The 112862-nt window shown below is 68.1% G+C and carries 105 protein-coding genes and 2 tRNA genes (1 of these 107 running past the window's edge); 53 read left to right on the plus strand and 54 right to left on the minus strand.

Annotated elements, in window-relative coordinates; translation table 11 throughout:
- Positions 1–176: 176 nt before the first annotated feature.
- Positions 177–335, minus strand: a complete 159-nt coding sequence (locus ACGFI6_RS38290) for a DUF5679 domain-containing protein (protein ID WP_012922897.1) — start codon at positions 333–335, stop codon at positions 177–179.
- A gap of 523 nt (positions 336–858) precedes the next feature.
- On the opposite strand from ACGFI6_RS38290, the gene ACGFI6_RS38295 reads away from it, so the two are divergent.
- The 3 genes from ACGFI6_RS38295 (at position 859) to ACGFI6_RS38305 (ending at position 4637) form a co-directional block, all read left to right on the plus strand.
- Positions 859–1395 carry a YgjP-like metallopeptidase domain-containing protein gene (locus tag ACGFI6_RS38295; RefSeq protein WP_393127559.1) on the plus strand — a complete coding sequence of 179 codons (537 nt, stop codon included), beginning with the start codon at positions 859–861 and terminating at the stop codon, positions 1393–1395.
- A 200-nt stretch (positions 1396–1595) separates the two neighbouring features.
- Entirely contained in the window at positions 1596–3779 is a 2184-nt protein-coding gene (locus ACGFI6_RS38300; protein WP_393127560.1) for an MMPL family transporter, read from the plus strand.
- Positions 3780–4130: 351 nt separating this feature from the next.
- Complete coding sequence (locus ACGFI6_RS38305) at positions 4131–4637, plus strand: uridine kinase (protein WP_393127561.1); 507 nt, start codon at positions 4131–4133, stop codon at positions 4635–4637.
- 60 nt (positions 4638–4697) lie between these two features.
- On the opposite strand, the gene ACGFI6_RS38310 is transcribed toward ACGFI6_RS38305, so the two are convergent.
- Positions 4698–5294, minus strand: coding sequence for a CGNR zinc finger domain-containing protein (locus tag ACGFI6_RS38310; protein WP_393127562.1), 597 nt, complete (start codon positions 5292–5294; stop codon positions 4698–4700).
- A 66-nt stretch (positions 5295–5360) separates the two neighbouring features.
- On the opposite strand from ACGFI6_RS38310, the gene ACGFI6_RS38315 reads away from it, so the two are divergent.
- Positions 5361–6596 carry an MFS transporter gene (locus tag ACGFI6_RS38315; protein WP_393127563.1) on the plus strand — a complete coding sequence of 412 codons (1236 nt, stop codon included), beginning with the start codon at positions 5361–5363 and terminating at the stop codon, positions 6594–6596.
- On the opposite strand, the gene ACGFI6_RS38320 is transcribed toward ACGFI6_RS38315, so the two are convergent.
- Positions 6577–8826: an FdhF/YdeP family oxidoreductase gene (locus ACGFI6_RS38320; protein ID WP_393127564.1), complete on the minus strand. Its 2250-nt coding sequence runs from the start codon at positions 8824–8826 to the stop codon at positions 6577–6579. The genes ACGFI6_RS38315 and ACGFI6_RS38320 overlap by 20 nt on opposite strands.
- 146 nt (positions 8827–8972) lie before the next feature.
- Between ACGFI6_RS38320 and ACGFI6_RS38325 the strand changes: the two genes are divergently transcribed.
- From ACGFI6_RS38325 to ACGFI6_RS38335, 3 genes are read left to right on the plus strand one after another with little or no spacing between them, the layout of a single operon-like run.
- A complete protein-coding gene (locus ACGFI6_RS38325; protein ID WP_393127565.1) occupies positions 8973–9701 on the plus strand; it encodes an SDR family NAD(P)-dependent oxidoreductase in 729 nt (242 codons plus the stop codon).
- 15 nt (positions 9702–9716) lie between these two features.
- The gene (locus tag ACGFI6_RS38330) at positions 9717–11024 is read left to right on the plus strand and encodes an MFS transporter (protein WP_393127566.1); all 1308 of its coding nucleotides are present in this window, start codon (positions 9717–9719) and stop codon (positions 11022–11024) included.
- Between the two features lie 4 nt (positions 11025–11028).
- Positions 11029–12795: a helix-turn-helix domain-containing protein gene (locus ACGFI6_RS38335; RefSeq protein ID WP_393127567.1), complete on the plus strand. Its 1767-nt coding sequence runs from the start codon at positions 11029–11031 to the stop codon at positions 12793–12795.
- A gap of 9 nt (positions 12796–12804) precedes the next feature.
- On the opposite strand, the gene ACGFI6_RS38340 is transcribed toward ACGFI6_RS38335, so the two are convergent.
- Complete coding sequence (locus tag ACGFI6_RS38340; RefSeq protein ID WP_393127568.1) at positions 12805–13746, minus strand: NADP-dependent oxidoreductase; 942 nt, start codon at positions 13744–13746, stop codon at positions 12805–12807.
- 105 nt (positions 13747–13851) lie between these two features.
- Here ACGFI6_RS38340 and ACGFI6_RS38345 point away from each other — a divergent pair, with 105 nt between their 5' ends.
- Positions 13852–14295, plus strand: a complete 444-nt coding sequence (locus tag ACGFI6_RS38345; RefSeq protein ID WP_393127569.1) for a winged helix-turn-helix transcriptional regulator — start codon at positions 13852–13854, stop codon at positions 14293–14295.
- Complete coding sequence (locus ACGFI6_RS38350; protein WP_393127570.1) at positions 14292–14906, plus strand: DUF2064 domain-containing protein; 615 nt, start codon at positions 14292–14294, stop codon at positions 14904–14906. The genes ACGFI6_RS38345 and ACGFI6_RS38350 overlap by 4 nt, the downstream gene beginning before the upstream one ends.
- 293 nt (positions 14907–15199) lie before the next feature.
- On the opposite strand, the gene ACGFI6_RS38355 is transcribed toward ACGFI6_RS38350, so the two are convergent.
- Together ACGFI6_RS38355 and ACGFI6_RS38360 are read right to left on the minus strand one after the other, a co-directional pair.
- Positions 15200–15754 carry an NUDIX hydrolase gene (locus ACGFI6_RS38355; protein WP_393127571.1) on the minus strand — a complete coding sequence of 185 codons (555 nt, stop codon included), beginning with the start codon at positions 15752–15754 and terminating at the stop codon, positions 15200–15202.
- Between the two features lie 86 nt (positions 15755–15840).
- The gene (locus ACGFI6_RS38360; RefSeq protein ID WP_393127572.1) at positions 15841–17160 is read right to left on the minus strand and encodes a zinc-dependent metalloprotease; all 1320 of its coding nucleotides are present in this window, start codon (positions 17158–17160) and stop codon (positions 15841–15843) included.
- 316 nt (positions 17161–17476) lie between these two features.
- Here ACGFI6_RS38360 and ACGFI6_RS38365 point away from each other — a divergent pair, with 316 nt between their 5' ends.
- Genes ACGFI6_RS38365 through ACGFI6_RS38385 form a run of 5 tightly spaced genes read left to right on the plus strand, consistent with a single transcriptional unit; the run spans position 17477 to position 22893 of the window.
- Entirely contained in the window at positions 17477–17902 is a 426-nt protein-coding gene (locus ACGFI6_RS38365) for a molybdenum cofactor biosynthesis protein MoaE (protein ID WP_393127573.1), read from the plus strand.
- Between the two features lie 30 nt (positions 17903–17932).
- Entirely contained in the window at positions 17933–18205 is a 273-nt protein-coding gene (locus tag ACGFI6_RS38370; RefSeq protein ID WP_393127574.1) for a hypothetical protein, read from the plus strand.
- Positions 18202–19239, plus strand: a complete 1038-nt coding sequence (locus tag ACGFI6_RS38375) for a PDZ domain-containing protein (protein ID WP_393127575.1) — start codon at positions 18202–18204, stop codon at positions 19237–19239. Before ACGFI6_RS38370 ends, ACGFI6_RS38375 begins: the two co-directional genes overlap by 4 nt.
- A gap of 43 nt (positions 19240–19282) precedes the next feature.
- Positions 19283–19900: a PPA1309 family protein gene (locus ACGFI6_RS38380; RefSeq protein ID WP_393127576.1), complete on the plus strand. Its 618-nt coding sequence runs from the start codon at positions 19283–19285 to the stop codon at positions 19898–19900.
- Positions 19897–22893, plus strand: a complete 2997-nt coding sequence (locus ACGFI6_RS38385) for a UPF0182 family protein (RefSeq protein WP_393127577.1) — start codon at positions 19897–19899, stop codon at positions 22891–22893. The genes ACGFI6_RS38380 and ACGFI6_RS38385 overlap by 4 nt, the downstream gene beginning before the upstream one ends.
- An 84-nt stretch (positions 22894–22977) precedes the next feature.
- Here the strand turns inward: ACGFI6_RS38385 and ACGFI6_RS38390 are convergent, their stop codons facing one another.
- Together ACGFI6_RS38390 and ACGFI6_RS38395 are read right to left on the minus strand one after the other, a co-directional pair.
- Positions 22978–23508, minus strand: a complete 531-nt coding sequence (locus tag ACGFI6_RS38390; RefSeq protein ID WP_393127578.1) for a hypothetical protein — start codon at positions 23506–23508, stop codon at positions 22978–22980.
- A gap of 157 nt (positions 23509–23665) precedes the next feature.
- Positions 23666–24664: a GNAT family N-acetyltransferase gene (locus ACGFI6_RS38395; protein ID WP_393127579.1), complete on the minus strand. Its 999-nt coding sequence runs from the start codon at positions 24662–24664 to the stop codon at positions 23666–23668.
- 68 nt (positions 24665–24732) lie between these two features.
- On the opposite strand from ACGFI6_RS38395, the gene ACGFI6_RS38400 reads away from it, so the two are divergent.
- Positions 24733–24806, plus strand: a tRNA-Met gene (locus tag ACGFI6_RS38400).
- Positions 24807–24836: 30 nt separating this feature from the next.
- Here ACGFI6_RS38400 and ACGFI6_RS38405 read toward each other — a convergent pair.
- A complete protein-coding gene (locus tag ACGFI6_RS38405) occupies positions 24837–25715 on the minus strand; it encodes a haloalkane dehalogenase (RefSeq protein ID WP_393127580.1) in 879 nt (292 codons plus the stop codon).
- Between the two features lie 72 nt (positions 25716–25787).
- Between ACGFI6_RS38405 and ACGFI6_RS38410 the strand changes: the two genes are divergently transcribed.
- Positions 25788–26282: a MarR family winged helix-turn-helix transcriptional regulator gene (locus ACGFI6_RS38410; RefSeq protein ID WP_393127581.1), complete on the plus strand. Its 495-nt coding sequence runs from the start codon at positions 25788–25790 to the stop codon at positions 26280–26282.
- A 64-nt stretch (positions 26283–26346) separates the two neighbouring features.
- Positions 26347–26423: transfer RNA gene (locus tag ACGFI6_RS38415), tRNA-Met, on the plus strand.
- 57 nt (positions 26424–26480) lie between these two features.
- Here the strand turns inward: ACGFI6_RS38415 and ACGFI6_RS38420 are convergent.
- The 6 genes from ACGFI6_RS38420 to ACGFI6_RS38445 all read right to left on the minus strand — a co-directional run bounded on the left by ACGFI6_RS38420 (position 26481) and on the right by ACGFI6_RS38445 (position 30652).
- Positions 26481–27104, minus strand: a complete 624-nt coding sequence (locus ACGFI6_RS38420; protein ID WP_393127582.1) for an endonuclease/exonuclease/phosphatase family protein — start codon at positions 27102–27104, stop codon at positions 26481–26483.
- 21 nt (positions 27105–27125) lie between these two features.
- Positions 27126–27449: a putative quinol monooxygenase gene (locus ACGFI6_RS38425; protein ID WP_393127583.1), complete on the minus strand. Its 324-nt coding sequence runs from the start codon at positions 27447–27449 to the stop codon at positions 27126–27128.
- A gap of 49 nt (positions 27450–27498) precedes the next feature.
- The gene (locus ACGFI6_RS38430; RefSeq protein ID WP_393127584.1) at positions 27499–28455 is read right to left on the minus strand and encodes a proline racemase family protein; all 957 of its coding nucleotides are present in this window, start codon (positions 28453–28455) and stop codon (positions 27499–27501) included.
- Positions 28456–28533: 78 nt separating this feature from the next.
- Positions 28534–28731 (minus strand): hypothetical protein, encoded by a 198-nt coding sequence (locus ACGFI6_RS38435; protein ID WP_393127585.1) that lies wholly within the window; start codon positions 28729–28731, stop codon positions 28534–28536.
- Between the two features lie 237 nt (positions 28732–28968).
- Positions 28969–29742: an ABC transporter permease gene (locus tag ACGFI6_RS38440; RefSeq protein WP_393127586.1), complete on the minus strand. Its 774-nt coding sequence runs from the start codon at positions 29740–29742 to the stop codon at positions 28969–28971.
- 10 nt (positions 29743–29752) lie between these two features.
- Positions 29753–30652 carry an ATP-binding cassette domain-containing protein gene (locus ACGFI6_RS38445; protein WP_393127587.1) on the minus strand — a complete coding sequence of 300 codons (900 nt, stop codon included), beginning with the start codon at positions 30650–30652 and terminating at the stop codon, positions 29753–29755.
- Positions 30653–30733: 81 nt separating this feature from the next.
- On the opposite strand from ACGFI6_RS38445, the gene ACGFI6_RS38450 reads away from it, so the two are divergent.
- A complete protein-coding gene (locus ACGFI6_RS38450) occupies positions 30734–31471 on the plus strand; it encodes a TetR/AcrR family transcriptional regulator (protein WP_393127588.1) in 738 nt (245 codons plus the stop codon).
- Here ACGFI6_RS38450 and ACGFI6_RS38455 read toward each other — a convergent pair.
- Both ACGFI6_RS38455 and ACGFI6_RS38460 read right to left on the minus strand, forming a co-directional pair.
- Positions 31452–32087: a nucleoside/nucleotide kinase family protein gene (locus ACGFI6_RS38455; RefSeq protein ID WP_393127589.1), complete on the minus strand. Its 636-nt coding sequence runs from the start codon at positions 32085–32087 to the stop codon at positions 31452–31454. The two genes, ACGFI6_RS38450 and ACGFI6_RS38455, sit on opposite strands and share 20 nt — an antisense overlap.
- Before the next feature lie 109 nt (positions 32088–32196).
- A complete protein-coding gene (locus tag ACGFI6_RS38460; RefSeq protein WP_393127590.1) occupies positions 32197–33543 on the minus strand; it encodes an FAD-dependent monooxygenase in 1347 nt (448 codons plus the stop codon).
- Positions 33544–33626: 83 nt separating this feature from the next.
- Here ACGFI6_RS38460 and ACGFI6_RS38465 point away from each other — a divergent pair, with 83 nt between their 5' ends.
- Positions 33627–34229, plus strand: coding sequence for a TetR/AcrR family transcriptional regulator (locus ACGFI6_RS38465; protein WP_393127591.1), 603 nt, complete (start codon positions 33627–33629; stop codon positions 34227–34229).
- A gap of 239 nt (positions 34230–34468) precedes the next feature.
- On the opposite strand, the gene ligD is transcribed toward ACGFI6_RS38465, so the two are convergent.
- Genes ligD through ACGFI6_RS38480 form a run of 3 tightly spaced genes read right to left on the minus strand, consistent with a single transcriptional unit; the run spans position 34469 to position 37712 of the window.
- Positions 34469–35434: a non-homologous end-joining DNA ligase gene (gene ligD, locus ACGFI6_RS38470; protein WP_393127592.1), complete on the minus strand. Its 966-nt coding sequence runs from the start codon at positions 35432–35434 to the stop codon at positions 34469–34471.
- Positions 35435–35467: 33 nt separating this feature from the next.
- Complete coding sequence (locus ACGFI6_RS38475) at positions 35468–36577, minus strand: branched-chain amino acid aminotransferase (protein WP_393127593.1); 1110 nt, start codon at positions 36575–36577, stop codon at positions 35468–35470.
- 49 nt (positions 36578–36626) lie between these two features.
- Positions 36627–37712: a helix-turn-helix domain-containing protein gene (locus ACGFI6_RS38480; protein WP_393127594.1), complete on the minus strand. Its 1086-nt coding sequence runs from the start codon at positions 37710–37712 to the stop codon at positions 36627–36629.
- A 718-nt stretch (positions 37713–38430) separates the two neighbouring features.
- Here ACGFI6_RS38480 and ACGFI6_RS38485 point away from each other — a divergent pair.
- The 5 genes from ACGFI6_RS38485 to ACGFI6_RS38505 all read left to right on the plus strand — a co-directional run bounded on the left by ACGFI6_RS38485 (position 38431) and on the right by ACGFI6_RS38505 (position 44599).
- Positions 38431–39675, plus strand: a complete 1245-nt coding sequence (locus tag ACGFI6_RS38485; protein WP_393127595.1) for an MFS transporter — start codon at positions 38431–38433, stop codon at positions 39673–39675.
- Positions 39672–40148, plus strand: coding sequence for a winged helix-turn-helix transcriptional regulator (locus ACGFI6_RS38490; RefSeq protein WP_393127596.1), 477 nt, complete (start codon positions 39672–39674; stop codon positions 40146–40148). The genes ACGFI6_RS38485 and ACGFI6_RS38490 overlap by 4 nt, the downstream gene beginning before the upstream one ends.
- Positions 40149–40258: 110 nt before the next feature.
- Complete coding sequence (locus tag ACGFI6_RS38495; RefSeq protein WP_393127597.1) at positions 40259–41341, plus strand: chitinase; 1083 nt, start codon at positions 40259–40261, stop codon at positions 41339–41341.
- Positions 41342–41444: 103 nt separating this feature from the next.
- Positions 41445–43106, plus strand: coding sequence for an FAD-dependent oxidoreductase (locus ACGFI6_RS38500; RefSeq protein WP_393127598.1), 1662 nt, complete (start codon positions 41445–41447; stop codon positions 43104–43106).
- A complete protein-coding gene (locus ACGFI6_RS38505; protein ID WP_393127599.1) occupies positions 43106–44599 on the plus strand; it encodes an ATP-binding protein in 1494 nt (497 codons plus the stop codon). Before ACGFI6_RS38500 ends, ACGFI6_RS38505 begins: the two co-directional genes overlap by 1 nt.
- Here the strand turns inward: ACGFI6_RS38505 and ACGFI6_RS38510 are convergent.
- Complete coding sequence (locus tag ACGFI6_RS38510; RefSeq protein ID WP_393127600.1) at positions 44596–45240, minus strand: MSMEG_1061 family FMN-dependent PPOX-type flavoprotein; 645 nt, start codon at positions 45238–45240, stop codon at positions 44596–44598. The two genes, ACGFI6_RS38505 and ACGFI6_RS38510, sit on opposite strands and share 4 nt — an antisense overlap.
- Positions 45241–45273: 33 nt before the next feature.
- On the minus strand, positions 45274–46107 hold the full coding sequence (locus tag ACGFI6_RS38515) for a dienelactone hydrolase family protein (protein ID WP_393127601.1): 834 nt from the start codon (positions 46105–46107) through the stop codon (positions 45274–45276).
- Positions 46108–46243: 136 nt separating this feature from the next.
- Between ACGFI6_RS38515 and ACGFI6_RS38520 the strand changes: the two genes are divergently transcribed.
- Positions 46244–47170: a GlxA family transcriptional regulator gene (locus ACGFI6_RS38520; protein WP_393127602.1), complete on the plus strand. Its 927-nt coding sequence runs from the start codon at positions 46244–46246 to the stop codon at positions 47168–47170.
- 2 nt (positions 47171–47172) lie between these two features.
- On the opposite strand, the gene ACGFI6_RS38525 is transcribed toward ACGFI6_RS38520, so the two are convergent.
- Together ACGFI6_RS38525 and ACGFI6_RS38530 are read right to left on the minus strand one after the other, a co-directional pair.
- On the minus strand, positions 47173–48162 hold the full coding sequence (locus ACGFI6_RS38525) for a sugar kinase (RefSeq protein WP_393127603.1): 990 nt from the start codon (positions 48160–48162) through the stop codon (positions 47173–47175).
- A gap of 173 nt (positions 48163–48335) precedes the next feature.
- Positions 48336–48956: a bifunctional 4-hydroxy-2-oxoglutarate aldolase/2-dehydro-3-deoxy-phosphogluconate aldolase gene (locus ACGFI6_RS38530; protein WP_393127604.1), complete on the minus strand. Its 621-nt coding sequence runs from the start codon at positions 48954–48956 to the stop codon at positions 48336–48338.
- A 127-nt stretch (positions 48957–49083) separates the two neighbouring features.
- On the opposite strand from ACGFI6_RS38530, the gene ACGFI6_RS38535 reads away from it, so the two are divergent.
- Positions 49084–50283: an exo-alpha-sialidase gene (locus tag ACGFI6_RS38535; RefSeq protein ID WP_393127605.1), complete on the plus strand. Its 1200-nt coding sequence runs from the start codon at positions 49084–49086 to the stop codon at positions 50281–50283.
- A gap of 2 nt (positions 50284–50285) precedes the next feature.
- On the opposite strand, the gene ACGFI6_RS38540 is transcribed toward ACGFI6_RS38535, so the two are convergent.
- From ACGFI6_RS38540 to ACGFI6_RS38555, 4 genes are read right to left on the minus strand one after another with little or no spacing between them, the layout of a single operon-like run.
- Complete coding sequence (locus ACGFI6_RS38540; RefSeq protein ID WP_393127606.1) at positions 50286–51083, minus strand: hypothetical protein; 798 nt, start codon at positions 51081–51083, stop codon at positions 50286–50288.
- On the minus strand, positions 51077–52222 hold the full coding sequence (gene dgoD, locus ACGFI6_RS38545) for a galactonate dehydratase (protein WP_393127607.1): 1146 nt from the start codon (positions 52220–52222) through the stop codon (positions 51077–51079). Before dgoD ends, ACGFI6_RS38540 begins: the two co-directional genes overlap by 7 nt.
- On the minus strand, positions 52219–52938 hold the full coding sequence (locus ACGFI6_RS38550; protein ID WP_393127608.1) for a FadR/GntR family transcriptional regulator: 720 nt from the start codon (positions 52936–52938) through the stop codon (positions 52219–52221). Before ACGFI6_RS38550 ends, dgoD begins: the two co-directional genes overlap by 4 nt.
- 11 nt (positions 52939–52949) lie before the next feature.
- Positions 52950–53726 carry an SDR family NAD(P)-dependent oxidoreductase gene (locus ACGFI6_RS38555; RefSeq protein WP_393127609.1) on the minus strand — a complete coding sequence of 259 codons (777 nt, stop codon included), beginning with the start codon at positions 53724–53726 and terminating at the stop codon, positions 52950–52952.
- A gap of 150 nt (positions 53727–53876) precedes the next feature.
- On the opposite strand from ACGFI6_RS38555, the gene ACGFI6_RS38560 reads away from it, so the two are divergent.
- The 5 genes from ACGFI6_RS38560 to ACGFI6_RS38580 are packed head-to-tail and all read left to right on the plus strand — an operon-like array spanning position 53877 to position 60964.
- On the plus strand, positions 53877–55160 hold the full coding sequence (locus ACGFI6_RS38560) for an ABC transporter substrate-binding protein (protein ID WP_393127610.1): 1284 nt from the start codon (positions 53877–53879) through the stop codon (positions 55158–55160).
- Positions 55157–56071: a carbohydrate ABC transporter permease gene (locus ACGFI6_RS38565; RefSeq protein WP_393127611.1), complete on the plus strand. Its 915-nt coding sequence runs from the start codon at positions 55157–55159 to the stop codon at positions 56069–56071. Before ACGFI6_RS38560 ends, ACGFI6_RS38565 begins: the two co-directional genes overlap by 4 nt.
- A complete protein-coding gene (locus ACGFI6_RS38570; RefSeq protein ID WP_393127612.1) occupies positions 56068–56883 on the plus strand; it encodes a carbohydrate ABC transporter permease in 816 nt (271 codons plus the stop codon). Before ACGFI6_RS38565 ends, ACGFI6_RS38570 begins: the two co-directional genes overlap by 4 nt.
- Positions 56880–58853: an alpha-galactosidase gene (locus tag ACGFI6_RS38575; RefSeq protein ID WP_393127613.1), complete on the plus strand. Its 1974-nt coding sequence runs from the start codon at positions 56880–56882 to the stop codon at positions 58851–58853. Before ACGFI6_RS38570 ends, ACGFI6_RS38575 begins: the two co-directional genes overlap by 4 nt.
- Before the next feature lie 35 nt (positions 58854–58888).
- Positions 58889–60964: an NPCBM/NEW2 domain-containing protein gene (locus tag ACGFI6_RS38580; RefSeq protein WP_393127614.1), complete on the plus strand. Its 2076-nt coding sequence runs from the start codon at positions 58889–58891 to the stop codon at positions 60962–60964.
- Between the two features lie 242 nt (positions 60965–61206).
- On the opposite strand, the gene ACGFI6_RS38585 is transcribed toward ACGFI6_RS38580, so the two are convergent.
- Complete coding sequence (locus ACGFI6_RS38585) at positions 61207–62811, minus strand: beta-N-acetylhexosaminidase (protein WP_393127615.1); 1605 nt, start codon at positions 62809–62811, stop codon at positions 61207–61209.
- A 112-nt stretch (positions 62812–62923) separates the two neighbouring features.
- Between ACGFI6_RS38585 and ACGFI6_RS38590 the strand changes: the two genes are divergently transcribed.
- Both ACGFI6_RS38590 and ACGFI6_RS38595 read left to right on the plus strand, forming a co-directional pair.
- Positions 62924–63436: a SigE family RNA polymerase sigma factor gene (locus ACGFI6_RS38590; protein WP_393127616.1), complete on the plus strand. Its 513-nt coding sequence runs from the start codon at positions 62924–62926 to the stop codon at positions 63434–63436.
- A complete protein-coding gene (locus ACGFI6_RS38595) occupies positions 63433–64650 on the plus strand; it encodes a hypothetical protein (RefSeq protein ID WP_393127617.1) in 1218 nt (405 codons plus the stop codon). The genes ACGFI6_RS38590 and ACGFI6_RS38595 overlap by 4 nt, the downstream gene beginning before the upstream one ends.
- Before the next feature lie 10 nt (positions 64651–64660).
- On the opposite strand, the gene ACGFI6_RS38600 is transcribed toward ACGFI6_RS38595, so the two are convergent.
- From ACGFI6_RS38600 to ACGFI6_RS38630, 7 genes are all read right to left on the minus strand, one after another.
- Entirely contained in the window at positions 64661–66058 is a 1398-nt protein-coding gene (locus tag ACGFI6_RS38600; RefSeq protein WP_393127618.1) for a GH1 family beta-glucosidase, read from the minus strand.
- Between the two features lie 10 nt (positions 66059–66068).
- Entirely contained in the window at positions 66069–67067 is a 999-nt protein-coding gene (locus ACGFI6_RS38605) for an ABC transporter ATP-binding protein (protein ID WP_393127619.1), read from the minus strand.
- A gap of 115 nt (positions 67068–67182) precedes the next feature.
- Entirely contained in the window at positions 67183–68193 is a 1011-nt protein-coding gene (locus ACGFI6_RS38610) for an ABC transporter permease (RefSeq protein WP_393127620.1), read from the minus strand.
- A complete protein-coding gene (locus ACGFI6_RS38615) occupies positions 68193–69173 on the minus strand; it encodes an ABC transporter permease (protein ID WP_393127621.1) in 981 nt (326 codons plus the stop codon). The genes ACGFI6_RS38610 and ACGFI6_RS38615 overlap by 1 nt, the downstream gene beginning before the upstream one ends.
- Positions 69170–70183: an ABC transporter ATP-binding protein gene (locus ACGFI6_RS38620; protein WP_393127622.1), complete on the minus strand. Its 1014-nt coding sequence runs from the start codon at positions 70181–70183 to the stop codon at positions 69170–69172. Before ACGFI6_RS38620 ends, ACGFI6_RS38615 begins: the two co-directional genes overlap by 4 nt.
- A gap of 93 nt (positions 70184–70276) precedes the next feature.
- Positions 70277–71959, minus strand: a complete 1683-nt coding sequence (locus ACGFI6_RS38625) for an ABC transporter substrate-binding protein (protein WP_393127623.1) — start codon at positions 71957–71959, stop codon at positions 70277–70279.
- Positions 71960–72123: 164 nt separating this feature from the next.
- On the minus strand, positions 72124–73161 hold the full coding sequence (locus ACGFI6_RS38630; RefSeq protein WP_393127624.1) for a LacI family DNA-binding transcriptional regulator: 1038 nt from the start codon (positions 73159–73161) through the stop codon (positions 72124–72126).
- A gap of 235 nt (positions 73162–73396) precedes the next feature.
- Between ACGFI6_RS38630 and ACGFI6_RS38635 the strand changes: the two genes are divergently transcribed.
- Positions 73397–74587 carry an ROK family transcriptional regulator gene (locus ACGFI6_RS38635; RefSeq protein ID WP_393127625.1) on the plus strand — a complete coding sequence of 397 codons (1191 nt, stop codon included), beginning with the start codon at positions 73397–73399 and terminating at the stop codon, positions 74585–74587.
- Between the two features lie 28 nt (positions 74588–74615).
- Here the strand turns inward: ACGFI6_RS38635 and ACGFI6_RS38640 are convergent, their stop codons facing one another.
- The gene (locus ACGFI6_RS38640) at positions 74616–75842 is read right to left on the minus strand and encodes a family 16 glycosylhydrolase (RefSeq protein WP_393127626.1); all 1227 of its coding nucleotides are present in this window, start codon (positions 75840–75842) and stop codon (positions 74616–74618) included.
- A 234-nt stretch (positions 75843–76076) separates the two neighbouring features.
- Between ACGFI6_RS38640 and ACGFI6_RS38645 the strand changes: the two genes are divergently transcribed.
- From ACGFI6_RS38645 to ACGFI6_RS38660, 4 genes are read left to right on the plus strand one after another with little or no spacing between them, the layout of a single operon-like run.
- A complete protein-coding gene (locus tag ACGFI6_RS38645) occupies positions 76077–77939 on the plus strand; it encodes a ricin-type beta-trefoil lectin domain protein (protein WP_393127627.1) in 1863 nt (620 codons plus the stop codon).
- Entirely contained in the window at positions 77939–79315 is a 1377-nt protein-coding gene (locus tag ACGFI6_RS38650; RefSeq protein WP_393127628.1) for a ricin-type beta-trefoil lectin domain protein, read from the plus strand. The genes ACGFI6_RS38645 and ACGFI6_RS38650 overlap by 1 nt, the downstream gene beginning before the upstream one ends.
- A gap of 49 nt (positions 79316–79364) precedes the next feature.
- Positions 79365–80180 carry a MerR family transcriptional regulator gene (locus tag ACGFI6_RS38655; protein ID WP_393127629.1) on the plus strand — a complete coding sequence of 272 codons (816 nt, stop codon included), beginning with the start codon at positions 79365–79367 and terminating at the stop codon, positions 80178–80180.
- Positions 80181–80183: 3 nt separating this feature from the next.
- Positions 80184–80540 (plus strand): VOC family protein, encoded by a 357-nt coding sequence (locus ACGFI6_RS38660; protein ID WP_393127630.1) that lies wholly within the window; start codon positions 80184–80186, stop codon positions 80538–80540.
- Here ACGFI6_RS38660 and ACGFI6_RS38665 read toward each other — a convergent pair.
- Positions 80528–81088 (minus strand): TetR/AcrR family transcriptional regulator, encoded by a 561-nt coding sequence (locus tag ACGFI6_RS38665; RefSeq protein WP_393127631.1) that lies wholly within the window; start codon positions 81086–81088, stop codon positions 80528–80530. The two genes, ACGFI6_RS38660 and ACGFI6_RS38665, sit on opposite strands and share 13 nt — an antisense overlap.
- Before the next feature lie 33 nt (positions 81089–81121).
- Here ACGFI6_RS38665 and ACGFI6_RS38670 point away from each other — a divergent pair, with 33 nt between their 5' ends.
- A complete protein-coding gene (locus ACGFI6_RS38670) occupies positions 81122–81877 on the plus strand; it encodes an SDR family NAD(P)-dependent oxidoreductase (protein WP_393127632.1) in 756 nt (251 codons plus the stop codon).
- Here ACGFI6_RS38670 and ACGFI6_RS38675 read toward each other — a convergent pair.
- A complete protein-coding gene (locus ACGFI6_RS38675) occupies positions 81857–82603 on the minus strand; it encodes a 6-phosphogluconolactonase (RefSeq protein ID WP_393127634.1) in 747 nt (248 codons plus the stop codon). The genes ACGFI6_RS38670 and ACGFI6_RS38675 overlap by 21 nt on opposite strands.
- 127 nt (positions 82604–82730) lie before the next feature.
- Between ACGFI6_RS38675 and ACGFI6_RS38680 the strand changes: the two genes are divergently transcribed.
- The gene (locus tag ACGFI6_RS38680) at positions 82731–83351 is read left to right on the plus strand and encodes an NADPH-dependent FMN reductase (protein WP_393127635.1); all 621 of its coding nucleotides are present in this window, start codon (positions 82731–82733) and stop codon (positions 83349–83351) included.
- 12 nt (positions 83352–83363) lie between these two features.
- On the opposite strand, the gene ACGFI6_RS38685 is transcribed toward ACGFI6_RS38680, so the two are convergent.
- From ACGFI6_RS38685 to ACGFI6_RS38695, 3 genes are all read right to left on the minus strand, one after another.
- Positions 83364–85829 carry an ABC transporter permease gene (locus ACGFI6_RS38685; protein WP_393127636.1) on the minus strand — a complete coding sequence of 822 codons (2466 nt, stop codon included), beginning with the start codon at positions 85827–85829 and terminating at the stop codon, positions 83364–83366.
- Positions 85826–86611 (minus strand): ABC transporter ATP-binding protein, encoded by a 786-nt coding sequence (locus ACGFI6_RS38690; protein WP_393127638.1) that lies wholly within the window; start codon positions 86609–86611, stop codon positions 85826–85828. Before ACGFI6_RS38690 ends, ACGFI6_RS38685 begins: the two co-directional genes overlap by 4 nt.
- A gap of 77 nt (positions 86612–86688) precedes the next feature.
- Positions 86689–87285 carry a TetR/AcrR family transcriptional regulator gene (locus ACGFI6_RS38695; protein ID WP_393127639.1) on the minus strand — a complete coding sequence of 199 codons (597 nt, stop codon included), beginning with the start codon at positions 87283–87285 and terminating at the stop codon, positions 86689–86691.
- Positions 87286–87393: 108 nt separating this feature from the next.
- On the opposite strand from ACGFI6_RS38695, the gene ACGFI6_RS38700 reads away from it, so the two are divergent.
- From ACGFI6_RS38700 to ACGFI6_RS38715, 4 genes are all read left to right on the plus strand, one after another.
- Positions 87394–88395, plus strand: a complete 1002-nt coding sequence (locus ACGFI6_RS38700) for a hypothetical protein (protein ID WP_393127640.1) — start codon at positions 87394–87396, stop codon at positions 88393–88395.
- A 190-nt stretch (positions 88396–88585) separates the two neighbouring features.
- The gene (locus ACGFI6_RS38705) at positions 88586–89986 is read left to right on the plus strand and encodes an extracellular solute-binding protein (RefSeq protein WP_393127641.1); all 1401 of its coding nucleotides are present in this window, start codon (positions 88586–88588) and stop codon (positions 89984–89986) included.
- Between the two features lie 28 nt (positions 89987–90014).
- Positions 90015–90938 (plus strand): carbohydrate ABC transporter permease, encoded by a 924-nt coding sequence (locus tag ACGFI6_RS38710; protein WP_393127642.1) that lies wholly within the window; start codon positions 90015–90017, stop codon positions 90936–90938.
- Positions 90935–91762 carry a carbohydrate ABC transporter permease gene (locus ACGFI6_RS38715; RefSeq protein WP_393127643.1) on the plus strand — a complete coding sequence of 276 codons (828 nt, stop codon included), beginning with the start codon at positions 90935–90937 and terminating at the stop codon, positions 91760–91762. The genes ACGFI6_RS38710 and ACGFI6_RS38715 overlap by 4 nt, the downstream gene beginning before the upstream one ends.
- Before the next feature lie 649 nt (positions 91763–92411).
- Here ACGFI6_RS38715 and ACGFI6_RS38720 read toward each other — a convergent pair.
- On the minus strand, positions 92412–93083 hold the full coding sequence (locus ACGFI6_RS38720; protein ID WP_393127644.1) for a hypothetical protein: 672 nt from the start codon (positions 93081–93083) through the stop codon (positions 92412–92414).
- On the minus strand, positions 93080–94291 hold the full coding sequence (locus ACGFI6_RS38725) for an MFS transporter (protein ID WP_393127645.1): 1212 nt from the start codon (positions 94289–94291) through the stop codon (positions 93080–93082). The genes ACGFI6_RS38720 and ACGFI6_RS38725 overlap by 4 nt, the downstream gene beginning before the upstream one ends.
- Before the next feature lie 75 nt (positions 94292–94366).
- On the opposite strand from ACGFI6_RS38725, the gene ACGFI6_RS38730 reads away from it, so the two are divergent.
- From ACGFI6_RS38730 to ACGFI6_RS38740, 3 genes are all read left to right on the plus strand, one after another.
- Positions 94367–95728, plus strand: coding sequence for a sensor histidine kinase (locus tag ACGFI6_RS38730; protein WP_393127646.1), 1362 nt, complete (start codon positions 94367–94369; stop codon positions 95726–95728).
- Positions 95729–95787: 59 nt separating this feature from the next.
- Entirely contained in the window at positions 95788–96432 is a 645-nt protein-coding gene (locus ACGFI6_RS38735) for a response regulator (RefSeq protein WP_393127648.1), read from the plus strand.
- A 257-nt stretch (positions 96433–96689) separates the two neighbouring features.
- Entirely contained in the window at positions 96690–97115 is a 426-nt protein-coding gene (locus ACGFI6_RS38740) for a CBS domain-containing protein (protein ID WP_393127649.1), read from the plus strand.
- A gap of 24 nt (positions 97116–97139) precedes the next feature.
- Here the strand turns inward: ACGFI6_RS38740 and ACGFI6_RS38745 are convergent, their stop codons facing one another.
- The 3 genes from ACGFI6_RS38745 to hisN are packed head-to-tail and all read right to left on the minus strand — an operon-like array spanning position 97140 to position 100604.
- Positions 97140–98486 (minus strand): M16 family metallopeptidase, encoded by a 1347-nt coding sequence (locus tag ACGFI6_RS38745; RefSeq protein ID WP_393127651.1) that lies wholly within the window; start codon positions 98484–98486, stop codon positions 97140–97142.
- A complete protein-coding gene (locus ACGFI6_RS38750) occupies positions 98483–99793 on the minus strand; it encodes a M16 family metallopeptidase (RefSeq protein WP_393127652.1) in 1311 nt (436 codons plus the stop codon). The genes ACGFI6_RS38745 and ACGFI6_RS38750 overlap by 4 nt, the downstream gene beginning before the upstream one ends.
- Before the next feature lie 31 nt (positions 99794–99824).
- Positions 99825–100604 carry a histidinol-phosphatase gene (hisN, locus tag ACGFI6_RS38755; RefSeq protein WP_393127653.1) on the minus strand — a complete coding sequence of 260 codons (780 nt, stop codon included), beginning with the start codon at positions 100602–100604 and terminating at the stop codon, positions 99825–99827.
- A gap of 147 nt (positions 100605–100751) precedes the next feature.
- Here hisN and ACGFI6_RS38760 point away from each other — a divergent pair, with 147 nt between their 5' ends.
- Positions 100752–101225, plus strand: coding sequence for a DUF2231 domain-containing protein (locus ACGFI6_RS38760; protein ID WP_393127654.1), 474 nt, complete (start codon positions 100752–100754; stop codon positions 101223–101225).
- Between the two features lie 11 nt (positions 101226–101236).
- On the opposite strand, the gene rsgA is transcribed toward ACGFI6_RS38760, so the two are convergent.
- The 3 genes from rsgA to ACGFI6_RS38775 are packed head-to-tail and all read right to left on the minus strand — an operon-like array spanning position 101237 to position 104497.
- Complete coding sequence (gene rsgA / locus ACGFI6_RS38765) at positions 101237–102223, minus strand: ribosome small subunit-dependent GTPase A (RefSeq protein ID WP_393127656.1); 987 nt, start codon at positions 102221–102223, stop codon at positions 101237–101239.
- Positions 102223–103494 (minus strand): 3-phosphoshikimate 1-carboxyvinyltransferase, encoded by a 1272-nt coding sequence (gene aroA, locus ACGFI6_RS38770; protein WP_393127657.1) that lies wholly within the window; start codon positions 103492–103494, stop codon positions 102223–102225. Before aroA ends, rsgA begins: the two co-directional genes overlap by 1 nt.
- A gap of 40 nt (positions 103495–103534) precedes the next feature.
- A complete protein-coding gene (locus tag ACGFI6_RS38775; RefSeq protein ID WP_393127659.1) occupies positions 103535–104497 on the minus strand; it encodes a hypothetical protein in 963 nt (320 codons plus the stop codon).
- A 244-nt stretch (positions 104498–104741) separates the two neighbouring features.
- Between ACGFI6_RS38775 and ACGFI6_RS38780 the strand changes: the two genes are divergently transcribed.
- Complete coding sequence (locus ACGFI6_RS38780; RefSeq protein ID WP_393127660.1) at positions 104742–105716, plus strand: hypothetical protein; 975 nt, start codon at positions 104742–104744, stop codon at positions 105714–105716.
- Positions 105717–105794: 78 nt separating this feature from the next.
- Here the strand turns inward: ACGFI6_RS38780 and ACGFI6_RS38785 are convergent, their stop codons facing one another.
- Entirely contained in the window at positions 105795–106400 is a 606-nt protein-coding gene (locus ACGFI6_RS38785; protein ID WP_393127661.1) for a DoxX family protein, read from the minus strand.
- A 57-nt stretch (positions 106401–106457) separates the two neighbouring features.
- Positions 106458–107189, minus strand: coding sequence for a DsbA family protein (locus tag ACGFI6_RS38790; protein WP_393127662.1), 732 nt, complete (start codon positions 107187–107189; stop codon positions 106458–106460).
- A 70-nt stretch (positions 107190–107259) separates the two neighbouring features.
- On the opposite strand from ACGFI6_RS38790, the gene ACGFI6_RS38795 reads away from it, so the two are divergent.
- From ACGFI6_RS38795 to ACGFI6_RS38810, 4 genes are all read left to right on the plus strand, one after another.
- Positions 107260–108114: an aminoglycoside phosphotransferase family protein gene (locus tag ACGFI6_RS38795; RefSeq protein ID WP_393127663.1), complete on the plus strand. Its 855-nt coding sequence runs from the start codon at positions 107260–107262 to the stop codon at positions 108112–108114.
- A 121-nt stretch (positions 108115–108235) separates the two neighbouring features.
- Positions 108236–108904: a DUF4097 family beta strand repeat-containing protein gene (locus ACGFI6_RS38800; protein ID WP_393127664.1), complete on the plus strand. Its 669-nt coding sequence runs from the start codon at positions 108236–108238 to the stop codon at positions 108902–108904.
- Between the two features lie 65 nt (positions 108905–108969).
- Positions 108970–110202: a serine hydrolase domain-containing protein gene (locus tag ACGFI6_RS38805; protein ID WP_393127666.1), complete on the plus strand. Its 1233-nt coding sequence runs from the start codon at positions 108970–108972 to the stop codon at positions 110200–110202.
- A gap of 99 nt (positions 110203–110301) precedes the next feature.
- The gene (locus ACGFI6_RS38810) at positions 110302–111924 is read left to right on the plus strand and encodes an HNH endonuclease (RefSeq protein ID WP_393127667.1); all 1623 of its coding nucleotides are present in this window, start codon (positions 110302–110304) and stop codon (positions 111922–111924) included.
- Here the strand turns inward: ACGFI6_RS38810 and ACGFI6_RS38815 are convergent.
- Positions 111907–112761 (minus strand): phosphotransferase family protein, encoded by an 855-nt coding sequence (locus ACGFI6_RS38815; RefSeq protein ID WP_393127669.1) that lies wholly within the window; start codon positions 112759–112761, stop codon positions 111907–111909. The two genes, ACGFI6_RS38810 and ACGFI6_RS38815, sit on opposite strands and share 18 nt — an antisense overlap.
- Positions 112762–112774: 13 nt before the next feature.
- Positions 112775–112862, minus strand: the end of a protein-coding gene (gene aspS, locus ACGFI6_RS38820; RefSeq protein ID WP_393127670.1) for an aspartate--tRNA(Asn) ligase. Its footprint extends 1196 nt past the window's final position; the window shows 88 of its 1284 coding nt (coding positions 1197–1284); its start codon lies off the right edge, out of view; it ends in the stop codon at positions 112775–112777.

A 112862-nucleotide genomic window follows, 5' to 3' on the forward strand; every position in this document is an offset into this window, starting at 1 on the left:
AAGGGCGTTTCAGCGCGCCGCGGGGGCCGCCCGGGGGGGCGGGGGGGGGGGGGCTTTGGGGCCCCCCCCCCCCCCCCCGCCCCGCCCCGCCCCCCCCCCCCGCCCCCCCGCCGGGGGGGGGCCCCCCCCCCCCCCCCCCCCCCCCCCCCCGCCCCTACGACTTGGTGCTTGGTGCGTCAGGCCTTGCCGAGGATCCGGTTCAGGTTCGTACCGCACTCGGGGCACTTGGCCTTCGCCATGCGCGTGCCCTTGTCGTTGACCTTGACCTCGCCGTCGGCGGTGCGCTTGGCCTTGCACTTGACGCAGTAAAACTCGCCGCTCCAGGTCTCTGCCATGAGGGCCCTCTCCTTGCTCTGAATTCCAGCCCGGGGTCTCGCCCCGGGCAGTCGTTGGATGCTAACGGCAGACCGTCCTGCCGTAGGCCGTTCGGCCCAGTCGGGATTCACCCTACGGCCTCCTGGCGCAGGCTCAAGCGCACCTCCCGGTCCGCGTGCCGCCCGATTCCCCCGAGGAAAGCCCTTACCGAAACTTTCGACGACGAAGAACAGGCTCCCGGTGATCCGCTTTCGGAACCGCTCGGCTTCCCCTCCGGGCGGCCCCGGAAGCGGTCCGGGAGCCTGTTGCCGACGACGCTAGGAGACGACGGCCGGACAGGCAACCCCACGTTGTCCACGCCTGTGGATAACTCTGTGTGCAACCTGTGGGACACGCCGCCGGGTGCTGTGGGCGAGTGGGGGAACAGGGTGTGAACAACGGTCGTCGCAGGGTTCAAGATCTGGCGTCTGACCTGCGGAAACGCCGATCCACAGGGTGTGCGCAGAAGAAAGTTGTCGGATTCGGGGGGTACATTTTTGAGCCATGGCCGACTCCCCACCGCGCCCGATCCCGCCGTACGTGGACATCCGGCGCAGCAAGCGCCGCAAGCGCACGGTCAGCGCGTACCGCGACGGTGAGCGGGTGGTCGTGCTGATGCCCGACCGGCTGTCCGCCGCCGAGGAGGCGCGCTGGGTCGAGACCATGCTGGCGCGGCTCGAGAAGCAGCGCAGCCGGTCGCGCGTGTCGGACGAAAAATTGTTGGCCAGAGCACACGAACTCGCGTGTCGCCACCTCCCCGAAGTGCCCGAACCTGCGTCCGTGAGGTGGGTTTCGAACCAAAACAGACGGTGGGGCTCCTGCACCCCCGCGGACCGCTCGATCCGGCTGTCGACCCGGCTCCAGTCGATGCCGGCCTGGGTCGTCGACTACGTCCTGGTCCACGAGCTGGCCCATCTGATCGAGCCGACCCACAACGCCACCTTCTGGGACCTGGTCCACCGCTACCCCAAATCCGAACGCGCCGAGGGCTACCTGGAAGGCATCTCAGCCGCCGCCTCCCTAACCCTCGACGACTTCTGACGAGCCCGTCCCGCGCCGTGCGGGCCGGGGTGCGTAGGGCGTACGGGAAAGGGTGGGGTGGGGTTTTCGCCAGGGGGGACTCGGGGGCTTCCTGCATGGTCGCGGGTGGTGTCCGGCAGCCAGGCTTCTGTGCGTAGCCAGCGCCACGCCAGGGAGCGCTGGGTGGGGCGCCGGTGGGTGCGCAGAGGGGCAGGGAACGTATGGCCAGGGGACAGATCACGGTCCGGGCGGCGCGCTGGAGCGCCACCCATCCGTGGCGGGCGATCGCGATGTGGGTTGTCGTGGTGATCGCCTGTTTCGCGCTCGGCTCGGTGACGGGGACCAAGGAGTCGAAGAACGAGGGCGACATCGGCGAGGTGACCCGGGCGGACAACATCGTCAAGTCCGGCAACTTCGACGATCCGGACGTGGAGAGCGTGCTGATCACGGCGCCGTCCGGGCAGCTCGACCAGGCGGCCGCGACGAAGGCGGCCGGCTCGGTGATCCAGCAGATGCGCGCCCTCGGTGGGGTCGCGGAGGTCGCCCAGCCGATGCCCTCGCCGAAAAAGGACGCGGTCATCGTCAGAGTGACGTTGAAGGACGGTGACGGCGACAACCGGGTCCAACCGCTGCTCGACGCCACTGCCAAGGTCCAGAAGCAGTACCCGGATCTCCGCATCGAGGAGGTCGGTGGACTCTCGATCGACAAGGCCCTCAACGAGACGCTGGGCAAGGACTTCAAGCGGGCGGAGATGTTCAGCCTGCCGGTGACCCTGGCGATCCTGCTGATCGCGTTCGGTGCTCTGATCGCCGCATCGGTGCCGCTGCTGCTGGCGCTGTCCGCGGTTGCAGCCGCGATCGGCTTATCGGCCGCCGCGTCGCAGTTGGTGCCGGCGGTCGACGCCGTCAACAGCGTGATCCTGCTGATCGGCATGGCGGTCGGCGTGGACTATTCGCTCTTCTACCTCCGCCGTGAACGTGAGGAACGCGCCCGCGGACGCAGCCACGTCGACGCGGTCGAGATCGCCGCGGCGACCTCCGGTCACGCGGTCGTCGTCTCCGGTACGGCCGTGATCATCTCGATGGCCGGTCTGTTCCTCGCCCGGGACGCGGTGTTCTCGTCCTTCGCGGTCGGATCGATCCTGGTCGTCGCAGTAGCCGTCGTTGGTTCGCTGACCGTGCTCCCCGCCGTACTGGCGAAACTCGGTCGCTGGGTGGACCGCCCGCGGATCCCGCTCGTGTGGCGGCTGACCGCCGGCAAGGGCAAGCCGCGCTTCTGGCCCACCGTGCTGAAGCCGGCGCTGAAGCATCCCATCGCCACCCTGCTCGTTGCCGTCACCGCGTTGCTCGCGGTCGCGTCGCCGGCGCTGGGGATGACGCTGAAGTTCCCGGGGACCGAGGACCTGCCGCGGACCACATCGGTGATGAAGGCGTACGACCGGTTGACGGCAGCCTTCCCCAGTACGGGCACGAGCCACGAGGTCGCCGTACGAGCACCGGCGAACGAGCTGCCCGCGGTCAAGGCCGCGCTGGCTGAGCTTCAGGAGAAGACGAAGGGCGACAAGCTGTTCGCGTCCGACGGTCTCGAGGAGCCGCGCTTCTCCAAGGACGGTACGGTCGCGACGCTCGAGGTCGCCACGCCATACGAAGGCGGCAGCCAGGAAGCACGGGACTCCTTGGCGAAGCTGCGCAAGGATTTGATGCCGGAGACAGTCGGCAAGGTGCCAGGCGTCGAGTACGCGGTCGGTGGGTTCGTGGCCGCGGACGTCGACTACGCCGCGCACACTCGTGACAAGCTGCCGCTGGTGATCGGGTTCGTACTGCTGCTGACAATGATCGTGATGATGGCGACGTTCCGCTCGGTGGTGGTCGCTGTGACCGCCATCGGTCTGAACCTGCTGAGCGCCGGCGCTGCGTACGGCGTCGTCACCGCGGTCTTCCAGAACACCTGGGCGGAAGGCCTGCTGAACTTCCGCTCGAACGGTGCCGTGGTCAGTTGGCTGCCACTGTTCCTCTTCGTGGTGCTCTTCGGTCTGTCGATGGACTACCACGTCTTCGTCGTCAGCCGGATTCGCGAGGCCGTACTGCGCGGCGTACCGACCCGTCAGGCTGTCGCCGAAGGCATCACCGGCTCAGCCGGCGTCGTCACCAGCGCCGCCGCCGTCATGATCGGCGTCTTCGCGGTCTTCGCCACCCTGAGCACCCTCGACATGAAGCAGCTGGGCGTCGGCCTCGCGGTAGCAATCCTGATCGACGCAACGATCATCCGCGCCGTGGTCCTCCCCAGCATCATGACCCTCCTCGGCGACGCCAACTGGTGGGCCCCTCGCTGGCTCCGCCCCAAGCCCGCCAAACACTCGACAACCACCCCCGACCAAAACCGCGAACTAACGCCAGTCGGCTGACACTGCAGCGGCCCGCCCTCCCCGGGTGGGCCGCTGTTGTGTTCGCGAGGCGCTCCGAAAACCATTCGGACAAGGGGTCTGGGGTGCTGGACGATAGCTGCTATGGCTGAGCGGACTGGTGGGCGGCGAGGCGGCGAGGTTTCCGGAACATTTTCTGCAGTGGGTGACGAAAATGTTCCGGAGATGGGCGGTGGGACGCGTGATCAGGTGCTGGGCGAAATAGCTGACGTTGTGCTGGAGGTTGAGCGGGGGCATCCGGTGCGGGTGGGGGTTGATGGGTGTTCGGCGGCTGGGAAGACGACGTTGGCGGATGAGTTGGCTGCGGTGGTTCGGCGGCGAGGTGGGCGTGAGGTGATTCGGGCGGGGCTCGACTACTTCAAGCAGGCGCCAGAGCTGCGGACGGCGTATCCGATCGAGTCGCCGGAAAGCTACTACTACGAGATGTACGACTACGACGCGATCCGCGGGCGGTTGCTCGCGCCGCTCGGGCCGGGTGGCGACAGGCGTTACACAGCAGGCGTACGGAGCGCCTCTGCTCTCGACGCACTGGAACTGGACGTGCAGACTGCGGCACCGGATGCGGTGTTGATTGCGGATGGGGCGTTTCTGCAGCGACCGGAGCTCGACGAGTACTGGGATCTGCGCATCTACGTCGACGTGAGCTTCGAGACCGTCCTCAGCCGCGGCACCGTACGCGACGCAGCCTGGATGGACTCACCGGAGGCAGCCGCCCACCGCTACCGCACCCGCTACATCCCCGGCGAACAGCTCTACATCACCCAGATAGCCCCCGCCACCCGAGCCCAGATCCTCCTCAACAACGAGGACCCGGCGCACCCGCTCATCACTCGCCGCTAGCGGGTTGTTTGATCGCTGGCCCGTTGCAGCAGGCCAGTGGTGAAACAACCCGCCAGCGGTTCAGGTCTGTTGCTGGCGGGCTCGGTGGGCGGCGGCTTTTACTCGGCTTTGGCACTGGGGGGAGTGGAAGCGGCGCTGGCCGTTCTTCGAGGTGTCTACGAAGACTCGGTCGCAGTGCGGGGCGGCGCAGACGCCTAGGCGGCCGGCGAGGTCGCTGCCTACCGCGAGGGCGAGGCCTGCGGCGCAGCCGGCGGCCCAGCCGTTGGCCAGTTGTTCGTCGGGGCCGTGGAAGTGCAGGCTCCACGGACGGTCCTTGCCGCGGTCGAGCTGTGGGCGCGCGTTCGTGTCGAGCAGCAACGTGTTGATCTCGGTGGCGGCCGCGTCCAGGTCTCCGGAGCTGGCGGCTTCGAAGACGATCCGCATGCGTTGCGCGAGCCGGACCAGCCGCCTGGAGTCGTCGACCGGCGGCAGTGACTGCGGCGGGTAGCCGATGGCGGTCAGTGCGTCGGCTACCGCGGCGGTGACTGCGGCAGGTTCGTCAGCGGGCGCGGCGTACGGCGTGCCGCCCGAGTAGCCGGGCGTCAGCCGGTTCACGTACTCGACCGCGGCGGCCAGCACGCTCCGGGCATGACTATCAAAAGACACTTGACCGGTCATGCGATCCCTCCGTAGGCTCAGGCTTGCGTGACCGATCATAGCCACTTAGACAGTCATGGGGTTGAGATGAACGCAGTTGCCGCACCGACGGTGCGTGGATACTCCCGGGCCGTCTGGATCCTGGTGGTCGCGCGGGCGGTCAACAAGATCGGTGCGTTCACGCTGCCGTTCCTCGGGGTGGTGCTGACGGTCGAGTTCAAGGCGTCGCTGAGCGAGACCGGGCTGATTCTCGCGATCTTCGGTGCGGCGACGATCCCGTCGCGGTTGCTCGGTGGTCAACTGGCGGATCGGCTCGGGCGGCGGCGGACGATCGTGCTCGGGCTGGTCGGGTGTGCGGTCGCGCAGTTGTGGATCGCGTTGAGTCACACGCTCTGGTCGGCGGTGCTCGCGACGGTGCTGCTCGGGCTCGCGTTCGAGATCTACGAGCCACCGAGTCAGGCGATGATCGCCGACGTCACAAAGCCTGAGGACCGTCCGGCTGCGTACGGGCTGTACAGCGCGGCGCTCGCTGCAGCCGGCGTACTCGCAGGCTTGCTGGCCGCCGCGATCAGCCACTGGGACCTCCGCTGGCTCTTCGCCGCCGACGCCATCACCTGCCTGTCCTGCGCCACCCTGATCGCTATAGCGCTACCAGCCGACGTACGCCGGCCAGCGCCCTCCGCGGAACGCCGCATCGCCTACGCCGACGCACAGCGCGACGTGCCCACAGGCGTACGGTGTGATGTAACCGCTGACGTACGGCGGGAGGTGTCGGCTTGGCGTGATGGGCGGTTGTTGCTGTTGCTGGCGAGCGGCACGATCTTCGCCACGATCTACATGCAGCTGATCATCGGTCTGCCGCTCACACTCCTCGAACAAGGACTGTCGACGTCCGGCACCGGCATCATCCTCGCCATCTCCGCAGTCACCCTGATCGTCGCCCAGCGCCTGCTCCGTGTGCAGAACCTCGACGACTTCCGCTCGATCGCGATCGGGTACGTACTCCTCGCCCTCGGCCTCCTGATCAGCGCATTCGCCCACACCCTGCTGCTCTTCGTGGCCGCCGCGGTTCTGTGGAGCCTCGGCGACCTGTTCCTGCTGACCCGCTACCTGACGCAGGCGTCCGGACTGGCACCCGACGAGGCCCGCGGCCGCTACCTCGCGATCTTCGGCCTCAGTTGGGGCGTCGCAACCACGATCGCCCCACTCACCGTCACCCAACTGCTCGAAACCTCGGGACCCAAAGGCCTCTGGCTCACCAGCGCCGCAGTGGCCGCCGTACTCGCAGCACTCCAGCCGTGGTTCAGGAAGCGTCTAGCCTGACCGTGATGCCCTTCGCGACCGGCGTGTTGCTGCCCTTTGCCAGGTCATCGGCCGACATCAGCACGTTGGTCTCCGGGTAGTACGCCGCAACGCACCCACGAGCCGTCGGGTACGCAACGATCCGGAAGTGCGCCGCCCGCCGCTCGACACCACGGAATTCGCTGACAATGTCGACGTACTGACCGTCCTTCAACCCCAGTTCCGCCAGGTCGTCCGGATGCACGAAGACGACCTCCCGGGTCCCGTGGACGCCGCGGTACCGGTCTTCGAGGCCGTAGATCGTGGTGTTGAACTGGTCGTGACTGCGCAACGTCTGGAGCAGCAACCGGCCCTGTGCCGTCGGCAGCCAGGTGAGATCGTTCGCGGTGAACTGCGCCCGCGCGTCGGACGTCTTGAACTCGCGCTTGTCCCGCGCCGCATGGGCGAGCAGGAACCCGCCGTCGCCGTCCCGCAGCCGATCCTCGTAGTTCTCGTAGCCGTCCGCGACCCGCCCGATCCGCTGCCGGATCAGGCTGTAGTCGTCGGCGAAGTCCGCCCACGGAATCTGCCCGACATCCGGTACGACTGCCTGTGCCAGCCCGCACACGATCCCGATCTCGGACTTGAGCTCCGGCGCCGGCGGGATGAGGTTCCCCTTCGACAGATGGACGGCGCCTTGTGAGTCCTCGACCGACACGGACTGCGGGCCGGCCGCGGTGTGGTCGTGGTCGGTCCGCCCGAGCGTCGGCAGGATCAGCGCCTCGCGGCCGGTGATCGTGTGCGAACGGTTCAGCTTGGTGGAGACGTGCACGGTCAGCTCGCACTGCCGCAGCCCGCGATGCACGACCTCGGTGTCGGGCGTGGCGGACGCGAAGTTGCCGCCCATCGCGAAGAACACCCGAACGTCGCCGTCCCGCAGGCGTTTGACGGTCGCGGCCGCGTCGACACCGTGCGCCCGCGGTGACGTGAACGCGAACTCGTGATCGAGCTTGTCCAGGAACGCGTCGGGCATCTGCTCCCAGATCCCCATGCTGCGGTCGCCCTGGACGTTCGAGTGCCCGCGCACCGGGCAGGGGCCGGCGCCCGGCTTGCCGATGTTGCCCTGCAGCAGCAGGACGTTGACGATCTCGCTGATCGTCGCGACCGCGTCGCGGTGCTGCGTCAGCCCCATCGCCCAGCAGATGACGGTCGCCTTGGACTTGATGAAGCGCTCCGCGAGCTCCTCGATCTCGGCGCGGCGCAGGCCGGTGGCTTGCTCGACGGCCGGCCAGTCCAGCTCCGTGTTGTGCTTGGAGTACAGCTCGAAGCCGCTGGTGTGCGAGTCGATGAACGCCTTGTCCAGCACGGTGCCCGGATGCGCAGCCTCGGCCTCGATCAGAAGGTGGCCGAGGGCAAGGAACAGGGCCTGGTCGCCGCCGATCCGGATCCCGAGGTGCTGGTCCGCGAGCTGCGTGCCCTTCCCGATCAGGCCGCGCGGCTTCTGCGGGTTCATGAACGTCATCAGGCCGGGCTCGGGCAGCGGGTTCACCCCGACGATCGAGGCGCCGTTGCGCTTTGCGACCTCGAGATGGGTGAGCATCCGCGGCGCGTTGGTGCCCGGGTTCTGCCCGACGATCACGATCAGCTCGGACTCCTCGAGCATCTTCAGCGTGACCGCGCCTTTGCCGCTGCCGATCACCCGGGACAGCGCCGTACCGGAGGACTCATGGCACATGTTCGAGCAGTCGGGGAGGTTGTTCGTCCCGTACGCCCGGACGAACAGCTGATAGAGGAACGCGGCCTCGTTGCTCGTCCGGCCGGAGGTGTAGAAGACCGCGTCGTTCGGGTCGGGGAGCGCCTTGAGGTGCCGGGCGACGACCTGGAACGCCTCGTCCCAGCCGACCGGCTCGTAGTGCGTGGCGCCGGGACGGAGCAGCATCGGCTCGGTGATCCGGCCCAGCTTGCCGAGGTCGAACTCGGAGATCCGATTCAGGTCGTCGACCGAGTTCTGCGCGAAGAACGCGCGCGGGACGCGCTTGCGGGTCGCCTCCCAGGCCACCGCCTTCGCGCCGTTCTCGCAGAATTCGGCGGTGTGCTTGTGCTCCGGGTCGGGCCAGGCACAGGACGGGCAGTCGAAGCCGCGGTCCTGGTTCATCTTCAGGAACGCGCGGCCGCTGCGCACCGGTCCCATCTCCCGCAGGCCGAACTTGAACGACGACAGCACCGCGGGGACGCCGGCAGCCTTCTTCTTCGGGGGTTCGATGTCGACCATGATTCAACAATAAACCTGTCTATCGAGACGCGCTGCTTTGATAGCTGCCGTTGTGGATAAATGGTGGGTCGTCCCACCGTCGGTGCTGGGGATATGTGGGTGCATCCCATACCGTGCGGCGCCCGGGATTCCTACAGTCGTCCGCCATGGAGACCCGTCGAGCCCTCGTCACCGGTGCAGCGTCCGGTATCGGCGCCGCCTGCGCTCAGCGTTTGGCTGCCGACGGCGTCCACGTGGTGGCCGTTGATCTCGACAGCGCCGGCCTTGACGCACTGGAGGGCGTGGAGACGGTTGTAGCCGACCTGTCCGATCTGGAACGCCTGCCGAAGCTCCCGGTGGACGTGGACATCCTGGTGAACAACGCAGGCGTACAGCAGGTCGCTCCGGTCGAACAGTTCCCGCCGGAGCGCTTCAGCTACCTCCTACGGCTGATGCTCGAGGCGCCGTTCCGGCTGATCCGGCAGACGCTGCCGTACATGTACGGCGCCGGCTGGGGGCGCGTGGTGAACATCAGCTCGGTCCACGGCCTCAGGGCGAGCCCCTTCAAGGCGGCGTACGTCGCTGCGAAGCACGGGCTCGAAGGACTCAGCAAGGTGGTCGCCCTGGAGGGTGCGGCGCACGGGGTGACCAGCAACTGCGTGAACCCGGCGTACGTCCGTACACCGCTCGTCACTGCGCAGTTGGCGGACCAGGCCGCGACGCACGGTCTGTCCGAGTCCGAGGTGCTGGAAAAGGTCCTGCTCGAGCCGGTCGCGGTGAAGCGACTGATCGAACCGGCCGAAGTGGCGGAACTGGTCGCCCTGCTGTGCGGCCCAGCGTCCGCCTCGATCACGGGGAGCTCGTTCGTACTAGACGGCGGCTGGACCGCCCACTAACTGAGGAGCCCGCCCATGACAGCAACAGAACCGGCCCGTACTCGTACGTCGATCGTGCGGGTGGTCGGAGCGAGTCTCGTCGGTACGACGGTCGAGTGGTACGACTTCTTCCTGTACGGGGTCGCCGCATCGGTGGTGTTCGGCGACCTGTTCTTCCCGAAGGGCGAGCAGCTCACCGGTACGCTCCTGAGCTTCGCCACGTTCGCAGTCGGCTTCCTGGCGCGTCCGATCGGTGGCGTGGTCTTCGGGCACTTCGGTGACCGGCTCGGACGCAAGCAGCTGCTGGTGTTGTCGCTGCTGATGATGGGGCTCGCCACGTTCGCGATCGGCCTGCTGCCGACGTACGCACAGGTCGGTGCGCTCGCCCCGGTGCTGCTGACCGTACTGCGCCTCATTCAGGGGTTCGCCCTGGGTGGTGAGTGGGGTGGAGCGGTCCTGATCGTGTCGGAGCACGGTGACCCGGCACGGCGTGGTTTCTGGGCGTCCTGGCCGCAGGCTGGTGCGCCGGCGGGCCAGCTGATCGCCAACGGCGTACTGGCCGGGCTGGCTGCGTTCCAGACGGACGCCGACTTCAATCGGTGGGGCTGGCGCATTCCGTTCCTGCTGTCGGCCGTACTCGTGCTGGTCGGTCTCTGGGTACGCCTGCGGATCGAGGAGTCACCTGTGTTCCAGCAGGCGCACTCTCGGACGCAGGAGGAGCCGGCGGACCAGCTGCCGCTGCTTGAGGTGCTCACCCGTTACCCGCGTGAGGTACTGACTGCAATGGGCGCGCGGATGGCTGAGAACGTCAGCTACTACATCTTCACGATCGTCATCGCGACGTACGCGAAGGAACACCTGGGCATGGGCAAGTCCTTCGCTCTGAACGCAGTACTGATCGGCGCCGCGATCCACTTCTTCGCCATTCCGTTGTGGGGTGCGCTGTCGGACCGCATCGGCCGGCGGCCCGTGTACCTGATCGGTGCGGTCGGTGTCGGCGTGTGGGGCTTCGTGTTCATCACGCTGGTGAACACAAAGAACTTCGCGCTCGCTGCGCTGGCTGTGACGGTCGGACTGGTGCTGCACGGTGCCATGTACGGACCGCAGGCGTCGTTCTTCACGGAGTTGTTCGGGACGCGGGTGCGGTACTCAGGCGTCTCGGTCGGGTACCAGCTCGCCTCGATCATCGCGGGCGGCCTGGCGCCGTTCATTGCGGTCGCACTGCTCAAGGCGTACGACTCCGGCTACGCGATCGCCGTCTACGTCGCGGTGTGTGCGGTCATCTCGATCGTCGCCGTCACGTCGTACTCCGAAACGCATCGCCGGGACCTCACTACGCTGTAGGACCATGGAGGAGCTGCTCCGGCTGCTGGCCGAGGACGCGTCGGGGAGCGAACTGGCCCGGGCGGCGGGCGAGGATGCCGTCGCACGCGATCTCGCGCTGCGCATCCGGGCCGGCATCGACGCCAGCAAGAAGCGGGAGGCCGAGCTCTCCGCGCTCGTCGACGTCGCCCGGGAGCTCGCCTCCGCGCGGGACCCGGGCAGCGTGCTCGACACGATCGTGCACCGGGCGCGCAGCCTGATCGGCGTGGATGTGGCCTACCTGACCCTGTACGACGGCGCGCGCGGGGACACGTACATGCGTGCCACGGACGGGTCGGTGTCCGCCGAGTTCCAGCAGCTCCGGTTGCCGCTCGGAGCGGGACTCGGTGGTCTGGTCGCGAAGACCCACACGCCGTACTGGACCGCCGACTACCCTGCGGACCTGCGCTTCCAGCACACCACCACCATCGACCACGCCGTACGGGAAGAGGCTCTGGTAGCCATCTGTGGGACGCCGTTGATCGTGGACGGTGCGTTTGTCGGCGTACTGTTCGCGTCCAACCGCACCAGACGGCCGTTCACCCACGATGAGGTTTCGCTGCTCGGCTCACTCGCCACGCTGGCGGCCGTGACGATCGTGCAGGTCCGTGCGACGGCTGAGACTGCTGTAGCGCTGGACCAGCTGTCCGCGGCGCATGCGGGCGTAGAGCATGCCGCCGCGGCACATGATCGTTTTGCTGACATCGTCTTGTCCGGCGGGGACGTCGACGCCATCGCCGCTGCCCTGGCCGAGTTGCTCGACGTGTGGGTCGTACTGGTCGATGCCAGCGGCAACGAGTTGGCGACCGCCGGAACTGTTCCTCGTGCGTCGGTGCCGTGGCAGCAGTCGGAGTCTGGACGCCTGACTCGCCGCGGTGATTGCTGGGTGGTGGCAGCGACCGCGAAGGGTGAACGGCTCGGGGCGTTGGTGATCGGCGGTGCGGACGACCTGTCCGGCGCTGACCAGCGGATCGTGGAGCGTGCCGCAGTTGTCACCGCGCTGGTACTACTGTTCCGGCGCCAGGCTGCTGAGCAATCCCAACGTGCACAGGCGGATCTGCTCGCCGACGTACTCAGCGGAAGCGCCGACCCGCGTACCCTGACCGATCGACTCCGGTTGCTGGTCCCGAACCACCGGCACGATCGCCTGGTCGTCGCAGTGTGCCGCGGCGACCACGCCGGTGTCCTTGCTCGACTCTCGGCACCGCTGGACGACCGGTTGGTTCTGTCCGGTCCGTACGGCGGGGATCTGGTGCTGTTGTTCGCTCGTACGACCGCACTGGCTGTCGCCCGCGACCTGTCCGAGCTTGCGAAGCGCACTGGTGTGACCATCGCGGTCACCGGTCCCGCGACCTGGGGAGACGCGCTGATCGAGGCGCACCGGCAGGCGTCCCGCACGGTTGCCACCATGGTGCGTCTCGGTCGTACCGGGGAGTCCGGAACTCCGGATGACTTAGGAGTCGCCGGCCTCGTGGGAGCGTCCGACGTCGACGTACGCGCCCATGTGCATCACGTACTGGGGCAGGTCCTCGACTACGACGCCCAGCGCGGTACTGACCTCATCGGCACGCTGCAGGAGTACTTCGCCGCAGGCCAGAGCCCGACGCGTGCAGCCACCTCGTTGCACATCCACCCGAACACGGTGCAGCAGCGACTCGACCGAATCACCGCACTGCTCGGTGACGGCTGGCAGTCGCCGGAGCGCGCATTGGACGTACAGGTGGCGCTCCGGCTCTACGCCGCGCTGGGCTAGTGCTCTGCCCTAGATAACCAGCACCAGGCGGCCGCGTACACCTCCCTCGGCCAGCCGCTTGTACGCCTGTGGCGCCTCGTTGAGGTGGTAGGTCTCGGCGACCCGGGTCGAGATGACGTTCTGCTCCACCAGGCGGGCGAGCTCGTCCAGTTCGGCGTGGTTGACGTGGATGAAGAGCTGTTCCACGGTGATCCCGCGCAGTTGCGGCGGCTTCGGGCCTCCTTGGAGGTGCACGTGGTACCCGCCGGTGCGCATGGCCTCCTGCGCGCCGATTCCGACCACCGCCGCATCGACGACCCCGTCCACACCGGCGGGGGCGATCTGCCGTACGGCTGCCGACAGGTCTTCGTTGCGGTCTACGAAGTGATCGGCGCCCAGGTGTCGTACCAGAGCCTCGTCAGCTGCGGCGGCGCTGGCGATGACGGTCTTGCCCAGGTGCTTGGCCAGCTCGACGGCGTAGCCACCGACGCCGCCTGCGGCTCCTGTCACGAACACGGTCTCGCCGTGGATCTTCTTGACGGCCTGGAGAGCGGTGAGGCCGTTGAGGCCGAAGGTCGCGGCTTGCTTCGGTTCGATGCCCTTGGGGGCTCGAGCGATCGCGTCGGCGTTCAGGATCACGTAGTCGGAGTGCGTCTTGAGCGTCTGAGCGAGTAGATCCGCCACGCCGACGACGGCATCGCCAACCTTCGCCTGCATCACCGCGGCACCTGCATTTGCCGGGCCGACTGCATCTACCGTGCCGGCTACGTCCCAGCCGAGGCCGAATTGCTGCCGCGGTGCGGTCAGGCCGAGCTTGACGAGCATCCCGCTGCTCACCGCGAGATCCACCGGATTGACCGCGGCCGCGCCGACCTTGATCCGTACCTGACCCGCGGCCGGCTCAGGTACACCGGTCTCGATCAACTCGATCGCCCCCGGACCGTCGAGCCGGCGGGCCACCCATGCGCGCATATCGTTCTCTCCTTGGTGGATTGGGGGTAGGACACCACCATCGGAGAACTACTCTCTCCTGGGAAGTACGCACTCGGGAGTGCGTACCGTACGACGAGGAGAGCCATGCCGACCCGTACCGCAGCAGAGCTCCGCGAACAGGCAGCCCGCGAGTACGACGCCTTCCTGGCGACCTGCCCCGCGCGGCAGCTCCTCGACCGCATCAGCGACAAGTGGGTGACGCTGGTCGTGACGGCCCTCGCGGACGGTCCCCAGCGGTACTCCGACCTGTCCCGCCGGATCGCCGGCGTCAGCCAGAAGATGCTCACGCAGACCCTGCGCTCACTCGAACGCGACGGCCTCCTCACCCGGACCGTCACCGCATCCGTCCCGGTCCGCGTCGACTACGACCTGACCCCACTCGGCCGCACCCTGATGCCACTGATCGCCGCCATCAAGTCGTGGGCCGACACCCACATGCCGGAGGTGAACAACGCCCGCACCACCTACGACCACCCGAGCAACCCGTCCGCTCAGGAAATCCGGCAGCGCGAAGGTGCTCGGGCATGAGCGCTTCCGACCGCCGCGTGGTGGTTGTCGTCGTACCTGGCACTGGGACGTGGGCTCCGCCGGGGCGGGAACCGGAGGCGTGGCGCCTGGCGCTGGCCGAGGACACGTACGAGGTCCTCGCCGCGTTGGATCGCGTCGACGTAGCGGTCGCCGTCGCCGGTGACGAGCGCGCGGTGGCCGAGATGAGCGCACTGACCTGGCCCGGCACGCCGACGTACGCCGTCGATCCCGACCGCCCGGTCCTTCATACAGTGGAGCTCGCCGGCCCGGCCGCGGCGGTCGTCGCGGTGTCGCACGATGTACCGGATCTGCCCGGGTTGCTGATCGGCAAGCTGTTCCGCGCTCTGAGCCACGCAGACATCGCGGTCACCCCGGCAGAGGACGGTTCGCTGGCCGCGATCGGGGTCGGCCTACCGGTCGCGGACTGGGTCGCCGAACTGGCGCCGACGTTCGACACCCCGCTGTCCGTTCTCGAAGACCGCAAACCCCGGCGGCACGCCGTGGCGATCGGGCCCGGATGGCACCGTCTGCGATCGAACGCTGACCTAGCGCGACTGGATCCGGGCCTCGAAGGCTGGGACGCGACAAGATCCCTACTTCGTCACTCCTGACCCGTCACCTTCTTCGCGTCCAGTCGTTCACCATGCAGGCGGGAAGTACGGGGAACCTGCCGATCGCCGATGCCGTTCAGGGGCGGCACCCGACGACAGCCCGACCGCATCGGGGGGATGCGGCCCGGGCGCACCACGACGGGGACCGCACGGGGGAGCAGCGCAGTCGGGGACGCAGTACTACGGGGATGAAGTACGAGGGGGAGCAGGGCCGGGGTTGGGGGAGGGCTCTGACGTGGGGAGGTGGGCCGGCTAATACGAGCCGGCCCACAAATCTGCCCACGAACCGGATTTCACGACTCGGTGGAGATCGGGATGTGGTGGCGCGCTTGGGTTGTCAGCGCGCGGACTGAGGCGTCGGTGTCGGGCGGGAGCGCATCCAGGGGGAACCAGCGCAGGTCATCGGACTCGTCGCTGATGACGTACTGCGTGTCCGTGGTCGCAGTGACCAGGTATTGAACGTCCAGGTGGTACGCGCCTGCACAACCACCCGCGTGGAGTTGGTGGCGGGACAGGCGGATGGGGCGTCGGCCGACGACGAGGTCGGGTAGGCCGGACTCCTCGGCTGCCTCGCGCAGCGCGGCGCCGCCCAGGGTGGTGTCGCCGGGCTCGCAGTGACCGCCGAGCTGCAGCCACCGGCCGACTGTCTTATGGAGAGTCAGCAGGGTGTTCTGGCCTTGAGCGTCGACGACCAGAGCGCTCGCGGTGACGTGCTCCGGACGACAGCTCCGCCACATGCCGTCGGGGTGTTCGGCCAGATGCCTTAGGTAGTGCCGGCGCAGCTCCTCCTGCTCTACATCCGGCGCCCGCCAGCTCTCCAGAACCTCAACCGCATCAGCAAGAAGCACCCGACCAGTCTCCCCACCCACACTCCACCCCGCTCACCCGGGTCAAGGCTGCCCCCGGCCGATGAGCAGGCGGGCACCTGCCGTTGCTACTTGCTGGGGGTGTCGCCGCTGTTCCCTGGCTCGTCGTCCTCGGACTTTGGGGACTCGGGGGTCTCGTCGGTGAGGAAGTCGCTGATGTCGATGTTCGACAGCTCACCGGCGTGCTGCGCGAATCCGATCGGGTCGTCGAGGTCGCTGGTGCTCGGCATCAGGTCCGGATGCGACCAGAGGTTGTCGCGACCGTCGACGCCGCGTGCGTCGCGGACGGCGGCCCACAGGTTGGCTGCGTCCCGGAGCCGCCGCGGCCGCAACTGCAACCCGACGAGGGTCGCGAACGTCTGCTCGGCCGGCCCTCCAGCCGCACGCCGGCGGCGAACCGTCTCGGAGAGCTGCACGGCCGCCGGCATCCGCTCCTTCGTGGCCTCGCGAACGACGTCGTCGACCCAGCCTTCGACCAGGGCGAGCGTGGTCTCGAGCCGGACGAGAGCTGCCTTCTGCTGCTCGGAGTCCTCGGGCTCGAACAGACCGCCGGCGAGCGCCTCCTGCATGGCTTCCGGGTTCTGCGGGTCGATGTCCACCATCGCGCGCTCGATCTTGCCGCTGTCGACCTCGATCCCGGCCGCGTAGTCGGCCACCGCCGCGAGCAGGTGCTGCCGGAGCCACGGCACACCGGCGTACAGCCGCTGGTGGGCGACCTCACGGAGCGCCAGGTACAACCGGACGTCCTCGTCGGACAGCCCGAGGCCTTCAGCGAACTTGGCGACGTTGTCCGGCAGCAGAATCGCCTGACCGGTCGGGCCGAGCGGCAGGCCGATGTCGGACGAACTCACAACCTCGCCGGCGAGCTCGCCGAGCCCCTGGCCGACCTGGGCGCCGAACACCGATCCACCCAGCTGCCGCAGCATCCCGGCCATCGGGCCGGCGAACTGCTGGGCCTCTGTGGGCAGCGCGTTGCCCATCGCGCCGGCCACGTGCTCGGCCACCGGGTCGACGATCGTCTGCCAGACCGGAAGCGTGTTCTCGACCCACTCCGCGCGGCTCCAGGCCTGCGAGGTCGCGGAGACCTCGGGCAGCGTGGTCGCGTCGTTCAGCCAGTGCTCGGCGAGGCGGACCGCGTCTGCGACCCGATCGCCGTCGGTCGCTGTCATCGACCGGTCCCCGGCGGTGGAGACGGTCTTGCGGGCAATGTCCTTGGCCAGGTCCCAGTTCACCGGCTTGCCGTCGGCCGAACCGCTCAGCAGCTGCTGGACCTGGGCGAAGATCGCGTTCAGGTCCGGGGTGCCGCCCGTGCCGGCCGCACCGGAGAACTGCTGGAACATGGCCTCGAACGGCGTTCCCTTGAACGGGTTGTCCGGTTCGTCGCTCATCGGAGGACCTTCCTGTGCGGGTGGGGCGTACTACTCCAAACGTACTGGTTCCTTCCACCAGTTCCGCGCCCGGTGAACGCGACACCGCTCCTGTTCGCCGCGGGCGGAGCGCGGAGGAGGCCCTGACAAGTAGGTGAGGAGGGCAACAGTCCCTCCCGGTGCACGCCGAACCACGCAGCGCAGCGCCCGTACCAGGCGAAAGGGGAGGTGATGTCGGAGAAACAAGGGTCGCGGGGGAGAATGTCCCAACGGGAGCTGCAGCGGGGGATGGAATGGTGTGGTGTGAACGTGGGGACCCTGCGGGAATGAGGAACCGATGAGCGACGCGATCAGACTGCTGGACATCCGCGACGGCGCGCTGTCGAGCGACGAGGTGCTGGCTGCGGTCGCCGATCCGACGGCGGGCGGAACTGCGCTTTTCATCGGGACTGTGCGCAACCACGACCAGGACAAGCCTGTCGACCGACTCAGCTACGAGGCGCACCCGGATGCGTTGGAGCACCTGCGGAAGGTCGCGCAGCGTGTCTGCGACGACCCCGAAGTGACCGCTCTGGCCGCCGTGCACCGGATCGGGGACCTGGTGATCGGGGACGCCGCGGTGATCGTCGCAGTGGCCGCGTCGCACCGCGACGTCGCCTTCGCTGCCTGTCGCCGGCTGATCGACGACCTCAAGGCCGAGGTTCCGATTTGGAAACACCAGCACTTCAGCGACGGTGGCACCGAGTGGGTCGGCGCTCACTGACACGTACGCTGGGCGCATGAAGGTGGCCGGATGAAGGTTTTGGCGTGGCTGGCGTTCCCGCTGGCTGCCACGCTGCTCGCGATGTGCTGGGCAGCCTGGCGTGGCTGGCGCAGCCGCGAGCGGCGCCGGTCCGGCGGCCCCTTCGCCTCGGTGGAGGAGTTCCGCCGCTTCAACGACGCACTCGCGGCCCCCGGTCCGCTGGCCACTCCGGAACGTCGCCGCGGCCTCGGTCGTCGTAATCAACAGCCGGCCTCCGAGGAGCGTGGTTCCGGCTCCACCAAGATCGCAGGGCAGGGTTCGTGACACGTCGTACCGCCACACTGGTCGTCTCGATCGTCGTGCTTGTCGTCTCGCTGGGACTGGTGACGGCCTTCCCGGTGCCGTTCGTCTCGTTCAGCCCCGGGCCGGTCAAGAACACCCTCGGCGCGGCGAAGGACAAGCCCGTCATCGAGATCACCGGCCACGAGACGTTCCCGACCTCCGGTCAGCTCGACCTGACGACGGTGTCGGTCACCTCGCCGGACCGGCAGTTGACGCTGCCGCAGGCAATGCGGAACTGGCTGGACCCGCACCACGACCTGTTCCCGCGCGACATCATCTATCCGCCGAGCCAGAGCGTCGACGAGGTGGAGCAGCAGAACACCGCGGAGATGACCGGCTCGCAGGACAGCGCGGTCGCCGCCGCGCTCCAGGCAGCGAACGTGCCCTTCCACACCAAGGTGTCGACCGTCGCCGAGAAGTCGCCGGCCGAAGGGAAGCTCAAGGCCGGTGACCTCGTGCTCGCGGTCGACGGTCACGCGGTGACGCAGGTCCCGCAGGTGGGCGAGTTCGTCCGCAGGCACAAGGTGGGCGACAACGTCGTCTTCCTGATCCGCCGCGGCACCGGCGAGCAGACCATCGAGCTGAAGACCGCCGCGACTCCCGGCGAGGAGACCCGCCCGATGGTCGGGATCACGATCGGCGTCGACTCGCAGGTCAAGGTCACGGTGAACCTGGGCCAGGACATCGGCGGGCCGAGCGCGGGCACCGCGTTCGCGCTGGCCATCTACGACAAGCTGACGCCGGGCCCCCTGCTGAACGGGAAGCACGTCGCCGGTACGGGCACGATCGACGCGCTCGGCCAGGTCGGCGCGATCGGCGGCATCCAGCAGAAGATCGCCGGCGCCAGGAACGACGGAGCCACGGTGTTCCTGGTCCCGGCGCCGAACTGCGCGGCCGCACTGCACGCCGACGTCAAGGGAATCCAACTGGTGAAGATCAGTACGTTGACCGACGCGATCAGCGCCCTGAAGGCAGTCGCCGCCGGTAAGGGAGACGCGCCGTCGTGCAGCCAATGAGCCACCTGAACGAACCGGCGACCCGAAGGGAAGATCTGCCGGCATGGATTCCGTAGGCACGCTGCCATCCGACGCGCTGAGCCGCGCGGTGATCGAGATCGAGAAGCACGTGAGCAGCGCGGGCTGGGACCAGCCCGCGCAGCTGTTCGCGCTGGTCCCGACCGCCGAGCTGCTCCGCGCCGAACCGCAACTGGCCGCCGAGCTCGGCGCCGAGGACGCGTCCCAGCCGCTCACTCCGGTCGCCCAGGGCGAGCTGCCCGGCGGCGTGGACGACGACAACCTCGCCGACGCGCTGGGCCGGATCGAGTGGCCCGACGGCGTCGCCGGCTGTGCGTTGGCGATCGAGCGGATCGTGCTGCCCGCGGCGGCCGAATCCGGGCTGTCCAGCGTCGAGTCGGACGCCGAGCTGGCCCGGCTCGCCGGCAGCGATCCGCGCCGGCACGAGGTCCGGATGGTCGCGGCGGTGCTCCGCGAGGGCGACTGCTTCGGTGCCGTCCGGCTGCGCGCCCACGACGAGGACGGCGCCGTGCTCACCGGCGTCGACTTGGTCCCCACGCTGTGCGAAGTACTGTCTTTGACATTCGAACCTTCGGCCGGCAGCCGGTCGGTTGAAGGTTCCGGGGTCGACGGCATGAGCGACGACGAGGAGAACCGACCATGAGCGACGGCGTCTACGACATGCCTGAGGAGCCGCCTGCCAGGAGAACGCGGCGAACGGGCGGTCGTCCTCGTGCCCTGCTGCCGACGATCGCCACGCTGATCGTCCTGCTGATCCTGTTCAGCGTCTTCACCGACGTCTGGACCCAGCGGCTGTGGTACCGAGCGGTCGACCTCGGCTCGGTGTTCAGCACCGTGCTCGGCACCCGGGTGCTGTTGTTCGTGGTCGTCGGTCTGCTGATGGCGGTCGCGGTCGTCGCGAACATCATCGTTGCGTTCCGGACCCGTCCGCGGGTCGCGCTGGCACCGTCGCCCAGCCCCGGATTCGAGCGGTACGGCGATCTGCTCCAGCACCACGGCAGGATCGCGGTCGGTGTGGTCGCGACCCTGATGCTGATCTTCGGCGGCTCGGCCGCGTCGGGGGAGTGGAAGGTCTTCCTGGCCTGGAAGAACCGGACCCCGTTCGGCGTCACGGACAAGCACTTCAACAAGGACATCGCGTTCTTCGTCTTCGACTACCCTTGGCTGCGCGTGCTGCTCGGCTTCGGCTACTCGATCGTCCTGCTGTCGCTGGTCGCCGCGATCATCACCCACTACCTGTATGGCGGTTTCCGCCCGTCCGCCAAGGGACAGAAGGCCTCCGGCGCGGCGCAGGTGCAGTTCTCCGTGCTGCTCGGGCTGCTCGTCCTGCTCAAGGCGTTCAGCTACTGGCTGGACCGCTACGGCCTCACGACCTCGGACGGCAGACTCTTCACCGGTATCTCCTATACCGGTGACAACGCGGTCCTGCCGAGCAAGGAGATCCTGGCCGTCATCGCGGTCCTCTGCGCGGGCCTGTTCTTCGCGAACGTGGTCCGCCGGACCTGGCTGCTCCCGGGCGTCGGCACTGTCGTTCTGATCCTGTCGGCGATCCTGCTCGGTGCGCTGTGGCCGGCTGCTCTTCAGCAGTTGCGAGTCCGTCCGAGCGAGCCGGTGAAGGAAGCGCCGTACATCGACAAGAACATCGCGGCCACGCGGCAGGCGTACGCGCTCGAGAACACCGAGATCACCGAATATCAGGCGCAGAGCACGGCGAAGCCGAGCGAGCTCACCGCGGACGCCGACGTACTGCCGGGCATCCGGCTGATCGACCCGACCGTGATCGGGCCGACCTTCGAGCAACTGCAGCAGGTCCGTGGGTTCTACTCGTTCCCGACCGATCTCGACGTCGACCGGTACAAGATCAAGGACAAGAGCAGCGACACCGTCATCGCGGCCCGCGAGGTCCAGATCGACCGACTGCCGGCCGGCCAGCGGAACTGGAACAACGACCACACGGTCTACACCCACGGCTACGGCGTCGTCGCCGCGAACGGCAACCAGCGGGCCGCCGACGGTACGCCCGTCTGGACCGAGAAGGACCTGCCGCCGACCGGCCAGCTCGGCGACTACGAGCCGCGGATCTACTTCGGCGAGCAGTCTCCGGACTACTCGATCGTCGGGGCGCCGAAGGGATCCAAGCCGGTCGAGCTCGACACCCCGGAGGGCAAGAACGGCGGCGATCCGACGCTGAACACCTACGAGGGCAAGGGCGGTGTCAAGGTCGGCTCGTTCTTCAACCGGCTGCTCTATGCCACCAAGTTCCGCGACGCGAACATCCTGCTGTCCAGCCGGGTGAACTCGGACTCGAAGATCCTCTACGACCGCACCCCGCGCGAGCGGGTCGAGAAGGCGGCGCCCTGGCTGACGCCGGACGGCGACCCGTACCCGGCGATCGTCGACAACCAGGTGGTCTGGATCGTCGACGGCTACACCACCTCGGACAACTACCCGTACTCCGAGAAGGTCGCCCTCGACGACAGCACCCGGGACACCACGACCGGCCGCGGCACGATCGCCCAGCAGCCGAGCGAGAAGATCAACTACATCCGGAACTCGGTCAAGGCAGTCGTCAACGCCTACGACGGGTCGGTCGACCTGTACGCGTGGGACGACAGCGACCCGGTGCTGAAGACCTGGATGAAGGCCTTCCCCGGCACGGTCAAGCCGAAGTCGGACATCTCGCCGGCGCTGATGGCGCACCTGCGCTACCCCGAGGACATGTTCAAGGTGCAGCGCGACCTGCTCGCGAAGTACCACGTGCAGGACTCCGGTACCTGGTACCAGAACAGCGACCTGTGGCGCGTCCCGGACGACCCGACAGCGGTCTCCTCCGGTGGCGACTCGTCGGCCCATATCAGCCAGCCTCCTTTCTATCTCTCGTTGCGGATGCCCGATCAGAAGCAGCCGCAGTTCTCGCTGACGTCGGTGTACGTACCGAACGGTGAACGGGAGAACCTCACGGCGTTCATGGCCGTCGACTCCGAGGCCACCTCTCCGGACTACGGCAAGTTCCGGATCCTTCGATTGCCGGGGAACCTGCAGATACCTGGTCCGGGGCAGGTGTACAACAAGTTCCAGACCGACGAAGGCATCAGACAGGCGTTGCTGCCGATCAACCAGCCGAACAGCGGCGCCAGAGCCGAGTACGGCAACCTGCTGACGCTGCCGCTCGGGGGCGGTCTGCTCTACGTCCAGCCCGTGTACTCGTCGCGGACCAGTGGGCCGGGTAGTTATCCCGTCCTGCGGTACGTGCTGGTGTCCTTCGGCGACCGGGTCGCCTTCGGCTCGACGCTGCAGGAAGCCCTCACAAAGGTCTTCAACACCAGCGTCGACACCGGCGAGAATCCACCGGGGACGACGACACCGCCGACGACCAACCCGCAGAGCCCAACGGTGAAGCAGGCGCTGGCCGATGCGCAGGCCGCCTATGCCGCGGCACAGGACTCCCTCAAGAAGGGTGACCTGTCCGGGTACCAGCAGAACGTCAACAAGATGAAGGCAGCGCTCGACCGGGCGGTTGCCGCCGGCAACACGGTGACGCCGAAGCCGTCTGGCAGCCCGTCGACGCCTGCGACACCGCCGGCATCGACACCACCGTCGAACGCGCCAAGCCCGCCGAGCACTCCCACGGGCTGACCCGCAGGGCACTCCCGGGGCGGCGACACCGACACCAGTCGGAGTCGCCGCCCCGTTCGTCTGCCCGGGTGGTTGCCTACGGCATCAGGCTGGTTCGGGGCGGAATCCGGCCGCGGTGTCGAGCACGTCCTCGTCGGTGAACCGCTCGTGGTCGATCGTCACCTCGGCCGCGACACCCGGCTCGACGAAGTAGAACACCTCGTCGCCGGCGAACAGAGCGTCGTACCCACCGACCTTGACCGGGGTGAGCTGCCAGGAGCCCGGCTCCTTCTCCTCGTACTCGACGAGGAAGTCCTTCAGCGCCTCGAGGTCGGTGATCTTGTCGCCGCGGATCGTCTTGACGGTCAGGTCGACCTTGAAGGCGCCCTCCGGGTCCGGACCGGTCTCCCAGACCCGGCTGTGGAAGGACACGTCCTCCCACTCGTACTCGAAGTCGCTCGGCGAACCGATGCCGTCGGGAAGGTTCTCGATCACGAAGCCGTCCAAGGTGCCAGCCTTCTGCTCGGTCGATGGGGAGACAGCGGAGTACGTCGGTGATGCCGGTGCGGCGTCGGCGGTGGCCGAGAGCCCGAGCGCGGCCAGGACGACCGCGCTCCCGGTCACGATACGACGCACGGACGGCACGACTCGGGAACGAAGCGGTGAACGCGACATGACTGCCTCCTGGGGACGGTGGCGCCTCGCCCGCTGCGAGACGCCTTCCTGCCCAAGAAGATGCAGTGATCGGCCCGGGTCCGAACCGGCGAATCCGAACCTGTGGACAACCGAGCCGTCAGTGCCCGATCAGCCGGTGCAGCCGGTGGAACGTCTGGCGGAATCCCAGCCGCGGCCAGGCGCGCGACGACAGCAGATTCGTCACTCGCCAGTCGGTCACGACCGACGTATACCCGGTCTCCGCCGACCACCGCAGTACGGCCTCACCCAACGCGCGCCCCGCGCCGAGTCCACGTGCGGACGGCAGCACCGCGGCGAACCCGAGGAAGCCAGCATTGTCCGGCTTCGCCAGACCGTTGTGCAGACTGGACTTGTCCAGCGAGCATCCCACCGACGACCCGATGACCTGACCGTTGTACGAGGCAACGAACGTCGCGTAGTCGGGATCGTCGATCGACTCTTCCCAGTCCGCCACGGCCTCCTCGAGTGTCGGCAGCTCACCGGCGGAGAACACCGGCGACAGCGCCTGATGCCGGGGGAGCGCGAGGTCGAGCTCCGCGAGTACAGGAATGTCTGCGCGGAGCGCCCGGCGTACGGAGAGATCGCCGGTCGGTTCAGGCAGCGAATCGGGGGTCGGGCGGACGGCGTGCGCGTGTTGCGAGCCGAACGCGAGCCGGAACCACGCGTCGAGCAGTTCGGCGTCGTCGGGCACCAGCACATAGTGCGCGGTCCGGCCGTCGTCGACCCATCGCGAGGCCGCAGCACCGTACAGGTCGCGGATGTGTTCCGGCTCGCGTACAGCATGACCGGCCGCCTCGACCCAGACGTTCGCACCCCAGACCGGCGACGGCTTCGGTGCCGCCAGCAAGTATCCGGTCACCTCACCGGCCTCGACCATGACCGCACCGGACGCACCCTCGGCCTCCCAAGCCGCAGTGACCTCGACCAGCGCCAGCCGCTCGTCTTCGTAGTCGGCGGGGAGCAAAGGGTGACGCTTGCGGTGCGCCCGATGCCGCTGGGCGAGCAGGCCGGCCGCAGCCGCCAGATCCGCCTCTTCGAACGAAGGACGTGTCGGGACATACTCGGACGGTACGCCGCAGCACCGTCGGACCGACATGGGTTATCGCCGCTCCGGAAACCGATTTGGTTGCGCTGCCCGGATCCTCTAAGCTGAAAACACAACGGCGCGGGGTGGAGCAGCTCGGTAGCTCGCTGGGCTCATAACCCAGAGGTCATAGGTTCAAATCCTATCCCCGCTACTGAAGAAGGCCCTCTGATCGGACAACCGATCAGAGGGCCTTCGGCATTTCCGACAGGGCGTGCTTGACCAGCCAGTTGACCAGTGAGGCGGCGATGGCTTCGGGTTGGTCTTCTGGGGTGTGGTGTTCGGCTGGGCCGTGCGTTTCGATCTCGAGTGCGGACAGGTTGGTTGCGCACCAGTCGACGATCTCGGGGGTCATCATCGTGCTTTGGCCGGGTTCGAAGGTGAGCAGGAGTTTGGGCACGTCGGGGCTAGAGGCGAGCCAGGCGTCGTAGGTGACGATCCGTGCGACGACGTCTGCAGGTTGTCCGTCCAGCGGCATCGCGCGCGGCCACTGCAGCAACGGCATCCTGCTCTCCCGGGTCGGATACGGCCGTCGGTAGGCTTCCAGCTCCTCGTCACTCAGGTTGCGGGCGATGGTTCGCGGTAGCGCCTCGTCGATGAACGCGTTCTGATCGAGCACCATCGCCTCGCCCACGCCCGGCGTCCGGATGGCCTCGAACAGCGGACGGGCCCCGCCCGGGAACTCGTCCCAGGACATCGGCTTCACGATGGTCTCGGTGAACGCGATTCCCTTGACGCGGTCAGGGTGGCGTGCGGCCCAGTCGAAGGCCAGCGCGCCACCCCAGTCATGGCCGACCAGCACGACCTGACCAAGGCCAAGAGCGTCGATCCAGGCATCGAGGTACCGGGCCTGGTCGTCGAAGGTGTAAGCGATGTCCGGCTTACCGGAATCGCCCATGCCGATCAGGTCGGGCGCCAGGCAGCGGCCGGACTCGCCGACGATCGGCAGGATGTGGCGCCACAGGTACGACGATGTCGGGTTCCCGTGCAGAAAGACGATCGGTCTCCCGGCGCCGATCTCCCGGTAGGACATCGTGGAGTCCAGAACAGTTGCAGTGGGCATGAAGGACCTCTCGAGCGGTGCATACTGGACAGGTACCTGACCAAATTATCAATTAGACAGGTGGCTGTCTATATGGATGCGTCCACGCAGCGACTGCGCTTGTCGCTCCTCCTGCGCCTGCTGCACCGCGAATACACGATCGGGATCGACGAGGCCCTGGCCGAGGCCGGGTTCGGCGACATCCGGTCCGGTGACGCGAAGGTGTTTCCCTTCGTCCCGCCGGAGGGCATCGCGGTACGTGAGTTGGCCATCCATGCCGGCGTGCGCAAACAGACCATGGCGCAGTCGGTCGACCAGCTCGAGCAAGCCGGCTATCTGGAGCGCCGGCCGAACCCTCGTGACGGGCGATCCCGGTTGATCGTGCTCACCGAACGCGGCAAGGCGGCGCAGCCCTTGGCCGCCGGTGCTGGTGACGTGATCGAAGACCGCTGGGCGCAGTTGACCAGTCCGGAAGAGTTCAAGACGCTCCGCGATCTCCTGCATCGCCTCCTGAGCCGAATCTCGGCGGCCGACGGCGCCGGAGATCGGCTGACCTCGATCGACGAGACTCCAGCAGACCTGCCGTAGTGAAGTAGGGCCGGATTTGGAGGCCACCCAGCGATCGTCTAGACTTACAGTCGTAACAAGGCGACGCGGGGTGGAGCAGCTCGGTAGCTCGCTGGGCTCATAACCCAGAGGTCGCAGGTTCAAATCCTGCCCCCGCTACCAAAGAAGACCCGGACCATCTGGTCCGGGTCGTCGCTTTTTTGTGGAGTCAACCGCGCGTCAGAGCGTGAGGTGGACTTCGAGGCCCAGGTGGTCGGTTGCGTAGGCCGGGCCGTTCGGCAGGGCGACCTGGTCCGTGAAGGTGAGGGCGGCCGACTCGACGGTGATCGTCGAGGCCGAGAGCAGCAGGAAGTCGATGCAGTGCGGTGACCGTCCCGGGCTGAGGTAGGCCTGGTGGAGGCGGTAGTGGCGGTTCGTCGGAGACCAATCGCCATCGCGGTTGGCCAAGAGGTGCGTGTTGATGATGGTGACGTCGGCTAGGTGGGTCAGTAGAGCGCCCTTGAGCAATGCGGTCAGGCGGGTGCGCCGCGGCAGCCCGGCCGCGTCGGCGGCGGTGGGTGTCGGAAACCGGCGGTAGGTGGTGCTGGTGACGGTGCGCCGGGAGAGGGTCAGCAGACCGCCCGCTGGTCCGGACACCGATGGGCGGAAGCTGACGAACCGGTAGGACGGCATGGACCGGAGCAGCCTGCGCGGGTGGTACCAGGTGTGGACCTCCTGGAGGTTCACCACGTCCACGTTCGATGCCTCGAACTTGGCTCCGATCGCCGCGTACCTGGCACTGAGCGCGGAGCCGAGCAGTGGGACTCCTCGGGTGTTGAGCGAGGCGACTGTCAGGCTGCCCATCTCGGGCCGGTCTGGCCTGGGTTACTTGACGGCGAGTTCGCCGAGCTCGGACCACTCGTTCTGGGGGAGTTTGAAGTTGACGATGCGGGGTGTCTCGACCAGGTGGGGTGGCAGGCTTTCCTGGGCGGCCTTGAAGTGTGCGGAGGTGACGTGGTGGGTTGCGGCCTCGTCGTCGGCGAAGGCCTCAACCAGGACGTACTCGCCGGTGTCGTCGAGGGAGCGGGACCAGTCGAACCACAGGCAGCCGGGCTCCGCGCGGGTCGCGCTCGTGAAGTCGGCGGTGATGGACGCCCAGTCGTCGGCGTGCTCGGGCTTCACACGGAACTTCGCGGTGATGAAGATCATGAGGACCAACTTAGCCGCCGCCGGCGACAGTCACGGTCGCAATCTGAGATCAGCGCAGGGTGAAGCCCGTGCCCAGCGGGTCGCGTGGGTCGAGGGTGAAGGTAGCGGTCCCGGTGCGGTAGGCGTTGCCGCTGACCTCGGTGATCACGCCCTCAGGTGCCTGTGACACCACGCGGCCCAGGAAGGTCGTACCGACGATGGAGTCGTGGCGCAGCACCTGGTCCGGGCCGAGCCGGCCCTCGTCGTGCAGCAACGCGAGACGGGCCGACGTACCTGAACCGCAGGGGGAGCGGTCCGCCTCCCCGTCGGCGAAGACGGTCAGGTTGCGCTGGTGCGGGCCCTCCGCCCACGAGCCGAGGTCGTCGTACAGGATCGTGCCGTAGAGGCCGCTGAGCCGCGGATCGGTTGGATGGACCGCGACCGGGTCGAGGGCCCACTTGATCTCGCGGCCGATCGCGACCAGTTCGGCGTACGAGGCCGGTTCCACCGAGAGACCGACCGCCGACGCGGGGACCGAAGCGTAGAACGCGCCGCCGTAGCTGATGTCGGCCGTCACCTCGCCGCGAGCGGTCGGTACGCGTACCCCGCGGCTCAGCACGTACGAGGGAACGTTGCGGAAGGCAACACCGGTCTTGCTGACGCGGGCAGCCACCCGCCCGGACGGTACGTCGATGACGACCTCGCCCGCCTCGGCGCGACCGGTCTCGACGGCCCAGGTTGCCAGCGCGATCGTCCCGTGCCCGCAGGCGGTCGAGTACCCGTCCTTGTGCCAGAACACCACGCCGAAGTCGGCGCCGTCGTCGTCACCCGGTACGACGAACCCTCCGTACATGTCCGCGTGCCCGCGCGGCTCGTTCACCAGCAACTGGCGGACGGCGTCGATGCCGGGAGAGGACTGCGCCACGACCCGGCGGTCCGCGACGGACGTACCCGGGATCTCGACTGACGTCACGATCCGGAACGGCTCGCCCGCCGTGTGGTAGTCGACCACGCTGAGATCATCCACAGGACCACCCTAAACATGACGAAACCGCTGCTCCCCTCGACGGGGCAGCAGCGGTTCGAGCGACCTGAGCGGGTGCGGTCAGGCGGCTTGCAGGACGCGGTTCCGGGCGGCCCATACCGCTCGGCGCAGTTTGGCCTTGTCGGGGTAGCCGGCCTCGCGGCCGATCACGTACACGTCGTGGCTGCGCATGTTGACCATGCCGGCGACGTACCAGACCGGGCTGCCCTCGGCCAGCATGGTGACGATCATGTTCCGGGTGTCGGTGGTGATGTTCATTCTGACCCTCTCCTTTGGTCGCTCTTACTGACACGTCGAACCGGGAGGGACGGATTCGACACGCCTCGCCAAGAAACCTGCAGAGAAAAACAGAGCGCCCCGATCGAAGACCGGGGCGCTTGCCCGTGTGGGTCCCGGGGGGAGTGGGACCACCACACGTTGGGGGGGACTTTGACGTTAACCCGGCCAAGGGGTCACACCCCCTGTATTTGACCGGTGTCGAATCGTGATTTCGGATCAGCGGCCCGTACGCCGCCGGTAGAGCGACGTCGCGAGCACGATCGCAAACAGGAGCAGACCACAACACCACGCCAGAGCCAGTTGCGCGTTGTTCTCCAGCGGTGTCCCGATCAGCAGGCTGCGCACAGTCTCTATCACCAGGGTGATCGGCTGGTGTTCGCTGACCGGCCGTAGCCACGCCGGCATCGACTCCGGTCGTACGAACGCGCTGCTCAGGTACGGCAGGAACAGCATGAAGAAGCTGAGCGTGCTGGCCGACTCCACCGACTTGGCGATGACGCCGAGCGCTGCGGCGAGCCAGGAGAGCGCAACGACGTACAGCAGGAGCAGCCCGATCGCTGCGAGCCAGTCCAGTGCTCCCGCATCAGGGCGGAACCCCATGGCGACTGAAGCGAGGATGACGATCGCCGTGGATGCTGCGTTGCGCGCAACGCTCGCAACGACGTGTCCTGTGAGTACGGCGAAGCTGTGGATGGGCAGTGAGCGCAGCCGGTCGATCATGCCGCTGTTCATGTCGTCAGCGACCACCATGGCCGTCGACGAGGCGCCGTACCCGGTGGTGAGCAACAGGATCCCCGGTACGACGTAGTTGATGTACTCCGTCCCCGTATCGATGGCCCCGCCGAACACGTACACGAACAGCGCCATCATCAGCAGCGGCAACAGGATCGATGCGAAGAGCGTGTCCACGTTCCGCCGGGCCAGCCGCACGCCGCGGTCGATCATGGTCGCCACGTCCGAGCAGGCGGCGACAACTCCCTGGTGTGTCATCAGCAACCTCTCAGGCGGTCAGAGCGAGGAACACGTCGTCGAGCGTCGGTCGGTGCGAGGAGACCCGCTCCGGCTCCAGTCCGTTGTCCCGGAGTACGTCGAGGACGTGGTGCAGGTGTGTGGCCGTACCGTCCGAGGGGACGTTCAGTACGAGCTCGCTAACCACACCGTTGACCACACCGGACGCCTTCAGGACCTGTATGTCGTCAACGAAGCGCAGCTCGATCCGCTCGCCACCGAGCTGCGTCTTGAGTGCATCTGCCGTACCACTGGCCACGATCCGCCCCTGGTCCAGCAGCACTACGCGGTCCGCCAGCCGGTCCGCCTCCTCCAGGTACTGCGTGGTGAGCACGATCGTCGTACCGTCGCGGACCAGCTCGACGATCGCGTCCCACATCGCCGACCGGCTGGCCGGATCGAGTCCGGTCGTCGGCTCGTCCAGGAAGATCACTTGCGGGCGGGCGATCAGACTCATCGCCAGGTCGAGCTTGCGCCGCATGCCACCCGAGTACGTCTTCACGCGGCGGTCCATCGCCGTGCTCAGCCCGAACTGCTCCAGCAGCTCCGCCGTACGACGTCGCGCCGTCCGCCGGCCGAGGTGCATCAGACGACCGACCATGACCAGGTTCTCCTCGCCGGTCTGGTTCTCGTCGACCGCTGCGTACTGCCCGGTCAGGCTGATCGCGCCGCGGACCCGGGCCGGTTCGCGCAGTACGTCGTACCCCGCGATCGTCGCCGTACCGGAATCCGGGCGGGTCAGCGTGGTCAGGATCCGCACGATGGTGGTCTTGCCCGCACCGTTCGGACCGAGCAACGCGAGCACGGACCCCTCCGCCACGCTCAGGTCGACCCCGGCCAGGACGTCGGTCCTCCCGTACGACTTCCGCAGTCCGTTCGCCTCGACGATCATCGTCCCCTCCTACTGCGTATCGAATACGCTAAATAGCGTAACAGGTACGCAGTGCGGGTTGGCAAGCCCTAAACTGACCCGGTGGACAACAACGAGCTGCCGGCCGACGTAGCCGCGATGTGGCGGCTGCGCGAGGCGCCGCGGCGCGGGCCGAAGCCGTCGCTGACGCTCGACGACATCGTCCGGGCCGCGATCGAGATCGCCGACGCCGAGGACCTCGGCGCGGTGTCGATGGCCAAGGTCGCCGAACGGCTCGGCAACTCGACGATGGCGCTGTACCGGCACGTCAAGAACAAGGACGAGCTGCTCGTGATGATGTCGGACGCCGCGCTGGAGCGGCCCGAACCGCTGCCCGCGGGGATCGACTGGCGCGCGGGGCTGACGTTCTGGGCCGACGGCGTGCTCACGGCGATCCGCCGGCACCAGTGGTACGCGAAGGTGCCGATCTCCGGGCCGCCGGCCGGGCCGAACAACCTCGCCTGGTTCGACACGGCGCTGACCGCGCTGCAGGACACCGGCCTGCCGGAGGAGATGAAGATCGGCGTGGTGATGGGGCTCATCACCTACGTGCAGGGGGAGATTCGGCTCGGCTTCGACCTGGCCGCGGGCTATGCCGAGAACCCTGTGAGGTTCCAGCAGTTCGCCTCGACGCTGCGGAGAGTTGCGGATCCGCGGGTGTATCCGGCGGTGGCGCGGTTGGTCGACGCCGGGGTCTTCGACGTCGTCGGCGACATCGAGGAGGACAACGAGGCCGATTTCGCGTTCGGGCTCGGGCTCTACCTGGACGGGGTGGCGGCGCTCATCGACCGGGTTGGATGATCGCGTCCGCCGCCGGTGCGGTCGCCGCGATCAGGCGGGCGTTGCGTTCGTCGGAGCCGTACGTCCGTTCGTGGGCCTCTTCGGGTGATCGGCCGAATGCGCGATGCCTTGCCTCGAGCCGCTCGTGGCGCAGTTCGTCGGGCACCTCGACGTACCAGCATTGGTCGAGCAAGGTCCGTACGGCCGACCACGGCGTCTCGTCGAGGAGCAGGTAGTTGCCCTCGGTCAGGACGAGCGTGACCTCGGGAGCGACGCCGATGCTTGCGGCGATCGAGTCCTCGATGCCGCGGTCGAACCGCGGTGCCCAGATCTGCTCGTCCGGCGACTCCTTCAGCCTTCGGAGCAGAGCGACGAAACCGAATCCGTCGAACGTGTGCGGGGCGCCTTTCACGTCCGCGAGCCCGAGCTCGTCGAGCACCGACTGCGCCAGGTGGTACCCGTCCATCGGCACGAGCGCGACCCGGTACCCGTCGGCGGTCAGCTTCGCCGCCAGTTGCTCGGCGTACGTCGACTTGCCCGCCGCCGGCGCACCGGTAATGCCAAGGAGCTGCCGCCGCCCACGCGTCGCCAACTCGACGGCGCGTTCATAGGCGGCGGCTGCATCCAAGGTCTGCACGGCTGGATCATAGGTGCTGGCTGGTGGCCCCCTGCCTACTGCGGGGCACTCGGCACGGCATCTCGCACCGAGCAGCTCCTCGCTACGGCACGGGACCACCAGTCAGCACCTAAGCGAGGTGCCCGTCCGGGCGAACCAGGATCTCGTCTCCGGGCTGGGCGTGGTAGATCGCGAAGGCCTCCGGTGCGGTGATGTCGACGGTGTGCGGCTGCGATGCGGGGGTGGTCGGAGCGAACCGCAGCAGGGTCTCGTGTGGGCCGCGGAGCAGTTCGAACAGCCGGGTCTTGTTGCCCTCGGCATCAATCACGGGCGCGTCGGGGGCGCGGTCGCCGGAGACCAGCGGGCGGGTGTCCGACGGATCGCGGTACGAGATGTCCAGCTGACGGGTGTTCTCGCCGCGCTCCAGCGCCGACTCGTCGCCGTCGACGTGCTTCTGCATCAGGTCCTCGCTGATCCCGAGCACGCGCTGCGCGTTGGCCCGGCGCTCGATCTCGTACGACGCCAGCACCTCCGCACGTCCGTCGGCCAGCTTCCAGCCGAGGTTGTACGCATCCTGGACGCCGGTGTTCAGGCCCTGACCACCGGTCGGCGGGTGTACGTGGGCGGCGTCGCCGGCGATGAATACGCGCCCGACGCGGAACTTCTCGGCCAGCCGCACGTTCGGGCGCCAGACGGTCGACCAGGTCAGGTTGCGCAGCTTCGCAGTGCCTTCGCCGGCGAACTTGTCGACCAGCTCCTGCAGAGCCTCCAGCGAGGTGTCCGCGTCCTCGCCGTCGAGCGGCGCGCCGAACTGGAACTGGTCGCCCCCGGACAGCGGGGTCATCACGATCCCGGACATCGGGTTGTCCGCGGCCCCGAACCAGTGGCCGTACTCGTGGTCGACCCCGTCCGCCGCCACGTCGCCGAGCAGCATCCGGATCGACTCGTCGGTGGTTCCCACGAAGGCGATCCCGAGGTGCTTGCGAACGAAGCTGGACCCGCCGTCCGCGCCGACCAGGTAGTCGGCGGTCAAGGCCTCACCGGTCGACAGCTCGGCGGTGACCGCGTCGGCGGTCTGGGAGAAGCCGGTGATCGCGGTGCCGAGTTCGACACGGACGCCGTACTCGGCGAGCTTGTCGCGCAGGATCGCCTCGGTGCGGGACTGGCCGAGCATGCTGCCGTTCGGGTACGGGACGTCCGGAGTGGGCTCGAGGGTCGGGGCCATCCGGCGTTCGTCGACCAGTCTGCCGCCGACGTAGATCTTGATCGGTGGCATCGGATGGCCCTTCTGCAGTACCTCGTCCACGACGCCGAGGTCCTCGAAGACCTCGAGGGTGCGGGGTTGCAGGCCGTCGCCGCGCGATCCGTCGAAGAACGCGGTCGCCTTGTCGATCACCCGGACCGCGATGCCGCGCCGGGCGAGGTCGATGCCGAGGGTCAGTCCGGTCGGTCCGGCGCCCGCGATCAGGACGTTCATGGTGGTCTCCTTGACTGAATTGTGATTCACTGAATTCGGATTCAGTTTGAACGCGACTAGGGTTCGCTGTCAAGGAGGTAGTCGTGACGGACACGGTGAGCCGCCGGCAACGGGCGGCCGGGACCGAGGTGGCGCTGAAGCAGGCTGCGCGCGACGTCTTCGCCGAGCGCGGGTACCTGAACACGAAGATCACCGACATCACCGCGGCCGCGGGCCGCGCGACCGGGTCGTTCTACAACCACTTCGCGGGCAAGGAAGAACTGCTCGAGGCGCTGCTGCGCGACATGCTGGCGGAGGTGGACGAGACGGTCGTCGACGACGCCGGGCACGACGCCGACTTCAGTAAACGGTCAGCGATCCGCTGGCACGTGGAGGCGTTCTGGCGGTTCTACCAGACGCATCTGGCGGAGATGATCGCGGTGAAGCAGGCCTCGCTGGCCGATCCCGAGCTGGGCCGGCGACTGCAGCAGATCATGGCGGACGACGACCAGCACATGATCGAGCACTTCGCCCACCTGCCGAACCCGCCGGCCGATCCGCTGGTCGCGATCTCCGCGATGAACGCCTTGATGGAGGGTTTCGCCTACACCTGGCTCGTCGTCAATCCGTCCAACGGCCGAACCATCACCGACGAGTCGGCCATCGACACCCTCACCGACCTCCTCCACCACGGCCTGGCGGGGTAGGACGGATCGCCAGGCCATCACAATCGCGTGGTGGTTGCCCGCGGCAGGCGTGGACCGAGCCGCGCGGAGCCGTTGTGATGGCGTGGAGATCCGGACCCCAGCCACTCACCAACCTGGTTTGCCCGGACGCTCGCTGCCGAGACAGGCGTCGCGAGCCGCTGTTGGTGAGTGGGGGACGTCCGGTGTGGTTGGTGAGTGGGGCGAGTCCGTCGGTCGTTGGTGAGTGGACGGGGATGGCGTCAGTCCTCGGGTGGGGACTCGGCGCCTTCGCGTTCGTCGCGGTCGGCCCATTCGAGCAGGGTGTCGAGCGAGTAGACGTTCTGGTCGATGGTGGCGTGCAGGTCGCCCAGGTCGGCAAAGCGGGCCGGGACGGTGGCGATCGTGAAGTCCTTCGGGTTCACGTCGTCGACCTCGTCCCAACGGATCGGGGTGGACACGGTGCCTTCGGGGTTGCCGCGCACCGAGTACGCCGCGGCGATCGTGTGGTCGCGCGCGTTCTGGTTGAAGTCCACGAAGACCAGTCGAGGATCGCGGTCCTTGCGCCACCACGTGGTCGTCACGTCGTCCGGCGCGCGCCGCTCCACCTCGCGCGCGAACGCGAGGGCGGCACGTCGTACGTCGGTGAAGCCGTACGTCGGCTCGACGCGGACGTAGACGTGCAGGCCGCTGCCACCGGACGTCTTCGGATAGCCGACCGCACCGAGCTCGTCGAGCATCTCGTGGACGAGGTTCGCGACCCGGCGTACCCGGTCGAACGGACAGTCGGGCATCGGGTCGAGGTCGATGCGCCACTCGTCGGGCTTCTCGGTGTCGGCGCGCCGTGAGTTCCAGGGGTGGAACTCGACCGTCGACATCTGCACCGCCCAGGCGACGTGCGCGAGCTCGGTCACGCAGAGCTCGTCGGCGGTCCGGTTGTACCGCGGGAACGTGACGCGGACGGTCTCCATCCACGGTGGCGCCCCGTTCGGCAGCCGCTTCTGGTGCACCTTCTCGCCCGCAACGCCTTCCGGGAACCGATGCAGCATGCACGGCCGCTCCCGCAGGGCGTTCACGATCCCGTCCCCGACGGACAGGTAGTACTTGACCAGGTCCAGCTTGGTCTCACCGCGGGCAGGGAAGTAGACGCGGTCCGGATTCGAGATCCGCACCGTACGATCCCCGACCTCCAACTCGATCGCCGGAGACTTCCCCTTGGACGCGGCCATGAAGCCAACTTAGGGCATGGGGGACAAACGGCGTCAGGCCAGGCGGGTGAGCCAGCCGCGGGGGTCGGGGGTGCGGCCGTACTGGAGGTCGAGGAGGGTGCTGCGGATCTTGGCGGTGACCGGGCCGACGCCGTACCCGACGGAGTGGTCGCCGATGGTGAGATCGCCGTCGGGCCAGGCGAGGCGGCCGATCGGGGTGATGACCGCGGCCGTACCGGAGGCGAAGACCTCGGTGATCTCGCCGGAGCGGACGCCGTCGCGGCACTCGTCGGCGGAGATCCGGCGTTCCTCGACCGGGTGGCCGAGGTCGGCGGCGAGCTCCAGGACCGAGGCGCGGGTGACGCCCTCGAGGATCGAGCCCGACAACTCCGGAGTCGCGATCCGGCCGTCGGCGTACACGAAGAACATGTTCATGCTGCCGATCTCCTCGAGCCACTTGTGCTCGGCGGCATCGACGAACGCGACCTGCTCGCAGCCGTTCGCGACCGCCTCGGCGAGGCCGGCCAGGCTGGACGCGTAGTTGCCACCGCACTTGGCCGCGCCCGTGCCGCCCGGCGTGGCGCGGATCGTGGAGGTGGTCAGCCAGATGGAGACCGGCTTCGGGCCGGTGTTGAAGTAAGGACCGGCGGGAGAGGCGATGACTCCGAACAGCACCTCATGGGAGGGCCGCACGGCCAGGGCGGCTTCAGTGGCGATCATGTACGGCCGCAGGTACAGGCTGGTCTCGCCGTCCTCGGCCGACGGCACCCAGGCCTCGTCAACAGTCACCAGCGCTCGCAGCGCTGCGACGAACTCGTCCTCGGGCACCTGTGGCAGGGCGAGCCGGGCCGCACTCGCAGTGAACCGCGCCGCGTTCCGGTCCGGGCGGAAGGCCCACACCGAGCCGTCGGCGTGCCGATACGCCTTGAGACCCTCGAAGATCTCCTGCGAGTAGTGGAAGACAGCTGCGGCAGGGCTGAGTGACAGCGGTGCGTACGCCGTGACCTTCGCGTCGTGCCAGCCGCGGTCCACCGACCAGTTGGCAACCACCATGTGATCTGTGAAGGACTGGCCGAACGCGGGGTCCTTGAGCACGGCGCCGCGAGTCTCTGCGCTGGCCGGGTCGCTCCGCAGCTCCACTGCGAAGTCCCATGCGTCTGTCACTACCGTCGCCTGCTGTTCACCTGTCACTCGCCGCACGCTACCCCTGCTCTCACCTTTGGCTCGACCCGCCGCCCACACTCCGGCCACTCCGGTACGTCGGGTGTGCCAGCAGTCGCCGTAGCTCGGCTGCACCGGGCTCCGTCTGCACGTGGCGCAGCACTCGATCGGCGGCGTCGTACACCAACAGGTCGTGCCACTCGTCCGGCAGCTCCACCAGGACGCGCAGGGACATGGCGATGCCGGCGGCCACTTCACCCGCGATCGTCAGGCACTCGGCCAGGGACAGGTCCAGTAGTGCGCGATCACCGACCCAGCTGTCCGGGCAGAGCTCCCTGGCGCGCTCCAGCAGCACGCAGCCCGCGACGCCGTACCCGAGCAGGGTGCACATGCGGCCCTCCGCCCAGTGCAGCTGGTACGTCGGGGCTTGCAGCAGCTCGTCACCGATACCGATCAGCTCCTGCAATGCGCGCTGGGCCTCCTGGCTCCGGCCGCGCTCGGCCAGCACCAGTGCTCGTGCTGCGCGCGGCAGATAGCTCTGCCGGTCGAGGCTGATCGCGTCGTCGGCCAGCTCCAGCAACTCCGGGAGCGGGCGCCGCTCGGCCAGCCCGATGATCGCCTCGCGCGCGCGGACCGTCGCCCCCGCACCGACGCTGTCCGCCGCCGCTCGTGCGGCCCACCACCAACGCCTCGCGGTGCTTGTCTCGCCCAGTCGCGTCAGGATCTCTGCGATCAGAACGCTCAGCTCGGCCGCCTCCGGGGGCGCGGCGCCGTGCAGTTGACTCACCACAGTCGGCAGCAGGGCCGCCGGAGGCACCGTGCGGAACTCACTGCACAGCTGATCCGTGGCCACGGCATCGAGCGTGCCGACCAGTCCTCGCCACGCAGCCTCCATCGGGTCGGGCTCCGGGCGTACCTGGCCCGTGCGGGCGGGCCTTCGCTCGAACGTGGCAGTCAGCCGGCCGTCAGTGCCGAGCTCGGTGTCGCAGAGCCGCGCCAGGTCCGCAGAGCCCGGCCGCTGCCCACGCTCCACCTGCGACAGGTAGCTGTGGTCGTACCCGACGCGGGTTGCCAGTTGCCGCAGGCTCAGGCCGACCGCCTGCCTGGACTGTCGCAGCAAGGGACCAAAAGAAGTCACAGGACCACCCCGTTCGCGCTTCGAGCTCATGTGGTGCGTGCCGGACAAGTTACAAGCCCTCGCCGACAAAACCGTGTAAAACAAGGACATGTGGGCTGTGGGCTGTTCCCACAGCCCACAGCCCACACCTGTTGTCCGCAGTGTGTTCTGGGCAGTCTGGAGAGGTGAACCCGCTGCAGCCCCAGGCCCGCCTCTTCCGTCTGGTCCGCCACACCAACCCCACCGCGATCCTCGCCGAGGGTGTGGAGTGGTCCGACGGCACTGTCGCGCTCCGCTGGCGCGGCCCCTGGTCCAGTACGTCGACCTGGGACTGTGTCGGCTCCGTCCTGGCGATGCACGGGACCGGCGGTCGCACCCAGGTCCACTGGTTCCCCGTCGTGCCCGCCACCCGCAGCAGCACGATCACCCAACAACCAGTGAGCCCACCGAGTCCACCGAGTCCACCGAGTCCACCGAGCCCAGCGGGTCCAGCCGGTCCACCGAGCCCGCACAGCAACGTGCCCGTGTGGCTGCCGGCCCCCGGGGTCGACGGACTGTGCTCCCGCTGCGGCCGGCCATGGCCATGTCTCAGCTGCGGTCCGTGACCGGAGCGCGAGGGGTTCTGCCCGAGTGAGTCCGACTGTGACGCGGGTCACTCTGTCAGCTGGATTGCATGGAGCTACTCAGCTGTTGTGAGTTTCATCGTGCAACTCAGGGACGTTCCCGGAAGGAACCCGGCATGACCACCAGCACTCTCGAACTGACGACGGCGCGCTCACCTCGCCCCTTGAGCCGGCGGGCCAGTTTCTGGACGGCTGCCGCGGTTGCAGGCATCAGCCTGTGGACCAGCGCGGCGCCGACGACGACGTACCCGCTGTATGCCTCGACCTGGCACCTGACTCCCACCGCGACCACGGCGATCTTCGCCGTGTACCCGGTGGTCCTGGTCGCCTTCCTGCTGCTCTTCGGGCAACTGTCCGACTACATCGGCCGCCGTGCGGCGATGTTGTACGGCGTCGGTGGCCTGCTCGCCGGCGTCCTCCTGTTCGCGATCGCACCGTCGGTCGGCTGGGTGTATGCGGGGCGTGCGCTGATGGGGGCGGGCGTCGGTCTTGCGCTGACTCCGGCCACGGCCGCGGTGGTCGAGTTCAGCGCACGTGGGAAGGCGGCGCGAGCCTCGTCCATCACGACCGCGGCGACGGCGGCCGGTCTGGCGCTCGCGACGATCGTCGGAGGCGGACTGATCGAGTACGCACCGGCGCCGCTGCACCTGGACTTCTGGGTGCTGCTGGCAGCCGTCGCCGTCATCTTCGGCTTCGTCCGGCGGATGCCGCGGCACACCAAGGACGAGAGCCAGGGTCACTGGCGACCGCGCCCGATCACCGTGGCCAAGGGCATTCGCCTGCTGTACGTCGCGTCCGCCGTCGCGGTGACCGCCGCGTACGCGTTCGGGTCGGTCTTCCTCGCCCTCGGCGCGCAGGTTGCGCGCCAGTTGATCGGCACCGAGAACATCTTCGTCATCGGCCTGATCCTCGCGATCATGTCTGTCACGATCGGCCTCACCGCGATCGTGGGTCGCCGGTTCGCACCCGGATGGCTGGTTACCGTGGGGGCAGTCGCGACGCTGGTCGACGTGGCGTTCCTCGAGACCTCGGCGCGGACGCACTCGCTGCCGCTGTTCATGGTCACCACGGTGCTGGGCGGCGTCAGCTACGGCCTGCTCTTCTCCGGTGGCCTGGGTCTGATCACCACCCACGCGCCGGCTCACCACCGCGGCGGCACGGTCGCAGCCGTGTACCTCGTCGCGTACGTCCTGCAGGGTGCGATCGCGGTGACACTCGGCCTGATCGCGACGGCCTCCGGTCTCGGTACGGCGTTGCTCGTCGGCGTGATCGTGATCGGTAGCCTGGCGCTGCTCGTCATCGCCGCGTCCACAGCCCTGGCGGCGCAGAACCGACGTCGGCAGGTGGAGGAAGCGCGATGATCACCAAGACCGGGACCTCGCCGAACTGCTCGATCGCCCGCACCCTGGACCTGGTCAGCGACCGCTGGTCGTTCATGGTCCTGCGCGAGGCGCACCTCGGGACGACCCGGTTCGCGGACTTCCGCGACTTCCTGCACATCGCGCCGAACATCCTGACGAACCGCCTGGCAACACTGGTCGACGCCGGCCTCCTGGAGAAGCGGGAGTATCAAGAGGCCGGTGAGCGGACGCGGTCGTCGTACCACCTGACGGCGGCCGGGGCGGATCTCAAACTCGTACTGGCGGCCTTGCAGCAGTGGGGCGATGTACACCGGCCCCGCGAGGACGGGCCGACCGTGCTTCGGCGGGACACCCGGTCCGGGCGTCTGGTCAATGTCGGTTTCGTCGACGAGGACGGTGACGAGGTCTCCGAGGACGATGTGGTCTTCGAACCCGTCGCCGGCAGCCCGGCAGATCGCAGCACCTGGCGCTGACACCGGTCGCAACACGGCGCCACGACCGCAGGCCGGATACCCGACACCGTCGGGTATCCGCCGCCGCGATGCGTTGACCGCTAGTTATGGAGCTTCTTTACTAAATAGCTATGCGACGGCTTGCGATCGTTCTCGGGGTTCTGCTCACCGGTCTGGCGCTTCCGGCTCAGGCGGCGCCGGACTCGGCGGAGCATGCGCTGGTCGGGTACCTGCACGCCAGTTTCGCGAACGGATCCGGGTACGTGCGGATGGCCGACGTACCGGACGAGTGGGACATCATCGACCTCGCGTTCGGTGAACCGACATCGGTGACCTCGGGGGACATCAGGTTCACCAGATGCCCGGCGAGCGAGTGCCCGAACGTGGAGAGCGACGACGAGTTCGTCAGCGCGATCCGCGCGAAGCAGGCGGCCGGCAAGAAGGTGCTGCTCTCGATCGGCGGGCAGAACGGTCAGGTCCAGCTGACCACGACGGCGGCGCGGGATGCGTTCGTCAGCTCGGTCGGCGGGATCATCGACAAGTACGGGCTGGACGGGCTCGACGTGGACTTCGAGGGACACTCGCTCTACCTCGATGCGGGCGACACCGACTTCCGCAATCCGACCACGCCGGTGATCGTGAATCTGATCTCGGCGTTGCAGAGCCTCAAGGCGAAGTACGGCGACAAGTTCGTCCTGACGATGGCACCGGAGACGTTCTTCGTGCAGGTCGGGTACCAGTTCTACGGCGGGTCGAACGACAATCGCGCCGGGTCGTACCTGCCGGTGATCGATGCCGTACGGGACTTCCTGACGATGCTGCACGTCCAGGACTACAACTCCGGTCCCGTGATGGGGCTCGACAACCAGTACCACACGATGGGCGGCGCGGACTTCCACATCGCGATGACCGACATGGTCAAGGCCGGGTTCCCGGTGGGGAACACCGGTCAGACGTTCCCGGGGCTGCGCGACGACCAGATCGGTCTCGGGCTCCCGGCAGCAGTCAGCGCGGGCAACGGCTACACCGCCCCGGCAGCCGTACACGAGGCGCTCGACTGCTTGGTGAAGGGCCAGAGTTGCGGCGGCTACAGCCTCCGCGGCGGCGCTTCGCCGGGGTTCCGCGGTCTGATGACGTGGTCGATCAACTGGGACCACTACTACAACTGGGAGTTCCAGAACAGCCACGCGCCGTACCTCGACGCCCTGCCATAACCGCCCGTGGGCCCGGTTCGCGCCTCCGCCCCACGCGAACCGGGCCCCGAACCCGTGCGATCACGGATCCCGTTTTGTAGGCATCCGCTGGTATGAAAGAGGCATGACAGCGTCAACGACCCGTGCGGTGATCCTCACCGTGGACGACGATCCCGGTGTTTCCCGGTCAATCGCCCGTGACCTCCGCCGTCGGTACGGCGAGGAGAACCGCATCGTCCGGGCGGAGAATCCGGCGCAGGCGCTCGACGCGCTGAAGGAGCTCAAGCTCCGCGGCGAACCCGTCGCCCTGCTGCTGGCGGACTACCGGATGCCCCAGATGTCCGGCATCGAGTTCCTCGAGGCCGCGATGGACCTGTTCCCGCTCGCCCGGCGCGTGCTGCTGACGGCGTACGCCGACACCGATGCGGCGATCCAGGCGATCAACGTGGTCGACCTCGACCACTACCTGCTGAAGCCGTGGAACCCGCCGGAGGAGAAGCTGTACCCGGTGGTCGACGCGATGCTGGACCTGTGGAGGTCGACCCCGGAGCAGTCCGGCGACGAGACGCGGGTGATCGGCCACCGCTGGTCGGCGCCGTCGTTCACGGCCCGCGACTTCTTGGCCCGCAATGCCGTGCCGTACCGCTGGCTGAACGTCGACGACGAAGAGGCCAAACGGCTCCTGGACGCGGCCGGCGTCGACGGCTCGTCGCTGCCGGTCGTGATCACTCCCGACGCCACCGTGATGATCGCGCCGACCGAGGCCGAGCTGGCCGAAAAGGTCGGTCTGTCCACGGCGCCGGCGAAGGACTTCTACGACCTGGTCGTGGTCGGCGGCGGCCCGGCCGGGCTCGGCGCCGCGGTGTACGGCGCCAGCGAGGGCCTGCGGACCGTGCTCGTCGAGCAGCTCGCGACCGGCGGTCAGGCCGGCCAGTCGAGCCGCATCGAGAACTACCTCGGCTTCCCGGATGGAGTGTCCGGGGCACAGCTGACGGAACGGGCGCGCCGGCAGGCGGTTCGGTTCGGAGCGGAGCTGCTCACGACCCGTCAGGTGGTCGGCCTCGAGAAGCTCGGCAACGCCCGGCAGTTGCGGTTCTCGGACGGGAGTGAGATCTCGACGCACTCGGTGATCCTGGCGACCGGCGTCTCGTACCGGACGCTCCAGGCGCCCGGCGTCGACGAGTTGTCCGGCCGCGGGATCTTCTACGGCTCGGCCACCACCGAGGGTCCGGCCTGCGCCGAGGCCGAGGTGTTCATCATCGGCGGCGCGAACTCCGCCGGTCAGGCAGCGGTCTATTTCTCCGGGTATGCCAAACGCGTGCATATGCTGGTACGAGGACCATCGCTCACCGCGACGATGTCGTCGTACCTCATCGACCAGATCGATGCGATCGACAACATCGAGGTGCACACCTGCACGCAGGTCGTTTCCTGTACGGGCTCGGAGCACCTGGAACGTCTCACCCTGCTGAACAGCGAGACCGGGGAGAAGCGTGAGGTGGACACGGAATGGATGTTCGTGTTCATCGGCGCCGCCCCGCGGACGGACTGGCTGCCCGGTGACCTGCTCCGCGACGACCGGGGATTCGTCCTCACCGGTCCCGATCTGCACGGCCGGCCCACCGGCTGGCCGTTGGAGCGGGAGCCCTACCACCTCGAAACGAGCATGCCCGGCGTGTTCGCGGCAGGCGACGTCCGGGCCGAGTCGGTGAAGCGGGTCGCGTCGGCGGTCGGCGACGGAGCGATGGCCGTGACACTGGTGCACCGATACCTGGAGATGCTCTGATGACTGACCATGCCGAAGAGGCTGCAGGGGCCGTAGAGGCTGGGGAGCCGCGGCGGCTGACTCCTGACGAGTTGCGCACGCTGTTCCTCTTCGAGAGCCTCAGCGACGAGCAGTTGCAGTGGCTCTCCGAGGCGGGGTACGTCGAGGAGGTCCACGAGGGGACCGTCTTCAACGAAGGCGACGAGGCCACCTGCTGCTACGTGCTGCTGTCCGGTGAGCTGCGTCTGTGCAAGCTGTCGCACGGTGAGCTGATCGAGATCAACCGGACCTCCCAGCGCGGTGTGTACTCGGGGGCGTTCAACGCGTTCTTCGGCGCCGCCGAGACGAAGTCGTACACCGCGACCATGCAGGTCACGCAGCCGTCGGAGTTCTTCCTGGTCAGCGCCGAGACGATGGCGACGATGATGAACACCTGGTTCCCGATGGCAGTGCACCTGATCGAGGGCTTCGTGATGGGCGCCCGCCGGACCAGCGAGACGGTCGGCGAGCGGGAGCGGTTGCTCGCCCTCGGGTCGTTGTCCGCGGGTCTGACCCACGAGCTGAACAACCCGGCCGCGGCGGCGGTCCGGGCGGCGGCGTCGCTGCGGCAGCGCGTCTCGGGCATGCGGTCGAAGCTGGCGATGCTCGCGGACGGCACGCTCGACGCGACCAAGCTGCACCAGATCGTCGCGCTGCAGGACGACGCAGTCGAGCGGCTGGAGAAGAACAAGGACAAGGACATCCCGCCGATGGAGTTGTCCGATCGTGAGGATCTGCTGACCGACTGGCTGGACGACCACGACGTCCAGGCCAGCTGGGACGTGGCGCCCGTACTGGCACAGGCCGGCCTGGACGTGCCGTGGATGGACGAGGTGCTGACGGCCGTCGGTCCGAAGTACCTCGAGGGCGCCGTACGGTGGCTGATGTACACGATCGACACCGAGTCGCTGATGAACGAGATCGACGACTCGGTCACCCGGATCTCGACCCTCGTTGGTGCCGCCAAGCAGTACTCGCAGATCGACCGGGCGCCGTACCAGACCGTCGATCTGCGCGAGCTGCTGAAGTCGACGCTGGTGATGATGTCCGGGAAGCTGCAGGGGTACGAGATCGTCAAGGACTTCGACCCCGAGCTGCCGGCGATCCCGGCGTACGCGGCCGAGCTCAACCAGGTGTGGACGAACATCATCGACAATGCGGTGAGTGCGATGGGTGGTTCCGGGACGCTGACGCTGCGCACCCGGCGGGACGGTGCTTATGCGGTCGTCGAGATCGGCGACACCGGACCGGGCATTCCCGAGGAGATCCGGCGGCGGATCTTCGAGCCGTTCTTCACCACCAAGCCGATCGGCGAGGGCACCGGCCTCGGCCTGGACATCTCCTGGCGGATCGTGGTCAAGAAGCACCACGGCGACCTACGGGTCGAGTCCGAGCCGGGCCGTACGACCTTCAAGATCGTCCTCCCCCTCGAGCCCGAACGCGAACTGGAGGCCGACCCCACCCTCCTTGCCTAGCAGGTGTTCCGCGGGTAGAGCTGCTCGTCGAGTGCCTCGGGACGGTTGCGAGCCTCGATGGACTGCAGGGTTTCGCCTTGGCGCCAGAGGGCCTGGGCGATCTCGGCGTACGGGCGGACTGCGGTCGGGGTCCAGGTCCGAGGTTTCCAGAGGCGGGCGCGGGCGAGGGACTTCGGGCAGTGGAAGAAGACCTCTTCGACGTTGACGACGAGGGCCAGCGATGGTCGATGCGAGCGGACGGTCATCGCGTCGAAGAACGGGCCGTCGGTGACGATGCGGGCGCGGCCGTTGACCCGGAGGGTTTCGGGACGTCCGGGGATCACGAAGAGCAGGCCGGCGTGCGGGTTCTCCAGGATGTTGCGGAAACCGTCCATCCGGCGGTTGCCCGAACGTTCCGGGACGGCGAGTGTGGCGTCGTCCAGCGCCTGTACGAAGCCTGGTGGATCGCCTTTCGGGGAGACGTCGCAGCGGCCGTCGAGTGATGAGGTGGCGACGAAGATCAGCGGCGTACCCTCGATCCACTCCCGATGGACGTCGCGCAATCGGGCCTCGACCTTGTCGCGGGGTATCGGATCCGGCGTACCGAACCGCTCGAGCTCGTCCACACTGTGTACTCCGGGCAGCTCGTCCCACCTGGTCACTGCATGCCTCCTTCTCAGGCCAGTACGTCGGGACTAAGACGTACCGGTGCCGTCAGGTGTGACAAGCAGCCTCGCGGTGAGGAAGGAGAGGATCTCGTCGCGGGCCTGGACCGTGGGGTGGCCTGCCTCGTTGACGAAATGGGCTGTGACCACGCTGTGCGCGGTCTGCACGACGTCGCGGAAGAACGGTGGTGGGTCGGGGTTCGCGGCGTCGGCGGGGAGTACGTGTCCGAGGAAGGCGTCGCCGAGGAGGCGTTGGTAGGCGGCGAAGCGTTGGGCGGTGCACCAGCGGTCGCCTTGGAATCGGTACGCGAGTACCTGCAGGTCGTCGCGGCGGAACCGTTCGGCAAGCGCGTCGGCATCGGCGGGGGAGAGTTCGAGTTCGCCTGGGGCGTCCAGGGGAAGTGACGGGTGGTTGACGACGGGCGCGATCACCGCCGGCTCCAGCGCCATCGTGAGCGCGAAGTTGCCGGTGAAGCACAAGCCGATCGCGCCGACGCCTGGTCCGCCTGCCTCGGCGAGTGCGATGCGAGCCAGGCCGCGCAGCCAGCTGCTGATCGGACTGGTCCCACCGCCGGCGAATGCGCTGAACTCGGCGCTCACACACGCTCGGCGGACGATCTTCTGGCCTTCCTCGGCCGTCGGATAGGCACCGTCCACCCCAAACAACGACGGTACGAACACGGTGAAGCCGGCGTCGCGCACCCAGCGCGCGAGCCGGGCCACGTCCGGGCTGATCCCCGGCATCTCCGGCATGACCACGACGGCCGGTCCGGAGCCGCTGACATGCACCGTCTTCGCAACCCCCTCCACCTCGACAACGCGGTGCTGAAAGTCGGTGAGGGAGTCGTCGCGGGCTGGGCTCATTGTCCGAGGATGTCTGGTGAGTGGCTTGGTCGACTACTGGCGGTATCGCCAAGGGAATGGTTAATCTCGCCAGATGGTTCCGCTGCGGGTTTCGGTTCTCGGCTATCCGGGGTGTTTTGCTTCGGAGGTGCACGGGGTGCCCGATCTGCTGACGATGGCGACACGAGTGGCCGAGGTACGGGGAACGGTTGAGCCGACGTACGACGTACGGATCGTGTCGCCGCGCCGTCGGGTGCTTGCCTCCGGAGACGTCAAAATCGGTGTCGGGCCGTTGCGGCCGGCGGACGTGCTGGTCGTGCCCGGGTTCGAGATCGGTCCGGCGGTTGATGTCGACGCCGTACTGTCCCGACTCGGTCCGGAGCTCGCGGCGATCCGTGCGCACGCGGCCGGGGGTGGGGCGGTCGTTTCGATCTGCATCGGCGCATTTCTGCTGGCCGAGGCGGGTGTGTTGGACGGGCGTACTGCCACGACCTCCTGGTTGTTCGCCGACCTGTTGGCGCGCCGGTACCCGGCGGTCGACGTGCGTGCCGATCAACTGGTTGTCACCGATCGGGGTGTGACCACGGCTGCCGCGTTCAGTGCGATGTACGACTTCGCGCTCACCCTGATCCGTCGGCACAGCGGTGAGTCCGTCGCACGGGCCACCGCGCGGATCGCGTTGGTTGACGACGCTCGGACGTCGCAGGCACCGTACGTCGACCAGTCGGTGCTTCCGGCCGGTGGATCGACGTTCGCGGACGACGTGAAGCGCTGGCTGGATCAGCATCTCGATGCCGCGTACGACCTCGAGCAACTGGCGACTGAGCTTCATGTGAGTTCGAGGACTCTGCTCCGGCGGTTTGGTGATGCAACCGGCGCTACGCCGCTCGAGTATTTGCAGGCGGCTCGGGTGCGGCGCGCTGAACGGTTGCTCGAGACGACCGGGCGGACTGTGGCCCGGATTGCTGGTGAGGTGGGGTATCGGGATCCGGCGTCGTTCAGCCGCCTGTTCCGGCGGCATACCGGGAAGGCGCCGGGGGAGTACCGCTCGCAGTTCCGGCGTCCAGCGGCGAGCGGTGCGTGACGTCAGCGGAGCGCGGTGCCTTGGGTGTGGGTCAGGAGGGTCAGGTCGTCGCGGGTCGGGAGGGATTCCCAGTCGCCGTACGCCGTGACGCAGAACGCGCCGGAGGTGGTGGCGCGGTCGAGGCGGGCCTCGGGGGAGAGGCCGTCGAGGGTCGCAGACAGGTAGCCGGAGACGAACGCGTCACCGGCCCCGATGCTGTCCACAACCGTCACCGGCAACGCCGGCCGGTGAACGGTCTGCACCTCGGCGGGGTCTTGGGCCGCGGGCTCGTGTGCACGAGGGGCGGGGGTGTGTGGGGTTGGTGCGGTGGTGTGGGTCCAGGCGCCTTTGCTGCCGGCGGTGACGACGACGGTGTTGACGGTTTTCAGGAGGGCGGCGATCGGGTCGGCGGCGTCGGTGAGGAGGTCGAGTTCGTCGTCGGAGGCGAACACGGTGTGGATGTGGGGAAGCAGTTCGCGCAAGGCGATGGCTGCGGAAGCGCGGGACCACAGGCGGCCGCGGTAGTTCACATCGAGCGACACCTGGCAGTTCGATCCAGCTGTGCGTACGGCGGCCAGCGTCGCCGCTCGTGCCGTATCGGAGAGCGCCGGCGTGATGCCCGTGACGTGCAGGAGTGACGGCTCCAGCGCGGTGACCGCGGCGCTCGTCTCATCGGGCGTCAGTGTGGACGCGGCCGACCCACGGCGGTGATAGCTGACGCGAGTGATGTCGTGCGACGGCTGGTCGAACGCGATGAAGCCGGTGAATGCACCGTCCGAGAACCGCATCCGCGTCTGTACGTTCTCGGCGCGGAGCGTCCGCTGGATCAGCCGTCCGGGTTCGTCGTTGCCGACCGCGCTCAACCAGGTGACGTCGTGCCCGAGTCGCGCGGCGCCGATCGCCACGTTGCTCTCGGAGCCCGCGATCGACAGGTGCGCGTCGCCGCCCAACCGCATCGGCCGGGCGGTCCGTACAGACACCATCGTCTCGCCGAGCGTCAGCAGATCTGTCATCTCACTACTCCCATTCAGTACGTCGAGAACCTCGTCCCCCCGTCCTCATTTGCCTGGCCCACCCATCAAGTACGGGGTTCCGGACCGTCATAACGGGTAGAGAACCCCCCATTTGCCTGGCAGGCCAGGCAATTTGCCTGGTCTGCCAGGCAAATGGGGGGAGGCGCGGCGGGTCAGATGTTTAGTTCGGTGCGGAAGGTGCTGGCTCGGATCGCTAGTTCGGCCAAGGATCCGCCGGTGGCGGCGTCGCCGAGGAGGGGGGAACCGACGCCGACGGCCAGCGCACCAGCGGCCAGGTACTTCGGAGCGGACTGCGCATCGACGCCGCCGACCGCGATCAGCGGTGCGTCGGGGAGCGGGGCGCGCAGCTCGGACAGGTAGCCGGGTCCGTGCAGTTTGGCGGGGAAGATCTTCACCGCGGTCGCGCCGAGATCGAGGGCCGCGACGACCTCGGTCGGGGTGAGCGCGCCGCACAACAGCGGAACACCGAGCTCGACCGACCGGTGCGCGCCGCGCGTGATCGCCGGCGTGACCGTGAAGTCGGCATCCGCGGCCGCGACCTCGTCGGCCTGGTCGGCGGTGACGACGGTGCCGGCGCCGATCAGGATGTGCGGGTCGTACAGCGAGCGCGCCTTCGCGATCGCCTGCACGCCGTCGGGGGTGGTGAGCGAGATCTCGAGCGCGGTGACGCCCGCCTCGACCAGAGTCTCGACGCAGGCGAGCGCGGTGTCCGCGCGATCGGCGCGAATGATCGCCAGCAGTTTCCGGGTGCGGAGTTCGGCAAGCAGGTCCATGGTCTCCAACCTAAGTGATCACGTCAGGCATAGGACGTCCTATGAGCTCTGTTCTGGACGGCCGATCTGTGGCTGAATTACTCAGTGAACAACCGTCCCGTTGTTTACTTTCAGGAGGCATTCGCCCATGCCCAAGCTCAAAGTCCTGCTCACGGTCGTGCTCACAGCGCTGGCTCTGACCGCCGCGAGCCTGACCCTTCCGACACCAGCGCAGGCCGTCGTCAGCCAGACCGTGCTGTTCAACAAGGGGGACGCCGGGTACGGCTGCTACCGGATCCCGGCCATCGTGCGGACCAAATCCGGAGCGCTGCTCGCGTTCGCCGAGGCCCGCCGCGCGTGGTGCGCGGACTCCCAGGAGATCGACCTGGTGCTGCGCCGCTCCGACGACAACGGCCGCACCTGGTCGGCGACCCGGACGGTGCTGTCCGGCACCGACTCCGACCCGAACGCGGTCGCGACCCGCGGCAACCCGGCGCCGATCGTCGACTACGAGACCGGCCGGATCGTGCTGCTGTCCACGATGGATCCCGGTACGACGAGCCGCCCGCGCACGCCGTACGTCCAGGTCAGTGACGACGACGGCAAGACCTGGAGCAAGGCGAAGAACATCGGCGACCAGATCGACGACCCGGCCTGGGGCTGGTACGCGACCGGTCCCGTGCACGGCATCCAGCTCACCCGCGGCGCGCACGCCGGCCGTCTGGTCGCTGGTACGAACTACGACAACGGTGCCGGGAAGAACGCCGGCCAGCTCGTGTACAGCGACGACCACGGCGTGACCTGGCACAAGGGCGCTACCGACCTGAGGTCGGACGCGACGCCGCAGGAGATCAGTGTCGTCGAGAAGATCGACGGTGGGGTGTACGCCGGCGCCCGCAACAACGCCGGTACGGCCGGAGCGAGCCGGATGGGCGCAGTCAGCAACGACGGTGGTCAAACGTTTGCCGCGCCGTTCGCCACGATCACCGGCCTGACGACGCCCACCGTCCAAGGATCGCTCCAACGTTTGCGCGCCGTCGATCAGGGCGACAAGTACAACCGCATCCTGTTCGCGGCGCCGGCGGATCAGCAGCGGCGGAGGTACCTGACGATCCGATCCAGCTTCGACGAGGGCAAGACCTGGCAGTCCGTCGCGGACGGCACCCGAATCACGAGTGACTGGTCCGGATACTCCGACATGGCCATCCTGCGTACCGGTGAGATCGGTCTGCTGTACGAGGGCGGCACGGTCGACGCCCGCGACCAGATCCGGTTCTCCCGCTTCACCGAGAACGACATCGGCCGGCCAGACACGTGGCGTCGGCACGACGACGTGCCGCTCGGGTGACATCAGGCCGGCCTGGCGGACAGGGTTAGCCGCCAGGCCAGTTCGCCGGACGACGGCACCACGGCGGCGTCGTCCGGACCGGCCTCGGCGAGGTCGAACACCCGGCCGAGCATCGGCTCCACGCCAAGACTCCGGTACGGCGCATCGACCGGGAAACCGCCCTGGTTGCGCCAGAGCGCGGTGGAGACTGGTTGTCCGGGGCAACTCAGCGTCATGGTGAGCTCGGCGCCGCGGTCATGGATCGAGACCGTTGGGCAGTCCACCAAGATCGCACCGGCGGCGGTCCCGTCCGAGTCGCCGTAGACGGAGAGGTTCAAGGGGGTTGGCCAGGCTGCCGTGATCCATGGTGCGGCGTTCGGCCAGGCCGACGGGAGCTGCGCGGCAGCCTCGGGATACAGCCTGCATTCGGTCTCGGGAGGAGCGGAGATGACCGCGCCCGCGGCACAGTCGAGCAAGGCGTGGGCGGCCCACACGAACCGATAGCCCGGCGGTGCCTCGAGGTGATAGTCGACGGTGAGCGTGTCGGTTCCGGGGGTGAAGGCGCGGGTCAGTACTGTGCCGTCGTACTCGACCGAGCCGTTCCATGGTTGGTTCCACAGGGCGCCGTGATCCGGGGTGCCGCGGACGGTGGGGAAGCATTCGTCGAGACCACCGGCGTCGACGAAGGCGGCGAGACCGGTGCGCGGGCCGGTGATCAGGCCAGGACCGTCCCAGAGCCACTCCCGTCCGGCCAACTGTAGGGAGGTCCAACGACCGCCGTCGACCGCGTCGACGGTCACCACCGGGGGTTTGGTCACCATTCGGCGAAGGAGCCGTCTGGGTGGGTCCAGAGCGGGTTGCGCCAGCCGTGGCCGGTCTTGTCGGCGGCGCGAACCGCCTCCTCGTCGACGGTGATTCCCAGGCCGGGCAGCGGATTCCACTCCGCGTGGCCGTCGACCCAGGTGAACGGCGTGGGATCGACGACGTACGACGTGAGGTCGCTCGCGACGTTGTAATGGATGCCGCGGCTCTGCTCCTGGATCAGGAAGTTCGGCGTCGAGAACGACACCTGCAGCGAAGCCGCCAGCGAGATCGGCCCGAGCGGACAGTGCGGTGCGAGCATCGCGCCGTGTGCATCCGCCAGTACCGCGATCCGCCGCAGCTCGGAGATGCCGCCCGCATGCGAGACGTCCGGCTGCACGACCGCTACGCCTGCGTTCAAGGGCGCCATGAAGTCGGACCGGTGGTACAGCCGTTCGCCGAGCGCCACCGGAACCGTCGAGGTCGCGACCACGTCGGCCAGATGCGTCATCTGCTCGGGCAGGACCGGCTCCTCGACGAACATCGGGTGCAGGTCCTCGACCGCGTGCAGGATCCGTCGCGCGCCTGCCACGCCGATCCGCCCGTGCAGGTCGATCGCGACGTCGCGGCTGTCTCCGAGCACCGAGCGCGCGGCCGCGAGACGGCCGACGATGTCGTTGACCTCGGCAACGGACGGCGATGCCTGGATCTGCCCGCTGGCGTTCATCTTCACGGCCGTCATCCCGGCCGCGACCTGCTCCGCGACCGCGTCACCGATCGAGGACGGCTCGTCACCGCCGACCCACGCGTACACGCGGACCCGATCGCGCACCCGACCGCCGAGAAGCGCCGAGACCGGGGCGCCGTACACCTTGCCGGCGATGTCCCACAGCGCATGGTCGAGCCCCGCGACCGCGCTGCTCAGCACCGGACCGCCGCGATAGAACCCGCCCTTGGTCAGTACTTGCCAGTGCCGCTCGATCTGCAGCGGGTCCTGGCCGATCAGGTACTCCGCCAGTACGTCGATCGCAGCGCGCACGACCTCGGCGCGACCCTCGACGACCGGCTCGCCCCACCCGACGACACCGTCGCTGGTCTCGATCCGGCAGAACAGCCAGCGTGGCGGGACCAGGAACGTCTCGATCCGCTCGATCTTCACCGGCGCCCCTTGGAACCGCGGACCTCAGTGAGGTCCTCGGCCGCCTTCGCGAGCAGCTCGCGCATGGCGAGCTCGGCGCCCTCCGGGTCGCGCGCGCGAACCGCGTCCACGACCCGCCGGTGGCTCGGCACCGGGTCGTCGGACGGCTTCACCTTGTGCACCAGCCGGTCGCGGTCGGCGAGCCCGGTCTCCATGATCACTTCCATCTTGGTCAGCAGTTCGTTGCCGGTTGCCGCGAGCAACGCCCGGTGGAACGCGATGTCGGCGGCCACGGCGGCGAGGTCGTCACCCGCCGACTCCATGCCGGCCAGCGCCTCGTCCAGGGCGGTCAGATGCGACTCCGCGCCCCGGAGCGCAGCCAGTCGGGCGGCGGCCGGCTCGACGATCCCACGTACCTCGTGCAACTCCTCGAGGAGCTCCGGACGGGCATCGGCGCCGGCGAAGTGCCAGCGGATCATGTCCGCGTCGAGCAGGTTCCAGTCCGAGCGCGGGCGGACGAACGTACCGCGCTTCTGCCGCGCGTCGACGAGCCCCTTCGCGGTCAGTACCTTCAGGGCCTCTCGAACCGCGGTCAGACTGACGCCGAGGTCCGACTGCAGATCGGTCATGTTGATGGTCGCGCCCTCCGGGATCGCCCCGGAGAGAATGCGCTGCGCCATCACCTCGACGATCTGCCCGTGCAGGCCCCGCGACACTCCGCGCTGAATCCCCGTCACACCGCTCTCCCTCACGCCGAGTCCTTGACCGCGGACCATCCGCCGTCGACCACGAGACTGGTGGCGGTCACGAACGAGGCTTCCGAAGACAGGAGGAATGCCACTGCCTGCGCCACCTCGTCCGGCTGCCCGAGTCGCTTCAGTGCTGTCGCCTGGGCGCTCTTCTCGCGGTCCTCGGCGTCGACGCGGTCCCACATCGCGGTGACGACCGGTCCGGGAAGGACGCTGTTCACGCGGATCGATCGGCCGTACTCGACCGCGAGTTGCCGTCCGAGCGACACCAGTGCGCCCTTCGTCGCGGCGTACGCGGGATGTCCGGGAAGGCCCGCGATGGCGTGCACCGACGACACCAGGACGACGGAGCCGGCACCGGCCACGAGGTCGTCGTACAAGGCCTGGAAACCGAGGAACGCCGCGGTCAGGTTGACGTCGAGCTGACGTTGCCACGACGGCGGTGAGAGCTCGTGGGCCGGCTTCACGTCGACGACGACCGCGTTGCTGACCAGGCCGTCGATCGGACCGAGCTCGTCGCGACCGCGCGACCGTACCTCCGCCCAGGTGTCCGGCGACGCGACGTCACCGACCACGCTGATCGCCCGGCCCGGCAGCTCCTTGCAGGGCTGGATGTCCACCTGCACGACCTGCGCGCCCTCGGTCAGCGCCCGTTCGGCGCACGCGGCGCCGATCCCCGACGCGGCCCCGGTCACCACGATCACCCGCCCAGCCAGCCGCACCCGCGCCTCCTCGAAGTCACTCCACCCAAGCACAGCCGGCCGGGCGTCTGGCATCAGTTGACCGTGACGACGCCGCCGGGTCAAGCGATTTGCTCGTAATTTACGAATTAATATTGACACCTGCGACCGGCCGCCGCAAGATCGTCCGCAACACACCACTCACCCGGCTGGCATCGCCGGACGGGCAGATCTCAGGAGTTGTGCATGACGGGTCTGGCAGCAGATCGACGGACGTTCCTCAAGGGACTCGGACTGCTCGGGGCGGCGACGCTGGTCCCCGGCTGCGCGACGTCCTCGAAGAGTCCGGGCAGCGGGAGCGCGCCCACCGGCCAGGTGGCGCTGCAGTCGAACCTCTCCAGTGAGCAGGCCAAGGCCGCGATGGAGAAACTCGTTGCCGCGTACAACAAGACCGGCGGGTCCCAGGTCAAGCTGAACACGGTCGCCGCGGAGATCTTCCGGACCCAGCTGCCGACGTACCTGACCTCGGCGAACCCGCCGGACGTCTACACCTGGTACGCAGGCTCGGTCGCGGACTCGTACGCGAAGAAGGACCTGCTGCTCGACGTGTCGAGCGTCTGGGAGTCGATGGGCAACTACTCCAAGGCGATGCAGACGCTGTCCACGAGCACCGCCGGGCAGAAGATCTTCGTGCCGACCAGCTACTACTGGTGGGGCATGTTCTACCGCAAGTCGAACTTCGCCAAGTGGGGCGTCACGCCGCCGAAGACCTGGGCCGAGTTCGTCGACCTCTGCAAGACGATCCAGTCCAAGGGCATCCCGCCGATCGGCATCGGGCTCGGTGACACGCCGTGGGTCGCGTCCGCGTGGTTCGACTACCTGAACATCCGGATCAACGGCGCCCCGTTCCACCGGCAGCTGCTCGCCGGCCAGGGGAACTTCACCGATCCGAAGGTGAAGGCGGTGTTCACCAAGTGGCGCGAGGTGCTGCCGTACTTCGACCCGAAGGGCAAGTCGTTCCCGTTCCAGGAGGCGACGTCGGCGCTGCTCGCGGGCAAGACCGGGATGTTCCTGATCGGGACGTTCTTCGCGGACTCGGCACCGAAGGACGCACTCGACGACATCGACTTCTTCCAGTTCCCGATCATCGATCCGGCGGTCCCGGTCGCCGAGGAGGCGCCGACGGACGGGTACTTCGCGTCGAAGAAGGTCGCGGATCCGGACGGCGTGAAGAAGTTCATGACCTGGCTGGCGACCGCGGAGGCGCAGGAGATCTACGTCCAGAACTCTTCCGGTACGGCGATCCCGGCGAACCCGGACGGGAAGTCGGCGGACACCGCACTGGTGCAGAAGGGCAAGGCGATGATCGAGGGCGCTGCCGAGATCACGCAGTTCTTCAACCGCGACTCGAGCGACGCACTCCAGCCCACTGCCGACGCCGCCCTCACCAAGTTCCTCGACAAGCCGGACCAGATCGACAAGATCCTGGCCGACTGGCAAGCAGCAGCCCAGAAGGTCTTCAAAGCGTGACCGCTACAGCACTTCGGGCCGACGTTCGGGCACGGACGGAGCGGCGTCCGCGGCGGGTCTCGCCACTCATCCTCGCGTTCGTCCTCGTCCCGTTCGCGATCGAGGCCGTCTGGGTGTTCTGGCCGGCTCTGCAGGGTTTCTGGCTGTCGTTGACGGATTGGGACGGGTTGTCGGCGCCTCGGTTCGTTGGGTTCGGCAACTTTGGTGACATGGTGTCAGATCCGATCTTCCGGACCGCGCTGAAGAACACGGCCATCTGGTTGGTGTTGTTCGGTGGGCTGAGTGTGATCGGCGGGTTCGGGATGGCGTTGCTGCTCCAGAAGGAGCGGCGCGGCGTCGGGATCTATCGCGCGGCACTGTTCACGCCCGTGGTGTTCTCGCTGGTCGTGACGGCGCTGATCTGGCGGGTGTTCTACCAGCCGGATGGACTTGTCGACACGGTGTTCCGGACCGTTGGCCTCGGCAACTTCGTCCGGCCCTGGCTCGCCGACCCCGACACCGCCTTGTACGCCGTGATCGTGCCGGCGCTCTGGCGCCAGATCGGGTACGTGATGGTGCTCTACCTGGCCGGCCTCAAAGCGGTCGACCCCGCGCTGTACGAGGCCGCCAAGGTGGACGGCGCGTCGGCCTGGCAGCGCACTCGGTTCGTCACGATCCCGCAGCTCAAGGGCGTGAACTCGGTCGTTCTGTCGGTGATCGTGATCGACTCGCTGCGATCGTTCGACATCGTCTGGTCGATGACCAAGGGCGGGCCGTACCACTCGTCGGAGCTGCTCAGTACGTACATGTACTCGACCGCGTTCCAGTCCACGCAGCTCGGTTACGCGTCCGCGCTCGCGGTCGTGATCTTCCTGCTCGCCCTGGCTGTCATCCTCGGCTACCTGATCCGCGCCTTCCGGGAGGAAGCATGATGCGCCGTGCCGGCTACCACGTGGCGATGAGCGTCGTCTCGTTCCTCTGGGTGGCGCCGATCCTCTGGGTGATCGTGATCTCGTTCCGCTCGTTCGACGACGTCGCCGCGAACGGGCTCGGCTCGCTGCCGCACTCGTTCACGTTCTCGACGTACAAGTCGGCATGGGAGGACGCGGACGAGTTCCGGGCGCTGATCAACAGCCTGCTGGTGACGATCCCGGCTGTGCTCCTGAGCCTGGGGCTGGCCTCGATCGCCGCGTACGGGCTGGCGCGCTACAACATCCCGTTCCGGCGTACGGTGTTGTTGCTGATGTTGATGGGGAACCTGCTGCCACCGCAGATCCTGCTGATCCCGATCTCACGCTTCGTGGAGCTGATCGGGTACTACGACACTCTGATCGCGCTGATCGCCGTGCATGTCGGCTTCGGGCTCGGGTTCTACACGTTCGTCCTGCACGGGTTCATGCGGGACCTGCCGCGCGAGATCCAGGAGGCGGCGACGATCGACGGAGCCGGTCCGGGGAAGATCTACTCGGCGGTGATCCTGCCGCTGACCCGTCCGGCGCTGGCGGCGCTCGGAGCGCTGTCGTTCACGTGGATCTTCAACGATCTGCTGTGGTCGATCACGGTCATCCGCTCCGGCGAGAAGATGCCGGTCACGCCGGCGCTGCTCGGTCTGCAGGGGCTGTTCGTGTCGTCGTGGAACGTGATCGCGGCCGGCACGGTGATCGCGGCGGTGCCGACGGTGGCGGTGTTCCTCCGGTTCCAGAAGCACTTCGTGGGCGGATTGGCGATCGGAGCCGTCAAGTGAAGACGTGGACTCTCCGCGGTACGACGACCTCGTACGTGGTCGGCGTACCGGACCACGGGCAGTGGGCACAGTTGGTTGCCTGGGGCCCGCATGACGGTCTGGCGCCGGTCGAGGTCGTCGGTACGGAACATTTTGTCCCGCGCGCGGATGTCGAGCCGCTCGAGTACGCGGTCCGTGGAGTCCGCTACACGGCGCCGGTGGATCTCGTCGTCTCCGGTCCTGAGGGTACGGACGAGTTCCGTCCCGCTTTCGTGGGCGCTCGTGAAGAGGAGCACCTGCAGCTCGAGTTCGTCGATACCATCCGGCTCGTCCTGCACTACCGGATGGTCGGAGATGCTCTCGAGCGGTGGGTCACCGTGCAGAACGACGGTGCCGACGAGCTGACACTGCATCGGCACGACTCTGCCGGGTTCGTGGTTCCTGTTGGGAACACCGTCAAGTACTTGTGGGGTGAGTGGAACACCGAGTTCCAGCAGGCCTCGGTGACGTTGCCGCGGGGGCGGTTCACGATTGGGAGCGCGCAGGGGATCACGGGGCATACGTATTCACCGTTCCTTGCGACGGACGGGGACGTTGCGTACGGCGTACAGCTGGCCTGGTCGGGGTCGTGGGAGATGTCGGCCGAGGTTGATACGACCGGGCTGCTGCGGATCCAGGCGGGCCGGTCGTCGTCGAGTCTCGGGTTGCGGCTGGCGCCCGGCGAGACGTGGGAGTCGCCGAAGGCCGTCGGGGCCTGTAGCGCCGAGGGTGTCGACGGGCTCGCGCGTGCGTTCCACCACTACGAACGGGCCACTTCACGTCGACGTACGCCCAAGGTCCTGTACAACTCCTGGTTCGCGACCGAGTTCGACATCCGGGCGGAGCACCAGCTCGAGCTGGCCGAACGGGCCGCGGGGATCGGGGTCGAGACGTTTGTCGTGGACGACGGGTGGTTCGTCGGGCGGTCGGACGACACCGGTGGGCTGGGGGACTGGGAGGTCGATCCGGCCAAGTTCCCGGACGGGCTCGACGGGTTCATCACCCAACTGCGCGGGCTGGGGCTCGACTTCGGGTTGTGGATCGAGCCGGAGTCGGTCAGCCCGAAGTCACAGCTCTTCCAGGAGCATCCGGAGTGGATTCTGCGTACGGCGGATCGTGAGCCGGTACTGATCCGGAACCAGTTGCTGCTCGATCTGAGCCGGGAGGATGTCGCGGACTTCATCTGGAACACGCTCCACCGGCTGCTGTCGACGTACGACATCTCTTATCTGAAGTGGGACGCGAATCGGCCGCGGCTGGACTCCGGGGATCAGCGCCGGGACCTGGACGGCCTGGTGGTGACGAATCTCTACTCGATTCTGGACCGCTTGCAGGCTCAGCACCCTGATGTTCTTGTCGAGGGATGCGCGGGTGGTGGCGCACGGGTTGATCTGGGGATGGCTGCTCGCGTGGACACGTTGTGGCCCAGCGACAACACGGCGCCGTTGGATCGGCTCAGGATTCAGGAAGGGTTCCGGACCGGGTTCGCGCCGCATCTGATGAGTTCGTGGGTCACCGATGCTGCGGGTACGCACGACGGCCGCGAGCGTTCGCTCGACTTCCGGTTCCATGTCGCGATGGCCGGGGTGCTCGGGATCGGCGCGGATCTCTCGCGCTGGACCGACGATCAGCTCAAGACAGCGGCCCGGAACATCGCACAGTACAAGGGGTTCCGGGAGCTGATTGCTGACAGCAACGTCTACGGGCTGACCGCCGGTGTGCAGTACGTCGGCGCGCGGCAGTCCGTGGTGTTCCTGTGGGAGACCGGTGACGGCAACGTGCGCGGCACGCTTCCGCGCCGGACGCGGCGGGTGCCGCTGGCCGGGCTGGATCCGGCGAGGAACTACCGGGTGGGTGACGAGACCTACCCGGGCAGCTACCTGCTGCAGGTCGGGATCCCGTTCGACGGGACCGCCGACTCGCACTGCCTGGTCGTCGAGCTTGTCGACTGACCGTTCCGCTCAACGGCAGAAAAGGAAGGCAAGAGATGAGAAGACCTCTCGGGCGATTGCTCGGTGGGGTGGTTGCGCTGGCGCTCGCGGCCGGCGCGATCGCGACCACCAGCACCGGAGCTGCGGCGGCTCAGGCCACAGCTCCGGTGCTCAGCCCGACCCCGTACATGGGTTGGAACACGTACTACGGCCTCGGCGGCGACTTCACCGAGGACACGATCAAGTCGGTCGCGGACTCGCTGGTCAGCCGCGGCCTCGCGAAGGCCGGGTACGACATCGTCTGGCTGGACGGCGGCTGGCAGGCCGACCAGTCCCGCAGCGACGCCGGCGACCTGGTCCCGAATCCGGCCAAGTTTCCGAACGGCCTGAAGCCGCTCGTCGACTACATCCACAGCAAGGGGCTGAAGGCCGGCATCTACACCGACGCGGGCCCGTACATCCCGGGCAAATGCGGCCTCGGCAGCGGCGGGCACTACCAGCATGACGCGGACACGTTCGCCGCTTGGGGTTTCGACGCGGTCAAGGTCGACTACCTGTGCGGGATCGCGGCCAACCTCGACCCGAAGACGGTCTATACGGAGTTCGCCCAGGCGCTGCGCAACAACGCCAGCCACCGGCCGATGATCTTCAACCTCTGCAACCCGGTGACCTCGCCGGACTGGGGCAACTACCCGGAATCGCAGCAGTCGATCAACTCCTGGTCGTACGCACCTGGGATCGCGCAGTCCTGGCGGACGTACACCGATGTCGGGTTCCAGGGCGACATCAAGTTCAAGGACGTCCTTCGGAACTACGACGCGAATGCGCGGCACCCTGAGGTTGTGAAGCCTGGTGCGTTCAGCGACCCGGACTATCTGGCGCCGGAGCTCGGGATGTCGGACGAGGAGTTCCGTACGCAGCTGACGCTGTGGGCCGTCGCTGCTGCTCCGCTGGTGGTCGGGAGCGACGTCCGGAAGCTGTCCGCGACGACGATCGGGATGCTGACCGATCCTGATGTCATCGCGATCGACCAGGACAAGGCCGCCGTCCAAGCGGTGCGGGTCGGCGCGGCCGGTACGACCGAGACCTGGGTGAAGCGGCTCGCCGACGGCAGCCGTGCTGTCGTACTGCTCAACCGTGGCGACAGCGCGCAGACGGTGACGACGACTGCTGCGGCGGTGGGTCTGCATGGCGACCGGTTCACGCTGAAGAACGCGTGGACGAACAAGGTCACCGAGAGCGGTGGCGTGATCAGCGCGGCGGTTCCGGCGCACGGTACCGCGCTGTTCCGGGTGCAGACGGCGCGTGGTGTGCCGGGTGCTCCGCATGTGACGGCGGGGATCCCGCAGGTGACGAAGGTTGGCGCTGACGCGCAGCCGGCCGGTGCCGCGCCGGTCGTTGCCGGGGGCGACGAGCTGACCGTTCAGGTTGCCGTGCGCAACGATGGCTTGCAGCCAATCTTCAACCCGGCTGTGACGGTTGCCGGTGGCGCCGGGTGGACGGTGAAGTCGTTGTCGAAGGCACCGATCCTGATCGAGGGCGGCAAGCAGGCGACGTACGCGTTCACCGTGAAGCTGCCGGCCGGGGCTCCGCCTGGTACGGCGAGCCTCACCGCGACGACGACGTACCGGACGATTCTGAACGGTGTGCAGCGGCAGACGACCGTACTGTCGCCGGTGGTCGTGGCTCCGGCGCCCCCGAGTGGGACGGTTCCGCTGTCGCACCATGACTGGATCACCGCGACGAGTGGCTGGATGACGCCGACGATCGACGAGAGTGTCGGTGGTGGCAACCCGATCAAGCTCACCGGCACAACGTATCCGACCGGGATCGGTGTCGCCTCGCCTTCGCAGGTTCAGTACTACCTGGGCAAGGCTTGCTCGCGGCTGACCGGCACCGTCGGCATCGACGACGTGGTGAGCACGGTCGGGCCGGACGGCGGGACCTCCACGTTCCAGGTCGTCGGCGACGGCAAGGTCCTGTACGACAGCGGCATCGTGGACCGCTTCACCCCGAAGCAGTTCGACGTAGACCTGACCGGCGTGCGGGTCCTCAACCTCGTCGTCGGCGACGCCGGCGACGGCGGCTACAACGACCGAGCCGACTGGGCCGCCCCCACCGCAACCTGCTGACGAACGGTGGGTGGACCGACCACGGTCCGCCCACCTCCGCAGCCGAGCGCGGACCGCCAGGCCATCACAATCGCCGCCCTCCAACGCCGCTCCACGGCGTCCGGGCCCAGGCGCCCAATTGTGATGGCCTGGCGCCCCGGACGTGGGGCACTCACCAAGGTCCGGTGGATCGGCTGGATCAGGCTCGGGGCGGCGCCGTGGGGTGCTCGCCGGTGGGTTGGTGAGTGCTGGAGGTGCGGCGGCTAGGTCCAGTTGACCTCGGTGGAGCGGTGCCAGGTCCAGCCGCGGCGCCGCCAGGCCGCGGACTGCGCGCCGAGGCGGCTCGCGTAGTCGGTCCAGTCGGTGTCCGGCGGGCCCCAGCCCTTCTCGGCGGCGCCGGGGAGGCGGGGGAGGAGCATCAGTTCGAGATCTTCGGGAGTGACGATGGTTTCGCACCAGATGGCGGCTTCGATGCCGGCGATCTGGTCGGGGCTGGTGATGCCGGGGATGGTGTCGATCGGGTCCCAGGAGATGCCGTGCTCGATGGAGGCCGCGCCGTAGAACTTGAGGCCGAGGCGGTCGCGGGCTTTCTCTTGGTCCGGGTCGGAGGAGGCGTCGGCGTGCGGGCGGTCGAAGTACAGCCAGGTGACCGGGGAGACGATCAGCTTCGCGCCCTGCTCGAGCGCCTTCGGAGCGTCGTACTTCGCCTTCCGCAGCGCCTCGAGCAGCACCGGCATCAGCTCCGCCGGCGGCGTCGGGGCGTCCGGGTTCTCGGGCAGATTGTCGACGTCGAGATCCAGCCAGTACTGCACCACGTCCTCGGCGTCGAGCTTCGCGCGGGCGATCTCCTGCCACCCCACGACCCGCTTGCCCCGCGCCCGTACGAGCGCCGACGCCTTCTCGACGAACGCGGCGTGGTCCTCGTCGGCCATGCTCCACGTCTCGTCCCCGCCGATGTGTACGTAGGCACTCCGCGGGAACTGCGGAATCACCGCATCCAGCACGTCCTCGACGAACGTCCACGTCTCGTCCCGCGCCGGATCGAGCGTGCCGAGGTGGAGCTGGTTCCCGTCCCCGGTGTCCATCGTCTGCGGCTCGGCCGGCCCCAACTCCGGGTACGCCTTGAACACCGCCGCCGTGTGCCCGGGCAGGTCGATCTCCGGTACGACAGTGACGTACCGCTCTGCCGCGTAAGCGACAAGATCGGCCAGCTCGGCCTGGCTGTAGTACCCGCCGGGCCGATCACCGATCGCACCGGTCGCACCCACCTCGATGAGCGCGGGCCGTGACGGTACTTCGACCCGCCAGCCCTGGTCGTCGGTGAGATGCAGGTGGAGCACGTTCAGCTTGTACAGCGAGAGCATGTCGATGATGCGGCGTACTTCCTCCGGCGCATGGAACGTCCGTACGACGTCGAACGACAGCCCGCGCCACGCGAACCGCGGTCCGTCGACGACCCGGACCGCAGGCAGGACCGCCGTACCGTCCTGAAGATGTGCCGAGATCAGTTGACGCAGCGAGGTGAGCCCACGGTGCACCGCCTCCGCCGTGCGGCCCCAAACGCGAATGCCCTCGGCCGTCACCTCGAGCCCGTGCCGCTCATCAGCGTCCAAACCGTCCAAGCCGTCAGCTCGGAGTCCGGCAGCCGGCGGTACGTCGTCGAGCCCGTCGTCGGCGAGCACGACGGTAATGCCCGCGCCCGTGGTCAAAGCAAGGCCAGTGTCCAGCCGAACGTCCTCAGCGAACCGCGCGGCGAGACCCGCCAGCTCCGGTGACTGCGCGACAACACCTGACGAGCTACTCAGCGTAAAGGTGCCGTCATCGGAAGCGGCGGCCGTGGCGGGTGCGGGGATGACGGGAAGGCTCATCCCACGAGTTTGCGGCAATACCGCGCATCCGGATACCACTTGACCGACCCTGACAACCGATCTCCGGGGGGCTCCGTATTCATCGGTGACGGATTGAGTGAGGGGACAACGGATGGCACGAACATCGCGGGACGAGGAGTTCAGCGCGTACGTCGAGCAGCGACGTACCCACCTGCGACGCGTCGCGTACCTACTGTGTGGCGACGTCCACCGGGCCGAGGACCTGGTGCAGACGGCGCTGATGAAGCTGTACGTCGCCTGGCCACGGGTCCGGCGTAGCGGCGAGGTCGACGCCTACGCGCGACGGATCCTGGTGAACTCCGGGATCGACGAGAGCCGCCGGCCCTGGCGGCGGGAGGACAGCGGTCTCGACGGGCTGGATCCGGCGACCGACGCCGGCTTCGCGTTCGAGGACCGGCGCGCCCTGCTGGAGGCGCTGGGCACGTTGCCGCACGGCCAGCGACAGGTGGTGGTACTGCGGTTCTACGTCGGCCTCTCCGTCGACGAAACGGCCGCGGACCTGAACTGCAGCACCGGCACCGTGAAGAGCCAGAGCGCCCGCGCTCTCTCCCGCCTCAACAACTTGCTGACCGCCCAGTTTCGGGCCGTAGGAGGACACCGATGATCGACGAGAAGACTCTGCAGGACAGACTCACCACGGCTGCCGAGGCACAGGACACGCTGCTGCCCCGCGCGCTCGCCGATGACCTGGCCGCGGGCCGTCGCCGCCTCGTCCGGCGCCGGCTGCTGAGCGGCGCGTCGGCGACCGTGGCGGTCGCTGCCGTCGCCGCTGCGGCTGTCGGGCTGAACGGCTCGCTGCGCGATGCTGCCGACGACCAGGCTCCGACCGCGACCCAGGAGCACGCGATGAGCGAGGCGGAGGCAGCCGACGCGGCCGCCGTGTCGAAGATCCAGGCTTTCGACACGCTGATGACAGGCCTGCTGGTGAAGCACTTCGATCCGGCGAAGAAGCATCTCGACCTGAGCATCGGACCCTTCCAGATCGACGCGAACGTGGGTAGCCGCGGGACGTCCCACAAGGTGGGCTGGAAGATTGCCGGCGAGCGTGGTGAGGGCATGCTGCTCGTCCAACTGTCCCGCTCGGAGAAGCAGGCCATGAACACGTGCGGCAGCTACTCCCAGCCGCAGCTGGCATGTCACTCGCTCACTCTGCCGAACGGGCGCCCGGCGATGATCGGGCACCGGGGCAAGGTGGTCGAGCTCAGCTACGTCCAGCCCGACGGTGAGTTCGCCTATCTCGCGCTCGACCCGCTCTTCGGCAACAACACCGACGTCTCGTTGTCGTCGACCGGGATCACCGACGCGCAGCTGACCGCGTTCGTCAGCGACCCGGATCTCAACTTGCCGCCTTTGACGGCCGCGCAGCAGGCACAGGAAGACCAACTGAAGGACTTCGCCCCGGCACCCGAGGTACTGGAGACGACTGCAGCGCACCAGTTGGGTGGCAAGCTGCAGCGCGATCGGGTGGACGACCATCCCGGCGAGCTGTCGGTGGCGGAGAAGTGGACCAAGGGCTCGAGTTCGGCCACGGTCGAGATCTCGCTCGACGCCGCCGTCGTCGCGAGCGAGTGCCAGGAGCAACTGTCGGTGCCGGCCTGCGGTCCGGTCACACTTCCGAACGGCGGCAAGGGTGAGTACGCCGAAGGGGCGCGGACGTACCAAGGCGGACCGATGTACGTGATGGGCGCGACCTATGTCCAGCCGGACGGCGACCTGGCTGCGGTTCGGATCCTCTACCCAGGAACCGAACGCCCCAAGGACGCCGTCACCAAGGCCCAGATCCTCACCCTCGTCGCCGACCCGGCTCTCGACAAGTAGCGGGTGGGTGTTACCTCCCCCGGTGTTGGGCGGCGAGGTCTTTCAGGTAGAGGGCGCTGGCCTTCGGGGTTCGGGTTTGGGTTTCGTAGTCGACGCGGGTGATGCCGAAGCGTTTGACGTAGCCGTACGCCCATTCGAAGTTGTCGAGGAGGGACCAGGCCAGGTAGCCGCGGATGTCGGCGCCCTCCGCGATGGCGTCGGCGACCGCGGCCAGGTGGGAGGTGAAGTAGGCCGTGCGGTCGGTGTCGTTGACGAAGCCGTCGGCGTCGGGGACGTCCTCGAAGGCGGAGCCGTTCTCCGTAATGACCATCGGGAGGCCGGGGTAGTCGCGCGCGATGCTGAGCAGCAGTTCGGTGAAGCCCTCGGGGACGATCTCCCAGTCCATCGCGGTGCGGGGCTTCCCGAGCGGTACGTCGCGACTCACCGGGAGACCGTTGGCATCGAGAGTGCTGCCGTCCTCGGCGTACCCGGTGAACTTCTGGCTGAAGTAGTAGTTCACCCCGAGGACGTCGATCGGTGCCGAGATGATCTCCAGGTCGCCGTCCTCGATCGGGAGCTCGACGCCCTCACGCGCCAGGTCCGCCACGATGTCGGCCGGGTAGTGCCCACGCACGAGCGGGTCGAGGTAGATGCGCCGCCCCATCCCGTCGGCGCGGCGGGCGGCGTCGACGTCGGGTGCAGCGTCGGACGCCGGGTACGCGGTCGCGACGTTCAGCGTGATGCCGATGTCGAGTTTGCGCGGCGCGGCCTCGCGCATCTGGGAAGTCGCGAGCCCGTGGCCGAGCAGCAGGTGATGTACGGCGGCCAGCGCAGCCGGGTACTCGCGCCGCCCCGGAGCATGCGCACCGTACGCGTACCCGAGCATCGCCGAGCACCACGGCTCGTTCAACGTGGTCCAGGTGTCGACGCGATCCTTCAAGGCGTCGAACACGAGCATCGAGTACTCGGCGAAGCGGTACGCCGTGTCGCGCACCGGCCAGCCGCCGGCGTCCTCGAGCTCCTGCGGCAGGTCCCAGTGGTACAGCGTCACCCACGGGTCGATGCCCTGGGCAAGCAGCTCGTCGACGAGCTGGTCGTAGAACCCGAGGCCGGCCGGGTTGACCGGGCCCTTGCCGCGCGGCTGCACCCGCGGCCAGGCGACCGAGAACCGGTACGTGTCCAGGCCGAGGTCCTTGATCAGGGCGACGTCCTGCGGCATCCGGTGGTAGTGGTCGCAGGCGATGTCGCCGGTGTCACCGTTGTCGATCGCGCCCGGCACCTGGCAGAACGTGTCCCAGATCGACGGCGTCCGCCCGTCCTCGGCGATCGCGCCCTCGATCTGGTACGCCGAGGTCGCGACCCCCCAGCGGAATCCGGACGGAAGCCCCGCGACCAGTTCGGCCGCCCCCGAGACAGATGTTGTACTCATATTCGCCTTTCTAGGCGGTGCGGCCGGGTAGCCAGCACGCGACCGAACGGTTGGGATCGTTGCGTGCCGAAGGAATCCCGAGGACGGGAATCTCGGTGGAGCAACGGTCGAACGCTTGCGGACAACGAGGATGGAACGAGCACCCCGACGGCATGCCACGGAGGTCAGGCGGCGAGCCCGGGATGCCCGCGAGTTCACGACGGGCCCCGCGCAACGCAGGGAACGACTTGAGCAGGCCCTCGCTGTACGGATGCAGGGAGTCCCTGTACAGGTCGCCGGAGCGTGCTTCCTCGACGATGCGGCCGCCGTACATGATCGCGATCCGGTCCGAGAACTCGACGAGCAGTGACAGGTCGTGGGTGATGAACAGCACCGAGAACCCGAGCCGTTCGCGCAGTTCGACCAGCTGAGCGAGGATCTGCCGCTGCATCACCACGTCCAGCGCGGTGGTCGGCTCGTCCATGATCACGACCTGCGGCTCGAGCACGAGTGCCATCCCGATCATCACCCGCTGCCGCATGCCGCCGGACAGCTGGTGCGGGTACGCGTCCATCCGGTCCGCGGAAATGCCGACGAGTTTCAGCATTTCCTGAGCCCTCGCGATCCGGGCCGGTGGCGACAGGTCCGGCTCGTGCGCCTTGATCACGTCGAGCATCTGCGTGGAGACCTTGTGCACCGGGTTCAGCGAGTTCATCGCGCCCTGGAACACGATCGACGTCTCGGCCCAGCGGAACTTCCGCAGCTCCGCGTCGGTCAGCGCCATCACGTCGTAAGGATCGCCCGAAGCAGGGTGGTAGATCACCGACCCGCCGCTGATCACGCCAGGCGGCGGTAGCAGCCGTGTCACGCCGTACGCCAGCGTCGACTTCCCGCTGCCGCTCTCACCGGCCAGCCCGAGGACCTCGCCGCGGTGCAGGGTCAACGTCACATCGCGAACGGCCTGCACCGCCTCGTCACCGAGGCCGTAGTCGACATGGAAGTTCTTGATCTCGAGTACGGGCTTGGTCATGGGGCCTCCCGGCCTGGACTGAGGAGCGGAGGGAGCGTAGCGACCGGAGCGACGAGGGAAGGACGGGAGTTCCAGCCCCATGACCCGCCGCGACGGAGTCGCGGCCATGACACAGTCATGCGACCTCCTCCTCACGACGTGGTGCGACGGGGGTAACGGGGTCCTTCGACGTGCCCAGGACCGGAGTGAAGCCGACCCGCATCCGCACCGTGTGCCCGTCCTTGGTCTTCACCTTGGTATGACCGCTCGACCGCAACCGCGGGCTGACGAACTCGTCGATGCCGAAGTTGATCAGCGACAGCGCGGTACCGAGCACCGCGATCGCGAGACCGGCCGGGACGAACCACCACCACGCGCCCTGCGCCAGTGCCTGCTGCGACTGTGCCCAGAACAGGATCGTGCCCCAGTTCCACTCGGAGATCGTCGAGATGCCGATGAACGCCAGCGTGATCTCGGACATCACCGCGAAGATCACCGTACCGACGAAACCGGACGCGATGATCGCAGTCAGGTTCGGCATGATCTCGAACGTGATGATCCGCCAGGTGCTCTCGCCGGTCGCCCGCGCAGCCTCCACGTAGTCCCGCCGGCGCAGCGACAACGTTTGCGCCCGCAGCACCCGTGCACCCCAGGCCCACGAGGTGAAACCGATGACCAGGGCAACCATCAGGTCGCCGGCCGACGGGATCGTCGAGGCGACGATGATGATCAGCGGGAGTGCCGGAATCACCAGGAAAACGTTTGAGAGCGCGGACAGGCTGTCGTCGGCGGCGCCGCCGAGGAAGCCCGCGCTGACCCCGATCAGGATCGACAGTGCGGTCGCGACCAGGCCGGCCAGCAGGCCGACGAACATCACGCCGCGGGTCCCGACCAGCACCTGGCTGAAGATGTCCTGCCCGAGGTGCGTCGTCCCGAACCAGTGCTTGCCGGACGGCGCCTGGATCAGGTCGCTGCTCCGCGCGGACGGATCGAACGGCGCGATCCACGGGCCGATGATCGCGATCAGGCAGAAGAAGGCCAGTACGACCAGGCCGGTCGCTGCCTTCGGGTTCGCGACGAACCGCAGCCGTCGGCGCTTGGCCGGGACCACAGCGGTCGGCGTCACGGCAGTAACAGTGGCGGTCATCAGCCCTCCTTCCGGGTGCGCGGGTCGAGGAGCAGATACGCGACGTCGGCGAGCAGGTTGGCCACCAGGACCGACAGCGTGATCACCAGGAACACGCCCTGCATCAACGGGTAGTCCTTGGCCCCGACCGCCTGGAACAGGTTGTAGCCGATGCCCGGGTAGGAGAACACGATCTCCACCAGCAGCGTGCCGCCGACGATGAACCCGAGCGACAGAGCGAAGCCGGACACGTTCGGCAGCAGCGCGTTGCGGGCCGCATAGCTGACCATCACCCGCCGCTCCGGCAGGCCCTTCGCGTGCGCGACGGTGATGTAGTCCTCGGAGGCGACCGTCACCATCATGTTCCGCATGGTCAGGATCCAGCCGCTCACCGACGAGATCAGGATCGTGAGCGCGGGCAGCAGGCTGTGCTGGATCGCGCTGCCGATGAAGGTCCCGCTCCACCCCGGTACCAGGCCGGGCTCGTACCCGCCGGACGACGGGAAGATGCTGTCCGGGCCGGCGAGCACCGCGATCGCGAGCAGACCGAGCCAGAAGTACGGGATCGACGACAGGAACGTTGTCACCGGCAACAGACCGTCCATGATCGACCCGCGCCGCCAGCCGGCGATGACGCCCAGCGACGTACCGATCATGAAGCTGGCGAACGTGGTGATGCCGACCAGCGCGATCGTCCACGGCAGGCTCTGCTTCAGGATGTCCGCGACCGGCGTCGGGAAGAACGTGAACGACAACCCGAGGTCGCCGTGGAACACCTGGCCCCAGTAGTCGATGTACTGGCTCCAGAGCGACGCGTTCTTGTCCAGGCCGAACAGCACGTACAGCGAGTTGATCGCGTCCGTACTCATCTGGCCCTGGAACTTGTTGATCAGCGACGTCACCGGGTCGCCCGGGATCAGTCGCGGGATGAAGAAGTTGATGGTCAGCGCGGCCCACGCCGTGAAGACGTAGAAGGCCAACCGTTGCAGGAGGAACTTCACTTCGACGCACCCTCCTCGTAGAGCCAGCAAGCGGCCCAGTGACCGGCAGCAGGCAACTCGAAGCGGGGCGGAAGCTCGGTCGAGCACTTGGGCATCGCGTGCACACAGCGCGGGTTGAACCGGCAGCCGCCCGGCGGCGCGATCAGACTGGGCGGCTCGCCGCCGGCCTGGTCCTCGGGCGTGCTCAGCACTCCGAGCCGGTCCGGATCCGGGGCGCTCTCGATCAGCAGCCGCGTGTACGGGTGCGCCGGGGTCTGCGTGACGGTCTCGGAATCGCCGCCCTCGACCATGCGCCCGGCGTACATCACCAGCGTCTCATCGGCGAAGTACCGCGCCGACGCGATGTCGTGCGTGATGTAGAGGATCGCGAGGTTGAGCCGCTCCTTCAGGTCCCGGAGCAGGTTCAGTACGCCGAGGCGGATCGACACGTCGAGCATCGAGACCGGCTCGTCCGCGAGCAGCGCCTCGGGATCGGCACCGAGCGCCCGGGCGATCGACACGCGCTGCCGCTGGCCACCGGACAGCTCGTGCGGGAACTTGTCGAGATAACGCTCCGGGGGAGTGAGCTGCACCTGCTCCAGGAGCTTGCGGAGATTCTCCTCGAGATCACCCGCGCGGCCGTGAATGCGAAGCGAACGCGTCAGGTGGTACCGCACGGTGTGCGTCGGGTTCAGCGAGGCGAACGGGTCCTGGAAGATCATCTGCACCCGGCGCGCGTACGCCCGGAACTTCCGGCCGCCGCGGACCGTGATCGGCTCGCCGTGCAGCCGGATCTCACCGGCCGTCCGCCCGTACAACTGGGCCATCAGCCGCGCCACGGTGGACTTGCCCGACCCGGACTCGCCGACCAGTGCGGTCACTCGTCCCCGGCGCAGCGTGATCTTCACGTCGTCCACGGCGTGCACGGCCTTGTGCTCGCGGGTGAACAGGTCGCGGACTCCCCGGCGTACGGGGAAATGCTTGGTGAGGCCCTCGGCCTCGAGTACAACTTCGGTCTCGGTGACCGTCATTTGACTCCGATCACGGCTCGCTGGGCTCGCCGGCTGTGGACTGCGGGACGGCGCCAGGCCCTTGTTCCAAAGGCCTGGCGCCGCACACCGCTGTTACTGGCCGCCGGCCGGCTTCAGGTTCAGGATGATCTGCAGAGCGTTCTGCTGGGTCGGCTGTGCCGGCCCGTACTGGTTCTGCTCGTCGGGCCAGCCGACCCAGTTCTTGGTGCTGTACAGACCACCGACGTTGGACGCCGAGGTGGGGATGATCGGCATCTGCTCGACCATGATCTTCTGCAGCGTGTTCAGCGCGGCTGTCCGGGTCGCGTCGTCCGCGGCGTTCGCGTACTGGTCGAGCGCCTTGGTCGCCTCCGGGCTGTTGAAGCGCCCGTAGTTGCCGCTCACGCCGCCCTTGCCGACGGGCTTCAGGAGCTTGCCGTCCATGATGTTCTGGTAGATGTCGTACGGCGTCGCGCCGCCGTTCGTCCAGTGCATCGCGGCGTCGAAGTTGCCGGTGTCGATGTTCTTCGTCCAGGCGTCCTGGTTGGCCTTGTCGACGGTCGCCTTGATGCCGATCGTGGACAGGTTGTCCTTGATGATCTCCAGGTCGGTCTGGTAGTCCGACCAGCCGGCCGGGTCGGTCAGTGTGATCGTCACCGGCTTGCCGCTCGGGTCCTTCAGCACATCGCCTTCGAGTTTGAAGCCCGCGTCGGTCAGCTCCTTCTTGGCCCCGTCGACGTCGACCGAATGCTTCTTGTCCTTGTACTCCGGCGCGATGAACGGGTCGCCGGCCGGGGTCGGGATCCCGGTGACGGATTCGACCTTCGGGTAGAAGTACCCGGCCTCACCCTGCTGGAAGATGTCGTCGCGGTTGATCACCAGGTTCATCGCGCGCCGCAGGGCCGGGTTGTCGAACGGCTTCTTGGTGGTGTTGATCCACAGACCGTGGATGCCGAGGTTCGCCGGGAACCAGAGCTTGTGGTTCTTCGGGTCCTTGTCCTGGTACACGGCCTTCACGTTCGGGACGAAGACGAAGCTCCACTCCGAGGCACCGTTGGCCAGCGCGGTGGTCTGCGCGTTGTTGTCGTTGTACGAGGTGTACCGCAGCTCCTTGACCTTCGGGAGGTCCTGCCAGTACGAGTCCCGCACCGACAGCGTGGTGGTCTGCGGGGTGAACGACTTGACCGTGTACGGGCCGGTGCCGATCGGGTTCTTCAAGGTGTCCTGGGTCGGGTCCGCGATCGTCGACCACTGGTGCTTCGGGATCACGAACACGGTCAGGATCTTGTTCTGGTTGGTGAACTGCGACCGGGTGAAGGTCAGGTCGACCTTGTTGCCCGAGGCGGCGATGGTGCCGTACGGGATCGCGTCGGTGTTCAGCGCGTCGTGGTCCTTGCGGATCTGGAACGAGTACGCGACGTCGTCGGCGGTCATCGGCTGGCCGTCGGAGAACTTCACGCCGTCCCGGATGGTCAGCGAGAGCTTGGTGAAGTTGGCGTCCCACTTCCACTCGGTCGCCAGCCAGGGCTTGCCGGGCTCGGCGGGCTTGATCCCGTTGATCATCACCAGCGGCTCGAAGATCATCCAGCGGTAGCCCAGTGAGGCGCCCGAGGAGGAGCCGAGGAACGGGTTGTGGTTCTCGGTCTGCGGACCGTTCGGCATGCCGATGTTGAGGACGGTCGCGCCGCCGCCTGAGCCGTTGCCGGCGGCCTTCCCGTCCCCGTTACTGCAAGCAGCCAAGGTGGCTGCCGCGAGCAAGCCCGCTAGGGCCAGCGCGACTGTGCGTCGTGCTCGCATCGGTTCCTCCTGTGTATCTGTCGGCGGATGCTCACGCCTGAGCCGCGTGAGCAGGTGCATCGTGGCGTGAGAACGCTCTCATGGGAAGAGCGGACGCCTTAACGGATCGATATCGAGGGGTACGCCGGCGGCGGAGCAGGGGCAGCTGCCCCGCCACCGGAGCCTTAGTGGGACCGGGTCTCGGGGGCGGTTCGGGTCCGGGTCTTGGGGGCGGTTGAACTGCGGACGATCAGCGTCGTCGGCAGTACTTGCGGGGTGTCCGGCAACGGCGTGCCGCCGAAGTACCCCATCAGCATCCGGGCCGCGGCCTGACCCATCTGGCGCATCGGCTGATGCACCGTGGTCAGCGGCGGTTCGGTGTGCTCGGCGTACGGGATGTCGTCGAACCCGACCACGGACACGTCGCTCGGCACGTTCCGCCCGGTCTCCCGGACGGCCTGCACGGCACCGCCCGCGGAGAGGTCGTTGTGGGCGAAGACCGCATCGAACTCGAGCCGCTCGCCGAGTGCGTGCTGGACGCCGAGGCGCCCGCTCTCGTAGGTGAAATCGCCTTCGAACACGAGCCTCGGATCGAGCTCGATGCCGGCCGCCGCGTAGGTGTCGCGGAAGCCGTCCAGGCGTTCGTGGGTACAGCCGAAGCGCTCGACACCGGTGATCACCAGCGGCCGGTGCCGGCCGAGCTCCAGCAGGTGCCGGGCGGCGGACTCGCCGCCGGCGTAGTTGGTGGTGGCGACGGACGGGAACTGCGGGCGCTTGTCGCGGTCGTCGATCAGGACCACCGGCAGACCACGGGCGTGGAGTTGCTCGATGTAGGTGAGGGTGCCCTCGGGCTCGATCACCAGCAGGCCGTCGAACGACTGCGACGAGACCTGGGACGCGAACTGCTGCATCGACTCGGCACCCCGGTTGAAGGTGAACAGCAGCAGTCCGTAGCCCTCGCTCTCGACCACGTCGACGGCGCCCTGCAGCACCTCGCCCATCCAGGGCCAGGTGAGCGACGGGACCAGCATCCCGACGATCCGGGTCCGGCCGCGGGCGAGGCCGACGGCGCGGGCGCTCGGCACGTACCCGAGCTCCTCGATCACCTGCCGGACGCGCTCGGCGGTCCGCAGGTCCAGCTCACCCTTGCCGTTGAGGACGCGCGACACGGTGGTCTTGCTGACGCCGGCACGGGCGGCGACGTCGGCGATCGTGATGGACACGCTGAATCTCCCCTCGGGCGGTGGGGCCGGAACCGTCGGAACCGGTTTCGGAAGCGGTTCCGTAGATAAAAGCCGAGTCGTACAGGTGTCGTCAATCACAGAGCGGTAACGAATCGCTGCTTAGTTCACGACTTGGAAGAAGGGAGGGCTTCCACCGGGCGGGGCGGCATGATGAACTCGTGGGCAGGCGGCCCGACCGGGGCCGGGCAGCATCGTCAACGGTGAGGTTTGAGGGATGGAAGTTCGCCGGACCACGGTGCGCGACATGCGCCGGTCCAACCGCTCGGTGATCCTCACCAGCATCTACCGCGAGGGTCCGCTGAGTCGCCAGGAGCTGACCGTGTGGACGTCGCTGAGCGCCGCCAGCGTCAGCAATCTGGTCGCGGAGCTGATCGCCGAGGGCGTGGTCGAGGAGGCCGGCTCGGTGGAGTCCGAGGGCGGCCGTCCCCGGGTGTTGTTGCGGGTGGCACCGACCTTCCGGTACGTCGTGGGCGCCGAGGTCGGGGAGACCCGGGTCCGGGTGGAGCTGTTCGACCTGGCGATGAACGTCCTGGCGCGGGCCGATCATCCAATCAGTACGCCGACGCCCGACGAGGTCGTGAAGCACGTACTGGAAGGGCTTTCGGCCGTCGTCGCGTCGTCGGAGGTGCGTTCGGAGCAGATCCTCGGTCTCGGGGTCGCGGTCTCGGGCGTCGTCGAGGACAACGCGATCGTCGACGCGCAGACGCTCGGCTGGGAGGGCGTGCCGCTCGCCGCATTGCTTGCCGAGGGCACCGATATTCCGGTGCACGTGGACAACGGTGCGAACATGCTCGGCCAGGCGGAGATGTGGTTCGGCGCGGGCCGGGGTGCGACCGATGCGGTCGTCGCGCTGGTCGGCTCCGGTGTCGGATCCGCCTTGGTGGCAGGGGGATCCAGCTACCGCGGCGCCCGCAGCAGTGCGGGCGAGTGGGGTCACATGACGATCGTGTACGGCGGCCGGCCGTGCCGCTGCGGAGCGCTCGGCTGCCTCGAGGCGTATGTCGGCGCCGAGGGCGTCCTGGACCGGTACCGGCTGGCCGGCGGCACGGTCAGCGGTGACGAAGAGGCCGCCTTCGTCGAGGTTCTGGAGTCGGAGAAGGAGCCGGCGGCAACGATCGTGGCGGACACGATCGGCTACCTGGCCGCCGGTTTCGCGAACCTCGTGAACCTGGTCAACCCCGAGCGGATCGTGCTCGGCGGCTGGGCCGGCCTGCTGATCGGCGAGAAGTACCTGGACGAGCTGCGGACCGAGGTCGGCAAGCACGCGCTGCGCCGCCCGTACGCCCAGGTCTCGATCGTCCTGTGCGAACTGGGCCGCGACGCCGTCGCACTCGGCGCCGCGACCCTCCCCGTAGTACGCCTACTCCGCGATGGAGGCGCAGTACGCAGCCTTTCCGGAAACTAATCGGCACCTGGTGACGAAAAGTTTCCGGTCAGACGGTCCACTTCTGGTTCCCGCCGCCGGAGCAGGTCCAGATTTGGGTTGGTGTGGCGTTGGTGGAGATGTTGCCGGTGACGTCCAGGCACTTGTTCGCCTGGGGGTTCACCAGGTCGTGGCCTGAGCTGTAGACCCATTGCTGGGCAGCGTTTCCGTTGCAGGTTGCGATCTGGACCCTGGTGCCGTCGGCGATGCCGGCGTTCGCGACGTCGAGACATTTGCCCAGGGCACGGATCGTTCCGTCACCGGGGCGCGTCCACTTCTGGGCGTTCGTCCCGTTGCAGTCGTACAGCTGCACCGTCGTGCCGTCCGCGGGGTTCGCGCCGGCGACGTCCAGGCACTTGCCGGCCAGGCCGGTGATCTGCGATCCGCCGCCGCCGGAGCTGCCGAGGGTGGAGACGCGGACGTAGTCGACCGTCATCGTCTGCGGCATCTGCGTCGTGCCGTCCGGGTAGCCCGGCCAGTAGCCGCCGACCGCGAGGTTCAGGATCATGAAGAACGGGTGGTTGAAGACCCAGGTGTTGCCGTTCAGGTCGGCCGGCGTCCGGCGCTGGTACTGCACGCCGTCGACGGACCAGGTGATCGAGTCCGGGGCCCAGTCGACCGCGAACGTGTGGAAGTCGTCGGCGAACGACCAGCCGTTCGGATGGTTGTACGCGGCACCGATCCCGCCGGCGCCGGAGTACCCGGGCCCATGGATCGTGCCGTGTACGGTGGCCGGCTCCTTGCCGATGTTCTCCATGATGTCGATCTCGCCGTCGTTCGGCCAGTTGCCGCCGCCGAGCATCCAGAAAGCGGGCCAGATCCCTTGCCCGCGAGGGATCTTGATACGGGCCTCGAACCGGCCGTACGTCTGGGTGAACGTCTGCGCGGTCAGCAGCCGCGCCGAGGTGTACTGGCACGGGCCGTAGTGGCACTGGTAGCCGCCGTTCTCCTGCCGGGCGGTGATCACCAGGTTGCCGTTGCCGTCGAGTGCGGAGTTGTTGCGGCTGTCGGTGTAGTACTCACGTTCGTCGTTGCCCCAGCCGTTGCCACCGATGTCGTAGCGCCATTTGGCGGGATCGGGGGCCTGGCCGGAGGGGCCGTCGAAGTTGTCTTCCCAGACCGTCGCCGTCTGGGCGGCGGCGGCCTGCTGATGGCCGGAGGCGGCCGGTTGGACGAGCGCGGTGCCGACTGCGGCGGCACCGATCGCCAGCAAGGCGAGCAAGCGGGGACGCTTCATTGTGTACCTCATTTCGGGGGCGTCTGAATGAGGGCGTAGTTGCGCCGCAGCGTGCCGTGAGAACGCTCCCACGTCAACCCCACGACTAATTAAAGGATCTGAAAAAAGTCCTCTCCACGCGTTGACACCGGTGTGCACGGATGGTTACCTCGTGCTGACCACCTGTTGCGGCGCGGGCAGACGCCGGCAACGGGTACCGCCCCGAACTCCTTTGAGACAAGGGAGAACCGCCCCATGAAACGTCTTCTGCCTGTCCTGGTTGCTGCCCTCTGTGCAGCGAGCGCCGGGCTCGGCATCGGCACCGCCCAGCCGGCCCAGGCCGCCGGCGAGCAGGTCAACGTCTGGCTGACCACCACCAACGACTCCGGCGGCCGCAATGTGACCCGGGGGCTGCAGCAGCAGACCCCGGTGAACTTCGGTCCGGCCGGCGGCTCCGCCAACCAGACCGTCACGGTCAACGAGAACACGACCTACCAGTCCTTCGAGGGCGGCGGCGCGTCGTTCGCCGACAGTTCGGCGTGGCTGCTGAACAGCAGCAACGTGCTCTCCGCCGCGACCCGCGACCAGGTGATGAAGGACCTGTTCGACCCGGTCGACGGGATCGGGCTGTCGTTCGTCCGGAACCCGATGGGCGCGTCCGACCTCGCCCGGTTCAACTACTCCTACGACGACACCTGCTGCGACCTGAACGACTTCAGCATCCAGCACGACCTGGCGGACGTCGTACCGCTCACCAAGCAGGCCCGGCAGCTCAACCCGAACCTGAAGGTGATGGGTTCGCCGTGGAGCGCACCGGCGTGGATGAAGGACAACAACGACTTCGTCCACCGCGGCTGGCTGAAGTGGGAGTACGCGCCGATGTACGCCCAGTACTTCGTGAAGTACCTGCAGCAGAACGAGGCCCAGGGCAACCACATCGACTACATCTCGGTGCAGAACGAGCCGACCTGTTGCGGCAACGACAACACCGGGTACGCGTCGATGAACTGGAACGGCTCCGGCCTGCTCGAGTTCACCAAGAACAACCTGCTGCCCGCGCTGCATGCCGCCGGGCTCACCACGAAGGTGCTGATCCTCGACTACAACTGGGGCAACTACAACGACCTCGGTTCGGTCCCGATCGCGGACGCCACGCTGCGCAACGACCCGAACTTCGGCGGCATCGCCTGGCACGGGTACGGCGGCGACGTGAACCTGCAGACCCAGATCCACAACCAGTACCCGTCGGTGAACGCGTACATGACCGAGCACTCCGGTGGTACCTGGATCGGTAACCAGCAGACCGAGGACATGAACAACCTGATCGACTACACCCGCAACTGGGACAAGTCGTGGGTCAAGTGGGGCATCGCGCTCGACGAGGACCATCTGCCGTACGTCGGTTCCGGATGCAACGTCTGCACCGGGCTCGTCACAGTGCACCGCAACGACGGCCAGCGCGGACAGGTCACGAAGACCGTCGAGTACTACACGATGGGCCACCTGACCAAGTTCGTGAAGCCGGGTGCGCTGCGGATCGACTCCACTGCGAACAACTCGGTGAAGAACGTGGCCTGGAAGAACCCGGACGGTTCGAAGGCCCTGATCGCGTACAACACCACCGGCGGCTCGCAGTCCGTACGGGTGAACTGGGGCTCGCAGTCCTTCGTCTACACGCTGCCGGCGCAGACGTCCGCGACCTTCACCTGGTCCGGTTCGCAGAGCGGTGACGGTGGAGGCGGCGGCGGACAGATCACCGGGCTGGCCGGCAAGTGCATGGACGTGGCCGGCGCCAACAGCGCTGACGGTACGGCGGTTCAGCTGTACGACTGCAACGGTACGGCGGCGCAGCAGTGGCAGCGTCCTGGTGACGGGACGATCCGCTCACTCGGGAAGTGCCTCGACGTCAATGCCGGCTCGGTCGCGAACGGTGCCCGAGTCCAGCTCTACACGTGTAACGGCAGCGCCGCTCAGCAATGGACCTACACGAGTGGGAGAGATCTGGTGAATCCGCAGGCGAACAAGTGTCTCGATGTCACGGGCAACATCTCCGCCAACAGCACTCCGCTGCAGCTGTGGAGCTGCACCGGCGCGGCGAATCAGAAGTGGAACGTCTGATGCGCCGGGCAGCGGCAGTGGCCGCGACTCTGACGCTTGGTGGCGGTCTGCTGATCACGGCAGCGCCCGCGCAGGCGGCGACCGGGACGATCACAGGCTTGGCCGGTAAGTGTGCCGACGTCGCCGGCGCCAACGCCGCAGACGGTACGACGGTCCAGTTGTACGACTGCAACGGGACCGCCGCCCAGCAGTGGTCGCGGTCCAGTGACGGCACAGTGCGAGCGCTGGGCAAGTGTCTGGATGTGAACGCCGGCTCGGTGGCGAACGGTGCGCGGGTCCAGCTCTACACGTGTAACGGCAGCGCCGCTCAGCAATGGACCTATACGAGTGGCAGAGACCTGGTCAATCCGCAGGCGAACAAGTGCCTCGATGTCACCGGCAACAACTCGGCGAACAGTACGCCGCTGCAGCTGTGGAGCTGCACAGGTGCAGCGAACCAGAAGTGGAACGTCCCGGCCGGTGACGACGGACCGCCGCCGGCCGGCGAGGCACCGATGGCGGCGGCGCCGTACCTGTACGAAGGCTGGGGTGACCCGCCGAACCCGGCGACGGTGATGAACGCGACTGGGGTCAAGTGGTTCACGATGGCGTTCATCCTGTCCAACGGGTACTGCAACCCGCAGTGGGACGGCGGCCGGCCGCTGACCGGCGGCGCCGACCAGCAGGCGATCAACACGATCCGCTCCAACGGCGGCGACGTCGTGGTGTCGATCGGCGGCTGGTCCGGCAACAAGCTCGGCCAGAGTTGCGGTACGGCGAGCGAGCTGGCAGCGGCGTACCAGAAGGTGATCAACGCGCTGTCGCTGAAGGCGATCGACATCGACATCGAGGACCAGGAGATGGCGCAACCGGCCGTCCGGCAGAAGGTCGTCGACGCGCTGAAGATCATCGAGCAGAACAACGCCGGCATCACCACCTACCTGACCTTCGGGACCACGACGAGCGGGCCGGACGGGGACGGTCAGGATCTGATCCACCGCGGCGCGGCGTCCGGGCTGAACCTGGACGGCTGGGTGATCATGCCGTTCGACTTCGGCGGTGGGACGACGAACATGGGTACGCTGACCCGGCAGGCAGCCGACGGCCTGAAGAACCAGGTGAAGGCGGCGTACGGGCTGAGCGACGACGCGGCGTACCGCAAGATCGGCATCTCGTCGATGAACGGGCTGACCGACGACGCCGGTGAGCGCGTCAACCTGTCGGACTTCGAGTCGAACCTCGCGTACGCGTCCCAGCACCATCTGGCGCGCTTCACGTACTGGTCGGTCAACCGCGACCGCCCGTGCGGCAGCGGCGGCCCCGGCGACGACACCTGTTCCGGCGTACCCCAGAACGCCTGGGACTTCACCAAGGTGATCGGCCGCTACCTGGGGTAGGGCATCGGCGGTTGACCCTCCGGCTACCGGAGGGTGGAAGCTTGTGCACATGACGGCAACGGTGACGGTGGGTGAGTTCTCGCGACTCACCCACCTGAGTGTGAAGACCCTGCACCATTACCACGAGATCGGCCTGCTCGCGCCGGTCTCCGTGGACTCGAGCTCCGGGTACCGGCGGTACGGGACGAGTCAGGTGGACACCGCCCTGCTGATCCGCCGGCTCCGCGAGTTGCGGATGCCGTTGCCGGACGTCCGCGCCGTCGTCGAGGCGGGCGATGGCGTGGCCCGCGAGGAGACGCTCCGGACGCATCTCGAGCGGATGGAGCAGGAGCTCGCGCACACCCGCGACGTGGTCACGTCGCTCCGCGAGCTGCTCACGCCCGGGCAGCCGCTGCTCGACATCCAGTACCGCTTCGTGCCGCCGTTCCGTGCGTACGGTGTCCGTGGCCAGGTGCTGCGTGACGAGATCGGGCCGTGGTGCGAGTTCGCCTACGGGCGCCTCGGCGGGGTGACCGCCGACATCCGCGGTACGTCGGGAGCGACGTACAGCGACGAGTTCTTCACCGAGGACGAGGGCGAGGTCGTTGCCTTCCACCCGGTACCGCTCGACCAGCCGCCGGCCGACGGCGTCGAGCTCGTCGATCTGCCCGGCGGGTACTTCGCGATCGCTGTGCACGCCGGCCACATGACCGACTTCGACCGTACGTACGGCGCGCTCGGCAGTCATGTCGCGGAGTACTGCGAGGTCGCGCCCGGGCCGATCCGTGAGCTGTATCCCATCGGCCCGGGGGATGTCCCCGACCCGGCCGACTACCGAACCGAAGTCTGCTGGCCGATCCAGCAGATCCCTGTCCTGAAAGGCTGAACCATGTCTGTGACCCTTGAGAACATCGCCGTCGACTGCACCAACGCGAAGTCTCTGGCGACCTTCTGGGCCGGTGTGCTGTCGTCGGAGGTCGATGGCGAGGCCAACGAGTTCTTCGCGACCATCAAGACCGGCAACGGGCCGACCCTGATGTTCCTGCAGGTCCCCGAGCCGCGCAACGGCAAGAACCGGCTGCACCTCGACCTGGCCACCGCCGATTGGTCGGCCGAGGTCGATCGCCTCGTCGATCTCGGCGCCAAGCGCCTCGACGAGCACAACGAGTACGGCACCCACTGGATAACGCTCGCGGACCCCGAAGGCAACGTCTTCGACCTTGCCGAGCACGCTCAGGGTGCGTGACCGAACACCGCAGTGAAGGCCTCCCGGAAGAGAGTCGGCAGGTCGGGCTCGCCGTTGTCGGCGGCCCAGCGGAGTAGTGCGGTGTAGGTGACTCCGAGTACGGCGCTTGCGGCCGCGCGGGCGCCGTACTCGAGTGACGAGTCGACTGCGCTGACGAACGCCTCTTGCAGGCGGAACTGGCTGTCCAGGTGGCGGGCCTGCAGCGCGGGCGTCGAGATCATCAACTGGAGTCGGGTGAGCAGCAGGTCGTGCTCGTTCGTGGAGACCAGGTCGAGGATGGTCAGCGCCGTACGGCCGAACCGGTCCGTGAGCGAGCCCGTCGCCGGGAGCTCCGCGATGGTGGCCGCGGTCAACTGGTCGAAGTTGTCGTACAGGACCAGGTCTTCCTTGGTGGGGAAGTTCCGGTAGACGGTCATCGCGGAGACGCCGGCCGCGTCGGCGACATCGTTCACCGTGGTCGCGTCGTACCCGTGATCGGTGAACAGGCGCAGGGCCTGCCGCTGGATGCGGTGCCGGGTGTCGGCGCGCTGGCGGTCCCTCGAGTTCATGTGATAGATACTAACATCATGATAGTTTCTAACATGACCGACAGTATGAGTGGCCGGGTGGCGTTGGTGACCGGTGCGTCCCGTGGCATCGGGCGGGCGATCGCGGAGCGGCTCGCCGCGGCCGGCGCCGAGGTCGCGGTGCACTATCACCGGGACAAGGCCGGCGCGGAGGAGACGCTGGCACGGATCGGCGGTCGTGGGTTCGTGATCGGCGCCGAGCTCGGCGTGCACGGCGACGCGGACGAGGTGCACGAGCAGTTGTCGGTCGGCCTGGCCGGCCGGCGGCTGGACGTGCTCGTGAATAACGCCGCGGCGCAGCCGGCCGGCCCGATCGGTACGGACACCGAGGCGGCGTTCGATCGCCTGATGGCAGTGAACGTGCGGGCGCCGTACTTCCTGATCCAGCGGCTGCTTCCGGTGCTCGCGGACGACGGGCGGATCGTGTCGATCTCGTCCGTCGCGACCCGGATGGCGAACCCGGTGCAGACCTCGTTCGCGATGACCAAGGGAGCGCTCGAGACGATGACGCGTACGTTGGCGCAGGAGCTCGGCGCGCGCGGCGTCACCGTGAACGCCGTCGCACCCGGCGCGACCCGGACCGAGGCGAACGGCGCGTTCTTCGAGACCCCCGGGCTGACCGAGCTGATCGTCGGGCAGACCGCGCTCGGCCGGTTGGGCAGTGGTGAGGATGTGGCGGAGGCGGTCGCGTTCCTGGCGTCCCCGGCGGCGCGGTGGATCACCGGCCAGGTCGTGGACGCGTCCGGCGGCCTACACCTTGGGGTCGGCTAGGACATCGAGGTAGAGCTGTACGTCGGCGTGGGTGCGCAACGCCGTACCGGGATGATCGGGGCCGATGGGCTGGGTCAGGGTGTCGTGGACGGCCTGCCGTTTGACCGCACCGGGGACCGAGCCGATCAGGGTGTCGGCGTTCAGCAGGCGGGGGATCGTGACGGTGATCGCGTGCGTGGGTACGTCGTCCATACCGGGGAAGTTGCCCTCGTCGACCTGCTGCCGGCGGCTGGTCTCGTCGAGCGCGACGAGCTTCACCGACAGCGGGTCCTCGAAGTCGGCCGGCGGGTCGTTGAAGGCCAGATGGCCGTTCACGCCGAGGCCGAACAGTACGAGGTCGAAGGGCTCGTCGCCCATCAGCTCCGCGTAGGCGCGGGCAGCCGTGTCCGGCGCATCGCCCGGGTCCATCGAGTGGAACGTTGCCTGCGGCACCTTGTCCAGGAAGCTCCGGCGCAACCAGTTCCGGAACGCCTGCGGGGCGTCCGCGTTGAGGCCGACGTACTCGTCCATGTGGAAGGCCTCGACGTGGCTCCAGTCGAGGTCCGGCGCGACCGCGAGCGCGGCGAGGGTCTCGGTCTGGCTCGGCGCGGCGGCCAGCATGACCCGGGCCCGCCCGGTCGTCGCAATGGCCTTCCGGAGCCGGCCGGCGGCTTCGGTGGCGGCGGCGCGGCCGAGTCCCTCACGGCTCGCGGCGATGCTGACCCGCGGAGCATGCTCAACAGTCATGCAAGAACCCTCGCACAACTCACCCGATCCCGCGGTCTGTTCGGATTCTGAGAAAGTCCAGTACAGGGCTCGACTTTGACTACGCTGCTCGAGGGAGTTGCCGCCGAGGTTTCAGGAGATGGGTCAGATGGTCGGGTCAGAGTCGCAGGGTGGAGTCGGGGCTGCAGTGCAGTTGCCGGTGTGGCCGCAGTCCGTGGTCACCGTGGTCGGTAATCCGCGAGCCGGTTCGCGGACGGCGGCCGCCGCGGCGTCGGTCGCCGAGCTGCTCGCCTCCGAGCTCGGTACGCCGTACCGGATCGACGAGCTGATCGACCTGGTGACGTTCGCCCCGGCGATCTTCCAGGGCGAACAGGCGGGTGCCGAGCCGCACGCAGCGCTGGAGAGTGCGATCGACCTGGTGTCGTCGGCATCGGTGATCGTGGTCGCGACGCCGGTCTACAAGGGCAGCTACACGGGCCTCCTGAAGAGCTTCCTGGACGTACTGCGTCCCGCCGCGCTGGCAGGCTCCGTGGTCATTCCGGTCACGATCTCCGCGGCGCCGAGCCACAAACTCCTGGCCGACCATCACCTCCGCCCGGTCCTCGCCGAGCTCGGCGCCACCGTCCCGGTCCCCGGCGTTATCCTCGAGGAACGCGACCTGGAGGACCTCCAGGTCGTCGTCTCCGGCTGGATCCGCGACCACGCGCCGACCGTCCAGGCAACCACCATCGCCCTCCAACCCGTAGCCGAACCAACCCCTGCGCGGTAGGCCGGCTGTCTGTCAGTCCGTGTACGTCGGCTGGGTCGGCGGCTGCCGGAGAGCCGCGGTGCCCGGAATGAGCGTAGAGGCGAAGGTGAGCACGGCCGCGGCGCCGGCGATGGCCAGGTAGATCCAGATCGGTCCGGTCGGGACGGCGCTGCCGGAGACCTTCGAGGAGAAGGGCATCAGGCAGGCGAACGCTACCAGGGTTCCGAGGGTGATGCCGGTCAGTGTGACCAGCGTGCTCTCGGTGGTCAGCATCCGCAGGACCTGAAAGCGCGTGGAGCCGGTCAACCGTTGCAGTGCGAACTCGCGGCGGCGGCGCAGTGTGGTCGACACGAGCGTGTTTACCACCGAGACCGCGGTGTACATGATCAGCATTCCGACGAGCATGTAGTTGACCCACGCCTGCGTCTGCAGGTCCTCGACGTTCGTGGCGACCAGGGCGCTGCGATCGGAGACCTGGACACTCGGGTGTGCCGCGGCGAGCTTCGCCAAACCTGGCTGTACGTCGGCGCCGGGCGCCGCGCGGACCAGGACCTGCTTCGTGAGCCCGTCCGTCGTGTGTGCTGCGACGAGTGCGGCCGGCAACATGATCGTCTCGTACCCGCGCTCGGCGGCGAACGTCGCAACCACGTGCAGCTTCACCGACGCGCCGTCGCCCAGCGTCATCGTGATGTCCGATCCGACGCCACGGCCCGTCTTGCTCGCCATGTACTCCGGGATCGCGGCCGTCATCCCGGTCAGGCCGGCCAGCGATCCGCCCGTCAGCCGTACCGGCGCCGTACCGTCGGCACCCTGCGCATCCACGCCGACCACCGGCGCGCCGTCCTCGTCGAACGGAGCGTTGCGCGGGTCGTCGACCGCTCCCATACTGCGGACGTACGCCGAGGCGCTCGCCACGCCGGGCAGCGCCCGGACCTGGTCGACGAGTGCGGGGGAGAGGCCGGCGTCCGACACCAGTACGGCGTCGGCTCGCAGGTCGCGGGTGAATGCCTCCGAGGACGCATGCACCTGCGTGGTCTGCATGTACAGGTTGGAGGTCGAGATGCCGACGGCAAGCATCACCGGTACGACGGCCGCCGACAGCGCGACCGAACGGGCCGAGAGGTTGCGGATCGCGAGCCGGCCGCTGACCCGGGTCAGGGCCTGCACCGGCCAGCGCCAGAACGCCAGCACGAGCTTCGTCCAGAACGGTCCGAGCAGCGCGACGCCGATCGCCCAGCACAGTACCGACGGGCCTGCGGTCGAGGCGGCGAGCGGTCCGCTCATCACCGTGGCGGTGACGATCAGCAACGCCAGTCCGCCGCCGAGGGCGATGAGCCCGAACAGCAAGCGGATCCAGCTGAACCACTTGCGCTGCAACGACGCCTCCATCAGCGCCTCGACCGGCCGGATCTTCGCCGACTTGCGCGCCGCGATCAGCGCCGCGCCGACGGCCGCGAGGATCCCGGCACCGGCACCGGCGACGAACGGGATCCAGCCCTGGGAGAACTGGATCACCGAAGACGCAACCCCGTGCGAGCCGAGTTGGTCGAACAGGAAACGGCCGAGGAAGATACCCGGCAGCAACCCGACGGCGACGGCCGGCAGACACACCAGCATCGTCTCGCCGAGGATCATCCGCCGGACCTGGCCCGGCGTCGTACCGATCCCGCGGAGCAACGCGAACTCGCGGTCGCGCTGCTGCGCGGCCAGTGCCAGCGTGGAGGCGACCACGAACATCATCGTCATCGTCGCGATCCCACCGAACGAGCCGGCGACCGCGATCAGTGCGGTCTTGTGCGACTCGGCGTCCGGGTGCTCGGCCAGGCCGCGGTCGATGCCCGCGCGGACGGTCAGGTTGCCGTCGATCGCCTGCAGTGCTTTCTGGACCACGTCCAGGTCGGTGCCGGGGGCAACTTGTACGCCGATGTCGGCATACCGGTCCGGATTCTTGACCAGACGCGCGGCGTCGCGGTCGTTGAAGAAGGCATGTCCGGCGGCGGCGGTGGCGATGCCGCTGACAGTGAAGGTTCGTGCCTCACCGTTGATCAGGAACGTCAGGCGCTGACCTACTTTGCCGCTCGAAACCACGACCTGGCCGGACCGCGGGGCGTGTCCGGTACTGAGGCGGTAAGGGGCAAGCGCGGCCGAGGACCAGTTGTGGCCCTCGGCAACGGACGGCGCCATCGCGGGGAAGGTGTAGTCGGGGGTTGCGGAGGTTACGCCTTTGGTGGAGCGGATCTTGGAGAGCAGATCGATCGGGACGCCGACGCGTTCTGGGAGTGGGGTTGCGTCTTCTTGGCCGGGGCGGAGGTGGGACTGTTTGCCGGTGACGACCAGGGAGGTCGCGGCCAGGCGCTGCGGCTCGACGTTCGAGCGGATGCCGGTCTCGAGCAGGCCACCACAGGCCATCACGATCGCCGTACCGAAGACGACCGCGACGAACGTGGCGATGAATCCGCTCTTGCGGTAGCGCAAGGTGCGGACGGCGAGGCGCATCATCCCGCCATCACCTGCAGGTTGGAGCGCGCGCCGAGGTGCGTCATCCGGTCCGCGACCTGCTCGGCGGTCGGAGCGCTCAGGCTGCCGGCCAGGACACCGTCGGCGAGGAAGACGACCTGGTCCGCGTACGACGCCGCGACCGGATCGTGCGTGACCATCACGACCGTCTGGCCCTGGGTCCGTACCGGCTCGCGAAGCAGTTCGAGTACGTCGGCAGCGGTCTGCGTGTCGAGCGCACCGGTCGGCTCGTCCGCGAAGATCACCGCGGGGCGGGCGACGAGCGCGCGGGCGATTGCGACCCGCTGCTGCTGGCCGCCGGACAGCTCGCCCGGGCGGTGCTTGTACCGGTCGCCGAGGCCGACGCGCTCCAGGACCTGACGTACGGCAGCCTTGTTCGGACGCCGGCCGTCGAGCTCCTGCGGCAGGCAGACGTTCTGCCAGACGGTCAGGGTGGGCAGCAGATTGAAGGACTGGAAGACGAACCCGATCCGCTCCCGGCGCAGCTCCGTCAGCTTGCGTTCGCTCAGCCCGGCCAGCGGCTGGCCGTCGATGTGCACGCTGCCGGACGTCGGGCGGTCGAGCCCCGCGGCGCAGTGCAGGAACGTGCTCTTGCCCGACCCGGACGGACCCATCACCGCGGTGAAGGTGCCCGGCGCGAACTTCATCGAGATCCCGTTCAGCGCGGTGACGGCGTTCCCGCCCCGGCCGTAGACCCGTCGTACCTCGTGCAGGACGACCGAGTACCCGGTCCCGTCGACTGCTTCCTGCCTGCGTTTCCTCATGCCGCCGACGCTACGGAGGAACGAGAGACCGCCCCAGGGTGCTGACCCGCCGACCGTGGTGGGTGAAACTCCACCCCCTACGGACGCAAGAGGGCGCGAAGGCCGGCCTTGTAGGTGGCGGGGGAGACGTCGCCGATCAGCAGGCGCTGCAGGACGAAGCCCGGGATCATCCCGAACATCACCGCCGCCACGTCCTCGGGCGGCACGTCCGCGTCGACCGTGCCGTCGGCCTGCGCGCGGCGGGCGATCTCCAGGAAGCCGTTGCGGAGCCCGCAGTACTTGCCGCGTGCGACCTCGCGGATCGCGTCGTTGCGCAGCGCCTCGGACCAGGCCTGAACCGCGACCCGGGTGACGTCGCCGCCGGGTCGCTGCGCGATCACCACCACGTGCTCGATGGTGGCCTCGAGCGCGGCCAGCGGGGTCAGCGGCTGCTCGGTGGCGAGGATCTTCTCGAAGAGTTCGTCGACGCTGCTGAGCGCGTCCTCCGCGATCGCGGCGACGATCTCCTCCTTGCTCCTGAAGTACCCGTAGACGGCGCCCGCGGACAGCCCGGACTCGCGGATCACGTCCGCCATCGTCGTCTTGTGGAATCCCTCGTCGATCACGCAGGTCCGCGCGGCCGCGACGATCTGCGCGCGGCGGGCGAGCCGGTGTTCCTCGGTGACCTTGGGCACTCCCGCAACATAAAACGAATGTCCGTTCTTGACAAGTCGGCGGCCCGTTGCCAGGCTCGGAACCGATAAAGAACGATCATTCGGTTTTAATGCCCGAGGGAGATCCCCATGACTACTGAGGCGCACGCGGCCGAGCGTCGCCGGCCGCCCCTGATCGCCGTGATCACGCTGCTGACCGCGGTGCTCACGGTGTTCCTGATCGCGTTCGCCTGGCCGTCCGCGCGCTCCGAACCGCGCGATCTCCCGATCGCCGTCTCCGGTCCGGCACCCGCGCTCGCGCAGGTCGAGGCGAGTCTCGACCAGGCGATTCCTGGTGGGTTCGACATCACCGCCGTCCCCGATCGGCAGGCGGCGGTCCAGCGGATCGAGGACCGGGACGCGTACGGGGCGATCGTGCTGGACGCTGCGCAACCCGAGGTGCTGACCGCATCTGCCGGCAGCCCGGCCGTGGCGCAGGTGCTGACCCAGTTGGCCGCTCGCATCCACCCGGACAGCCCGGCGAAGGTCACCGACATCGTGCCGCTGCCGAAGGACGATCCTCGCGGCGCCGGTCTGGCGGCGGGCGCGTTGCCGCTCGTTCTGGGCGGGATCATCGCGGCCGGTGCGTTGACCCAGCTCGTACGGGCGGGTGCGAAGCGGATGATCGGTGCGATCACCTTCGCCGCTACCGGTGGGCTCGCGCTGGCTGCCGTACTGCAGTACTGGCTGGGCTCGTTCGAGGGCAGCTACCTCGGCAACGCCGGGGTGATCGCGATGTCGATCGCCGCCATCAGTCTCACGCTGCTCGGTCTCGAGTGGTTGCTCGGTACGGCAGGCCTCGCGCTCGGCGGTGCGGTGATGATGCTGCTCGGCAACCCGCTCTCCGGGATGACCAGTGCCCCCGAGATGCTGCCGGGCGGCTGGAGCACGCTGGGGCAGTTCCTGCCACCAGGAGCAGCCGGTACGGCGTTGCGCTCCGTCAGCTTCTTCGACGGCGCGGGCGCCGCGCGGCCACTCGTCGTACTGGGCTGCTGGTTGCTCCTCGGACTACTGCTCTGCGGCGTCGGCGCACTGCGCGGCCGGGGGCGTGCAGTACCCGCCCGCCACGAGGCACGAGCGGTCGCAGCCTGACAAAGTGGGGGTATGGCAACGCGGTGACCGGATCGTTACGTTCCGGTCACCGCGTACCACGGCACGGCTTCGACAACGTTGTCTGTCAAGCATTGACTTAGGTCGAAGCGGACTCCTACGGTCACGGGAAAGCCCGCAGGTTTGGGCCGTGGTACCGGGATGACAACGATTGCCCCCGAAGGTGGACCGGATGATGGTTAGGAAACGTTTCAAGCTGGCGGCCGTGGCAAGCGCGCTGCTGCTGGCGGTCACGGCCTGCAGCCAAGGGTCGACGACCAAGCAGCCGGAAGCCGGCAGCTCGCAGAGCTCCGGTCCCGCGCACATCAAGATCGCGTACCAGCAGTGGGGTCCGGGCGTCGTGATGAAGACGTTCCTGGCCGGTGTGAAGTCCGAGTACGAGGCCGCGCACCCGGGATCCCAGGTCGAGATCGTTCCGGTCGTTGCGAGTGAGAACGACTACTACACCAAGATCCAGTTGATGATGCGGTCGCCGAACACCGCGCCGGACATCATCTACGAGGACACCTTCCTGATCAACTCCGACATCACCGCGGGGTACCTGAAGCCGCTCGACGACTACATCAAGGACTGGGACCAGTGGGGCCAGTTCGAGGACACCGCCAAGGGCGCGGCGCGCGGTCAGGACGGCAAGACGTACGGCGTCCCGGACGGCACCGACACCAGGGCACTCTGGTACAACAAGGACATCTTCAAGAAGGCCGGTCTGCCGGTCGACTGGCAGCCGAAGAGCTGGGACGACGTGCTGAGCGCCGCGCGCACCATCAAGCAGAAGGTGCCGGGCGTGACCCCGTTCAACATGTACTCCGGCAAGCCGATGGGCGAGGCCTCGGCCATGCAGGGCTTCGAGATGCTGCTCTACGGCACCAAGGACACCCTGTACAACTACGACCAGAAGAAGTGGGTCGTCGGCAGCCAGGGCTTCAAGGACTCGCTGAACTTTGTCAAGACCGTCTTCTCCGAGGGCCTGGCCCCGTCCCCGAAGGACGCGCTCAGCCCGAACATGGGCAGCAAGGTCGGCACCGAGCTGCTGCCGCAGGGCAAGCTCGCGATCGACCTGGACGGCTCCTGGATCTACAGCAACTGGCTGAAGTCCGGCGCCAAGCCGTGGCCGCAGTGGAGCCAGGTGCTCGGCCAGACCGCGATGCCGACCCAGGATGGTGGCGGCAAGGGCAAGGTCAGCCTCTCCGGCGGCTGGACCTGGGCGATCCCGGCCAAGTCGAAGAACGCCGACGCGGCCTGGGACTTCATCAAGACCCTGCAGACGCAGAAGAACGCGGCCAAGTACGCCACCGACGGCGCCCAGATCGCGGTCCGCAAGGACGTCGCCTCGGACGCCGCGTACAAGGCCTCCTCGGCGAGCACCAAGTTCTTCACCGACCTGGTCTCGGTGACCGTGTACCGCCCGGCGCTGCCGGAGTACCCGAAGGTCTCCAACGAGATCATCACCGCGATGGAGTCGGTGATGACCGGGCAGACCAAGCCCGACGACGCCGCCAAGAACTACGACCAGGCGGTCGAGGGTGTCGTCGGCGGCAAGGACAAGACGACGACGCAGAGCACCGGCCAGTAGTTCCCGGCCCGACGGAGGATTCTCCCCTGTGACGACGACTGTCGCGCCGACCGCGGCCGCGTCCGCTCGAAAGAGCGGCCGGCCGCGGGCGGCCAAACTGGTACGGATGCTGCCGCTCTCGCCGGCCATCGTACTGATGCTGGTCTTCCTGGCCGGCCCGATCATCTACTGCGTGTACGCCGCGTTCACGAACATGGCGCTCACCGGCACCGGTGCGGCGCACGTGAAGTTCATCGGCCTGGAGAACTTCCGGAAAGCCTTCAGCAGCAGCGCGTTCACGAACTCGATCTGGCTGACGCTGGTCTTCACGCTGATCTCCGCGATCATCGGGCAGAACACCCTCGGTCTCGGCCTGTCGCTGCTGATGCGGCGCTCCACCAAGGTGGTCCGCAACTTCGTCGGTACGTCCGTGATCGGCGCGTGGGTGCTGCCCGAGGTCGTCGCGGCGTACCTGCTGAGCGCGTTCTTCAACGACGACGGCACGCTGAACGTGATGCTGCACGCGGTCGGCCTGCCCGGCCAGGACTGGTTGTACGCGGCACCGATCATCGCGGTGTCGCTGGCCAACATCTGGCGCGGTACGGCGTTCTCGATGCTGGTGTACTCCGCGGCTCTGAGCGAGATCCCCAAGGAGATCGAGGAGTCCGCCGAGATGGACGGCGCGGGCGGCTGGCGGCGGCTGGCGTTCGTGACGCTGCCGATGATCACCCGCGCGATCATGACCAACCTGATGCTGATCACGCTGCAGACGCTGAGCGTGTTCGGCCTGATCTTCGCGATGACCCGCGGCGGCCCCGGAACCAAGAGCCAGACGCTGCCGCTGTACATGTACGAGCAGGCGTTCAGTTTCTCCCAGATCGGCTACGGCACAGCGATCGCCCTGGTGATGCTGGCCATCGGCGCGATCTTCTCGCTGATCTACCTGCGTGGCCTGAACACGGAGGCAGCATGATTGCGCGGGACCGGATGAGCAAGCTGGCGTCGAACCTGGTGCTGCTTGCCATCGGCATCCTTTTTGTCCTGCCGTTGCTGTGGGTGCTGTTCGCGTCGATCAACCGGACGGCGGGGCTGCGGGTCGAGTTCCCGACGCATCCGACACTCGGGAACTTCAAGGCGGTGCTGAACACCGACACCACGTACCGCCCGGTGCTGAACGGCATCATCCTGTGCGGTGGTGCCGCGCTGCTGACGATGGTGTGCGCGGTGCTCGCGGCGTACCCGCTGTCGAGGTTCCGGACCCGGTTCAACCGGCCGTTCCTGCTGACGGTGCTGTTCTGTACGGGGCTGCCGATCACCGCGGTGATGGTGCCGGTGTACGGGCTGTTCGTCCAGCTGAACCTGGTCGACACCATTGGTGGCACCATCATGTTCATGGCGACCAGCGCGCTGCCGTTCGCGATCTGGCTGACCAAGACGTTCATGGACGGCGTACCACTGTCGCTCGAGGAAGCTGCCTGGGTCGACGGCGCCGGCAACATGCGCGCACTGTGGGCGATCGTGCTGCCGCTGATGTGGCCGGGGATCGCGGTCGTGCTGATCTTCACGTTCATCGGCATGTGGGGCAACTTCTTCGTCCCGTTCATGCTGCTGCTCTCACCCGAACGGCTGCCGGCCTCCGTCAGCATCTTCACCTTCTTCGGCCAGTACGGCGAACCGAACTACGGCCAGCTGGCGGCGTACTCCCTCATCTACACCACCCCCGTACTCCTCCTCTACCTACTCCTCTCCCGCAAACTAGGCGGAGCCTTCGCCCTTGGCGGAGCCATCAAGGGCTAACCCCTCACCCCGCCCCCCACCGCCGGTGGTCGTCGTGCGTCGAGTCGTGAGAATTGGTCGGCGACACGCCCCACCCATCAACCACAATCCACGACTCAACCCCCACCCCCAGAACCATTCGCCACGACTCGACGCCACGGGTGGGCTGTTCCGGGCGGTCGAGGTGGTCGGATGATCCAGCGCCGTCGAGTCGTGAGAATTGGCGCCGAAACCTGACCACAATCCACGACTCGCCCCACCCAGAACCATTCGCCGCGACTCGGCGATCCACCAGCCCCGCGGGTACGTCGCCCGCCACCACCCGCTCGTACGTCGTGCTCTGGCCGGCTCCGTTCCGCCCGCCGGCCCTCGTCGTACGTGGTCGTGCGTTGAGTCGTGGGGTTTGGTTGGCGACACGCCGTGATGACGAACCGGAGTCCACGAGTCGGCGATCGCCCCCAGGACCATATGCCACGAGTCGGCGATTAGCCCGAGAACCATTCGGCACGAGTCGGCGATCGTGGTGGGGGCCGGTTGGCGCGACTCGGTGTTGGGGGGAGATGCGTCTGCCTCGGGGCGGGGCGGCGGCGGGTCAGCGGTGGGTGGTTCGGGGGGTTGGCGGGTTGGCGGTGGGTGGTTGCGGAGTGGGCGGCTCAGCGGTGGACGGTGGTTAGGGGGTGGGGTTGGTTGATTGCCAGGTGGTTAGTTTTTCGGGGAAGGGGGTGTTCCAGAGGGGGGTTGGGATGGCTTGGGTGTAGCGGGACAGGGCTGGTGGGGCCAGGGCCGGGGTGGTTCCGGGGGTGGCTTCTAGGGCTACGGCCAGGTTGATGGTGAAGGTGGCGAGGCGGGTCAGGCGGTCGTGGTCCGGGGTTGACTCAAGGTCTTTGAGTTGGGCCCGGAGTTGTTTGAGGGTGCGCAGCGCGGTGCGGTGATCGCCACGGCCGGGTGGGGTGTCTAGGTCGGCGGCCGGGATGCCGAGGAGCTCCGCGGCTTGGGCGGTGGCTTCGGGGGTGGGCTCGGCGGTGGGGGAGGACTTGCCGAACAGGCGCGGTTTGCCTAGGCGGTCGGCGATCTCGGCGAGGAGTACGTCCAGGGATTCGGTGACGTTCGCGACGGCGCGGTCGGCGGTTTTGCGGCGGTTGGTGTCCAGCGCGGTGACGCGGACGTGTTCGGCTTCGACTGCCGTACGGAGAGACTCCGGCCAGTCGTCGAGGCCGGTCAGCTTCTCCTGACGGGGCGCGGACGCGTTGAGGTCACTCGCATCCAGCGGCTTGCCGCCGACGCGGGCCGCCGTGATGTCTTCTTCGAGCTTCTTCTTGGGTCCCGGGACGATTGAGCTCACGTGTCCAGCCTACGCAGGTTCCAGACCGAGGGGACGGCGACGGTGACGAGGGTGATCGCGACGAACAGCGCGGCGCCCCACAGTTCGACAGTCCGGGCGCTGATCGCGACGGCGACGTACCCGACGCTGAGTTGGCCGACGGGGCCGGCGATGAACGAGCCGAGCATGTCGTACGAAGACACGCGCGACAGCTTGTCGATCGGTACGTGCTGACCGAGCGCGGTCTCCCAGCTGATCCCGAAGATGTCGAAGCCGACGCCGAGCAGGAACGCCCCGATCGCCATCGCCCACAGCTGTGGCAGAAGCGCCAGGCACAGCAGCACGGGTACGGTGAGCAGGATGCCGAGCATCCCGGTACGCAACGGGTAACGCGGTTTGAGCCGCAGCATGATGATGCCGCTGGCAACGAGTCCGGCTCCGAAGCAGGCGCTCACGACACCCCATCCGGTACGTCCGAAGGTGCGATCCGCGATCACCGGACCGAGCACCTGGTAGCAGGCCGTGTAGAGCAGGTTCAGCAGCCCGAACGCGAGCACGATCACCCATACCCACTGCCGGGACGCGAACTCGTGCCAGCCCTCGCGCAGGTCGGTCAGCACCGAACTCGCGGCCCGCTCGATCCGCGGGATCGACAGCCTGGACAGCAGGAACGCGCCGATCAGGAACGTCACGCCGTCCACCGCGAGCCCGATCCCGGGACCCGTCAGCCCGACGATCACACCGGCGACCGCGCCGCCGCCGATCATCGCGGACGAGCGCGCGAACCCGGCGATCGCGTTCGCCTGCGGGAGTTCGGCCCGGTCCACGATCGACGGCAGGATCCCGGTCATCGCGGGCATCACGAACGCCGACGCGATCCCGTTCACCGCCTCGATCGAGGCCAGTTGCCAGATGGTGGCGTGCCCGGTCAGGATCAGGGTCGCGGCCAGGCCCTGCGTGAGTCCGCTGACCGTGTTGGCGGTGACCAGGACAAGATGCCGTGGCAGCCGGTCGGCGATCACGCCGCCGAGCAGCAGGAACACGATGTTCGGGATGCTCCGCGCCGCGAGCACCGTCCCGACCGCGCTCGCCGAGTGCGCGACGTCCAGTACGGCGAACACCAGCGCGACCGGTGCGATCGACGATCCGAGGATCGAGATGAACCGCGCGGACACGAACACCCGCACGTCACGATGCCGCAGGACAGCCAGATCTTGCCGGAACCCCACCCCTGTACCCCTCCTTCGAGCCCGCCGAGCTTACTCGACACGAGTACCGGCCGAGCCTGCCCGAGGGTACGGTCGGTGATTGTGAGGCGGCGGATGGTGGGGGGCTTCTGGGCGGCGCGGGGCACCGTCGCGCTCGTGCTGCTCGTCGCCCTCCTGAGCGCGGCCGCGCTCGCCGTGGGGAAGTGGGAGCGACAGCTCGGGTACCAGAGCCCGTCCGTGCACCTCGTACTCGAGACCGTCAACGCGTGCGTCGCGTTGTTGCTCGCCTTTCTCGTCTACGGGCGGTTCCGGCGTTCCGAGACGCGGCAGGATCTCCTGCTGCTCCAAGGACTGGTGGTTCTCGGTACTGCGAACGCCTTGCTGAGCATCACGTTGATGAAGAACGAGCCCGTCGGCCCGCTCGGCAGTTGGCTTCCACCGAGCCTGCGGATCGCCGGTACGTTGCTGATCGCGCTGTCCGCCCTGATCCCGGATCGACCGACGCGCTACCGCGGCTGGCGGCACTGGGCGCTGGCGCCGGCCGTTGCCGGCATGCTCCTGGTCGGAGTTCTCCTGTACGTACGGAAGAACTCACTGCCCTCGGCCGCATCACCTACCTCCAGTGCGCTCCTGATCCCGCAGCTCCTGACGCTGGCCTGCTTCGCGGTGGCCGCGGTCGCGTTCACGCTGCAGGCGCGCAGCCGCGACGACGTACTGCTGCGCTGGCTCGGTCCCGCTTGCGCAGTCGGCGCGATCGCCCGTTTGAACTACCTGTTCTTCCCGCCCAGCAACGCGGACTGGCTGTACTCGGGTGACGTCCTGCGAACCGCGTCGTACGTCCTGCTGCTCATTGCTGCGGGTCGCGAGATCAGCCGGCACTGGGCGTTGCAGGCCGAGGCTGCCGTGGCCGAGGACAGGCGGCGGCTCGCGCGCGAGATGCACGACGGCGTACTGCAGGAGCTCGGCTACATCCGCTCTGAGATCTCCACGTTCGACGGCCCGGAGGTCGACAAGATCCTCGGCGCCAGCGACCGCGCGCTGGACGAGGCGCGACAGTTGCTCGAGGCCCTCGGCCGGTCCGACGACGAGCCGCTCGGTCTCGTACTGCACCGGGCGGTCGAGCAGTTGTCCCAGCGGTACGGGGTGACGCTCGACCTGGAGCTCGACGAGTCGATCGTGGTCGATCGCCCGCAACGGCACGCGCTGGTCCGGATCGCGCGGGAGGCGGTGCTGAACGCCGTACGGCATGGTGGTGTGGATCGCGTACGGGTCGAGCTGAGCCGGGACGGCGACGGGAGCCGGCTGCGGATCTCGGACGACGGGCCCGGATTCGACCCCGGGCGGCCGCAGACCGGGTTCGGGCTGATCAGCATGCGGGAGCGCGCGGAGGCGCTGCCAGGTACCTTCGTACTGACGACACAACCGGACGAGGGGACGACGGTCGTCGTCAGGTGGTGACAGCGGTGGTCGCAGCGCAGCGATGGTGACGGTGGTGGTTTCGTGACGGTGGTGTGGTGGTGACGGCGGGACCGCGGCGGGTGGTGATCGCGGACGACCATCCACAACTGCGGGCGCACATCCGGCAGGCCTTGGAGGCCGGCGGTTTCGAGGTCTGCGCCGAGGCGGCGAACGGTCCACAGGCCGTCCGGCTCGCCGGCGAACACCAGCCCGACGTCGTACTGCTCGACATCCACATGCCCGGCGGCGGGATCCGCGCCGCCGCGGAGGTCTCCCGGCTGCTGCCGGAGATCGCGATCGTGATGCTCACCGTGTCCCGCGACGACAACGACCTGTTCGACTCGCTGCGGGCCGGGGCCTCCGGCTATCTGCTGAAGGACACCGATCCTGGCCGGCTGCCAGAGGCGTTGCGCGGCGTGCTGTCCGGGGAGGCGGCGATCCCGCGGTCGCTGGTCGCCCGGATCCTGGAGGAGTTCCGGGAGCCGGGCCGCCGGCGCGCGGCCCGGCGCCCGAAGGCGGCCTTGCTCACCTCCCGCGAGTGGGAGGTGATGGGCCTGCTCGGTGACGGCCTGACGACCGACGAGGTGGCCAAGCGCTTGTTCCTCTCGCCGACCACGATCCGGGTGCACATCTCGTCGGTGCTGCGCAAGCTCCGGGTCAAGGACCGGCAGGCGGCCATCGACCTGCTCCGCGACGAAAGCTGAACCGATCGTGCGGCCGGTCCCCCCTCCTCACCGTCCGCACGATCGGTCCTGCCGGTGTTGCCTGCGCCGTGCTCGATCCCCCCTCGCCCACGGCCCATGCAGTCACCGTAGGTAGCGGCGCCCCGGAGATCCACCCCTTTGAGCGTTCAAATACCTAAACACCGTGCGGTCCGGCGGTTGTCCGTCGTTGTCACTGGGGGTGACCAGGGGATTGCCGCTACCTTGAGGTATTGGTCCCTCGATCTGCAGGAGGCTCCGTGAAGATCAACGACGTACTGCGCGGCAAAGGCAACCAGGTCGTCACCATCTCCCCAGAAGCCACTGTCACCGAACTGCTCTCCCTGCTGGCCGAACACAACATCGGTGCCGTGGTGGTCAGCGCGGACGGGTCGACGGTGTCCGGGATCGTGTCCGAGCGCGACATCGTGCGGCTCTGGAACGGTACGCCGGACGCGGGTGACGTACGGGTGAGCGCGATCATGACGCCCGAGGTGCACACCTGTGCGCCGGACGACCTGATCGACAACCTGATGCGGATGATGACCGACCGCCGGATCCGGCACGTGCCGGTCGTTGTCGAGGGCAACCTCGCCGGCCTGGTCAGCATCGGGGACGTGGTCAAGTCCCGGATCGGTGAGCTCGAGTTCGAGAAGGAGCAGCTCTCCAACTACATCTCCAGCTGACCAGGCGGCCGCGGTCGGTAGCAGCTACAGGTTGATCAGTTCGCCGAGGTCGAGGCCCTCGAGTTGCGGGCGTACGTCCTTGGCCTCACCGACGACGACCACGAGCAGGCCGTTGGCACCGACGTACCGACGGTAGGCCTCGGTCGCCTCGGCGGCGGTGGTGGCGGCGATGTTGGTCAGGTACGTGTCCGCGAAGTCGATCGGTACGCCGTTCGCGATGTTGCTGCCGACCTGCTGGGCGACGGAGTCCGCCTGCTCGTAGCGCAGCGGCGCGGTCCGGATCAGGCTGTCCTTCGCCTCCTGCACCTCCTGCTCGGTGAGGCCGTCGCGGGCCTCGAGCAGGATGCGTAGCGCGTCACCGATCGCGGCGCCGGTGACCTCGGTCCGGACGGCGCCGCCGAGGCTGAACGTGCCGCCCTTGCGGGGCGCCGCGAAGCTGGTCCGGGTGCCGTACGTGTAGCCCTTCTCCTCGCGCAGCACCGTGTCCACGCGGGAGGTGATGGTGCCGCCGACGACATGGTTCGCGACCGCGGCCGCACCCCACGCCGGGTCCCGCCGGTCGGGGCCGGCACAGCCGATCAGCAGCTGGCTCTGGACCGAGCCCGGCCGGTCGACCAGGACGATCCGGTTCCCGGTGACGTAGATCGGTTCGGGGGTTTCCAGAGCCGTACCGGCCGCGGAGGTCCAGCTGCCGAACGCCGAGTCGATGATGCCGGCCACGTCCACACCGGTCGCGTCGCCGGCGAACAGGATCTCCGCACGCTCCGGGCCGATGTTGTTCCGGTAGAAGTCGGCGACCTCGACGTTGGTCAGCGGCCGGATCGTGTCCGGCGTCCCCGCGGTCGGCCGGGACCGCCGCGTCGACGGGTCGAACAGGTGTCCCGCGAACGCCTCCCGCGCCCGGTAGCCGGCGTTCGCCCGCTCCTGGGTGATCTCGCCGAGCCGGATCGTGACGTGCCGCCCGACATCGACCTGGTTGAACGCGGGCCGCGTGATCGCCTCGGCGAGCAGCTCGACGGCCGGCGCGAGATGCGACACCGGCACCGAGATCTCGACGTGCAGCGCGTCCGAGCTGACGTCCACGCCGTACGCCGCGCCGTGCCGCTCCAGCGCGGCCGCGAACTCGTTCGCCGAGTGCAGCTCGGTGCCCTCGTCGAGGGTCCGGGACATGATCGTCGCGACGCCCTCGAGGGTGCGCGGCTCGGCGATCAGCTGCATCGCGATCGTCACCCGCACGGTGGCGACGTACTGGCCCGGGCGGTCGAAGACGTGCACCGGCGTACCGACGCGGGTCCTCGTGGTGACGGCGTCCGGGAACCTCCACGGACGCGGCGCACCGACCGGCGGTGGGGTGGTCAGAACCTGGTTCATGCCTGCTCTCCTGCCGTCTCGGTGCCCGCCTCAGTGACGGACTCGGTCCGGCGGTACGTCACCTGGACGCGCCCGTCCGCGCGGATCCACTTCTGCGCCGCTGCCTGCACCTGGTCGACCGTGACGGCCTGCACCTGGTCGATCCGGGTGTTGATCCGGTTCGGGTCGCCGAACAGCAGGGCGTGGTGCGAGATCTCGTCCGCGCGCCCGGCACACGAGGCCAACTGCTCGAGCCAGTCCCGCTCGGCCTGCGCCTGTACGGTGGCGAGCTCGTCCGCGGTCACGCCGTCGGTGGCGAGCTTCTCGATCTCCTCGAGCAGCGCGTCCTCGACCTGCTGCAGGTCGACGCCGTCCGACGCGATCCCGGTCAGCGTCCCGAACGAGACGCCGCCGATCAGCGGCAGTGCACCACCGGACACCGACTGCGCGATCTGCTCGTCGCGGACCAGGCGCCGGTTCAGCCGGCCGCTCTGGCCGGCGGCGAGGATGTCGAGGGCGAGGCCGGCCGCGTCGAGCTCCGGCGTGCCGTCGACCGGCAGCCGGAACATCATCGTGATCAGGTCGGACGGTACGTCAGAGGTGACGTCGTCACGCTGCACGCCGGTCATCGGGCCGATCGTGCCGTCCGGCGCGGGCGGTGGCGTAGGGATCGCAGGCAGATGGCCGAAGTACCGCTTGGCGGCGTCGAAGGCGTCGTCGGTCGACACATCACCGACGATCGTCAGGACCGCGTTGTTCGGGCCGTAGTACTTGCGGAAGAACGCGTGCACGTCCTCCACCGAGGCCGCGTCCAGGTCGGCCATCGAGCCGATCGTCATGTGCGCGTACGGGTGGTCGGAGGGGAAGGCGAGCCGTACGAGCCGTTCGTACGAGTCGCCGTACGGGCGGTTGTCGTAGCTCTGCCGCTTCTCCTCCTTCACCACGTCGCGCTGGTTGTCCAGGTTCTCCTGGTTGACCGCGTCGAGCAGGTAGCCCATCCGGTCCGCCTCGAGCCAGAGCGCGAGGTCCAGACCGCCGCCGGGCAGCGACTCGAAGTAGTTCGTCCGGTCGAAGAAGGTGCTCGCGTTCAGGCTCGCGCCGGCCGTCTCCAGCAGGCTGAAGTGCTGACCGGAGGCGACGTTGCGCGACCCCTGGAACATCAGGTGCTCGAAGAGGTGCGCGAACCCGGTCAGGCCCGGTGGCTCATGGCGCGACCCGACGTCGTACCAGAGGTTGACGGCGACGATCGGGACGGCACGGTCCGAGCTGACGACGACCCGCAGGCCGTTGTCGAGCGTCTGCTCCGCGATGGGGTACGTCAAGGGCATACCGGCCACCATACGTGGTCGGTAAACCCGGTCACTCGAGGCGTTTCAGGACCTCGTCGTGCAGGCGGCCGTTGGTTGCGACGGCGTTCGGGCCGTTCGGGCCGGGGGCCCCCTCGACCGAGGTGAACTTGCCGCCGGCCTCGTCGACGATGATCGCCAGCGCGGCCATGTCGTACAGGTTCAGCTCGGGCTCCGCGGCGATGTCGACCGCGCCCTCGGCGACGAGCATGTACGACCAGAAGTCGCCGTACGCACGCGTCCGCCAGACCGACTCCATCAGGTCGGCCCACTGGTTCTTCTTGCCGATCTTCTCCCAGCCCTTGAGCGAGGCGTACGACAGTGAGGCGTCCTCGACCTTGCTCACGTCGGAGACCCGGCACGGCTGCGAGGAGTGCAGCGCGCGGCCGGTCCAGGCGCCGTCCCCGTACGAGGCCCACCAGCGCTTCCCGAGCGCGGGCGCGGAGACCACGCCGACGACGACCTGGTCCTCGATCATCAGGCTGATGAGCGTCGCCCAGACCGGGACGCCGCGGATGTAGTTCTTGGTGCCGTCGATCGGGTCCACGACCCAGCGCCGGATGCCCCAGCCGGTGGTGCCTTCTTCCTCGCCCACGAACGCGTCCCGCGGCCGGGCCCGGGCGAGCGTCTTGCGCATCACGTCCTCGACCTTCTTGTCCGACTCGCTCACCGGGGTGAGGTCGGGCTTGGTGGCCACGTGCAGGTCAAGCGCCTTGTAGCGGTCCATCGTGGTCGAGTCCGCGTCGTCGGCCAGGATGTGGGCGAGCCGCAGGTCATCCGTGTGCGAAGGCATGCCGGAAGGCTAGCCTGAACCGTCCGGGATCGGGCTGGGTGCCCGCGGATGAGTTGCGGATCGGTTACGGCGCAGATTGAACCAAATCGGGTTGTTGAACGTGCCACTAGTGTCTGACCACGTCCTGACCACCGCCGGGAGGCGTCAATGTTCGAGCGCTTCGGGGACCTGCCACTGCACGTACTGGTGATCCATCTGACCGTCGTGCTGTTGCCGGTGGCCGCGCTGACCGTGATCCTGTTCGCGGTGGTGCCGCGCTGGCGGCACGTGCTGCGCTGGCCGGCCCTGGTGCTCGGTGCCGGAACGGTGGTCTGTGCGTTCGTCGCGAAGGAGAGCGGCGAGGCGTTCGTGAACGCGGTGCCGACGCTGGCGAAGGCCGTCGCGCTGCATCAGTCGCGCGGCAATCTGCTGTTCTGGTACTGCCTGATTTTCGCGATCGTTGCCGTGGCCGCCTTTCTGCTCCTCGGTCGTACGGGGGACAAGGCAACGAAGAGCCGGCCGCTCGAGCTGCTGACCCAGGCCGCGGTCGTCGTGATCGGCGTGCTGGTGCTCTGGCAGACCGTGCGCACCGGCGACGCCGGCGCCAAGGCGGTCTGGGAGGGCCAGCTTCCGCCGAAGTAGGCGCCCGCCGGCTAGCTGCTGGAGTTACGGCTGGCGAGGAGCCGGCGGAAGGACGCGACGCGGTCGGCGTCGGCGCGGCCGGCTGCGACCGCCTCGTCCAGTGCGCAGTCCGGAGCGTCCTCGGTGTGTGTGCAGCCGCGCGGGCAGTCCTCAGCGAGCTCGGCGAGGTCCGGGAACGCGTGGATCAGCTTGTCCGGGTCCACATGCGCGAGGCCGAACGAGCGGATGCCCGGGGTGTCGATGATCCAGCCGCCGTCGGGCAGCCGCAGGACGAGCGTGTTGGTCGACGTGTGGCGTCCGCGGCCGGTGACCTCGTTGACGACGCCGATCGCCCGGTCCGCGCCCGGGATGAGGCCGTTGACGAGCGTGGACTTGCCGACCCCGGAGTGACCGACGAGCACGCTCGTCCGGTCGTCGAGCTGTTCGCGGAGGGCGGTCAGGTCGCCGCCTTGCCGGGTCGCCACCGACTCGACGCCGAGCGGGCGGTAGATCGAGAGCAAGGGATCCGGGTCGGCCAGATCGGTCTTCGTGAGACAGAGCAGTGGTCGCATGCCGGCGTCGTACGCCGCGACCAGGAAGCGGTCGATCAGCCCGGTCCGCGGCTCCGGGTTCGCGACCGCGACGACGATCACGAGCTGGTCCGCGTTCGCGACCAGGGGGCGCTCGACCGGATCGTCGTCGTCGGCGGAGCGGCGCAGCAACGTCGTCCGCGGGAGCACCTCGACGATCCGGGCCAGGCTGCCCTCGTCGCCGGTCGCATTGCCGTCGAGCTTGACCCGGTCGCCGACGATCACGCCGGTCCGGCCGAGCTGCCGCGCCTTCATCGCGGTCACCTCGCGACCACCGTCGGAGTCCTCGACCCAGCAGGCGTACCGCCCGCGGTCGCGGGTGAAGACGAACCCGATCTCGGCGTCGTCGTACGAGGGACGGTCCTTGGTCCGCGGCCGGGTGCGGCGCTTGGGCCGGTCGAACTTGGCCTCCTCGTCGTACCGCGACATCAGCCGACGAGCCCCGACCAGAGCTCGGGGAATTCGGGCAAGGTCTTCGCCGTGGTCCCGATGTTCTCGATCGCGATCCCGTCGACGAGCAGGCCGAGTACGGCCGCGGTGTGCGCCATCCGGTGATCGCCGTAGGTGTGGAAAAGCCCGCTGTGCAAGGGTTTCGGGCGGATCGCGAGGCCGTCCTCGAGCTGGGTGACGTCGCCGCCGAGCGCGTTGAACTCGGTCTCGAGCGCCGCCAGCCGGTCGGTCTCGTGATTGCGCAGGTGCGCGATTCCGCGCAGGTACGACGGTCCGTCGGCGAAGGCAGCGACCGCCGCGATCACCGGGGACAGCTCGCCCACCTCGCTGAGGTCGAGGTCGCAGCCCTGCACCCGCCCGCTGCCGCGCACGGTCAGGCCGTCGTCGGTCAAGGTCACCTCGGCGCCGAACCGGGTGAAGATCTCCGGCAGTTGACCGCCGGGCTGTGTGGTCTGCGCCGGCCAACCCGTCACCGTGACGGAGCCACCGGTGACGACGGCCGCGGCCAGGAACGGCGCGGCGTTCGACAGGTCCGGCTCGATCGCGGTGTCCAGCGCCCGAATGGTGCCGGGGGCAACGACCCAGCGGTTCGGCTCGGCGTCGTCGACCTGGACGCCGCGCTCGCGCAGCATCGCGACCGACATGTCCAGGTGCGGCTGCGACGGGACCGGCTTGCCGTCGTGCCGGATGTCCACGCCCTCGTCGTACCGGGCGCCGGCCAGCAGCAGCGCCGACACGAACTGGCTCGACCCGGACGCGTCCAGCGTCACCTTGCCGCCGCGGACCGAGCCTGTGCCGGAGACGGCGTACGGCATCCGGCCGGTGCCGCCGTCGTCGATCTGTACGCCGAGCGCACGCAGCGCGCCGAGGATGACGCCCATCGGCCGCTCGCGCGCGTACTCGTCGCCGTCGAACGCGATCACGCCGTCAGCGAGCGCGGCGACCGGCGGCACGAACCGCATCACGGTGCCGGCCAGGCCGCAGTCGACGGCCGCGGGGCCCTTGAGCGAGCCAGGGGTAACGGTCACGGTCGAACCGCTCTCCGTGATCCCGGTGCCCAGCGAGACCAGCGCGGACCGCATCAGGGCGGTGTCGCGGGCCGCGAGCAGGCCGGTCAGGTGCGACGGGCCGTCGGCGAGGGCGGCGAGGATGAGGGCCCGGTTGCTGATCGATTTCGACCCGGGCACCGTGACCCGCCCGGTGACCGCACCCGTTGCGCGCGGCGCCGGCCAGCCCTGATCCTCGCTCATACCACTCCTTAGGCTCGTCATCTCGAGCCTGAGCCTATCGCTACTGGACCTTCCAGCCCTGTGGCAGCAGCAGCGAGAGGTACTGCGGGGAGTTGTTCAGCACCGGCGCCGGCAAGGTCTTCGGGTACGAGTAGTTCACCACCTGGATGCCGGGCGCCGGGATCGCGGCGTCGTTGTTGTGCGCCGGTGCACCGATGCCCTTCTCGAACGTCGCGACCGGCAGCAGGGTCTTGGCGTCCAGGTAGTACACGGCGTGGATGCCGACGCCGAGCGGGAACGGGTTCGACCACGGCCACGTCACCGGGTCCTCGCCGGCATCGCGGAACGCCCACATCGAGATCGCCGTACCGCCGTAGCTCTCGTTGGCGAGGACGATCGGCTTGAAGTCGACGACCTCCCGGACGTACGTACGGCCGTTGGCCTTGAGTAGCGTCGGCTTGGCCGGGTTCACGTACCCGTCGTAGCTGCGCAGCTTCGCCAGGACCGTGTCGGCCTGGCCCGGGGTCAGGCTGCTCGCGAACAGGCTGTCCCCGGTGTTGAAGGTCTGCTTCTTGTAGCACTCCGGGCTGTCGAACGGGACGACCTGCCACTTCTTCAGGATGTGGTTCCAGCTGTAGCTCTTCCCGCCCTTGCAGATCGCGCTGATCGGCTCGTCGTCGTCCGGCCGGGCGCGAGAGGTGGTGGCGAAGTAGTACTTGTCGGTCTTGTGGTCGATGACCGAGTCGGTGATCAACCAGTCGCTCCGGTTCAGGAACTTCTGCGCGGTGCTGAAGTACGACAGCTTCAACCGCTCCAGCGGCTGGGTCATCTGGCGCTTCGCCGTGGCCTCGAAGAACGTCGCCGGGTCGACCTCGGCCAGCGTCTGCGCCGTCACCGGCTGGCCGGGTTCGATCGTCTTCCCATGCGGCGCCGCGGCGACATCGTCGTTCCTCTTCGACACCGCCCGCCAGCCGAAGATCCCCGCCGGCACCGCTATCACGACCAGCACCGAAACAACCACCACCCAAATCACCCCCCGACGCTTCCGCGGCGGCGGAGGAGGGGGTGGCAGCTGCGACACCGGCTGCCAAGAGCGACCGTCCCACCACCACTGACCATCATCGCTGTACGTCGGCACTGTGCAAGGTTAGAACTGATCTAGCTCAGTTCTGCGCCCGGCCCACCGACTTTAGATACGTCACTTATGTAACGCTCCGTGTTCTGGATCCGATAGTCAGACCGGGTATTCCATGGAGGGGAGAAGCACCATGCGTAAGTACAGCGGGGTCGCTCGGGCGGCGGTTCTGGGGGTCGCGGCGGTTGCCACGGTCGTGAGTCTGAGTGGAGGCGCGTCGGCGGCTCCGTCGGCGTACGCGCCGTTGCCGTTGCCGGCGAACTCGGTCGGCACCAAGCAGCTCCAGGTCGGCGCGGTCGACACGTTCAGGATCAAGGACAAGTCGATCGGCGGCTGGGACGTCCTCGACAACACCCTGCCGTGGTCGAAGATGGGCTCAGACTTCCGGGCCAACATCAACAAGACGATCAACACCGCGAGCGCCGCCAAGTCCGCGGCCGACGCGGCGGCGGCCAAGGCGAAGGCCGCCGACACCAAGGCGCAGGCGGCCCTGGACGCCGTCAACAACCTGCCGCAGGCGCCGTCGTACCAGAAGAACTGGGGAGAGATCTTCCGGAACACGATCGGCAACGCCCGCGCGGAACTGGGTACGTCGTCGTCCGGCGAAGGCCTGAACTTCAGCGTCCCGACCGCGGCGGACGCGATCATGTGGGGCAACGAGGCCGACTTCGCGGGGAAGCCTGTCGCGCCGCTCACCAAGGTCGGGTACGAGGTGTTCCAGACCGGGGAGAACTCGGCGATCGCCGGCAACATGCCCTCGATCAAGTTCGAGCTGAACCCGGACATCACCGGGGTCACCTACACCACCCTGGTCTACTCGCCGGACAACTCGGCCTCGAACAAGTGGACGAAGATCGACGCGGCCGGCGACACCGGCAAGCACTGGGGCTTCACCGGTACGTACTTCAACACCGGCACGGACCGGTGCGGCCTGAACGGCGCCCGCTGCACTCTGACCGATGCACTGGCGGTCCTGGGCAAGGACGCCAATTTCCTCTCGGCCGGTGTGGGCAAGGGTCGCGACAACGCCTGGCACGGCGCGATCCGCTCGCTGACCATCAACGGTGACACCTACACCTTCACCGCCGGCGGCGTCCGGAAGGGCTGACCGCCCAACTGCGGACGGTGGCCCCAGGTAGCAGGTGGGGCCACCTGTCCGCAGCTGACCGAATACGTCAGCTGGGGGTCAGGAGAGTTCGGCTTTGGCGAGGCGGGCGGCCTGCTTGGCCTCGTGGGCGAACTGCTTCGCCTCACGCTTGGCGGCCTTCGCGCCGCGCCGGGTCTCCCGCGTCGCCGCCTTCGCACTGCGCCTGGTCTCGCGCTTCGCCGCCTTCGCGCCGTGGCTCGCCCGCCAAGCGACACCAGGCTTGCCTTCGGTGTCCACGGCCGCCAGCAGCAGGCCGCCGAAGATCCCCAGGTTCTTCATGAACTGGATGCGCTGCTGGTTGCGGACGGCCTTGTCCTTCTCCTGCCAGAACGAGTGACCGGCGAGCGTCGTCGGCACCAGCGAGGCAGCCAGCAGCGACGCACCGAGACGGCGGCCCCGTCCGGTCGCCAGCGCGAGACCACCGAGCACCTGCGCAGCGCCGTTCAGCCGCACCAGGTTCGCCGTGGTGTCGGGGAGCCGGTCGCCGACCTGCGGCGGCGCCACCCGCTTCACCATCGGCACCAGCCGATCGGTCACCGGCTGCGCCTTCGGCACCAGCGGCTCGGGGTTGCGGATCGCGTTCGCGCCCTGCACAACGAAAATGACGGACAGCAACGGCCTGGCCAATGCGCGCACGACAGTCATGCCTCCCTTAATACACTACGTCCAGTCAGAGATCCGGTACCCACGGCTGAACGTGGGTCAGATCGGGCAGCCGTCGGGGCCGCAGGCAGCGTCACCGTCGGTGGTCGCGCCCGGAGCGGTGATCAGGGTCACCGGCTTACGGTCCGCGTTCGCGCGCCGGAGTGCTTCCTGGAAGACCTCAACAGGCTGGGCGCCGCTGACGCCGTACTTCTCGTCGATCACGAAGAACGGCACGCCGTTGGCGCCGTACGCCAGCGCTTGCGCCTGGTCCTCTGCGACCTCCTGCGCGTACGTCGACCCGGCCAGCACCTCACGTACTCGCTCGGCGGGGAGGCCGATCTCAGTCGCCAGCTCGGTCAGCGTGGTGTGATCACCGACCGGGAGGCCGTCGGTGAAGTACGCCTTGAGCAGCCGCTCCTTAAGACGCCCCTGCGTGTCGGCCGGCACCTGACCGGACTCGGCCAGCTCACGGGCGAGGTGGAGCAGGCGGTGCGCGTCGACGGTGTTCACCGGCTTCGCCTGGTCGAGGTGGTACTCCAGACCGACCTCGGCGGCCACCTCGGTGACCTGGGCGTTGGCCTGCAGGCCCCACTCGCGGCCGCGGCCGTACTTCTCGCCCAGCCGGGTCGCCAGGTCCCGCGAGTCGTCGTTCGTCGAGGACGGGTCCAGCTGGAAGCTGTGCCACACGACCTGCGCGGTGTCACCGCTCGCGACCAGGGCCTCTTCGAGCCGCCGCTTCCCGATGTAGCACCACGGACAGACGACGTCGGACCACACATCAATGCGCATAACAGTCGGCAACTGACCACTCGGTGGACCTATTCCCAACCAGGTACCCGTGTGACGCGTCTGACGCACCATGGACGAGGACCTTCTGCGGACCCTGTTGAAAGAGCAGCATCCCGACCTGGCCGACCTGGCGCTCCAAGAGGTGGAAGGCGGCTGGGGCAACCAGATGTGGCGCCTCGGGGACACGCTCGCTGTCAGAGTCCCACGTGAGGACACCACGCCGTACCCGCTCCTCAACGAACACCGCTGGCTCCCCGAGATCGCGGCCCGGGTGCCGCTGCCCGTCCCGACGCCGGTCCGGCTCGGTGAGCCGTCGGACCGCTTCCCCAAGACCTGGCTGGTCACCACCTGGGTCTCCGGCGAGCCGGCCGACCGTACGCCGATCAGCTCCGAGCTGGCTGCCGGCACACTGGCCGCCTTCCTGTACGCGCTGCACACGGAGGCTCCCGCTGATGCTCCGACGACCCCGGGCCGGGGCGACGGGCTGCGCGGTCACACCAAGGGCTTCGAGAACTGGGCGGACGAGTTCGCGATCGAGGACGCCGTACGGGAGGTCTGGGCCGACGGAGTCGCCGCGCCGGAGTACGCCGGTCCGCCGGTGTGGCTGCACAGCGACCTGCATCCCGCGAACGTGGTCGTTGCCGATGGCACCTTGGCCGGGGTGATCGACTTCGGTGACCTGTCGAACGGGGACCCAGCCACCGACCTGTCGGCTGCCTGGTTGCTGCTGCCGGACGGTGGGGCCGACCGCTTCTTCGAGGCGTACCCGGTCGACGGGCCGACCTGGCGCCGGTCCAGGGCCTGGGCCGCCGCCCGTGCCCTCTCCCTGATCGCCATCGGCACTGCCGGCGAGAAGGGTCTCCGCGGCGGCAAACCGACCTGGCTCCCAGCCGGCCGCGCCGCCCTGCGCCGCGTCCTCACCTGAGACCGGCCGCCACCTGATGCGGTGTCAGGGGGCGTGTCAGTGTGGCGGCGGTTCGGTGTCAGCGCGGGTCAGCAGAGTGGTGGCAACAACAACAGTTCGCAACCACTTGAAAGGCACCACGATGACTACCTACACCACCCCCGAGCCGATCTCCGCAGTCCTGGACATGCCTGCCGGGCGCATCGAGTTCGTGGCCGCCGAGCGCGGCGACACCACCGTCGAGGTGCTGCCGGCGGACCCCAAGAAGAGCCGTGACGTGAAAGTGGCCGAGGAAGCCCAGGTCGGGTACGCCGACGGTGTCTTGCAGATCCTGGTGCCGACCAAGAACCAGTACTTCGGGCCGAGCGGATCCGTCGCGGTCAGTGTGCACCTGCCGGCCGGCTCCGAGGTCCGGGTGAAGGTGGCCAGCGCCGAGCTCAAGGCGGTCGGGCGGTTCGCCGGCTTCACCGTCGAGAGCGCGCACGGGACCATCGACCTGGACGAGGTCGCTGCGGCGCACGTCACCACTTCGGCCGGGGACGTGCACGTCGCCAAGCTGAACGGTCCGGCGGAGATCCGTACCAGCAAGGGCGACATCAAGATCGCCGAGGCCGTGCAGGGTGAGGTCGTGCTCCGCACCGACGCCGGCAACGTGGAGATCGGCGCCGCCGCGGGGGTCTCGGCCTCCCTGGACGCCGGCACCGCGACCGGCCGGATCAGCAACTCGCTCAACAACACTGCCGGCGCCGCCGCGGAGCTGAGCATCCGCGCCACCACCAGCGTCGGCGACATCATCGCCCGCGGCCTCTGATCCCACTTCGGCAGCTCCGCGACACCATCCCCTGCGACACCCTGAAATCAAGGAGAACCACCATCATGGCAACGACATCTTCCGGCTTCACCGAGGCTGGACTGCGCCGGCTGCATGACGTTCTGGACCGGCACGTCGACTCCGGGAAGATCCCCGGCGTCGTCGCGCTGGTCAGCCGCGGCGACGGCGCGCCGCACGTGGAGACGCTCGGCAGCATGCGTCACGACGGCGATGCGCCGATGCGGCGGGACACGATCTTCCGGATGGCGTCGACGTCCAAGCCGGTCGCGGTCTCGGCGGCGATGGTGCTGCTCGACGAGTGCCGGCTGCGGCTCGACGACACGGTCGAGGAATGGCTGCCCGAGCTCGCCGGCCGCCAGGTCCTGAAGACGATCGGCAGCCCGGTCGACGACACCGTCCCGGCCCGGCGCCCGATCACCGTCCGGGACATCCTTACCTCGACGTTCGGGCTCGGCATGGACATGACGATGATCGGTACGCCGATCATGGCCGCACTGTTCGAGCAGGGCATCACCCCGAACCTGCCGGTGCCGATGCCGGAGCAGGACGAGTGGATGCGCCGCCTCGGCACGCTGCCGCTCATGTACCAGCCGGGTGAGCGCTGGCAGTACCAGATCAGCAGCGACCTGCTCGGCGTCCTGGTCTCCAGGGTGAGCGGCCAGTCGTACGACGAGTTCCTCCGCGAACGGATCTTCGAGCCGCTCAGTATGAAGGACACCGGGTTCTATGTGCCGGCCGACCAGATCCACCGGCTGCCTCCGCTGTACGCACCGGACCCGGCGACCGGCGAGTTCCAGGTGTGGGACGAGGCCGAGGGCGGCCGGCACAGCACGCTGCCGGCCTTCCAGGGCGGTGGCGGCGGGCTGAACTCGACCGCCGACGACTACCACGCCTACTTCCGGATGCTGCTGAACCACGGCGTCCACGACGGGCAGCGCATCCTGTCGCGGCCGGCCGTCGAGCTGATGACCAGCAACAGCCTCACCGCTGCGCAACTGGTGGATCGGGAGGCGTTGGCCCGCGACAACGTGCACATCTCGTTCGGCCAGGGGCAGCAGGGTGGTTGGGGCTTCGGGATGGCCGTTCGCACCTACCGCGGCGACTACGCGCCGGTCGGTCAGTTCGGCTGGGACGGCGGCGCCGGTACGTCGACGTACGCGGACCCGGTCAACCAGGTCGTCGGCGTACTGCTCACGCAGGTCGGCACCACCGTGCCGTCCGCCGTACAGCTGGCGAACGACTTCTGGACCACGCTCTACCAGGCACTCGACGACTGACGATGCTGTGAGTTGGCCGGCCTGCGCGAGAGTGCAGGCCGGCCGAGGGTTGCGGGACGGATTTGGTGTATCGCGGTATTCGAACGTATGATCGAATGCATGAGTGGGCGTCCGGCTGGCCGAGCATACGGCGAGAGTTCAGGCCCGTCGGGAGCGCCGACCGGTCGTACCGCTCTGTCCGTAGTGCCCGAGACGTCGCAGGCGGCTGGAGCGGGTGAGACAAACCGTCAAAGCGGCGGCCACTGGGATGCCGAGTTCTTGGCGTTGGTCGATCAGGTGCGCGCTGATGCGAGCCTCGCAGCTCGGTGCGGACTACTCGGCCGGTATGACGTGCCGGACGACTCTCAGCGCGGCGTGGGGTTGTTCGAGGCGGTGGCCTTCCAGGACACGTCTGAACTGAACGACTCGGGTTGGCTGGATCGGCAGGAAGCGATCGTTCGGCTGGAGGCACGGCTGGCTGCCCTGAAGGCCGAGGCGGTCAGCGGGTACGAGTCCTCGTTGCGCGGAGTGTCAGCCGATCTGGGGCACCGTCATCCCGAGCCTGGGGATCGGGACGCGGAGCCCGGCGAACGTCGGTGGGTGGCGGGCGATCTGCGGTCAACCGCTGACGAGCTCGCCTTGGTCTGGCACCTGCACAAGGGTGCTGCGACGGCCCGGATTCACACGTCCTGCGAACTGGTGCACAACTTTCCTGAGACGTTGCGGGCGCTGTCGGAAGGCGAACTGACCGAGCGGGCGGCGTTCCTGATCGTGCGAGAGTTGTCGGTCCTGGACGATCTGGACGCGATGCGTTCGGCCGAGACCGCGATGCTGGAGTGGGCGCGGAGTCATCCACTGCAGAAGGTGCGGCAGCAAGCCCAGCACGAGGCGGCGCGGCGTTCGCCGGAAGCGCGCAGCAAGTCCCACGCTCGGGCGATGGATGAGCGGTCAGTGCGGATCTTCCCGAACAGCGACGGCACGGCCGAGCTGATCCACACCCAGGACGCACTCGACGCGAGCGCGGTGATGAACAGCCTGACCCGTGCGGCGGCGTACCGGCGTCGGCAGGGCGATTCCCGTTCCATGGATCAGCTGCGCGCCGACATCGCCCTGGCGCGGCTCCTGCCACGCTCCGCAGTCGGCGGACCGGTCGGCAAGGCTGATGCTGAACTGGGCGAAGAGCCGACCAACGGCGCAGACGCCACCGTGGTCATCCACGCGACGGGCGCCGAGATCCGTGCGCTGATCGACGGCGAAGAGGGGACCGGAGGGACCGCCGAACACTACGGCCCGATTCCGCAGCAGTCCCTGCTCAAGCACCTCACCCGCATCCTCACCGTGAGCCTTCGGACGGCGGCAGGCCGGTCCCGGCTCCGACTTCGGCTCAGTGACGAACCACCGACCGGGAGGCCGGACAGGTACACGCCGGACGCCGCTGTCGATCGCTTCGTCCGCCAGCGCGATCGAACCTGCCAATTTCCTGGCTGCAATCAGCCGGCCGAGTTCGCGGATGTGGACCACCGCGTCGCCTTCGCGGAAGGCGGGCGCACGACCACAGACAACCTCCATTGTCTCTGCCGTCACCACCACCGCCTCAAACATGAAGGTGGTTGGGTCGTCACGTCTGATCCTGATGGCGCGACGACCTGGGTCAGCCCGGTCGGCCGACGCTACCGAGTGACCTCGGCTGATTCTGGCGTGCCTCCAGGACGGTCTGCTCCGGAGTCATCCCGCCTCGAGTAGTTCGAGCACCCGCCGGGCGCCGTACTCGATCGGCTCCGGAGCGGCCGACCGGTCGTGGACGAACTCTGCGATGCTCACGTACGCCGCGGCCGCCGACAATGCAACCGACGCGCGGCCGCCGGCTCGGAGCGCCGCCTCCACGAACAACTCGTCGACGCCCGGCTGGGCGCCGTCGCGGGCCGCCGAGGCAGCCAGACACACCAGGTCGTACGCCCGCGATCCGCCGCCCGCCGCCTCGATGTCCACGATCCCGGTGATCTGCCCGTTGTCGATAATTAGATTGCCGAGGTTCAGATCGCCGTGCACGAAGTCGTCCTCCGGGAGGGACGCCGAGCGGTACGGTGCGCACAGCTCGGCGTAGCGCCGGAGCAGCTCGCCGCCGTACGGGCGTACGCGTTCCCAGACGCCGTCCCAGCCCTCCAGCACGACACCGCGCGACCAGCCCGACCAGCTCACACCATCGCCGGGCACTAGGTCGCGCTGCAGCTCGCAGATCGCAATCAGCTCTCTGGCGAGCGCCGTGTCGACGACCGAGTAGTCGCGTACCGGCGTACCAGGAACGAACGCCTGCAGCTGGTACGGCGATCCGGCGGCGGTCGTACCAACGGCCAGCCACTGGGGTGTCGGATAACCGACGGCCCGCGCCCGCTGGACCAGCTCGGCCGCCTGCTGGACGCGGGGTGCCCAGCCCGGGTTGTCGGTCCACTTCAGCACCACGCCGCCGGACAGCTCGAATGCTCCGGACTGGAAGCCACCGGCCAGTTGCCGCACGAGCCGATAATCGGTGCCTAGGGCAACGTTCAGCTCGGCGACAACCGACGCGGTGCTCTCCGTCATGGAATCCAAGCCATCAGGGTGTCAGCCGGTGCAGGTCGCGGGGGAACAGCGTGACCTCACGGACGTTCTCGGCACCGGTCAGCCGGGCCACGAACCGCTCG

It is taken from the genome of Kribbella sp. NPDC048928 (assembly GCF_043197975.1).
Lineage (GTDB): Bacteria > Actinomycetota > Actinomycetes > Propionibacteriales > Kribbellaceae > Kribbella.

Bases quoted from the DNA above. Each gene is read 5' to 3' on its own strand.
- ACGFI6_RS38815 (WP_393127669.1), bottom strand. From the start codon at position 112,761: ATGACGGAGAGCACCGCGTCGGTTGTCGCCGAGCTGAACGTTGCCCTA.
- ACGFI6_RS38505 (WP_393127599.1), top strand. From the start codon at position 43,106: ATGACTGACCATGCCGAAGAGGCTGCAGGGGCCGTAGAGGCTGGGGAG.
- ACGFI6_RS38745 (WP_393127651.1), bottom strand. From the start codon at position 98,486: ATGAACCAGGTTCTGACCACCCCACCGCCGGTCGGTGCGCCGCGTCCG.
- ACGFI6_RS38715 (WP_393127643.1), top strand. From the start codon at position 90,935: ATGATTGCGCGGGACCGGATGAGCAAGCTGGCGTCGAACCTGGTGCTG.
- ACGFI6_RS38515 (WP_393127601.1), bottom strand. From the start codon at position 46,107: ATGAGCCCAGCCCGCGACGACTCCCTCACCGACTTTCAGCACCGCGTT.
- hisN (WP_393127653.1), bottom strand. From the start codon at position 100,604: ATGCCTTCGCACACGGATGACCTGCGGCTCGCCCACATCCTGGCCGAC.
- ACGFI6_RS38605 (WP_393127619.1), bottom strand. From the start codon at position 67,067: ATGACCAAGCCCGTACTCGAGATCAAGAACTTCCATGTCGACTACGGC.
- ACGFI6_RS38495 (WP_393127597.1), top strand. From the start codon at position 40,259: ATGCGACGGCTTGCGATCGTTCTCGGGGTTCTGCTCACCGGTCTGGCG.
- ACGFI6_RS38525 (WP_393127603.1), bottom strand. From the start codon at position 48,162: ATGACAGATCTGCTGACGCTCGGCGAGACGATGGTGTCTGTACGGACC.
- ACGFI6_RS38370 (WP_393127574.1), top strand. From the start codon at position 17,933: ATGAAGGTTTTGGCGTGGCTGGCGTTCCCGCTGGCTGCCACGCTGCTC.
- ACGFI6_RS38610 (WP_393127620.1), bottom strand. From the start codon at position 68,193: ATGACCGCCACTGTTACTGCCGTGACGCCGACCGCTGTGGTCCCGGCC.
- ACGFI6_RS38595 (WP_393127617.1), top strand. From the start codon at position 63,433: ATGATCGACGAGAAGACTCTGCAGGACAGACTCACCACGGCTGCCGAG.
- ACGFI6_RS38315 (WP_393127563.1), top strand. From the start codon at position 5,361: ATGAACGCAGTTGCCGCACCGACGGTGCGTGGATACTCCCGGGCCGTC.
- ACGFI6_RS38670 (WP_393127632.1), top strand. From the start codon at position 81,122: ATGACCGACAGTATGAGTGGCCGGGTGGCGTTGGTGACCGGTGCGTCC.
- ACGFI6_RS38460 (WP_393127590.1), bottom strand. From the start codon at position 33,543: ATGAACGTCCTGATCGCGGGCGCCGGACCGACCGGACTGACCCTCGGC.
- ACGFI6_RS38570 (WP_393127612.1), top strand. From the start codon at position 56,068: ATGATGCGCCGTGCCGGCTACCACGTGGCGATGAGCGTCGTCTCGTTC.
- ACGFI6_RS38620 (WP_393127622.1), bottom strand. From the start codon at position 70,183: ATGACGGTCACCGAGACCGAAGTTGTACTCGAGGCCGAGGGCCTCACC.
- ACGFI6_RS38300 (WP_393127560.1), top strand. From the start codon at position 1,596: ATGGCCAGGGGACAGATCACGGTCCGGGCGGCGCGCTGGAGCGCCACC.
- ACGFI6_RS38690 (WP_393127638.1), bottom strand. From the start codon at position 86,611: ATGAGGAAACGCAGGCAGGAAGCAGTCGACGGGACCGGGTACTCGGTC.
- ACGFI6_RS38345 (WP_393127569.1), top strand. From the start codon at position 13,852: ATGCCGACCCGTACCGCAGCAGAGCTCCGCGAACAGGCAGCCCGCGAG.
- ACGFI6_RS38665 (WP_393127631.1), bottom strand. From the start codon at position 81,088: ATGAACTCGAGGGACCGCCAGCGCGCCGACACCCGGCACCGCATCCAG.
- ACGFI6_RS38625 (WP_393127623.1), bottom strand. From the start codon at position 71,959: ATGCGAGCACGACGCACAGTCGCGCTGGCCCTAGCGGGCTTGCTCGCG.
- ACGFI6_RS38425 (WP_393127583.1), bottom strand. From the start codon at position 27,449: ATGATCTTCATCACCGCGAAGTTCCGTGTGAAGCCCGAGCACGCCGAC.
- ACGFI6_RS38560 (WP_393127610.1), top strand. From the start codon at position 53,877: ATGACGGGTCTGGCAGCAGATCGACGGACGTTCCTCAAGGGACTCGGA.
- ACGFI6_RS38380 (WP_393127576.1), top strand. From the start codon at position 19,283: ATGGATTCCGTAGGCACGCTGCCATCCGACGCGCTGAGCCGCGCGGTG.
- ACGFI6_RS38800 (WP_393127664.1), top strand. From the start codon at position 108,236: ATGACTACCTACACCACCCCCGAGCCGATCTCCGCAGTCCTGGACATG.
- ACGFI6_RS38635 (WP_393127625.1), top strand. From the start codon at position 73,397: ATGGAAGTTCGCCGGACCACGGTGCGCGACATGCGCCGGTCCAACCGC.
- ACGFI6_RS38680 (WP_393127635.1), top strand. From the start codon at position 82,731: ATGGTCGGGTCAGAGTCGCAGGGTGGAGTCGGGGCTGCAGTGCAGTTG.
- ligD (WP_393127592.1), bottom strand. From the start codon at position 35,434: ATGGCCGCGTCCAAGGGGAAGTCTCCGGCGATCGAGTTGGAGGTCGGG.
- ACGFI6_RS38795 (WP_393127663.1), top strand. From the start codon at position 107,260: ATGGACGAGGACCTTCTGCGGACCCTGTTGAAAGAGCAGCATCCCGAC.
- ACGFI6_RS38350 (WP_393127570.1), top strand. From the start codon at position 14,292: ATGAGCGCTTCCGACCGCCGCGTGGTGGTTGTCGTCGTACCTGGCACT.
- ACGFI6_RS38810 (WP_393127667.1), top strand. From the start codon at position 110,302: ATGAGTGGGCGTCCGGCTGGCCGAGCATACGGCGAGAGTTCAGGCCCG.
- ACGFI6_RS38785 (WP_393127661.1), bottom strand. From the start codon at position 106,400: ATGACTGTCGTGCGCGCATTGGCCAGGCCGTTGCTGTCCGTCATTTTC.
- ACGFI6_RS38330 (WP_393127566.1), top strand. From the start codon at position 9,717: ATGACAGCAACAGAACCGGCCCGTACTCGTACGTCGATCGTGCGGGTG.
- ACGFI6_RS38310 (WP_393127562.1), bottom strand. From the start codon at position 5,294: ATGACCGGTCAAGTGTCTTTTGATAGTCATGCCCGGAGCGTGCTGGCC.
- rsgA (WP_393127656.1), bottom strand. From the start codon at position 102,223: ATGTCGCGGTACGACGAGGAGGCCAAGTTCGACCGGCCCAAGCGCCGC.
- ACGFI6_RS38805 (WP_393127666.1), top strand. From the start codon at position 108,970: ATGGCAACGACATCTTCCGGCTTCACCGAGGCTGGACTGCGCCGGCTG.
- ACGFI6_RS38445 (WP_393127587.1), bottom strand. From the start codon at position 30,652: ATGATCGTCGAGGCGAACGGACTGCGGAAGTCGTACGGGAGGACCGAC.
- ACGFI6_RS38320 (WP_393127564.1), bottom strand. From the start codon at position 8,826: ATGGTCGACATCGAACCCCCGAAGAAGAAGGCTGCCGGCGTCCCCGCG.
- ACGFI6_RS38555 (WP_393127609.1), bottom strand. From the start codon at position 53,726: ATGCCAGACGCCCGGCCGGCTGTGCTTGGGTGGAGTGACTTCGAGGAG.
- ACGFI6_RS38650 (WP_393127628.1), top strand. From the start codon at position 77,939: ATGCGCCGGGCAGCGGCAGTGGCCGCGACTCTGACGCTTGGTGGCGGT.
- ACGFI6_RS38500 (WP_393127598.1), top strand. From the start codon at position 41,445: ATGACAGCGTCAACGACCCGTGCGGTGATCCTCACCGTGGACGACGAT.
- ACGFI6_RS38780 (WP_393127660.1), top strand. From the start codon at position 104,742: ATGCGTAAGTACAGCGGGGTCGCTCGGGCGGCGGTTCTGGGGGTCGCG.
- ACGFI6_RS38340 (WP_393127568.1), bottom strand. From the start codon at position 13,746: ATGCGCGCATGGGTGGCCCGCCGGCTCGACGGTCCGGGGGCGATCGAG.
- ACGFI6_RS38645 (WP_393127627.1), top strand. From the start codon at position 76,077: ATGAAACGTCTTCTGCCTGTCCTGGTTGCTGCCCTCTGTGCAGCGAGC.
- ACGFI6_RS38485 (WP_393127595.1), top strand. From the start codon at position 38,431: ATGACCACCAGCACTCTCGAACTGACGACGGCGCGCTCACCTCGCCCC.
- ACGFI6_RS38290 (WP_012922897.1), bottom strand. From the start codon at position 335: ATGGCAGAGACCTGGAGCGGCGAGTTTTACTGCGTCAAGTGCAAGGCC.
- ACGFI6_RS38535 (WP_393127605.1), top strand. From the start codon at position 49,084: ATGCCCAAGCTCAAAGTCCTGCTCACGGTCGTGCTCACAGCGCTGGCT.
- ACGFI6_RS38590 (WP_393127616.1), top strand. From the start codon at position 62,924: ATGGCACGAACATCGCGGGACGAGGAGTTCAGCGCGTACGTCGAGCAG.
- ACGFI6_RS38410 (WP_393127581.1), top strand. From the start codon at position 25,788: ATGGATGCGTCCACGCAGCGACTGCGCTTGTCGCTCCTCCTGCGCCTG.
- ACGFI6_RS38435 (WP_393127585.1), bottom strand. From the start codon at position 28,731: ATGAACATCACCACCGACACCCGGAACATGATCGTCACCATGCTGGCC.
- ACGFI6_RS38295 (WP_393127559.1), top strand. From the start codon at position 859: ATGGCCGACTCCCCACCGCGCCCGATCCCGCCGTACGTGGACATCCGG.
- ACGFI6_RS38325 (WP_393127565.1), top strand. From the start codon at position 8,973: ATGGAGACCCGTCGAGCCCTCGTCACCGGTGCAGCGTCCGGTATCGGC.
- ACGFI6_RS38700 (WP_393127640.1), top strand. From the start codon at position 87,394: ATGACTACTGAGGCGCACGCGGCCGAGCGTCGCCGGCCGCCCCTGATC.
- ACGFI6_RS38660 (WP_393127630.1), top strand. From the start codon at position 80,184: ATGTCTGTGACCCTTGAGAACATCGCCGTCGACTGCACCAACGCGAAG.
- ACGFI6_RS38585 (WP_393127615.1), bottom strand. From the start codon at position 62,811: ATGAGCCTTCCCGTCATCCCCGCACCCGCCACGGCCGCCGCTTCCGAT.
- ACGFI6_RS38420 (WP_393127582.1), bottom strand. From the start codon at position 27,104: ATGGGCAGCCTGACAGTCGCCTCGCTCAACACCCGAGGAGTCCCACTG.
- ACGFI6_RS38790 (WP_393127662.1), bottom strand. From the start codon at position 107,189: ATGCGCATTGATGTGTGGTCCGACGTCGTCTGTCCGTGGTGCTACATC.
- ACGFI6_RS38540 (WP_393127606.1), bottom strand. From the start codon at position 51,083: ATGGTGACCAAACCCCCGGTGGTGACCGTCGACGCGGTCGACGGCGGT.
- ACGFI6_RS38580 (WP_393127614.1), top strand. From the start codon at position 58,889: ATGAGAAGACCTCTCGGGCGATTGCTCGGTGGGGTGGTTGCGCTGGCG.
- ACGFI6_RS38675 (WP_393127634.1), bottom strand. From the start codon at position 82,603: ATGACTGTTGAGCATGCTCCGCGGGTCAGCATCGCCGCGAGCCGTGAG.
- ACGFI6_RS38490 (WP_393127596.1), top strand. From the start codon at position 39,672: ATGATCACCAAGACCGGGACCTCGCCGAACTGCTCGATCGCCCGCACC.
- ACGFI6_RS38685 (WP_393127636.1), bottom strand. From the start codon at position 85,829: ATGATGCGCCTCGCCGTCCGCACCTTGCGCTACCGCAAGAGCGGATTC.
- ACGFI6_RS38530 (WP_393127604.1), bottom strand. From the start codon at position 48,956: ATGGACCTGCTTGCCGAACTCCGCACCCGGAAACTGCTGGCGATCATT.
- ACGFI6_RS38440 (WP_393127586.1), bottom strand. From the start codon at position 29,742: ATGACACACCAGGGAGTTGTCGCCGCCTGCTCGGACGTGGCGACCATG.
- ACGFI6_RS38750 (WP_393127652.1), bottom strand. From the start codon at position 99,793: ATGCCCTTGACGTACCCCATCGCGGAGCAGACGCTCGACAACGGCCTG.
- ACGFI6_RS38360 (WP_393127572.1), bottom strand. From the start codon at position 17,160: ATGAGCGACGAACCGGACAACCCGTTCAAGGGAACGCCGTTCGAGGCC.
- ACGFI6_RS38760 (WP_393127654.1), top strand. From the start codon at position 100,752: ATGTTCGAGCGCTTCGGGGACCTGCCACTGCACGTACTGGTGATCCAT.
- ACGFI6_RS38365 (WP_393127573.1), top strand. From the start codon at position 17,477: ATGAGCGACGCGATCAGACTGCTGGACATCCGCGACGGCGCGCTGTCG.
- ACGFI6_RS38385 (WP_393127577.1), top strand. From the start codon at position 19,897: ATGAGCGACGGCGTCTACGACATGCCTGAGGAGCCGCCTGCCAGGAGA.
- ACGFI6_RS38405 (WP_393127580.1), bottom strand. From the start codon at position 25,715: ATGCCCACTGCAACTGTTCTGGACTCCACGATGTCCTACCGGGAGATC.
- aroA (WP_393127657.1), bottom strand. From the start codon at position 103,494: ATGAGCGAGGATCAGGGCTGGCCGGCGCCGCGCGCAACGGGTGCGGTC.
- ACGFI6_RS38600 (WP_393127618.1), bottom strand. From the start codon at position 66,058: ATGAGTACAACATCTGTCTCGGGGGCGGCCGAACTGGTCGCGGGGCTT.
- ACGFI6_RS38655 (WP_393127629.1), top strand. From the start codon at position 79,365: ATGACGGCAACGGTGACGGTGGGTGAGTTCTCGCGACTCACCCACCTG.
- ACGFI6_RS38640 (WP_393127626.1), bottom strand. From the start codon at position 75,842: ATGAAGCGTCCCCGCTTGCTCGCCTTGCTGGCGATCGGTGCCGCCGCA.
- ACGFI6_RS38705 (WP_393127641.1), top strand. From the start codon at position 88,586: ATGATGGTTAGGAAACGTTTCAAGCTGGCGGCCGTGGCAAGCGCGCTG.
- ACGFI6_RS38395 (WP_393127579.1), bottom strand. From the start codon at position 24,664: ATGTCGGTCCGACGGTGCTGCGGCGTACCGTCCGAGTATGTCCCGACA.
- ACGFI6_RS38335 (WP_393127567.1), top strand. From the start codon at position 11,029: ATGGAGGAGCTGCTCCGGCTGCTGGCCGAGGACGCGTCGGGGAGCGAA.